The organism is Sphingobacterium haloxyli (assembly GCF_002980525.1).
Classification (GTDB): Bacteria; Bacteroidota; Bacteroidia; order Sphingobacteriales; family Sphingobacteriaceae; genus Sphingobacterium; species Sphingobacterium haloxyli.
Map to the genome: position 1 here is coordinate 115,344 of NZ_PVBQ01000001.1, position 115,343 is coordinate 230,686.

The following is a 115,343-nucleotide window of genomic DNA, read 5'->3' on the forward strand; positions in this document are numbered from 1 at the left end:
CCCGTATCCTATCCCGACTCGATCGAGTGCCGCTGTCAACGAAAAAATATTTCCTGCCCCGTAGTTTACTATTCCAATCATTTTTTACAATCTACAAAACCCCTTTTGTGCTAGGCAACTGCATATTCTCTGCATCTCGCCGCACGGCCTTTTTTATTGACTTCGCGAAGGCTTTAAAGATAGCTTCAATTTTATGATGCTCGTTCTCGCCTTCGGCTTTAATATTCAAGTTCGATTTTGACGCATCAGCGAATGATTTAAAGAAATGGAAAAACATTTCCGTCGGCATATCGCCTATTTTCTCCCGCTTGAAGATCGCATCCCATACAATCCAATTTCTACCACCAAAATCGATGGCTACTTGTGCCAGGCAGTCGTCCATTGGCAATGTATACGCATAACGTTCGATACCCCGCTTATCGCCTAACACTTTCAGAAAAATTTCGCCCAATGCGATACCGGTATCTTCGATGGTGTGATGCTCATCAATGTGTAAATCACCTTTAGCCTTAACGGTAAGGTCAATCGCTCCATGTCTGGCGATTTGATCTAACATATGATCGAAAAACGGCAATCCGGTATCTATATCCGATTTTCCTGAACCATCAAGATTCAACTGAATAAAGATATCCGTTTCATTTGTTTTACGATGATGCTCCCCCGTACGTGTGCCGAGTTTCAAAAACTCATATATGGATTTCCAATCGGTCGTTTCTAGAGCGATGGATTCGCTTTGTAACTGGAGGTTTTCGGCTTTGCCCAATTCATCATTATTGCGCAACCAAATGGCCTTAGCACCTAAATTTTCGGCTAACTTTACGTCATTGGTACGGTCGCCTATGACAAAAGATTCGGTTAAATTATATTGCGTGATATCAAAGTATTCGTTTAACATACCGATACCGGGCTTACGTGTTGGCGCGTTTTCATGAGGAAACGTACGATCGATATGCTCTTTAACGAAATACACGCCTTCCCCTGCAAATGTATCGACAATAAAATGATGCACGGGCCAAAAGTTCTCTTCGGGATGGGACGCCGTGCCCAATCCATCTTGATTGGATACTAAAACCAGCTCGAAATCCAGTTCATTAGCGATACGCGGTAAATATTGCAGCGCTCCCGGGTAAAATTTAAGCTTGGCAAAAGAATCGATTTGCTCGTCTTCTGGTTCTAATATCAATGTACCGTCACGGTCTATAAACAATACTCTTTTCATCATTAAATATAATTATCTGCTATGAGCTCTCCGTCAGTCAACGGTTCGGTCATACCGATTGATCGTAAAATTTCCGAATATTTTCCAATAATGTTATATTTTCTGTAGGCGTGCCGATAGTCAAACGCAAACACCCTTCACATAATTCCACTTTGGAACGGTCGCGCACAATAATTCCGTTGCCTACCAAAAAATTGTAAAGCGCTCTAGGCTCTTCCAACTTGACTAATATAAAATTAGCGTCCGATGGCGTCACGTGCGCAATTTGAGGCAACGTCTGTAAAGCTACGGATAACTTCTCCCGTTCTTCAACTACTTCCTTTATCCATTCATTTACAATCTCCACCCCCTCCAACGCATCTAATACAATTTCTTGGGTGGCTTGATTGATGTTATAAGGCGGTTTGATCTTGTTGAATACCTCAATAATTTCCTTTCCCGCAAAGGCCATACCCAACCGTAGCGCCGCCAGCCCCCAAGCCTTCGAAAGGGTCTGCAAAACTACCAAATTTGGGAACTCTGCCAGATCTCTGGTAAAAGATGGTCGTGTCGAAAAATTGATATATGCTTCGTCCACCACCACGATTCCATCAAAATTGACTAAGATGGTTTCAATATCTTGCCGATGGATACTATTGCCAGTAGGGTTATTGGGCGAGCAGATAAAAATCATTTTCGTAGATGGATCAATCGCTTCCGCTATACGATCTAAATCCAACTGATAATCCGCTGTTAAATTTACCTTTTTATATGCTACGTTATTGATATTTGCCGAAACTTCGTACATGCCATAAGTGGGCGGCACCAAGATAACGTTATCTCTTCCTGGTTCACAAAATGCACGGAAAAGAATATCAATCGCTTCATCACTGCCATTTCCTAAAAAGATGTTTTCTACGGGAACGCCTTTTATATGATGTAACTTTTCCTTTACCCGATGCTGTAACGGGTCTGGATAGCGATTATAATTTTTCGAATAGGGCGAACCGAATGCATTCTCATTCGCATCTAATAAAATAGAGGCTTCTCCCTTATATTCATCCCTTGCCGATGAATATGGTACTAATTTTTTTATATTATCCCTCAGCAGCAGGTTCAGGCTAAAAGACGTCTTCATATTTTATTTTATTGAGGGTGTAAAGATGGGGAAAAATCTACAAAAACCCTATACTAAAAACCACTTACCTTCTTCAGACAGTTCTGTATGTGGGAAAATTGCTTGAGATTCGTCCAGAAGGGGTTGTAAATCTTTATAGCGGGCAGAGAAATGTCCGAGCAGAAGTTTCTTTGCGCCAACGGTTTGGGCAACTTGTGCTGCTTCCAAACTAGTGGTGTGAAATGTTTCTTTGGCACGTTCTACACGGTCGTGAAGAAAGGTTGCCTCGTGATAGAGCAAATCCACTTCGCTGATGGCTTCAAAATAGCCCTGATCCATCACCGTATCAGAGCAGTAACCATAGCTTCTTGGACGCGATGGCGGGTAAGTTAGATCTTTTGCCCCGTGTACGGTACCATCGTCTGCTACATAATCTATCCCTTTCTTCAATAAGCGCAAATAAGGGACAGGTATATTGAGCTTTTCTACCTGTTCTTTTTTCAGCGATGCTGAACGTACTTTTTCATTAAAGCGGAAACCTGTGCAGGCAATACGATGCCGTAACGGGAAACTGCTTACGCTAAGCTGTGTGTTTTCGAATATCAGTTCTTGGCGGCTTTCATTTGTCGGATGAAAAACCAACGGATAGCGTAAACGCGTATCCGAGTGCTTAAATTGTAAGTCTATTATTTCTTTTAACGCAGGGGGGCCGTATAAATGCAATTCACGCTGACGCCCCATCAGATGTTGCGAAGAAAGTAGCCCGACAAGCCCTAAGTAGTGATCTCCGTGCAAATGGCTGATAAAAATATGGCTTATCCGGCTGCCTTTGATGCCGTAACGGAATAATTGCATCTGCGTGCCCTCGCCGCAGTCTATTAAGAACAGTTGTTCATTAAAGTTTAGAACCTGGGATGTTGGATGGCGACCATACATTGGAGTCGCCGAGCTATTTCCCAATATCAAAACCTCAAACTTTGTCATGTTGGCCCATTCTTAGATCTAGTCGCAACTCATTGCCAAAAATCATGTCTTCAGCATTGGATACTGTTGGTGCAGTTTTGAAATATCCCTCCATATTGGCCATTTTAAGTAGGGTCGTCAGTTTCTCGTTTAGCCCCGTGAGAATAAATAGCCCGCCAGAGGCCTTACATAACCTACGTGCCAGCAAGCCCATGCGTAATCCATCTTCATCCGCATCGGATACATTACAAAGATTTAATACAATATTACGTTGGCCGCCCGTATGACGCAACATAAACTCACCTTTCAATTTCGCTGCTGCTTCCCCATTAAGAAAATCTGTAAGTGGTTCAATGACCACATAGCGCTCGTGCTTGTCAACCGTAAATTTCATCTGTTTATTTTTTGTTTTTTATCATCAAAGGCTCATATATCTATATCTACAACAAATTGTTTAAAGCTTCTGTAACATTTTGCTCTACCCGCAAAACGATATCTTCATTTGCCGGATATTGAAATGCTTCGCCTGTAATATGCTCATAAAGTTCAATATAACGTTCGGATATGGATTGTACCACCTCATCGGTCATTTCAGGCACCATCTGTCCTGCTTTTCCTTGAAAACCATTATCCATTAACCATTCTCGTACAAATTCTTTAGACAGCTGTCGTTGCGGCTCGCCATTCGCTTGCCGTTCTTCGTAGCCCTCCGCATAAAAGTAGCGCGATGAGTCCGGTGTATGGATTTCATCCATCAAATATATTTCGCCATCCTTTTTTCCAAATTCGTACTTGGTGTCTACCAATATTAGCCCTCGCTCGTTCGCCATTTCCGCGCCTCGTTGATACAACGCGCGAGTGTAGCTTTCTAACTTCGCGTAGTCTTCTTCACCCACAATACCTTTAGCGATAATGTCTTCTCGCGAAATATCTTCGTCATGTCCTACATCAGCTTTCGTAGTAGGTGTTATAATAGGTTCCGGAAGCTTATCATTTTCGCTCAACCCCTCTGGTAATGGCACACCGCAAAGGACTCTTTTCCCATCCCGGTAAGTTCTCCACAAATGCCCTGCCAAATAACCTCGAATCACCATTTCTACCTTAAAAGGCTGACACTTATACCCTATGGTCGCGTTTTGATCGGGCACCGTAATGACCCAATTGGGAAGGATATCTACTGTAGCAGAGAGAAATTTTTCAGCAATCTGATTCAGCACCTGTCCCTTGTAGGGGATAGGTCTCGGCAAAACGACGTCGAAAGCAGAAATCCTATCTGAGGCTACCATGACGAGGTATTCCTCGGCTATCGTATAGACATCCCGCACCTTGCCTTTGTAAAAGGCAGTCTGCTTATTGAAATTAAAAATTGTTTCTTTTATTGCGTTCATTCTTTTTATAGTGATTAGTGATCAGTAACCATTAACTATATAGTTAACTATCCACTCTCCTAACTCGTTACTCTTTGCTCGTTACTCAAATATCCCCGTAAGCTTCTAAAATACGTCTCACCAATTTATGCCGAACAACGTCTGATCCACTTAAATGGATAATATCGATGCCTTGAATGGTTTCCAAAAGCTTTACTGCCGTTGCTAGCCCCGATTGGGTTTTCTTGGGTAAGTCTATTTGCGTTAGGTCGCCAGTTACGATAAACTTAGCCGTTGGCCCCATTCGGGTGAGGAACATTTTCAATTGCATATCGGTGGCGTTTTGTGCTTCGTCCAAAATAACAAAACACTTGTCCAACGTGCGTCCGCGCATAAATGCTAGTGGTGCTACTTCAATTACGCGTCGTTCCAGATAATCCTTCAATTTGTCTGCTGGAATCATGTCATCCAATGCATCATAAAGGGGGCGTAAATAGGGGTCCACTTTCTCTTTGAGGTCGCCCGGAAGGAAACCCAAATTTTCTCCAGCTTCGACGGCAGGACGGGTCAGTATGATACGCTTTATTTCCTTATTCCTTAACGCTCGAACCGCCAACGCTACCGCCGTATAGGTTTTACCAGTGCCCGCTGGGCCAATGGCAAACAAAATGTCGTTTTTCGCTATACTCTCCACCATTTTAAGTTGGTTGGGCGTCCGAGCGCGAACGATCAGACCATTAGGACCGTATACAATCGGCTCACCTTTAAAAACAGTTGGTTCTCCGACCTTTTTTTCGGTCGACTTCTCCACGGCACCGTTTATCCCTACCAAATCCTCCAATACATTCTCGTTCAACGTCTGAAATTGTTCGATGTGTCGCAAAACACCCTCAAAAACTAACTTAAACCGCTCTTGTTCAGACGTCTCACCTAAAACTTTCAATTCATTACCCCGGGCTACTAGTCGAAGTTTCGGAAAACCTTTTTTTATCAATTCAAAATGCTCATTTTGGGCACCCCATAACGTTACTAAGTTAACGTCATCTAATGGTATAAGTACTTCGTTCAAATTGTTTGTTTTAATTTTATGTAATAAAGATAGATGTTTTACGCCATTATTAAACCAAAAATACAAACTATAATTATCTATTTGCGCACGCATTATAAAAAATGGAAATTTAGCTTTGCAACAATTCATATTGCACTTTCTTTTATTACTTTTGTAGTTCTTTTGCAGAGAGGGCATCACCGCATTTTAACGTTTTTAGTATCTTTACAAGGATACATAGTGTATGGGAGTAATAACGCTTACAACAGATTTGGGGCACCGTGATTTTTATCAGGCAGCATTAAAGGGCAGCATTATATCGCAATTGCCTGATGTCCGCTTGGTTGATATTACGCATGAGATACCCTCTTTTGATATACAACGCGCTGCCGTCGTACTCCGAAATGCGTTTCGTTACTTTCCGAAGGGCACGGTCCATCTTATTGGAATCGATACGGTATTTCAAGAGGACTCCCATTACGCCATGATGAAATTTGACGATCATTTTTTCGTCGGGGCGGACAATGGCATTTTTAGCATCATTCTTGGAGAAAGCGACCCGCAGGAGTTGTATGAGATTGATATTATGCAGGATTTACGTTACCTACACTTTCCTCTTGCCGATATTTTATCGAAAGCAGCCTGTCATATAGCCAAAGGAGAACCATTGTCCGAAATTGGACAACCTATCGACAAGCCGCTCAAAAAAGTCTTAGTACAACCATTGGTAGGGCCTAACACCATAAAAGGTCATGTTTCGTATATCGATTCTTTCGGAAACGTTATCAGCAATATCAGCAAAGAACTTTTCAACGAAGTACAAAAGGGCCGGAGCTTTAAATTACATTTCAAAAGGAACGAGACTATAAATAGACTGAGTTGGCACTATAATGAGGTACCGGAGGGGGAAAAGCTCTGTTTGTTCGGGATTAGCAATTTTCTGGAGATTGCAATCAATAAGGGGCACGCTAGCCGCTTATTAGGATTACAACAGGACGAGGTTGTTATGGTGGAATTTTTAGATAGTTAAAATGAAACAGCTGCTGCTACTTCTTTTTTTCTACTTCGGCATGCTTCACACAAGCACGTCCCAAACGGACCTGAATACCGATTCTATCAACTTCGAACAGCAGCGCGAGCGCGTAAACAATTTATTAGAGAAACGCAGCAGGCGCTTCGGAGACTTTGATAACAGCCTACGACAAAAGACGGGCGTATTTGGCATTTTCAAAAGGAAAAAAGATATGCAGCGGTCTATCGATATCCTCCGCGAAATCGTCTTGACGGATAATACTATCTTGCTGGAAACAAAAAAATTACTCTACATCAAAGGGAACGAAAGTGACAGAAACGAAAACTTAGCGGCAACATATGACAAGCAGTTATCAGGATACATGCACACGGTCATGAAGCTGCAGACGGAAAACGAAAAGCTGCGTAACCAAATTCGTAATATAGAGGAACGGCAAAGAAACAGTCACATCATCATCCTCTTACTGACGATTATCCTTTTGGCACTATGTGTCGCCTTTTACCTGCGACTTCAACAGCACAAACGCCAAAATTTGACGCAAGAGTGATAAGCTCACATAAATAATACTGTATTTTTGTGACCTAATAATTCTAGTTAAAGAATGGCGAGATCGCGTTTGAACAGTAGTAATACACAGTCGGAAGAATTACCCAAACCCAAGCTTAGTAAGGATTTACTGAAGAAGGCATTAAAAATTTCCAGCTATTTAAAACCGTATAGAGGTAAATTTATATTGGGTATGTTTTTCCTTATCCTGTCTAGTTTGACCATGCTGACTCTCCCTGCTCTGCTCGGTGCTATGGTTGACGCAGCCCAGGGTCGACAGACCTATCCTTGGTTGCCCGCCAGTGTATTCAGCATTGGCGCGATTTCGATGGTACTGCTCTTGTTTCTATCGATCGTATCTTTCGGCAGGATACGGCTTTTTGTCGAAATAGCAGAAAAAGCGTTAGCTAGTATCCGTAAAGACAGCTATCATAAGCTCATTACCTTACCGATTGAATTCTTTGCCAATAGACGAGTAGGAGAATTAAACAGCCGTCTTTCTACCGATTTGGCCCAGATTCAAGATACGCTAACCACGACATTGGCAGAAATACTACGACAGGCGATCATTCTGGCTTTTGGGGTATGTCTTTTGGTATTTGTTTCTCCCAAAATGGCGCTGATGAACCTCTCCATTCTACCGGTTATTATTGTCATCGCCATTATCTTTGGTCGCTTTATACGCAATTTATCTCGCCAGGCGCAAGATCAGCTGGCTGACTCCAATACCATTGTACAGGAAACATTATTAGGCATCAGCAATGTCAAGGCATTTGTAAATGAATATTACGAGACCAACCGTTATGCCCACAAACTGGATGCCGTCGTGAAACTGGCTGTTAAAGGAGCAACCTACCGCGGAATGTTTGCCTCCTTTATTATCTCCTGTATTCTTGGCGCGATTGTCGTGGTTATCTGGTACGGTGCGTCACTCGTCTCGCGAGGTGAAATTTCTGTTGGTGATCTCACAACTTATATTCTATATTCGATGTTTGTAGCCGGTTCGATGGGGAGTTTTCCCGAACTATATGCTAATATACAACGCTCCATTGGCGCCAGTGAGCGTGTCCTTGATATTTTGGAGGAAACGCCAGAATTGATCGAAATATCGGAAACCAATAATGATATCCAAACGCCCATACAAGGTGCGCTCACCTTTAAGCATGTAGGATTCAGTTATCCGTCCCGTGCGGACACACCTACTTTAAAAGATATCTCGTTCCATGTGGATGCAGGAAAAAAATTAGCACTGGTGGGGCCGAGCGGAACTGGAAAATCAACCATCGCTTCGCTTATTTTACAATTTTACACGCCGACTTCGGGAGTCATTGCTTATGATGGTAAGGATAGCGCAGCATATTCACTAACAGATATTCGTAATCAAGTTGCACTAGTTCCACAGGATGTATTGTTGTTTGGAGGCACTATCCGAGAAAATATTGGGTACGGTCGGTTGGACGCAAACGCGGAAGACATTATTGAAGCGGCAAAGCGTGCCAATGCACATGATTTTATTATGGCTTTCCCTCAGGGCTATGATACCCTTGTCGGAGAACGAGGGGTAAAACTATCGGGGGGGCAGCGTCAACGTATTGCAATTGCGCGTGCATTGCTGAAAGACCCCGCGATTCTCATTCTGGATGAAGCAACCTCTTCCTTAGACTCCGAATCGGAAAGATTAGTCCAATTGGCTTTAGAAGAACTTATGCGCAACCGTACATCTGTCATTATCGCACACAGGTTGAGTACGATCAAAAATGCAGATCAGATTGTGGTTATCGAAAATGGTGAAGTATCCGACATCGGAAACCATGTGGAGCTTATGTCAAAAGGTAGTAGCCTCTATCAACATCTGTATTCCTTACAGTCCATACAGCATATCACGGAAAGGGATTAATATTTTTTCATTAAAAAAGTAGAAAAAACACGCTTTACCAAAACATTTGTCAGCTTCTCTTGTTAACTTAACGAAAAGGGTCGTTAATTTTTAGAAAAGAAAAATAAGAATATTATGGAAAATAAAAATGGACTAATTGCATTTGCGCTTCTAGGTTTAGCTGCCGGTGCAGCAGCGTATTATTTGTTGGCTACAGATGACGGAAAACGCCAATTGGAGCGTGCAAACGAAGGCGTAAAAGACCTTACCAAATCGATCAAGGAACTTTCGGAAAAAGAGGCTAAACGGGCCGCTAAACTAGCGAAGTCTACCAAAGCCGAATTAGACAACTTGAAAGCGAAAGCGAAAGACGCTGGTGTACGCGCCGTGGACGCAGCTGCTGATAAGGCGCACAAACTGGCGGATAAAGCGTCACACGCTGTACATAGTGCAGAAGATCAGGCCGAACAAGTCATAGAGAAAGCCAAATCAGAATTTGATAAAGCCTAATACTTAATGTGGGGTCAGCGCGGTTTCGAATGTAACTATTCGTATCTTTGCTGTGCAGATGAATATACTCCAACAGGTTAAAACTTTAGTTTATAAAGATATCGTTCTTGAATGGCGTTCAAAGTATGCTATAAATGGTATCTTATTATATGTTGTATCTACAGTATTTGTTTGCTATCAAGCATTTAAGTCTGTAGATACACTTGTTTGGAACGCGCTGTTTTGGATTATTATGTTGTTTGCCAGCGTTAATGCGATCAGCCGAAGTTTCGTGCAGGAAAGCCATAACAGGCAACTTTATTATTATACGTTGATAAGCCCCCACGCGATTATATTATCCAAAATAATCTACAACACGCTGGTCATGGTACTTCTGTCAGTAATTGCTTACGGAGCCTATAGCGTAACATTTAGCAACCCGGTTAGCGACCCTCTCTTGTATACAGCGGCAGTTTTATTGGGGAGTATCAGCTTCGCTTCGGTATTCACGATGGTGTCAGGCATCAGCTCCAAAGCGGGAAACAACAGTACGCTTATGGCCATCTTGAGCTTTCCCGTTATCATTCCGCTGCTCATTGTCTTAATTACCTTATCCCAAAACGCGTTAACAGGGGCTCCAAGATTTGAAAGCGACAATGAAATACTCGTTTTGCTGGCAATTAATGTAATTACGATTACTATTTCTTTGTTGTTATTTCCTTATCTTTGGCGTGATTAATTCTGTGTAACCGAGCTTTAGCAAGCTCATCTTTAGATAATTTTTCGAATCATGAGACAATCTTGGTGGAAGATATTGGGACTGGTAATGGTTGCTGCTAGTATAGTGGTAGGCTTCCTAGGACCGGTTCCTGCTTTATTCCTCTTACACGAGACCATCCGCAACGTGTATTTTCATGTACCCATGTGGTCTGCGATGTTTGCCCTCTACCTTATTTCCGTCATTTACAGTATACGGTACTTAAACAAGGGCCGTGTTAACGACGATTTAATGGCTGTCGAAGCTGTTAATACCGGCATTGTCTTCTGTATCATCGGTTTATTAACCGGTATGCAGTGGGCAAATATCACTTGGGGAGACTTTTGGCCCAACGATCCGAAAACCAATGGTTCTGCGATCGCGACCCTCATGTATCTGGCTTATCTTGTATTACGAAATGCGCTAGAGGAAGAACAAAAGAGAGCTAAGATATCTGCGATATACAATATTTTTGCATTTCCTATCATGATCGTATTGATGTACATCATGCCCAAAATGACAGATTCACTGCATCCAGGAAGTGGGGGAAACGGAACATTTGGCGACCTTGATATGGACAATCAGATGCGCCCTGTGTTTTATGCCGCCACTATTGGCTGGATTCTCATAGGCGTTTGGATATGTACATTGCGTTATCGCGTGCGCCTGCTAGAAAATAAAAGAAACCTTATCGATTAATCTCAGACACCATGATCATCATGAAAAAGATCATCACGATTTTATTGCTTTGCATAACAAGTCATCATACTTTTGCTCAAAATCAGATAGAAATGGCTACAGCCCTACGTAGCTCGGGAAAGATATATGTAGTGGTACTCGTGCTCTTAACTATCTTCGTCGTCTTAGGCATATTCTTATTTATGTTGGATAAACGTATAAAGAAATTGGAGAAGTAGGTAGGCATGATCATAAGCCAACATCGAAAATTTACACCAGTCAATATTGTTTTAGTATCGGCTATCGGTTTGGTGTTATGTTTAGGGATCTTTTTTGACCTTCCCGAACATATTACACCAGTACTATTTGAGCCTGCCATCAACAACCTTATCGGAATACGTTTAGGCACAGGCCTCTCTCCTGGCGAAAATGTGATGATTACATTAGCGCTTACCCTACTGCAAGCTTTTTTTCTAAACAGGACGGTCAATAACTTTAATCTATTGGGTAAACCTAACTTTACCCCAGCATTGATGTATATGACGTTAGTCAGTTTGTTCACCCCGTTTTTAGTGCTTTCCCCTCCTCTGATTTGCAATTTTATTGCGATATGGATGCTTGGCAAACTATTCAATATATATAAGCAACATGATATCAAAGGGCTGATGTTCGATTTAGGAATGATTGTCGCCATCGGAAGCCTAATTTATTTCCCCTTTATGGTGATGATAATCCTATTGTGGATAAGCTTGTTGATTTTTCGGCCTTTTAATTGGAGAGAATGGATAACGCCATTATTAGGTTTTTCGACTGTATACTTCCTCTTAGGTGTTATTTATTATTGGATAGGACGTTTCCAAGAGTTTATCGCTGTATTCAAACCGCTCGGGTATGCCTTTCCTACTGAGTTATCCCTCGATATGTACGACTACCTTGTTATCGTTCCTATCGTCGTCGCTCTCTTACTTTTTCTGGTGGTACTAAAGGAGCATTTCTTCAAAAGTGTCGTCCATTTACGTAAATCTTTCCAGCTCTTATTTTTTATGGTGTTGTTGACGTTGGGGGCTTTTTATCTCAACCGACATATCACCATCAACCATTTTTTGCTTTGCGCTCCATCAATAGCGATTTACCTTTCGTTCTATTTCACTAATTCAAAATCAAAGTGGGTATACGAGACACTATACCTTACTATCGCGGCTGCAATTATCTATTTTCAGTTTGTCTAATTGATCGAACTCAGACTGCAAAACGATAAATCATGCATCCCTTACCGACAATTACACAAACCATTTGTTATCAGTCGATTAACCTTTTTTAACAAATAGAACTAACGGAATAGTTAAAATTTAGATAGTTTTGTAGCAAATTTGGACCATGCACAGACATTCAATAGGAAGTTTTACCAAAATAGCACTGCAATTGTTGTTAGGATTAGGCTTATTCGGTGCCGATCAGGTATACGCACAAAGATCTACCTCTCATTCTCCTTATTCGCAATTTGGATTAGGGCAAATGCGGAACGACTTGTTGCCACAGACACGCGCTATGGGTGGTATCGCCACCGGCGTGAGATACCTCACCGGGCTTCCTACATTGAACATAGCCAACCCAGCCTCCTATTCGGGGCTAAATCGTACGGTCTTAGAAGCGGGCATGTATGGTAATTTCACGCAGCTATCGAGAGATAATTTAAGCGACCACACAGCTGATTTTGCTTTCGGACACCTAGCCATCGGAATACCATTACAAAAATACGGTGGATTTTCATTTGGATTACTCCCCTTTTCGGATATGGGATATTCATCAAAAAATGTAGAGTCTATAGACGACCTCGTTTATGAAAAACAGATATTTGGCGAGGGTGGGATCAATAAAGCTTATTTAGGTTACGGGGTATCGCCCATTAAAGGATTAAGCATCGGTGCAAATGCCGGTTTTCTTTTTGGAAATCTTTATGATATCACACAGGTTAAATTTGTAAGTGATCTCTCCGCTTATCCGGCAGAGCTAAAGGAGACCCGCAACATCCGGGGACTGGCCGTTGATTACGGGATTCAATACAGTAAATCCATTAACCGGAAGTACAACCTAACATTGGGCTATACCGGGACTCTAAATAATAACATCAATGCGAAGCCGAGTAGGATCATCACAATTTCGGAAAACAATTTTGACGATGACTATATTGCGCCACCGTTGGACACTATCGGAACAGGAACCTTCGCTACCCGAAAGATCCAACTTCCGCTAAAGCATAATGTCGGGTTCACGCTATCAAAAGGGTATAACTGGTTGATAGGTGCTGACTTTAATTACGCAGACTGGTCAAAATTTGAAGTGCTGGAAGGACAGAATAAACTGGAAAAAAGCTATGGTTTTGCCGTCGGTGGGCAGATTAAACCAGATCCTACGTCCGTACGATATTGGAAGCAAGTGGATTACCGGCTAGGATTCCGTTATAACCAGACGCCCGTTGTGTATCGAAATCAACGAATTAACGACATGGCTGTGAGTGTGGGTGTAGGCCTACCCCTACCCGAGACAAATTTTGGTCGTACGTTCTCTCAAATCAATATTTCGGCCGAGTTCGGACAACAAGGTTCGCTTAACCATAATCTAGTACGGGAACGGTACATCAACATCAATTTTGGTTTCACCATTAACGATTCCTGGTTTATTCGTCGAAGTTTAGATTAACAATGCGCTTTCGTCTTATCCATAATAGTTACAAAAAGCTGTCCTTAACGATATGTGTGTTGTTAGGGACAATTGTATTTATGGCTTGTGAGAACGATCTGCGCGACGTGGAGAAAATTGCGAATATTCAACAAGAAGAGAATGTAAATGTTTCTAAAGACGTAACGGTCGTATACAGTGATTCGGCGAAGGTAAAAGCAGAGCTAACAGCTCCCGAGCTGCGAGAGTATCCAGATAGTATTGCTATGTACGAATTTCAAAAAGGGGTGTTAATACGCTTCTTCGACGAATTTGGTAACGAATCCCAACGGATACGTTCGGAATACGCGGTTCAAAAGATAAACGAAGGACTAACCGAATTTAGAAAAAATGTGGTGGTTAATATGGTCGACGGTTCTATAATCAAAACGGAAGAACTTTACTTTGACGAGAAAAAGAATATTTATTATAACACCGTTCCGATTACTTTTGATTTCAAAGATCAACGGGGAAGCTTGCAGGCCACTTCCTTCATTTCAGACACCGATTTTAAGAAAATTGACGGGCAAAATATGACTGGTTTCTATGTTCCGTCGGGCGATCAGCAACTTCCTTCATTTGGCAACTAAGATGTCGCACAATTTTTTATATTATATTTCATAAAAGTTGTATCTTGCGCCTTGTTTTTAATAAAGGTCAATTAAGTAACTGAATAAACAGAGTATATAGACTATGGGATTAATGAGCTATTTGCGGAACCGAGCAGGACTGGTAGTCACTGTGATTGGTTTAGCAATTATTGCGTTTTTACTGGGAGACATCATCAGCTATGGAACTCCTTTTTGGATGAAGAATCAAAATCAAGTTGGTAGTGTAAATGGCGAATCGATCGACTACCAGCTATTTAACGCACAGGTTGATCAAACTACAGCGATGTATCAACAGCAAATGGGGGGAACGCCGTCTCCGCAGATGCGTAACTACGCAGTGCAGCAAGTTTGGAATCAATTTATCTCGCAAGAGCTTTTAAAACAGGAGATCGAAAAAATAGGTCTTTCCGTTGGAAAAGATGAGCTAAATGGCTTGGTGTCTGGCAGCAATCCTTCTCCACAAATTGTTCAGGCTTTTACCAACCCCGAAACAGGTGTGTTCGATAAAAACCAGTTAAACACGTTCCTTTCACAAATAAACAGCCAAGGAACGCCAGAAATGCGTCAGCAATGGGAAATGCTTTTAGAGAACATTCGTAACGAGCGTTTGAACGAAAAATATTCGAATCTATTAACCAAGAGTGTATATGTAACCTCTTTGGAGGCACAAGACGAATATAACCAACGCAACAAATTGGCAAATTTTAAATATTTGATGCTTGACTATTCTTCAGTGAAAGATTCTGAAATCAAATTAACGGACGCAGATTACAAATCCTATTATGATGCGCATAAAAACGCGTTCAATAATGAAGAAGAAACCAGAACGATTGAATACGTATTGTTTGATGCCAGACCTACCGCCAATGATACAGCGGCGACCAAATCGGTAATTGAGCAATTAAAATCAGAGTTGGTAAACGCTACCACAGACTCGTTATTTGTCGCGGTCAACTCCGACACAAAATACCCCTTTACCTATCTCCGTAAAGGACAGGTGAGCCCAGCATTGGATTCTGTGATTTTTAATACGCCGGTTGGTACTACGGTAGGACCTTTCCTGTCAAACGACAGATTTGAAATTGCAAAGGTTGTGGACGCCAAATTCAGCCCGGACTCGGTAAAAGCTTCACATATTTTATTGAATACAACAGCAGAAGGCGGTGTGGATAAAGCACAAGCGAAAGCAGATTCTATTAAAAGATTGATTCAACAGGGAGAAAGCTTCTCGGCGCTTGCGATCCAGTTCAGTTTAGATGAAGGCAGTAAAATAAACGGAGGAGATCTAGGCACCTTCCCACGAGGACAGATGGTACCGGAATTTGATGAAGCTGTGTTTTCGGGTAAGGCGGGCGATGTCGTTGTCGTTAACAGTCGGTTTGGGACCCACATCATCCGAATCGAAAAACAAATTGGTAATTCGAAAATTGTCAAAGCAGCTATTGTAGATAAGGTTATCAACAGCGGGAAAGCTACTACCGACGCAGCCTATGCGAAGGCAAACAGCTTCTTTGGCGAAACAAATGGTAACGACTTTGCAGAGATAGCCAATAAACAGGGCGCCACTGTCCATAAAGCGGAGCGTGTCGTAGCAATGGACAATACATTCAATGGTGTCGAAGTGCCTAGAGATCTTGTGCGTTGGGTTTTTGAAGCTAAGAAAGGAGAAGTTTCCGAACGTATATTCGATACAGAGGATCATTTTGTTATTGCCCGTGTAGTTGATGTACAGCCTAAAGGTACTCTTTCATTAACGGCGGTAAAACCACAAATCGAGGCACGCGTACGCAATGAGGTAAAAGCAAGAATGCTTACGGAAAAACTAAACAACGCGTTGAATGGCGCCTCTTCCATCGATCAAGCGGCACAAAAGCTAGAGAAGACGGCTGTAGATATAGAGAATATCGTTATGGCTAACCCTGTTCTGCCTGGTATTGCGATGGAGCCTGCCGTGGTTGGAACGGCTTATGGTCTACAACCGAACAAATTATCTAAAGCGATAAAGGGTGAACAGGGAGTTTACGCGGTACAAGTGACGGGTTTTGTTAATCCTGCTGAACTTGTCGCCAGTGATATGAACAACCAAAAGCAACAAATGCAGACGGCGAAAGCGCAACGCGCTTGGGGTGCAATTTATCAAGCCCTCCAACACGAAGCCGATATTTCTGACAATCGCATTAGATTCTATTAGGATATAATCGTTAACTTTATAGCCGGACAAAACATGTCCGGCTTTTTTGTTTTGATAGTATATGGACATTCAGGAAAATATCGTTAATAAAGTTGCTCAAAGCGGTCTAATTACCATTGATTTGGCACATTATGCGCCAAAAGAAGACGTTGTGGTATATGATATTAAGGACAATCTATTTCACGGGCTTATATTAAAAGAGAAAGATTTTCGTACGTTTATTAAGGAACACGATTGGACCCAATACCAGCATAAGCATGTCGGTATTATCTGCTCAACAGACGCTATCGTTCCTACTTGGGCGTATATGCTCCTGGCTAATAAGCTCGAGCCCTATGCGCTTTCAGTACATTTTGGAAATAAAGAAACCGTATTGGACAATCTGTTCAGTCAAGCCTTAGACCAAGTCGACTTCAGCATCTATCGAGATGAGCGCGTGGTGGTGAAAGGTTGTGGAGATATCTATGTGCCAGAGTCTGCTTTTATTAAATTCACCATCGGTTTAAGTAAAGTTGTCAAGAGTATGATGTATGGAGAACCCTGTTCCACCGTACCTGTCTATAAGCGTAAAAGTTAAACTATTGACGACTATTTTTGTCCATTATTATATGAAGAAGATTTACACGCTTATCGCGTTTTTCATCTGTAGCACATGCCTGGCTATCGGACAGACTTTACCATACCTCCCACAGCCTACATACCAAGCGGGCGAGAAATTGACTTACAAATTAAAATACGGCATTTTGTCCGTTGCTACCGGCACCTTAAAGGTGGAAAAATCAAAGTTGCGCTTCAGCAACCCTAACGCCTTCCACCTATCAGCTTTCGGTCAGACCTCCGGAATATTCGCGGTTTACAAAGTACGAAATAAGTACGATTCTTATATCGACGGCGATACCTATCTACCGTATCTCTATATAGAAGATATACATGAAGGAAGCTATACGCGTGAGGAATATGCCACTTTTGATCACCGGAATAAAAAAGTTTCGGGCAAGAAGGGTACCTTCACCAGCCCGACATCACAATTTTTTGATTTGTTATCAGCCTATTACTTTTCTCGTAACCTAGATCTTTCGTCTCTAAAAAAAGGCGATTCATTTAAAATCACCTATTTCCTGAACGATGAGGTCGCTCAATTAGGGGTTAAATATATCGGTATCGAAAAAATCAAAACGGCGCTGGGAGAGCTGGAGTGTATTAAATTCAGTCCAGAAATTACGCCCGGCCGTATTTTTAGAAAGGACAGCCAGCTTTTCCTATGGGTCACCAACGACGGTAACCGTATTCCGGTAAAGGCACAGGTAGAGATTTTGGTAGGCAGCGTAACGATGGAGTTAATTAGTGCAAAAGGATTAAAACACACGCTGGGAAAACGCGTTAGTTATTCAAAGTAAACAACATGATTGAAGTAGGCAACGTATTGGTGCATGAGGATATCATCAAGAATGACTTCGTTTGTAATTTAAACAAATGTAAAGGCATCTGCTGTGTAGAGGGCGACTCGGGAGCACCTCTAAACGAACAAGAAATTGAGATTCTTCAGGATATTTATCCAAATGTCAAACCTTATATGACCGAAAAGGGTATCCAGGCTATCGAAGAACAAGGCACACACGTCATTGATGCAGACGGAGACCTAACCACTACTTGCGTGGATGGCAATAAAGAATGTGCCTATGTCACCTGGGATAATGGTATTACGAAATGTGCAATTGAAACAGCCTACGAACAGGGTAAAATCGCGTGGAAAAAGCCTATTTCCTGCCACCTCTACCCTATTCGCACTACGCGTTATCCGGCCTTTGACGTGCTACACTACGACCGTTGGCATATCTGCAGTGATGCATGCACGTTTGGCAAGGAGCTCGGCATCCCTGTATACAAGTTCGTAAAAGAACCGCTTATCCGTGAATATGGTGAAGAATGGTATAAAGAATTGGAATTAGCTATCGACGCGTTATAGGCTATTTCATTTACTATTTGTCCTTTATCCGCCAAATCGTATACCCTCATTATTTTCTTTCGTATTTGTATCTGCGCTACATGGATATTTCTTATATTTATCGCAATTTTAACTGCTTTAAAAGCCATGGTTATATAACCATTTTTCATGCTGAAATTAAAAGATATACAAAACCCGATAGCACAAGAGCTAAAAGAATTTGAAAGCCGGTTTAAAGAATCGATGCATAGCTCTGTCCCTTTGTTGAATCGCATCACACAATATATCTTAAAACAGAAAGGGAAGCAAATGCGTCCGATGTTTGTTTTTCTCTCGGCAGGGTTGTGCGGCAACATCAATGATTCTAGCTATAGAGCAGCCTCATTGGTTGAACTACTGCATACGGCGTCCTTGGTTCATGATGATGTAGTGGACAATGCAAATGAACGCCGGGGTTTTTTTTCGGTAAATGCGTTGTGGAAGAATAAAATAGCGGTACTGTTAGGCGACTTTTTGCTTTCAAAAGGCATGTCTCTTTCTGTTAAGCACAATGAGCTTAACCTATTAAAAGTCATGTCCGATGCTGTAGAAGAGATGACCGAGGGCGAGTTGCTGCAAATAGAAAAAGCACGCAAACTCGATATAGAGGAAGAGGTATATTTTGAAGTTATCCGTAAAAAGACGGCATCTCTTATTGCCGCTTGTTGCGCCTGTGGCGCTTCTTCTGCTAAAGCTCCGCAAGACACGGTTAACCGCTTACATTTGTTCGGAGAAAAAGTAGGCATAGCGTTCCAAATAAAAGATGACCTCTTCGACTTCGGTTTAGACGATATTGGAAAACCTGTCGGGAATGACATCAAGGAGAAAAAGATGACACTACCACTCATCTACGCGCTCAAAAACACCGATCGTGCAGAGAAAAGGCGTATCATCAATCTCGTAAAAAACCATAGCGAAAACAAAGATAAGGTCGCCGAAGTTATTACCTTTGTCCGGCGCAACGGAGGTTTGGACTATTCAAAAGAGAAAATGTTACAATATCAACAAGAGGCCTTCGATATATTAGCAGCATTTCCTAACAATACATATAAGGACGCGCTAGAACAATTGGTCAGATTTACAACAGAAAGAAATAAATAGAATCACATTATGAGCCACGAACTGTTATTTTTTGGAGGGTTTATTATATTCATCGTCCTCATGCTCGCAATCGACTTGGGATTATTCTCCAAGAGTGACAAGCCCGTATCATTCAAAGCCGCTGCTATCATGAGTGCAATCTGGGTTTTCTTTGCGCTTGCATTTGGTTTGGTATTGTACGTCTGGGGAAACGAGCTCCATAATGTTCATGATTTTGCAGCACTTAAAGAAGTCATTGCAAAGCATTATCATAATATCCGCATCAATGAGAACGATTTAGCAGCGAGTATTCAACTGTATAACAAGACATTGACCATAGAATACCTCACGGGTTATGTCGTGGAATATGCCTTATCAGTAGATAACATCTTTGTTATGGTACTTCTGTTTTCTTCCTTTGGCATTCCAGAGAAATACTATCATAAAGTGTTGGTATGGGGAATTATTGGGGCTATCGTTCTTCGTTGTATATTCATCTTCGTTGGAGCAGCATTGATTGCAAAATTCGGGTGGATACTCTATGTCTTCGGGGCTTTCTTGGTGTATACAGGGATCACGATGTACATCAATCGCAACAAAGAGGAGGAAGTTGATCCCCAAAACCATCCCGTGGTAAGGTTTGCATCCAAATATTTTAAGGTTACACCTCGATTGGATGGTGGCCGTTTCTTTATTGTAGAAAACGGCGTGAGGTATGTTACCCCCTTGTTTTTGGTATTATTAGTTATCGAATTCACAGACTTGATTTTTGCCGTAGACTCTATTCCGGCTATCTTTTCGGTGACGAAGGATCCTTATATCGTTTTCTTTTCCAATATCTTCGCCATTTTGGGATTGCGCTCTATGTTCTTTCTTTTGGTGAATATTATCGACAAGTTCCATTACCTGAAAGTCGGTTTGGCATTTCTATTGATTTTCATCGGAGCAAAAATGTTGTTGCATAGTTGGTTGGAAGAATTCGGTTTCCAAACGGTGCACTCCTTGATTATTATTATATCTATTCTGGCGATTAGTATCGTGGCATCGTTGGTGTTTCCGAAGGAAAAAGAGGTTTAGTCTCTTCATTTTTTTGTCTTGACACAAAAAAACGAAGCAAAAAAAAGTCAAGACTTGCATTGTTCCACTACCTTTACTGGTCTATTCCTAAACAGAATGGAACTCGCTGTCGCTCAGACAACATTCTGTTTTTAACGGAATAGCCTGCGTAAAGCTGCCCGCGGAACAATGCTAGGTCGATTTAGTGCACGTTAAAGCTATTTATTATGATCCACTTTTATTTACGCACTTGCACTATCCCCTCTTTAACTCCCAATGTCGCATCCGGATGTTTGAGGTATGTAGAAACTCATCCTTAGCACTATCCATCATCTCAAAGATTTGAAGCGACGAGCTTTTTGGTTCTTTTTCGCGGAGAAAAAGAACAATGAAATTTAATTAATAAAATCTCCTTGTTGATCCACAGCTTTAACGTAAGGGTTAGCATACCTATCCATAATAACAGCAAATTGATAGCGGCTGACATAGCCTTCTTCGTCAAAACTACCTTCAAATTTTAACTTTGACGACCACTCTTTCGCTATCTGCTGGTCCACTTCATCCCCACGTAGCCCTACAAATTTAATTAGGGACAGGAAATCTCTCCATTGAAAATAATCACCTGTGTTATCCAAAAACCACAATTGACTTCTAGAATACAACCGGTCAAAAATAGGTTCTACTTCATCAAAACTTACGTGTTCATCTTTTTGGAAACGAAAGCCATCATCTTTATGTAGATTTGGTAATACGCCAGCTAACCCAAATCGTTGTAAAGCGTAAAAGTGCACATCGTTGATGGCAACATCTTGATAAGGTAAAATTCGGGCGTTATAGGTCATTAACTCTGTCTGCAATTTCCGTACATCCACCTTATCTGCAGAAGTCTTGAAAAAAGCCAAATAAGCTGCCGTTGCGCCAACAGCTTGTCCCACCGCAGCCCGCAAGGGACTTAACGCTATATTCTCATCCAGCAGTTCCGACACTCCTCGAAAATTAAAAAAGCCGTCTTTTTCTCCCCCTAGAATATTCGACAGTCGCGCGCCATATAATGCATCACCGATTTGGCCCCCTGCCACTAATGTACGCACCTGTGCCAAAGTCAACGCATCAAGCGGTTGTATCGGTTCGACATCGCCAGTCCACGTTATATCCGCTAATCCTGATAGCTTTTGGTTTTGGGATGCGTCTACCACACATCTTACTACATATTTGTGTTTACTGGACAATTGAATTTCCCAATCTCGTTTTCTCCGTTTAACTGATAACACATCTTCTCCTCTCAAAACCGTTAACTGCGGTAGCTTTCGCAACACCTTCTCTACAGCATTCTGAAATAGCCGAGGGTTCATCTCCCATTTGACAATCTTCGCCAATGAATCATCTGGAGACTTTGCAAGCGCCATTTCCATCAATAGTTCCATCCAAATCCCGCCATCTGTGTGCGGCATAGTTTCTATTTGTACTTCCTCCGTGGAAAACTCAGGCAGCAGTTGTTCTCCTTCCATTAGCCATATCGTTGGAACGCTGGATTTGGCGCTCTGTACAGCCACCGAGAATGCTAAAAGATCCGATCCGTATACAATAACTTGGGGTTTCTTTACTTTTTGTCCGAAACAAGGTTGTAAGATAATAATCAGTATAAGAAAGATCGTGCTGGATATATGTTTCATATTCGAAAATACAGAAATTTTGTCTTTCTTTTTTTCTTGACAAAAAAAGAAACAAAAAAGTCAAGGCTTAATATGGTTTTGCTATTTTCCTTTGTTTATTCCTAAACAAAATAAAACTCGCTTCGCTCAAACATTATTTTGTTTTGAACGGAATAACCTTCAGAAAAATAACCGCAAAACAATATAAGGCCGTTTTAATCCGCGTTACGGCTATTCATTAATTCTCCACTTTTATTTACGCATTGCGCTATCCCCTCCTTAACTCTTAATGTCGCATCCGGATGTTTGAGGTATGTAGAAATTCATTCTTAGTACTATCCATTATCTCAAATATCCGAAGCGACGATTTTTTTGGTTCTTTTTTGAGGGAAAAAAGAACTTAAAAAAGTTAACTTTGTAGTTATGTTAAACGAAGAAAAACCACTGAATTTTATAGAGGAGATTGTCGAAGAGGATCTCCGCAAAGGCAAACATGACGGACGTGTTTTGACACGTTTTCCGCCCGAGCCTAATGGTTATCTCCATATCGGTCACGCAAAGTCCATCTGTTTAAACTTTGGACTTGCTCAGAAGTATAATGGGAGAACCAACCTGCGTTTCGATGACACTAACCCCGTGACAGAAGATACGGAATATGTGGACAGCATCAAACAGGATATTCAGTGGTTAGGTTTTCAATGGGCCGAAGAGCTATATACTTCCGACTATTTCGAGACATTGTATACATATGCTGTTGATCTGATAAAAAAAGGACTCGCTTATGTAGACGATAGTACATCCGAACAGATTGCTGCTTCGAAAGGTACGCCGACAGAACCCGGGGTGCCGACTCCATATCGTGACCGCAGCATCGAGGAAAACCTCACGCTTTTCCAAGAAATGCGCGACGGTAAATATAAAGACGGGGAGAAGGTTCTCCGCGCAAAAATAGATTTGGCAAGTCCAAATATGCATTTACGGGACCCGCTGTTGTATCGTATTAAACATGCGAACCATCACCGTACTGGTGACAAATGGTGTATATATCCTATGTACGATTTTGCCCATGGTCAGTCAGATTCCATTGAGGAAGTTACGCATTCTATTTGTACATTGGAGTTTATTCCACATCGCCCGTTATATGATTGGCTTATTGAAAAACTAGAAATTTTTCCCTCCAAACAATATGAATTTGCCCGTTTAAACATGACTTATACCGTGATGAGTAAACGCAAATTATTGCAATTGGTCAAAGAAAAATATGTAGAAAGCTGGGATGATCCCCGTATGCCTACTATTTCGGGTTTAAGACGCCGTGGATATACACCTGGTTCCATCCGTAATTTCGCTGAACGAATCGGCGTACAAAAGCGGGAAAACATGATTGATGTTGGCTTATTGGAGTTCTGCATCCGGGAAGATCTTAATGCTACCGCTTGGCGACGGATGGCGGTACTGAATCCGATAAAGCTCGTTATTACCAATTATCCAGATGGACAAACCGAAGAATTAATCGGGGAAAACAACCCGGAAGTCGAAGGTGGCGAGGGTTCTCGCATCCTTCCGTTTTCCAAGGAGCTCTGGATAGAGCGGGATGATTTTATGGAAGAACCTCCGAAGAAATTTTTCCGGCTAGGTCCTGGCCTTTCCGTGCGTTTAAAGCATGCATACATCGTACAGTGTCACGACTTTGTTAAGGACGAAAATGGTAGTGTCACAGAAATACATTGCACCTATGTTCCGAACTCAAAATCGGGCGAGGATACATCGGGACTGAAAGTAAAAGGAACGATTCACTGGGTATCAGTAGCGCACGCCCAAGAAGCAGAGGTTAGACTTTACGATCGTTTGTTTAACGAAGAAAACCCTGCCGCCGCAGAAGACTTTAAAGCGTCTATCAATCCAAATAGCCTGCAAATAGTTAACAAGGCTTATATCGAACCTGATTTAGCAACAGCGGAAGCTGGTAAAGGGTATCAGTTTATTAGATTAGGCTACTTTAGCTTGGATACCAAATCTACAGCCGCACACTTGGTATTTAACCGTACAGTGACGTTAAAAGATAGCTGGGCCAAAGAGGTAAAGAAGGGATAACAAAAATAGCTAGGGGACAGCTTTTCATCTCCTAGCTATTCTGTTATTTACTTATATACTTTTCTCTATAATGTGTGAGAACGTCATTCACTTGGGCGTATAACTCCTTTTCGTTTGTACCTTCCAAAATAATATTATACATCTCTAAAGCGGCCAGAGAAAATCTTATTTTACGTGCATCTAAAGCTTCGGGCTTATCCCGAGCGAGGGATTCCGCATAATCTAAATAGTCATTAACGAACCCTACATTGCGCTTCACTACCCGGTTAGCCAAATCAATTTCTCCTGTTTTATATAAAGTATCTACAATATCCGTGTAGGTAAGCGCCTCATTTAAGCTATATGCCCGTTTTGGTAAAATATCGACAGCCTTAACGGCAACGGCTTTCGCTCGTTCCATATCACCTTGTTGTTTCAATAATTGCGTCGTTTGCGCATAAACATCAGGATAGATAAAATTCTCCATCATACGACGGGAATCTACATCCACGAAATCCAACAAACCATATTTTCCCCACCTAAAATTTTGGGTCGCGTGCTCGTATAGTTTTTCCACATTTGTCATCAATTGCCCTTCTTGCCGCTCGGGGAGCTCTATTGGCATCAATTTACGAACGATACCTTCATCTACAATGTACTTATCCAGTCCTGCCATGAGATTTGTAGGTGTGTAATTGGTAAAGTAAATAGGTCTCTCCCAGTTATTCATCAAAACAATAGACATCAAACTCAATTCTGCCCGTGAAACGTGATTTTGGGGATAATCCCATTTCATCTCGTCAACGACATAATCAGACCAGTTGGACGGAACGACCTGATGCTTTATTACAGCCTGTTTATCGACCGCCATTTCTATCTTTCTCGCGGGCAAATAGCTTAGCATCCTTCCATTTTGGACTGAAACCTGATTTGTAGGGTTGTCTGATAACAAGAACGCTAACAAGGAATCGAGATGAACATAATTTTCTATTCCCTTATCCACAAAAGGCATGTAATCTCGAACACCTTCTGCTAGCTTAGCTGTATCAAAACTTAATTTAACTGGAGCAGCTTCATTCACCTGATTAGACAATTGCCGTACATACCAATGTGACTGTAGATAACTTAAATTGACAATGCGTACGTCGGTACGGATCCCCTCCACTTCTTGTAAATACCATAGTGGAAAGGTATCGTTGTCGGCGTACGTAAACAAAATGGCATTGGGTTCGCAAGATGTGAGATAATTGTAGGCCATATCGCGGGCTAACGATCTACCTGACCGGTCGTGGTCATCCCAGTTTTCAGAAACCAAAAGGACAGGCGCTGCTAATAAACAAACTAGGCCCGCCGTGATTGTCGAAATCTTTAAACTAAACTTCTTACTCAGAAAGTCCATACACCCCAACACACCTAAACCTATCCAAATGGAAAAGGCGTAGAATGATCCAGCGTAGGCATAATCGCGCTCACGAGGTTGTACAGGCGTCTGGTTAAGATAAATAACAATAGCCGCACCCGTAAAAAAGAAAAGCAATGCGACGATAGACGCAAATCGTCTATCTTTTCGGAAGTGCCATATTAAACCAACCACACCTATCAATAGGGGAAGAAGATAATACACATTTCGACTAGGATTGGCGTACATTGATTCAGGGAGATCCGTTTGACCACCGACAACCTGCCTGTCTATTGCCTTCAATCCTGACATCCAATTGCCCTCACTATATCCACCGTAATTCTGTTCATCATTTTGCCGGCCGGCGAAATTCCAAAAGAAATAACGAGCATACATGTTCCCCAATTGATATGTAAAGAAAAAATTCAGGTTATCGGAGAATGTAGGTTTTTCGTTTGGCAACAACCCTAGGTAGCTTCTATAATAGTCCGCATGCTTCTCACTGTAAAGACGCGGGAAGAGCATTTCATTATCATAATTATACTGGGGAATACCATCGATTTTTTCATACTTTCTCGTTCCTTTCTTATAAGTTTTCGTCGGGGTTACCTCAGTTACTTGTGCATCAAAAGTCTGTCCCTTCAATAAAGGCTCCTTACCATATTGTTCGCGATTGAGATAACCCAAAAAAGCGTAGACATTGTCCGGTGAATTGTTATTCAAAGAAGGGTCAGCATGTGCGCGAATAGCAATCATCGCATAGGATAAATAGCCAAAACAAATAAAACTTAAACCCAATAAACCGACATTTAAAATCGGTTTGTTTAGCATTACACTGTACCGAATACCCCATATTATACCACCAACAAGAAGCAATAAGAAAAAAACAATTCCAGAGCCAAATCCCAACCCGAGTTGGTTCACAAAAAAGACATCAAAGGCGGCAGCTATACGTATAGAATACTGAATAACGCCCCAAAGTATCAATGCTAACACCGTGACACCTATCGCTAATGATTTTACAGTGCCGTTCCAAGTGATACGCTGATTTTTCTTAAAATAAACCATTAAGGCTATCGCCGGAATAGTCAATAAATTTAGTAAGTGCACACCGATAGATAACCCCATAATATAAGCTATCAAAATCAGCCAGCGGTTAGCATCAGGTTCTTCTGATCTTCTCTCCCATTTCAAAATCAACCAAAAGACGACAGCGGTGCACAACGAAGACATCGCATACACTTCCGACTCGACAGCAGAATACCAAAATGTATCCGTAAAACCATAAGCCAAAGCGCCTATTGCGCCCGCCAGCATCATTTGAATTACTGTCCAAGTCGATGGCGTTTCTCCGCGTGGAATGAATACCTTTCTTGTAAGCGCCGTAATTGTCCAAAAGAGGAATAAAATAGTGAGCCCGCTGCATACTGCCGAACCTATATTCATCCAATACGCAACCTTCGACACATCCCCTAAAGCAAAATTGGAAAATATATTTTGTATTATTAGAAACAGCGGTGCTCCTGGCTGATGAACGATTTGGAGTCTGTAAGCAGAAGCAATAAATTCCCCCGTATCCCACCAGCTGGTAAAGCGATCTGCAGTTATAATATAGACAGTCGTTGTGAGGATAGCACACAGCCATCCGGTTAGATTATTAATTTTATCGTAGCTTTTCATTAAAATAGTTTTTCTTTTAATGGTAATGAAGCTCTGTTAGCCCATTAAAACTACGTATATCTGTTATCAAAACCTGTATATTAACAAATTTTAACAGATCACAAACCTATCGCTACGCCAGTCGTTCGACAATTTTCTTGGTCGGCCCTGGATTACTCATGGTGTAAAAATGTAACACAGGCGCCTCAAATTTAATCAGCTCCTTACATTGTTCCACTAACCATTCCTCGCCTACCTGTCTCACCTCGGCATTCGTTTTGCACGTCTCTACCGCTTCGCTTAATTCCTCTGGAATATCCAAATGGAAAATCTTGGGTAGCATAATCAATTGCCTTTTGGTCGTCATCGGCTTTAAGCCTGGAATAATAGGCACATGGATACCGTTGTCCCTACATTTCGTGACAAACTCTTTATATTTTTCGACATTAAAAAACATCTGTGTTACGATAAACTCGGCACCCATTTCTACTTTTTTCTTCAGCCATTTAAAATCCGTATTAAAATTCGGCGATTCAAAATGCTTTTCTGGATAACCTGCTACGCCTATGCAGAAGTCTGTTTTCGCCGTACTTTCAATATCTTCGTGTAGGTATTTCCCGCTATTCATATCAATAACCTGTTGGAGCAGTTCCGTTGCATAAGCATGTCCACCCGGCGTGGGAACAAAGTCAGGGTCGCCCTTTCTGGCGTCACCACGGAGTACCAATACATTATCTATACCTAAAAAGTTTAAATCGATAAGCGCATTTTCAGTCTCTTCTTTGGTAAATCCACCGCAGATCAAATGAGGCACGGCATCCACTTTGTATTTGTTCATAATAGCCGCGCAAATAGCTACTGTACCCGGTCTTTTTCGGTACGCCACACGTTCCAATAGGCCACTGGTATGTTGCTTATACAGGTAATCTTCCCGGTGATAGGTCACGTCAATAAACGGAGGTTTGAACTCCATAAGCTCATCCATCGTTTTAAAAATACTTTGGATCCCTTGCCCTTTTGCGGGGGGCAACAACTCGAAAGAAAACAAGGTCTTTCCGTTTGCATTCTTTATATGGTCTATAATCTTCATTTTTATCTAAAAGTTACGAAAGATATGGAAGTTATAGGAGTTATGAAAATGAAATGCATCTTTGATTACGACTCTCGATACAGATCTATCAAACCTTCAGGCAACCCTACTTCTATCACCTGCCCTTCCTCGTCTATTCCCAGAATAAGGTCATCATTCAAAGGAAACATTAATTCCTTTCCTCCAAAATCAACGGTAGCAACAAATTGTTGCGGAAACGCTTGTACATCGATTATCTCGCCGATCTCGCCTTCGTTCTCATCTACTACAACATAACCTATCAAATCTGTGTAGCGGAAATCGTCCGGGTCTCTTTCAGGCATTTTATCTTTAGGTAGATAGACTTTCTTTTTTATAAGCTCTTTTGCTTTGTCTACATGGTCTATGTCTTCCAAATTTAAATACGCTGTACTGTTGTTGTGCAACTTTATAGTGTCCACAAAATAAGGTACTAACTTTTTGTTCACCTCCAAAAAGAGTATATCGAGGTCTAATTCATCATAGTCCTCGAATTCAAAAAACAGCTGCATTTCACCCTTTAATCCACGGGTTTTTGTGATGTAGCCTATATAAAAAGCGTCGTTAATGTTCATAACTTTTCTCTTTCTTCATTTTTTCTTGATAAAAAACGAAGCAAAAAATCAAGACTGAATATAGTTCTGCTATTTTCCTTTGTCTATTCCTAAACAAAATAAACTCGCTTCGCTCAAACAGTATTTTGTTTTTAACGGAATAGTCGACAGAAAAATGCCCGCAGAACAATATAAGGTCATTTTACTCCGCATTATCGCAATTCATCATTGATCGCGTTTGTACCCGCCCTTGCACGACCCCATCTTTAACTTCTAATGTCGCATCCGGAGATTTGAAGTCTGTAGAAACTCATCCTTAGCACTATCCACTATTTCAAATCTCCGAAGCGACGAGGTTTTTGGTTCTTTTTCACGGGGAAAAAGAACATAAGAAAAGCCGAATTTCATAAACTCGGCTTTTCTTGAATCTGTGTGAATAATAATTATCCTTCAGTTTCTTCTGTGCTTGCAGCGTCTTCTGCCGTTGCTTCTGGAGCGTCAGCAGGTGCTTCTGCTTCCGTTTCTTCCACAACTGGCGCATTTTTAGCAGCAAGAGCAGCAGCTTTCTCCGCATTTTTCTTTGCTTCGGCAGCAAGAGCAGCTTTTTTAGCTTCTTCTTTCGATTGAACTAAGCCTGTTTTCTTACCTTCAATCTTAGCGGTTTTCTCTTCCAACCACTTCGCGAATTTCTCTTCTAATTGAGTTTCGTCAAAAGCGCCTTTCTTCACACCACCTTCTAAGTGTTTTTTATAAAGAACACCTTTGTAAGAAAGGATAGCGCGAGCTGTGTCGGTAGGTTGTGCACCTACGTTCATCCAGTACAAAGCTCTGTCGAAATCCAAAACGATAGTCGCTGGGTTTGTGTTGGGGTTGTAAGAGCCTAAACGCTCAATGAATTTACCATCACGTGGAGCACGTGAATCTGCTACTACTACATGGTAAAAAGGTTTTCCTTTTTTACCGTGTCTTTGCAATCTGATTTTAGTTGCCATTCTTTTTTATTGTTTATGTATTCAACATATCCCCCGTGCTTCGCGCAAGAGGGGACGCAAAGATAAAAACTAAAAAGGAAAAATTAAAATTTATCTAAAAATCAGTTTCTTAAAAGATTATTCGTAGGTAATTACCGTGCGCTGCATAATACCGTTGCCTTCGCCAACTATTTCAGTGGGTAGTTCTAATACATTAAAACGATAGCTATATGTTGCTTTTCCTTCAAAAGAACCAAATTCCGTATCTACCAGTATTTCTTCTTGTCCAGCATCAATCCAATTAATCCCCCCTCCCTCTGGAGGAGTAAACTCAGTCTCGCCAACATCTTCCGTTTCGATTTCCCGTTGGATAGTACTGACACAGTTTAAAGGAATAACCCCAGCAAGATCAGTAGGATGAAAACCTAACTGCTTATATAGCCTCGCCAAGGGGTGTATATTAGGCAAATACGTATTCACCGTCGTTAACTGAAAGCGGCGCCCCTCATGTGAAATCGGCGAGATAGAAGCATCCATGATCCCCATTAATAGACTGGAAGAAGGATTCTCTCCCGAATACCTGTAATCTATACGCTCTTCAGCTTTTATCGCGATAATATTTGACTCCGAGCGAGTCAGCGGACGATAGACAACAGTAGATGGCTTCCGATTTATACCCTCATAAGTATAAGTTGATAACAAAATATCTTCCAGCAAATTTTCAGAGTCCCCTATTGAGATCCCACCGGGAATAGCCGGTGTCTTTTTGTAAAGACTGTCTAAATAAACCTCTTTCAGCCGTCCCCGTTCGTCCCAATGGTAAGATAATCGCTCCATATAGACCGCCTTGCCGTGCGGATGAGGAGATTCCAAGAAAACACGGCTGTATGCTACTTTGCCATCCGTTCCGTAATAAAACACCTTATCATTTACCTTTTTCAAACGACCTTGCTCATCATAAGCAAATGTAAGACGCCCCCCAGATGACGGAAGCCCATAACCTACCGTCGCAACGGTTTCCATACTCGAAATCCTATCCGATAAAAGCGCTTCCATATCATCAGATGCACAGGCTGTTAACAACCCGCAAATGAATACGATATAGAGCAGTCTTTTCATAACTTTAATTAATCAGTAGTTGTACTATTATATACAAATATATGAAAAACAAGTTGTTACTTGCTACATTTCATTATTTTTTCTTTCTATTATTTACTTTTTTGCCTTTCTCATTTTTACTCCTTACTTTGTAGCATGAATCCTGTTGCTCCTTTAAAAATACTGAAAGCCTCGGCTGGTTCGGGAAAGACTTTTAGCCTTACGCTTCATTACCTTACCTTATTGCTATCCAATGAAAATAGCTATCGGGAGATTCTTGCGGTGACGTTTACCAACAAAGCCACGGCAGAAATGAAGGAACGGATACTCCGTGTGCTACAAGGTTTAGCAACAGCTGACAAAAATCCAAAAATAGAGGACTTTAGGCGACTTCTACTCGAACAATTTCCCGCATGGGATGCATCGCTACTGCAACAAAAATCGCATCACGTATACCGTAAAATCCTACATGATTACAGCCGTTTTACGGTCAGTACCATAGACGGATTCTCGCAAAAGGTTATCCGTAGCTTCACATATGAACTCAATCTCGACGCTGCGTATAAAATAGAGATGAACACAGCGAAGGTAAAACAAGATTTATCCATTATGCTCAACCAACTGTTGGACGAACGTCCTGATTTACTAGAATGGATTATCGACTACGCTGAGAAAAAAATAGCCCGCAATGAAAACTGGAACTACCGGCAACAGCTCCTCGGCCTCGCTAACTTAATTTTTACAGAGAATTTTCAAGAGTTTAATGCCTATTTAGCCTCCGCTCAAGCTGGGGATATATTTACGCTTCTCAATAATGATGTTCAGGAAAAAACAAAGTTTTTTCTCGATACATTAAGCCAAACCATTCAGACCTTTACGGTAACCTTTCGATCATTTGATGTCACCGCCGAGGAATTAAAAGGAAAATCTCGCAACAAGCTTATCGCCGCTAGCAAAATCAGCGAGCATATCCATAAACAATCCCCCTCCGAACTTCAGAAGCACTTTGATCGTTTCTTGGTACTATTGGATGACGAAGATGCCTATACTACAACCGATAAACGCGTACGTTATGATATCCGGCAGGCATTGCAACCTATCCTCCAACAATTTACAGATTTATACAAGTTATTTCCCACATTCATTGCCTATCAGTCCGTACAAAATAACCTGTATTACCTACGGTTACTGAAAGAAATGAGCGATTTGCTAAGTCAATGGAGAAAAGAAAACGGTGCCCAACTCATTTCGGATGCACAGGTATTATTGAATAGATTAGGACTAGACGAACATAATGATCCCACTTTTATCTGGGAAAAAATCGGCAATCGTTACAACTATTTCCTGTTTGATGAATTTCAGGATACCTCGCGTATTCAATGGAAAAATTATAGTCCGTTATTAATAAATGCCCTAGGGAATGCCAAACGAAAAATCAATGAGCACCTCATCGTTGGTGATGTAAAGCAAAGTATCTATCGTTGGCGAAATGGCGACTGGCGTATTTTATTACAGCAGGTCGAAGATCAAATAGCACAGACCTTCCATTTGTCCGAACAACAACGCGCCAACTTTATAGAGAATGGCACCCTAGAAACAAATTTCCGGAGCTTTCCGCATATTGTTACCTTAAATAATTACCTTTTTGCTGCCATTCCAGAAAAGCTACAGGAGATCCTAAACGAGAAAGTGATGGGGTGCTTGGATGAGGAAGGTCAGCATTGGTGGAGGACTTCCGGCAACATCGAAATGCTAGTCAAGGCGTATAAAAATAGTCAACAGCAAATCCCACTTCATCGGCAAAATGACCCAAACAAAGTGGGTTCGATAGAAATTCAATATCTGCCTGTGCAGGACGGACGCTACCGGCGGAACCAAGTCATGGAAGACGCCCTGCAGCTCCTCTGCGACAAAATTCACGTATGGATTTCCTCGGGTCGTTACGAGGCTAAGCAAATCGGTATACTCGTACGGAGCAATGCCCAAGCACGTCATGTCATTGAAACGTTGATGCGTCACAAGAACGATACCGGGTTGGCGTTCGACGTCATTTCTGGCGATGCCTTGTACCTGTCCTCCAATGATGCGATCTTATTGCTTATAGAAACACTCAGAGCGCTGGTATATACCACAGACAAACATGTCATTCATCGTGCAAAAATGGCTTACCTCTACCAGATCATCAGCCGACAGCAAACATTTGATCACGCATATTGGTTGGTATTCAAGAATAACAATCTTAGTGATATCGAAGCCATACTGCCCACCGAACTGCCAAATCAATGGCCCAAATTACAACAATCACCTCTCATACACCTTGTCGAACAGCTGATCGAAATATATGGACTACATGAGACCAACAACATCCATATCCCTTATCTGCTGGCGTTCAAGGACATCGTTTCCGCCTTTTCCGCCGCAGGCGAACGCGGTATTACGCAATTTCTAGAATACTGGGAAGAAGACGGCAACAACACTGCTTTGCCAACACATGGAAAAGTAGACGCGATTGAAGTGACCACGATACACAAATCTAAAGGGCTGGCTTATGATGTTGTGATGCTTCCTTTTTGCTCTTGGGACCTGGACGGTATGATTAATGGTGATTTTTGGATCGATACCGCCGATTCTCCCTTTCAAGCATTAGGCAAAATACCAATAAAATACAGTGGAGCCATTGGTAACTCGATTTTCTACAAGCAATATTTTGAAGAAATGTTATTCAATTACATGGACGCACTGAACACATTTTATGTCGCGACGACCAGAGCCGTTCAGCATCTGTATGTATTAGCGCCATCGTTTAAAGAAAATGTAAATAAAAAAACGGGCGAAGTACTTGGGTGCGACGTTAAGAATGAATACATCAGCGACTTGCTATATCAGGTCCTAACGGACAAGCAATCCCCCTTTCCATTCTTCGAAAATCAACTATTGGCAGACCACCCTATCTCCGAAACACCAGAGGAACCATCAAAACAACCGCAGGAAGATCCAATGTCGGTCGAGACGAATGTGATACACCGCAATATCAGCTTGTCATCCTATCCCATCTCTTCGGAATTACAAAATGCTTTCGATAAATCCAACAAACGAAGTATCAATAATATCTTGATGTTGGAGAAAGCTGCACAATACGGTATTCTTGCACACGAAATCATGTCGGAGATTACTAGCGAACCGGAGATAGACAAACTTGTGGACAGCTATATTGAAAATGGCATTCTGACCGCGGAAGACCGCCCATTTCTTTTACAAGAAATCCATCAGATATGGCATCATCCTATTATCAACCAATGGTTAACGGGCAACTACAAGATTTGGAACGAAGCGAGTATCATCCTGGAAAATGGGGAGACCATCCGGCCGGATAAGGTTTTTACCAGTGAGGAAGAAACGATTGTGCTCGATTTTAAATTTACAAAAGGCGATTATGCCGACCATCAATGGCAGGTGGATAGTTACAAAAAAGCACTGCGTAACCTCGGATATACCAACGTAAAGGGATACCTCTATTACGCGAAGATTAACGAATTAGTTGAAGTGAAATGAACAAACCTTTCTTACATATAGTTGCAGAAGATATTTATCAGCGCTTTGGGAACGATCTAGCGGACATCGCCGTCGTATTCAACAATAAGCGTCCTATTACTTATTTGAAGAAGCATTTGGCAGACGTATACGGCAAGGCGATATGGTCTCCACAATTTTTCACCATTCAAGAATTTTTTAAACAAGCTTCTGATGCAGCTGAGGCTTCACAGCTCACCCAGTTTTTTTATCTTTTCCAATTACATAATGAGTTGTTGGTTGCAGAAGGCGTTGAACCGGAAACACTGGAAGATTTTTATCCTATCGCAGAAATTATCTTGAGCGATTTTGGGCAATTGGACTATGAGCTCGTCGATATTGACCAGATTTTTATGGAGCTGTATGATACGACCAAAATTGATATAACCTTTCAGCATTTTACGGCTGAACAGCAACATTTCATTCGTCAGTTCTGGCAATCGTTTAGTATTGCCGGTCATAGTGGTTTGCAGCAGCGCTTTCTGAAGCTGTGGAAGCGGCTCCCTAAACTTTATAAGGCTTTCAAACAAAAATTAGCGCAGGAAAAACAATTAAATTACCCAACGTTGTATCGCAATCTGGTGGAAGGACATGTTGCCTATCCCCATTTTACGCATCGTTATAAAAAGATTCTATTTGTAGGTTTTAATGCGCTGAGCAAAGCGGAAGTGCGACTATTCCAAAAATGGCAGGAAGAAGAGCGGACACTCTTCTATTTCGATACGGATGCCTATTACATGGACGATCCTCAGCAAGAAGCTGGTCTGTTTATCCGTCGTAATATCAAAAGCTACGGTTTAACAAACGCACTTGGTGCTCCTCCCGATATACTGGGCAATAGAGACACGACAGTACAGCTATATGCCGCTAATGGCAAGAATAGCCAGACGAAGATTTTACACGATGTATTAAAAGCTTCTGAATCATCTGATCAAAGCGCAGCTATCCTGCTAGCCGACGAAAGTCTTCTCGTTCCCCTACTGCAAAGTTTGCCCGACACAAAACCTAATATCACAACGGGCTATCCGCTTACACAATCGCCAATATACGGGCTACTAAATCTATGGATGGATGTACAAGAAGAAGTTTCGCATCGCAATAGACTAAAGATTCCTTTTCAATTTATAGAAACATTCATTAACCACCCCCTAACGGGTGTTTCTGTTGTCGAAAGAGAAATTTTGTTAAAAGAAATAACGGAGAAGCAACTACTAGAAGTTGATATCCGTATGGTGACGATTGCAAGCAGCGTATTTCCCCGATTTTTCAACCCATTATCGAGTCCCGCCACGCTTATACCAACGCTGGTACACTTATTAGAAAATCTACTTGTGTCCATAGCCGCACGCGACCGCATTAGCCAAATCGACAGTAACCTGATTATTGAAACAAAGAAGGTGCTGAATCAGCTAAAACAAGGGATAGATGCCATCACGCCTACTTCCGTTGCTTTCCAAATTGGATTAATCCGGAAAGCCATCGCCCCTATCAATTCGGCCATCGAAGGAGATCCTTTAAACGGCTTACAGATCATGGGGTTATTGGAAAGCCGTTGTTTGAATTTCGACCATATTTATATACTTGGAGCCAACGAAGGTATCCTCCCAAAAACAGCAAGTTCTCCAACTTTTCTTCCTAATAGTTTGCGTCGGGCCTATGCTCTCCCTGTTCTAGAAAACCAAGATGCGCTTTCCGCTTATCTATTTTATCGTCATTTTCAATATAGCAATGAGCTACACGTCTTCTACAACAGCTTGGTCGATGAGAACAGCACCGGAGAGGAAAGTCGTTTCATTAAGCAGTTGCAATTCGAGAGTAATTTCCATTTCACCATTAATACGCAGCAGCAATCCATACGTTTTCCAGAGGCTGGAGAAGAATTGGTCATCCCGAAAGAAGGTGCCATATGGCAAAAATTATGGAACACCTTTATTATTGAAAAGAAAAAATTATCCGCTACCGCACTGACCACCTATTTACAATCGCCGCTACAGTTTTTTCTGAAACATGTTGCTGAAATAAAAGAGCCACCGGCTATTTCTCATGAATTCGAGATGAACAAACTGGGTATCGTTATTCACAATGTAATGGAAACCATCTTAAAACCTTACAAGGGATTATCGGATTTCACCCCCACAAAAGTGTTGGAAACAAAACTGTCGGATGTTGACGAACTGGTTGTTCGGGAAATCGGCACGCAATACCATACAGAAATCACATCTGTTAATGAGTTGAATAGTATGCAACGTATCATGCACAAAATTGCTTCAGCATACATCGGGGTGTATTTAGAATACGACATAACGCATTATAAGGGCTTCCGGATTATCGAACTAGAGAACACGGAAGATTATACATTCGATTTCCCGATTCTTGTCAACGGAAAAGAAGAGGCGGTCCGCTTGTTTGGTATTATAGACCGCGTGGATGAGGTATTGACCCATGAGAACCAGGTTTTACCACGTATTGTAGATTATAAAACCGGTGGCGATAGTGTCGCGTTTAAAAACATCGAGAAAGTGTTTGCGGCAAACACCGAAAACAAAGCAATGATACAAACATTGTTCTATGCTTATGTATTTGAGCAAGTAACGGGTCGAAAGCACTTAGAGCCCCATCTATATGTCGCGCGGCGCATGCGTGAAGAAGGAACTTTATTCTGCAAGGGAAGTGATACATTAGCAGGAGAGACCTTACGTGTCATAAAAACGGATTTCGTAAATTTTCTTCGTACAACGTTGGAGGAAATCTTTAACCCGGACATTCCTTTTAAACACGATCCTGAAAGTAAAGTTTACCCATCAGATCCTTATACATTGTTTTACCGGAATGCCTTGAAGGATGTCGAGGAGTGATTACTCCTCTGGCTCTTCTTTGCCAAAAAGTTTTTCCAGCAGGCTTCTTCGTCGGGCTTCGTCCCTCTCCATCTCTTGCATAATAGCTTCTTGTTCGGGGTCTATTTCGTTGAAAGTTGTATCTATCAATCCTTTTGGTCTCGGCGGCCGCAATCCCGGTTCGAGCACAACGCCGTAAAAACCATAGGCTTCTGGAACTTGCTCATCTTGCAGCTGTCCAAGTTTATTCATGATATAACCATATGTATTGAAATGCCTTTTTACCCAAGGTTTTAGGTTCCCTGTATAATCAAAAGACGAAAGCCCGGTCTTTGGACGTGGAATAATACTGGAAAGGAACAAGCTCTCGCCAATATTTAGCTGAGCTGGCGTTTTACCAAAATAGTAAGCCGATGCTTCATGGATACCGTATACATTTTTGCCCCATTCGATCACATTTAGGTAGACTTCAAACATACGGTCTTTGCTTACCTGCCCGGAGGTTTCCATCAACCATACCAACAAAATCTCTTCGAATTTCCGCATCATCGTTTTATTGCGGTTCAAGAATACATTTTTAACCAACTGCATTGTAATGGTACTCGCCCCGCGTTTAAATGCACGTTCCTTAACATTTGTAGCTATAGACAGCTTAAAAGCTTCTTCCTCAAATCCTTTATGTTGGTAGAAATATGGATCTTCTGTATTCAATACTGTTTTCTTCAGGATAGACGCCACCTGATTTAAAGGTGTGAATTTAGGATTTTGCGGCCCCACCACAATCTCCCGCATGCGTATCGTATCTTCGTATGCATTGTAGGTGAATGCGGTGTTTAACTGGCTGATATCGGCTTCCCCCCATTTGACTATTTTCAGCTCCTTGTCATCGACTTTGGAATTGAACAGTAAACTATCCGGCTCAGCAAGATTGATTGAAAAGTCCAGATCGTACGCTATTTTTCCTTCCACTTCAATACCGTCTAATGTTTCAAACAAGCCCTGTGGCATAGCATCAAATAACTTTTTTGCTTCGAACTTACCCGTATGAATAGATAGGCTAACCATTTTATCCGGTTTGGGAATATATTTGATATAGGGTTGAAACTCAAATTCCTTTACCCGGATTTTACTCGCTGGATCAATTTCTATCGCCGTTTTGCCGATATTAAGTTGTCCCTCACCAATAGCTTCTGGGAGAACAACCTCTTCGTCCGAAAGACGTCGGTGGTGCACACGCAGGTTATCAAAGGACCACCCGCCGGCAAGTGTTAAAGAGTCTTTAGTGACCCGCTTGACTTGCGCGAGGTCGAACATTATTTTGTCGAAACTCACCCTTAGTCCGAACTTCCCACGTAAAAAAGGAAGTTCTACGTTTTTTTCCTCGGCCGATACCTCAATTCGTAATTGTTGCTTATCAGGATTCACGCGCCCGCTCAGATTCCATTGCGCATCGTGGTCATTCAGAAAAAGACTTGTCTCGAAATCGCCTCCATCCATCACGGCTTCCGGCAAACGAATTCGCTGGTGGACGCTGTCATCCTGGTAAGAAAGCTGAAAGTTTTCTAATTCCATATTTCGCGGAATCTTAAAAAACACTTGCTTTATCACCCCGTCAATCAACGAAGCATAATTACTTTCTATATTTTCTTCTACCTGAACCGTCGTATCTTTGGTGTCCCTTTTAAACAAAAAATCGTAGTTACTGGTAGAATCACGCTTTAGGAGCGTTACATCCGCGTTTTGTAAAATCAGATTACCGATTTTCACATCGCCGAACAACAAGGGAAACAGTCGAACCGACACCGCCATGCGTTCAATTTTCGCCAAGGTATCCCGTTGTTTCGGTACGACTTCAATATCTTGTAAAGTTACAGTAGTCAAGCCTGTAAACGAGTACGCTTCTACATTAAAATCGATATGATAACGCGAACGCAGGGTGTTTTCCACTTTTGCCATTGCCTCATCGAGCATCCGCGTACGAACGGAGAGTGCTACAACAAGGCCAATTATTAACAACAAAAGAAAAGTGCCTCCAGTTATTAGGGCAATTTTCTTTTGCTTCTGTGTTAAAGAAGGTAACTTTTCGAATATCCGCATACCAATCTATTTCCGTTCTAAAAATAGGGTATTTTTTCTGAAAAGTATCTATCCTCTTTCTTTACGGATTCAACAAATCATAAACACGTACGTAATCAACCTGATATTGGACAGGGTAAACTTCCTCGTCAATCCCCTGCTGTCCACCCCAGTCGCCACCAACAGCTAGATTCAACAGCCAATGAAACTTCTGGTCAAAAGGCCAAACTTTGTATCCTGTCCCTTCGTTAGGAAAATTGAATAATTGAACGTCATCTACAAAACCGCGAATATAGGCAGGTGTCCAATCTACCCGAAAGGTATGAAATTCGGTCGTGGCATTCTGTATCTTCCTAAACGCCGTCTTCTGTGTTCCAATGGAATGGTTATAGGCTTCCGTATGTACGCTGATATGTACGACGTCTTGGTCATATCCTACATGCTCCAAGATATCGATCTCTCCCGATGCCGGCCAATCCCCGTAGGTCCAGTCGCTTGGCAACATCCACGCCGCCGGCCAAGTCCCACGGCCTTGCGGCACTTTGGCTTTTACCTCAAACCGGCCATAGAGAAAGTCACCTTTTCCTTTGCTTATCAAGCGTGTGGACGTATAGCCGCTACCTTCGTAAGTTTCTTTACGAGCAGTGATCGTCAATAAGCCGTCTGCCACTTGCACATTTTCCGAACGCGCTTCCGTGTAATATTGTAACTCATTATTTCCCCAGCCGCTTCCTCCTATATCGTAGCTCCATTTATCCGTATCAGGAAGCCCCTCGTAATCAAACTCGTCGGCCCAAGAGGGTGTGGCCGAAAACTCATATTCCTTTGGAGCTGGAGGTTCGGGAACCACGATATTGTTCACGTACGACTTTTCAGAACACGACAACAAAACTGCAAAAGGTATTAGCCAAAAATTCATATTTTTTTTCATTTTAATTTTAATCAAAGGATTATTTCAAATTATCGTATCACTCAAAGGATCTTAATGTAAATGTCCACCAACCATCGCCTCCGATATTAACCCCGATTTTCAATAAGTCATACCCTTGCCCGTTTACATCTTTCTGCATATCCAGAATATCGTACAATACATAATCCCTTACCGGACCTGTATCTGTTTCGCCGCCGTTGTGTGCTTTCTTTACACCAATATGTGCACCTTTGCCCATTAAGCGAAGCTGTCCTAATTTTTTAACGCCAGCTCCCTCAACAACACCATATTGGAACGTTCCGGAATTCCATAGCGCTTGGTCGCCTTTCAAATTACCTGCAGGTTCACAGCCTGCCGTTTTATTCCCTAAGTAACCATCGGCAAAGAAATCACCTTTGTTGTCATAAGCAAACGTGCCTTCGGCATTAAAAGAAAAGGTAAATTCGTCATCAAACTCACAAGATCTCGTCACGATATCTGCCGTACCGCTGCTCCACCAGTCGCCATTATCCGGCCCTGGTCCGACTTTAAATGCTCCTGCCTCTGGATTCAACCGCCATGTTTTCTGCGTACAACTTGCCAAAAAACCCAACAATTTCTCATCGCTGCATGCCTCGGGATCGTCTGCCGATACCGACACCGTTTTGGTAACACTCGCCATCCCTCCTTGCCCTGTCACATCTAATTTCACATCATAGGAGCCTCCAAAAATTAAATTAACCTCTACCACATCTCCTTCCAGCTTCTGTCCACTACTCATTATCGTCCATCTGGCAATAGTTGGTGTACTGGTTGTATTTGTCAGTTTGATTCGTCCCGGCCCTATCTCCTCCGCTTCAAAACTGGGTTGCGGTAAATCATTTAATGATAAATTCTCCCCTTCAATCTGACAAGATTGCACGAAGATCAACAGAAGCACGGCTCCCCAGATCTTCGTTTTCATTACTATTTTATAGTCGATTATCATGATGCTATTCTTTATTTTGTTCCACCGTATTCTTTATTTTGCTCCAACAAGGTATTATCCAATTCCAATAACGGAATAGGTAACACTTCGTGTTTACCCGCTACGAAGCCTCTGTCTCCCAGTGCTGTCGAGGCATCTCCCCAACGTACAAGATCAAACCAACGGTGTCCTTCACCCGCTAGTTCCAATCTACGTTCACGTTTGATGTTTTCGAAAGTAGCTGATATAGCAGCTAGTCCTACCCGAGCGCGCACCGCATTTAAGAGCGCCGCCGCTCGCGTGGCATCGCCCCCTCCCCTTACTAAGGCTTCCGCTTCAAGCAGATAGGTATCTGCCAATCGGATTTCCAAAATGTTTTGTGGAAAATTGAGTTCATATGTGCCCGCACCAGTCCAACGATTAGATTCCCTACCGGCATATTTCTCTAGAAAATAGCCCGTATCCATATATCCTGGCGTATAAGATGCCTTTCCTTCCGCTACCAGTTGGTTCATATCAATGATCGTATAGGGGTATCGCGGGTCATTCCGCATCACATCTGCCAAATTTTGCGTTATCGGTAAAAACCCCCAGCCGGCCACATAATCCGGCGCTCCTGCGCCTTGTCCGTAACTACGTGGGCCTGCCATGATGTTCAGGATGTTCCCTTCGGTACATTGGATACAATCCCAAATCCCGACGGACGTATTGGTAAATGAAATTTCTAGGATAGATTCGGTATTGAATTTATTCTCAACTTGGAAGATGTCTCGATAATTGTCCAATAGCCGGTAGCCATACTGGCTACTTTGGCCGGGTGTTCCGTTCACGTCGGCAAGTTCCGCTGCGGCTTGGGTAAATTTTTCCTGTTGCAGATATACTTTTCCCAAAATGGCCTTAGCCGTACCTTGAGAAAACCTTCCTGCTTCTTTCTCACGCGAGACAGTTGATGGGAGATCAGGTATCGCTTCATTCAAATCTTTCTCCATCAATGCATATACATCGGCAGGATTGGCTTGCGTTACCTGATATATCTCATCTCCTGCTAACGGCACTTCGATTAACGGGATATTACGGAAATAGCGAATGAGATCGAAATAAAAATAAGCTCGCAATGCTTTCGATTCAGCCGTGAATCGCGCTTTTTCCTGTTCGTCCATCGGAATATCTGGTAATTTTTGCAACAACACATTGGCACGCATAATGCCCATATAATTTCGTTGCCAAAGATCTTCCTGCGGCCCTACGGCCGGTGTAAGCGAATAATTTGACCAGGCCTGAAGATGTGGAAGATCAGATGAACCTCCACCACCCGCATAGTGGTCGTCCGAAGCTGCCGACGTGGTTAATATTTTTGTGGTGTAGTTGGACGCCTGATATCCGACCACATCGTAGATAGCCACCAAACCATTGTAGGCTTCCTGCCTGTTTTTATAATAATTCCCCTCCAAATCCGTTCCACGCGGTTTCAATTCTAAAAAGCTGTCTGAACAAGATTGCAGACCGAGAAAAGAAAGACTAGCTATGGCGGTAAATAATTTGATATATCGTTTCATTGTAACGTTATTTAAAATGCAACATTAAGCCCAAACATAAACGACCGTGCTTGTGGATAAATACCCCGGTCAATACTCATGACGTCGCCACCGATTTCCGGGTCAAAACCGGAGTACCGGGTAAAGGTCAACAAGTTTTCCGCCATGACATATATCCTTGCCTTTTGCAATTTGATACGCTGTGTCCAATCCGTTGGCAAGGTATAACCCAACTGCACCGTTTTAAAACGGAAATAACTTCCATCCTCCAAATAGAAATCGGATGGATTCGTGAAATTGTTGTTACCATCTGCATCCGTTAGGCGTGGAAAATCAGCGGAAGACCCCTCCCCTGTCCAGCGACCCAAAGCACGCTTTGAATAGTTGGCGTTGTTCACGTCCAATCGGCGTAAACCTTGAAAAACTTTGTTTCCTGCAACACCTTGTCCGAAAATTACGGCATCTAAATTTTTCCATGCCAGGTTTAATGTGAAACCGAACGACCAGTTGGGTGTCGGATCGCCAATAAAAGTGCGATCGTTCTCATTGATAACGCCATCGCCATTGATATCTTCCCATCTAAAATCACCCGGACGTGCATTGGGTTGGATCAAATTGCCTTCACTGTTCGTATATGCATCAACTTCGGCTTCGTTTTGAAATATCCCAGCAGTTTGGAAGCCATAAAAGGAATTATAGGCTTGGCCGACAATAGTTCGCGTAATCTCATAACTAGATGCCTGAAACCGCTCCCCGCTTAAAAAGCTTACGCCTGCGCCTATATCGGTTACCTTATTTTTTAAATAAGAAACATTTCCGTTCAATGAAAATTGAACTTCCCCTATCTTATCGTTGTACCCCAGTTCTAATTCCACACCTGTGTTTTCCATATCCGCTACGTTTGCAGCGGGATTTCCAATAGCGCCTACATAAAATGGAATACGGGGATTCTGTAAAATACCGGTAGTCACCTTTTTATACCAGTCAAAGGTCACACTGAACTTTTTGAGGACAGTCGCCTCCAATCCGATATTCGCTTGGCTTGTTTGCTCCCAGCGCAAGTCTGGATTGGAAGGTGCATTTGGGCTATAGCCTATGGTCGGCATGTCGCCTGTACCAATAGTGTAATTTCTGCCGCCGCTGACTGTTGAGAGATAGGCAAAATCACCGATGTTATCTATACCCACTACACCGTAACCTCCCCTAATCTTCAACATATTGATATAAGGATTGCCGGCTAGAAAGTCTTCCCGACTGGCGACCCATCCCAATGAAAAGGAAGGAAAAACACCATATTTATTATTGGACCCGAAGCGGGAAGATCCATCACGACGCACCAGTCCCTCCAACAAGTACTTTTCTCTGTAGTTATAATTGATACGGGCAAATAAAGATGATACCGTATGTCCAACATTTTCATATCCCGTTGCCTCCCGTTGGTCGGACGGCAGGTTGTAATTGAGAGACGCATCTTCATAATTATTGACTGGCAGACCGAAATAGGTTACATAAAGGCCTCTAGCCCGATTGTCATAATACGCTCCCTGCCCTAGCAATACGGTAAAATTATGTCCTTCGATATCACGGGTATAGGAAATTGTGTTCTCCAAGTTCCAATCGAAACCCCTATGGTTCGCACGACCAAAACTATTTTCATCTCTTTTGACTAGGCTATTCAGGTAATGAACAGGTGTAAAGTTCTCGTCGCCCCAGAATGATAGCTTCGAACCCAATGCAGACCGTATTTTCAATCCTTCTAAGGGGCTGATTTCTCCATATACATTTCCAACAATATTATCTGACCAGCCATGGTTGCCCAATCGGGTTTGCGTATACGCCAGCGGGTTTGTCAATTCCTGCAATACCAGGGTAGATATTCCGTAGGGGTTACCGAATGCATCTCTTGGCACCGCTTCTGTAAGATACGGCCTATCCGTATCATTTAAGACATCTGGATCGGTTTCTATGACGGGCGTAACGGGATCAAGGTTGATAGCCGACGAAAGGGGACCACCATATTCACTGTTGGTATTTCCGATTCCTTGGCTTCGCTCATGGGAATAACCCAGGTTCTGTCCTAAAGTCAGCCATTTTGCAATTTTGTGCTCCGAGTTCAGACGAATGTTTACCCGCTTATAGTTCGAAATTTCTGAAGCTACAATCCCTTCTTGAGACAGGTAGCCAAAGGAGCTATAAAACGTAGATACATCATTTCCACCGCTTACACTCAATTCATGATTCTGCCGAAAAGCGCTATTATTGAAAATTTGTTCTTGCCAGTCCGTGCCTTCGCCCAATGATAGTGGATCACTGAATCTAGGCGTTCCTCCTGCTGCTATCGCCGACTCGTTGCGTAGCGTAGCATATTCGGCGGCATTCAATAAACTTAGTTTTCGTGCCGGTGCCGACGTACCTAAAAAGGTATTGTAATTAATTCTAGGGGTACCTATAGCACCTTTCTTAGTTGTTACCAAGATAACGCCCGCAGCTGCCCGTGCTCCATAAATCGCCTGTGAAGACGCGTCTTTTAGGACTTCAATAGATTCGATATCCGATTGATTAAGGTAACTGATCCCCCCGGCATCGACGACAACGCCGTCAACTACCCACAACGGATTATTATTACCGAAGGTCGTAATACCCCGAACACGGATGGTAGCTGCTGAGCCCGGTTGTCCCGAATTAGCAGCGATAGTCAAGCCCGAAGTTCTTCCTTGCAGGGACTGTTCAATACGGGTAACAGGCATTGTCTCGAGATCACTGGCTTTCACACTGCTGATCGCGCCTGTAACAACGCTCTTTTTTTGCGTTCCGTATCCTACTACAACGACTTCTTCGAGTTCATCCCGATTTTCCTGCATCTGTACGTTATACGTTTCCCCTGCAGCTACTTTTACTTCGAGCGCATGCATACCCACTTGCCTAAATATCAGTGTGGCTCCTTCAACAGGTACTTCCATAACATAGGATCCGGAAGCATCTGTACTTGTGGCTACTGAACTTCCGCGGACAGCGACTGTAACTCCTGCCAAAGGTTCTTGGTTGGTCGCGGACGTCACCCGTCCCCGTACTTGCCGTGTTTGCGCAGTAAGTTCCGTTAGGGAAAAGTACACACACAGCAGCAAACATGCATGTAAAATTCTAATTCTCATAAGTTGAATTTGTTTAACATGGTTTATAAAATTTTGGTTCACTCCGATTCTCTGTGGTTGCAAAGAATATGGCTCAAAAGTAGCGCTGTAATCGATAACGTATATTTTTTTCGTGACTACAATTACCACTACAAAAGGTTATTTAGAGCGTAAAATGGGATAAAAAGCCCCTACAAAAACCCTACACACACAAAGCAAGGTGCTATCTACCAATTAGTTACAGAAAGTAAACAAGAATTTAGCAATCTGTATCACGCTTCACTTTTGGCGTATCGCATCAAATAGTCATATAGGTTTACTTCGGAATCGATCTTCAATTTCTTCCGCAATCGGTAGCGGCTTACTTCTACCGCTTTGACGGTGACATGCATGAGTTGCGCAATTTCTTTAGAGAGCAGATTCATCCGTAACAAGGCGCATAATTTCAATTCATTTGTGGTGAGATCAGGATGTTGCTGTTTAAGCCTTAAGAAGAAATTTTCGTTAGCATGATGAATATGTGCATTAAATTTTTCCCAATCATCATTTGTTCGTTCCGCAGACCGGATAAGTCGAATCAATTGTTTGAAGTTTTGTTGAGCTTCCTTATCTTCCAGACGATTCATCGTTTGGTTAATATTGTCTTTAATCTTACTCAGCACCTCACCCCGCTGGATGATGTTCATGGTCAAATTTGCCAACTCTTTATCTTTGAATCCAAGTTCTGCTTCCAGTTTCTCATTACGGAGCTTAATAACCTCTTTCTCTTTTTTCTCTATTTCCAGTTGCCTTACGTGAAGTTCGTCCCGATGTCTTTCTTTAAGCTTTTTTCGTTGTATCCTCAAAATCCAGAAAATAAAGATGAGGAACAATACACCGTACAATACATAGCTAACCGGATGCGCATACCACGGTGGTGCGACACGAAAATAAAATGTCTGTTCTTCTGATTCATTCCCCATTCCATTTCGGGATTTCACCCTAAAAACGTACGCTCCAGCCGGCAAATTAGTATACTCCTTCTCGCTCCTATTGCTCCATGCAGACCATTTTGTTTCTAACCCCTCTAACATGTAACTGAATTCCACTTGATCCTGTTGGTCATACATCGTCGAACTAAAGCTAAATTGGAGGGAGTTAAAGGCATAGCGCAGTTTTGTGCTTGATATATCTTTATACCGATAGCCCCCCAACATCAGCTGCTCTTTTTTATCGCTATCAAATGCCTTCACCGTGCGGAGTAGCATATTGGGTTTAGATGCACGTTCTTGATAGGCTTTATAGTTAAGTAAAATCCCTCCTTTTTGTCCACTGACAAATACGTTCTGGGCATCATGGAAATAGACTGATTCAAATCCACCCAATATTTCTCCGTTCAATTCCGGGAAATAAGTAACCGTATACGGATATTTTTCTAGCGGACGGGAAAAATCTAGTACGCCCAGCCTTTTATTGCTGGCAAACCATACGTTGCCCGTCTTATCCTCTGTCATGTATTGAATGGGTATGTTAACGAGCGCTTCATATTGTTTTGCTGGGATAAAAGCATCGTGTCCTGCATCATATATATACACACCTTTCGGTGTTGAAACCAGAATATCATTTCGGATATGAAACACATAGTTATGCAAAAGAGCAGGTAATCCGTCCACAACGTCATATCGCTTCTGTCGAACAATTTGCTTAAAATCTGCTGACAAGGATAACTTAAAAACACCTCGATAAGGGTGTGAAACCCATACCATATGATTTCTGTCATCATAATAGACAAATCTTAAAGATTCGTCTGAACCGTCTATATGGCCGTTGTCCACAAAATACTGACCGTCGAATAAGAGATGTCTTAATCCCAAATATGAACCGACCACGACATTTCGGGACGGCGCAACCCGAGAAGCCGCTTGGTATGTCCAGATTCCTGTATTTGTATGGATAGGTCTTACACTATCATCTCCCACTTCAAAACTGCCCTCCTCATGTCCGATCAACAACCGTCCGTTCACCTCTTGGATAGACCATATCTGTCCGTCACTATGAGGCACCTTTTCAAAGCGTGCCTCCGACATGCCGATATTATCCAAAGCATTACCTACGTAAGGTGTCACATACAAACCATTAGATGTTCCAAGATACAGCTTGTGGTTAAAGATACGGACACTATATGTTCCTAACTTCGTGTGCTGGTCGGGATAAATATATTTTATGGCACTGTTGATCGCAATATAATCTATTCCGTCATCTAAAGCCAACCATAGATTACCATCTCTGTCTTTAAATATATCACGGATATTATTCGTCTGTAAGCCTTCTCCGTAACTATATCGCTGAACGACCATCCCGTTTTTATCCACGATCATCATGCCCCCGGGGTACATGCTGAGGGCAAAGAGGTCATTTCCGAAAAAGCGGATACTCGAAATCCGGTTTGTTAAGAACCGGGGGTCCATCGACGTTGCCTTCGGGACGAAATGGCCATCTGCTAAGTAAAAAAGACCATCTTTCATCGTCGCGACCAATAAGGTATCTACCGCATACGGTGCTATACCTGTAATGATTGCTCCTTCTTTTAGGGAATTTACTCCGGCGACCTGTTTCCAACTGCCATCTTCGTAACGCAAAAGCCCTCTTTCCATATCCTGCGCATACACTCGATTCGTAACGGAGGTCATATACTGCCAACTGCTGTGCGATCGATCGACACTAATTTTGTCTTGATAGTAATGGAAAATATAATTGTTCGATTGAAAAAATACGTGCTCTCCCGATATGGCGATATGCCATACATCTGCAAATTGCCGTTCCTTGGCAGGGATCTTCCCAACAAGAGAATGGTAAATCAACGTACCCTTCCGATCGGCTTCGAAATATCCCATCTCATCCTGACCTCCCACATATATTCTTCCACTGCCGTCGAAACAAACGGACCGCACGATAGTGGAATTAGGTAACGGATACACGTTCCAATACCTTCCGTCAAAAGATAGTAACCCCTCATTGTTGCCAAAATACATGATACCTTGGGTATCCTGGGTTACGCTCCAGTTTTGGACGCCTCCCTGATACAGTTTACTGGAGTAGTTTATAATCTGCGGCATTCCAATAGTCCGCTGCGCGCAAACATCCCCACAAAGAAGAAAAAAGGGCAATAAAAGAAGAAAAATATGTTTAGCTTGTCCCATGTCGTTAGCCTTGGTCGGCGCTTATGGACGAAGATAATAAAATACACCTAACTAGACAATTTAGCTTAACAACAAACCTATGACAGGATTGTCTTTCGCAATGCGTAAATTTGTACGGTAACAAATCATCGTCATGATTACAAAAGAACAAGTATTACATGCATTAAGTCACGTAGAAGAGCCGGATCTTAAAAAAGATTTGGTGACGTTGAACATGATTCAAAATATAGAGATCTTGCCGGATAAGATTAAGTTTGACGTGGTGTTGACGACGCCCGCCTGCCCGTTGAAAGGCCATATCGAACATGCCTGCCGGAATGCCATTGGTCTTTTTATCAGCAAAGAGATAGCTGTAGATATCCATATGACATCCAAGGTAACGGGAGTAGACGCGGCGCAATTGGATGGTATTAAAAACATTATTCTGGTTTCATCAGGCAAAGGTGGTGTCGGCAAATCGACGGTGGCAAGTAATTTGGCACTGGCATTAGCAGATAGCGGAGCAAAAACTGGTTTACTGGATGCGGATATTTACGGCCCTTCACTGCCGCTTATGTTCGGATTAGAAGGAACGCGCCCCGAGTCCATTCAAATTAACGGAAAACAGAAAATAGCGCCGATAGAAAAATTTGGATTAAAGTTATTATCAATTGGCTTTTTCACCGATCCCAACCAGCCTATTCCTTGGCGTGGACCGATGGCAACATCAGCTATCAAGCAGCTCTTTGGCGATGCACATTGGGGCGAATTGGATTACCTTGTCGTCGATATGCCTCCGGGGACAGGTGATATCCATATTACCGTAGCACAGTCCTACCCTATTTCAGGAGCCGTCATCGTAACCACACCGCAACAGGTTGCTTTAGCAGATACCATGAAAGGCATGGCGATGTTCCGTATGGAAGGCATTAATATTCCTGTTATCGGAGTTGTAGAGAACATGTCGTATTTCACACCGGCCGAATTACCGAACAACAGGTATTATATCTTTGGAAAAGACGGCGGGAAACGGCTTGCAGAAGATAACAATGTTCCCTTTTTAGGCGAAATACCATTGGTAAAAGCTGTCGCCGATGCGGGTGACAATGGTTTCCCTATTCTTTTAGATGCGGACGAGCCTGTGGCAAATGCCTATAAAGAAATAGCTGGTCGCACCGCACAGGAGTTGAGCATATTAGCGAACAAAGTGGGTTAAGCACCAAAAGCACCGTAATAACCCGCTCCGATTAGCGCGGACTGGCTATTTAAAATCACATGGATAGGTACCTTCTCCAACAGATGTGTCATATGCGCATTTTGCATAAATTGCTCACGGAAAAGATCTGCCTTCAGCAAGGGAAATATCCTCGGCGGAATTCCGCCCCCTAACCATAGACCGCCTACGGCCTTATGTTTCAGCACCAAACTAGCTGACTCACGTGCCATGTAGCTGACGAACAAGTCCATTGTTAAACTGCAGGTTACGTCTAACTCCCGCATAGCGGCATGGCTTATTACAGCTGCTGGGTTGTCATTGTTTTTGAAGTTCTCTTTCAGCCAAGCAGGCTCTTTGTTGCCCTTGACATCGCGAAGGAATTTATATATTCTGTATATGCCTGGCCCGGATACTACATGCTCCCAACTGATAATTTCGTCTTCTTGCTGTAGATACTTCAATAATTCCACATCGAGATCTGTACGTGGTGCAAATTCGCTGTGTCCACCTTCAGTTGCGAAGGGGCGATGATACGCTCCGTCCCAGAACATCCCCGCTTCACCCAATCCTGTTCCCGGTGCCAATACGGCCATATTACCAAGGATTGTTTCTGAACCTTCAAATAAGGATACGGCGTCTTCTGCACTCAATCCCGCCAAACCGTAAGCTGTAGCTTCTAAATCATTAATAATGGATACTTTTTCTATATCAAATTCGGTCCCTAACGACGCGGCATCCAGTTCCCAAGAAAGGTTAGTGAGTACCACCTTGTTCTCCAGTACAGGACCAGCAACGCCGATGGATAGCACGTCAGGTTTTGCGTAATTATTGGTTGTAAGAAATTGTTGTAGCATTTCTTCAAATGTACCGAGTGCGCGAGACCCAAATGTTTCTTCACGGACAAGAGAAAGTTTGTTCCCGTTTACTTCAAAAATACCAAAACTCGTTTTGGTCCCTCCTATGTCGACAGCCAAAATTTTCTTTCCGGTTTGGGAACTGCCTTCTGCCTTTGGCAAATAAAATCTATATGACATAGCTAATGCGATTGATAGGCTATTATACGAATATTTCTCTACGTGTACAAGCCTCTTATGACGAATTATATATGCCCCACATTGTCATCTCCATGTAATTAATACAATATCTTACAAATGATATTATTGACTATTTACCTACAATAGTCAGCAATACAACAGATTAACTAAACTATTGGATAACAGCTAGTCATTCTTCCACTCCCAAATTATAGACAGTTTTCCCTATTATTGTGTTATCAAGTACTAGCTACATGGGCTTCATGTCTCGCGTACAAATGGGAAATATGTCTATAACCAAGATATCGATTATTACGTTGCTCTTTCTGGGAACGTCAACTGTCCAAGCACAGAAACTCAAAGACGGCTGGGTGTGGCGCTATATTAATTCCATTATCAACGATACTACGGAGGCGGACGAAGCAACACTCACTGTGTATCCGACGTTTGCTTCTTCACCCGAAACAGGCCTAGAGATCGGAGCTTCCATCCTTAAACTGTATTATGCTAAGGGAGACACACTGAACCGCCTTAGCGAACTCCAGGCATTTACTTTTTTTACGCTCAAGGGACAATATGGTTTGGTATTAGAAAACGCATTGTATGGAGATGAGGATAAATGGTTTTTTCTTGGAGAAAACAAGATTCAACGCTTCCCTTTATCCTACTATGGTATCGGTCCTAACACGTCCGGCGACAACCCCGCTTTGGTAGACGCTTTTCAGGTCATGGTAAAACAACGCGTACTCCGAAAAATAAGCAACAATTTATTTTTTGGACCAGAAGTAGATTATCAATTGCTTTCAAGCGTCAATATCGAACAGCCGGAACACGGTGCCCCCTATCCGATTCCCCGAGGCGGTGATGGCACCCGCAACCTAGGCTTGGGTTTCGGATTGGTGTATGACAACCGACACAATGTTCTCAATGTTCGTAAGGGGCTTTTTGGAGAGATCGCTTATCTGCGTAATTTCAGCAGCTTTTTGAGTGACTACTCTTTCGGGAGTGTCAACATGGAACTTCGCTCCTTTCATCCCATTGGTAAAAAAAATGTCCTTGCCTGGCAATTAAAGGGTCAGTTTACACATGGCGACGTCCCTTTCAATCAAATGGCTTTATTAGGAGGAGACCGCCTCATGAGAGGGTACTACCTAGGACGTCATCGCGATCGGCATTTTATCGGCGCACAAGCGGAATACCGAATGCTACCGCTTTGGTTCAGCAAGCGTCTAGGTGCTGCCGTTTTTGCATCCGCCGGCACCGTTGCTCCCGCCCTCAACAAGTTTGAGGCACGGCACATGCGGTACGCGGGTGGAATTGGCCTGCGATACCTGCTGTTTCCTAAAAAAGATATTTATCTTCGTTTTGACCTCGGGTTTACGAACGAAGGAGCTAACCTTTATATTTTTAACGGAGAGGCTTTTTAATTGGCTTTGTGGCTATGTACATGTACATGTGGCTGCCCGCACGGAACAATTAGATTTTGTTCCTTGACAAAGCGGCTATGTTCGGTGCGTTGTTCATTTTGTTAGGGTAGATTGCGCGTATGTTCCCCGAGTATTCGGCTAAGTACTGTGCCTTTGCAATGCATGCACGCAACAAGTCTATTTTGTACAGCGACATTTCGGTTATGTCACGCAACAAATACGTTATGTAACGTGACATAGCCGACAACTACATTGACTTATTGATTATGTCACTGTACATACACGTTAACTACATTGCAGTAGACGCTATGTACATGTACAAAACAGGACACTTCAAGAAATACGCTTGAAAATAGAAACGAAATATCTGTATCTTTATCTTATTAAAATTAAACGTAGTCGCGTCAAAGACAAGACAAGCTAATTCATGCATTTTATAATTAACCTCAAACAATGAAAAATCGAACACTATATGCGGGTCTGATTTTCCTATATATCTGCACCTCCTGTACTTCCCAAAATAAAAAGGTACGTTTACTCGTGGATATACCTGTAGAAAATGACAAAATCGTATCTATATTTAATCTTTCCAATGGTACGCAGGTCTACGAAGACACCCTACGTGGTGAACTCGTATTAGATTCGCTGACATACGGCATTCATTTACTTACCGTAATGTGGGATCGGGACGTGATTAGTCCTGACGAGTTTAAGAGCCTTCGACCGCATACATTGGATAATCCGTCGTATTATTCGTTGCAAAAACGTGTCTTTATTGATCCCAGAGAAGGTGGAACTATACGACTATACTCACCCGATAATATCACGAAGGAAGAAATAGAAGAACAATTATTATCCGATGAACGCACTTTCGCACCATCCCTTGAAGTCGAGGGAAAGCAAGCGCAACTGTACGAAGCATACGAATCCATTTGGCATCAGTTTCGCCAACAACACCACAGCCAAAGGGACAGTTTGAAAAAATTACTTTACCACTATAATGATAAGAACGATTTACAGCAAGCTGCTGCTGTCAACTCGCAGATCAAAGACTTGTGGACAAGCACGATTTTACCCCAATACGAAATGGAAAAAAAGCAGTTTTTAATAGAACATGCTGATGATATTATTGTTCCGTTTATACTGCTTGACCGCGTGACGAGCCAAGAGCTATATCAGTCTTTTAAGCCGGTTATTGACGCCATGCCGGAGAAGTATCGGGAACTCGGTTTTGTTAAGGGTCTGGCGAAATTGAGGAGTGGGAAATAAAGAGAGAAATGTAAAAAGAGGTATTTGCCAGCTTAGTCAGACCGGTTTCTTCTGTACGGTTTGAACCTAATCATAAACCAAAGTAAAAAAGTGATCAGTATGCAGCTATGTTAAAATGCGCGTTTTGAATTATACAGCTGATTTGCTAAATTTATTTATCGAAAAAAATTATGTAAAGAAATATGAGTTATTACCAACACACGATAAGTTATTTCCCCATTATTATTATAATAGGCTTGCTGAATGCATCTATTGTTTACCTTTTTCAACTTATGGATTGGGTATTTCATACTCCGGTAAGTTTTTTGTTGGCTTGTGCCACCATGCCTTTATGCGTTGTCTGTATTATTAACTGGATCCGTGTATTCATACAAGCAAAGGGTAAAAGACGATTGTATAATAATAAAGTCGATTATATACATTTCGCATCCCGAATGACAGGGCTTCTGTTTGTCCTATCTCTCACGATAGACTATTGGAGCGATATTATAGAACAAGAAACAACATTACATGCTTACGGCGCAGTAATAGGCATTTTGGTTTTGTTGGTTTCTAATGTATTTTCTTTTACTCGCGATTTCAAAAAAAGGAGAATCGCTAAGTCATAACGTCAAAGTTCTAAATTCTAATAATTAAATACTTAGGAGAGTCGTTTCACTCTCCTAAATACTGAAAACAATAAGTTAATTATTGAATGGATCATAAATATCCCCGTTCCGGATAAGCTCTATTGTATTTGTGGGATCACTCTTATCTGTCAGTAAAATTACATCTGGTCTATCCAATGCATCCGATGTAATCTTAAACGTTCTATCGTTCAACATCTGAACTAAGTATCTGATAGCATTATTCCAGTACGCTAAATCAAAAGCGGAAGTAGAATAATATGAACCGGCAAAAGTAACTCTAATTTCGTCTACTGTTCCATCTACTGGTACCATATTATAAACAAAGTAACCTGTAGAAGCTTGCCCATTAACGGTAAGGAAAGCCCCAAATCCGGTAACACCTGGTGCAGTCTGCGCACTAAAATCCCCGATATCCACATAATTAAGCGTGTAACCAAAATTCGAAAATCTAGTTCGTCCTTGATCCCACCAATATTGTCCTTCAGCACCTAAACCACTATAACGCATTGCCCAAGTATTAGTTCTGAACCACACATTCATCGGCGTTGTAACCGGAAATATCTTGACTTGACCATCGGCTCCGCTGTAATATCCAAATTCGTATTCATCACTTGGCTCCACATACGGCATAATATCAAGAGATACGCCATCGATTTCATACGTATCATGTAGTACCAGCCCTTCAGGAGTCACACGGAAAGTTAAAGCAGCAGCATTTGCGTCACTAGACAATCGAAAGTTGTGGATATTCTGAATAAGAGTTTCTTCCGCACCATTGGGTCTCTGCATCTTAAAAACACCAAATTCACCAAAAAATGTAGTTGCTTCCTGATAACCATCGATGATGTCGTCCACATCCACATTTTCATCAGAGACAGATTCAATCGGAACCATATACATCATATTACCAGACTTTTTACCTTTTAAGGTAATCTGCTCTTCGGTCGCTTCGATAATGATAAACTCGAAATCACCTTGCATACCCGAATCCGCAGGCCCGATCCCACTGTCAGCTCCAGGTTCGCTGAACATGTGGATTACTTTGTTATACCCGTTGAAAGTTAATATCGGCCCACCCTCAGGCACAATATCGAAAGTGCTCCGAATCTCATCGGTATTGACATCAGATGTCAACGTAACCTCCGAATCCGAATTAAAGACCGCAAAAATATTAAAGCCCCCGTAATTTTTGCCCGAATGTGGGTAATATTGTATTAACCATCCCCCCGGATGCGCTTTGATGGCATTTCTAGCATTTTCTATAGCCTCCGTCATCCGTATCGAGGGATTTTTATCAAAGACGGGGTCTTCCATGCGTTTACAGCTACTGATCACAACTAAAACCAGCAGCCCTATAATAATATTAATATTTTTCATCATAGCTTATTGAATATTAGTTTGATCAAATGAACTGAAATTCTCCAACCTGTCGAGAATATTATCCCGCAACACATCAATATCTATACCCCAAGAATCTTGCATATAGGATCGGATAATCTCCAACTTTTGCTCGATGAGGGGACTGCCCGAAGTACCTGCTATCGTCATGCGTTCGTTCCAGACAGTAGGTGTCAATGTAATGTAAAAGGACAGAATTTCTACAAAATCCTCGTTCGGATCTTTACTGGCATATGGCGAAATAAATCCGGTTTGCAATGCGGCCGCTCGCCCCGCGGGAGTAGCGGGATACTCCGTATTCCATAGATCCTGTACATATCGCGTCCCGGAAATCTGGTTAAATGCCGGCGTGAATGGTTTAGTTTGGTGGAAGATATGCGCAAACTCATGATGGATGGTATGGAAGTACCTATCCACAAGGTAGTCCACATTTCCAGCATTTTGCGGCAAGCGGTTCAAGTCAAACATCGTAATCTTACGCCCGCCTTCCGCAGTACCCAACAACACCGTACCGTTGTTGTTATACGCCGGAGAGCCTACGTAGTTCAGTATCTTGGGGAAATAATTCGCGATAAACTCCGTGCTGCCCGTCACGTCATTATAAGGCTCTATCGCCAGATACTGGATCAGCCTAGTTGTGCGTATGGACGCCTCATAAGATGCCGGGCTCAGGTTATAATTCATATTGGATTCCATATCCACATATTTGTAGAGTATAGCGATGTTATAGGGCGTTGTAAATTCAGTACTGATGTAGCTATCCAATTCGTTAAGCGTGATCTCGGAATCCACAAAAATGCTTGTCGCATCCAACTCCTCCTCCGAACAACCTAAGAAAAACCCGGATGTAACGATACCGAAAATAAATATCTTGTTTATTATCTTGTTCATAATTTATCTCCTCCTAATTTATTGACGATTTGGTGTTAAACCTGCGGCAATGACATCTTGCGGGATCTGTAAGGCATGACGCTTATCCCGTGCAGTGAGCTTTGTAGCCTCTTCTGTAGATCCGACCTCTGTCGAGGTGCCACTTGTACTCCCCGTGATGACCCTACGGGTCACTTCGATGCCATACCGCTTGATATCAAACCAGCGAAGTCCTATATGGATCGTTTCCAAACGACGCATAAGCAAAACCGCATGCAGCATATTCTCCTGTGTACCGGCTTCGATCGGAAACTCGGGGTTCAGCCTTTTCTTGGCTGTGGGTGCCGTAGGGGTATAATAATGCGTTCCAGGACCATCAGCGGTGGTAGGTTCCGATGCCCAACTATTGATTCGTTCAATGGAAAAATCTGCCGGAACAGCTGTATAATTATTTGATAGCCATAACTGCATATCCGCAAACGCCTGATCGTAATTTTTCAGATGAATATTCGCCTCTGCTCGTACCAGCAGGGTTTCTTCCACATTAAAGGGCACATAAATCGTCCGTCTGAAACCGATCTGGGCTACCGGATCTGTCGTCTCAAACATATAAGCCGCACGTGGCGCCAAAGATTTATCTAGGTTCGTACCCGTATAGACAAATAAACGCGGTGTATAATTCAAAGAAGAAGTGGTCTTTCCCCAAGGTGTAGCGGCAAAGAATGTTTCGTTGTGATTGATGATCTGTCCATGGCTAAATCTGGACCCGACGTCATACGGGCCGAAGTATAGGCCCATATTACTGGCAGCCGTTCCGATCAATAGGTTAGAAGCATTCGTGCTGCGGGTAAATGCAATCGATGCATTCACTAAGCTGGTTCCGGCACCGGCTACGACTGAATTGTCGCGCATAATGTTCCGAGGATTGCTCCCTAAAACAAGGGAAGCATATCGAACAGCACCCGTCCAATCTTCGGTGTACAGGGCCACACGTGCCGCTAGGGCATTAGCAGCCGCCCGGTTCATGTGATATTTAGGTGTTCCGCCGTATATTGCATCGTTGATCAACGGAATCCCCTCTTCCAAGTCTTGCTTGATGAAATCATACACCTCTTTTACCGAATGGCGCTCATATTTCGGATCAAGCGTACGCTCCGGTTCCAGCATATAGGTGATACCTAGATCTGTTTCGGCAAACTTTTCAGTATAGTGCATGGCAAACATATTGACCAATATAAAATGGCTATATGCGCGTGCTACCAATGCTTCTCCACGATGGGGGCTCAATGATGCCGGGTTGCCCATCTCTTCTATCGCCGCTAGGGCTTCGTTCGCATTGCCAATGGCCGAATAACAGGCTTCCCAAACATATGACGGACCATCGTTCGTGATCTCTGTGACGTCTTCCCACCGGAACACTTCCTCCAATATCCGTTCGGAATTTGGATTGCCGACACCATAATCGTCCACATTATCGGACGACATCTCGGCGGTCATTGTATAGGCCGACTGCGGATAAGCAGAGACCAGCAATTTCTGGATTTTCTCTTCCGTATCCAAGGTCGCCCGATTATCCGGCATTTCATCTAAGAACTTATTACAGGAGACAAAAGACATAACCCCTAGGAATAAGATGAAATTGTGTATTAAAGTTCTTTTTTTCATTTTCTTTATATTTATAGGGTTATAAGCCAAATCTTAACGTCAAGGTATACTGTCTCGGCAGCGGCGCTGCAACACCACCTGCATTGACAAACTCCGGGTCTTGTCCATTTAACTTTTTATCCGCATATAAGAGAAATGTGTTTGTCGCATTCAAGCGCAGGCTGAACGCGCTTACGTTGTATCTTGACAGGAATTCTTTCGGAAAATCGTAGGATAAGGAAATATCTTTCAGACGGATAAAATCTCCGGATGCCACGCGTGCCGTCGAAAAGTTATAGGCATTGTATGCATAAGACAAGTTGCTGTTGTTCCGGTTTTGGCGGATCGTGGCAATCGTCGGGATATCGGTATATTCTTCATCGCCCGGTACAATCCAACGGCTGGCAAACTCACGCGGCGTGGCCGTTAAATCACTATATGCTCTAGCAAATACCGGGTTTAAGCGAACGGAATTCCCAAATGAATACGTAATGAACGCGTTCAACCTAAAGTTCTTATACGTTAAGATATTACTGAAGCTTCCCAGATCGGTAGGTTCCATCGGACCATTATACACTAAATAATCGAGCCGCTCTCTTTCCTGGAAATAAACTCCGGTTACCGTTTTATCACCATTTTCATTGAGAAAGGTCGGCAACCCTTCATTGTTCAAGCCATCGAAAGGTATAGAAAACAAAGCTCTGTGCGGCGTACCTTCACGTGCGAATCCCGCTCCGGATATTAAATCAATCGCACGATAGTTCGATTCCAGTTCCACAACGTTGTTGGTCACATTCGTGTAGATGAAGCTAGAGTTCCACTGGAAATCCGATGTCCGGATGATATCTCCACCGACGGTCAGCTCGAAGCCTCGGGAATCCATTCGTGCCACGTTACCATATTTTGCAATCTGTCCGCCCATACCCTGGGTGTTGACGATACCGATCAGATCGTGATTGTTCCGTTTAAAATAGTCTGCCTGAATATTCAAGCGATTATTAAACAAACCGATATCGGTACCGATATTGAACTCATACTTTTTTTCATAGGTCAGTTCGCTGTTCTCCACTTCCACAACAGTAAGCCCCGACTCATTATCGACGACATTCGGCCTCCAAGGGCGGAACGGCGCGATAACGGTATGTGCGTTCGTCACGAACGACGGCCCCCTGTCGCCGGTCAGACCGTAGGAAGCCCGCATCGTCCAATTGGATACCACTGGCCTAAACACCTCAAAGAAGTTTTCGTAGTCAATGTGCCACAATCCGCCAATGGACCAAGTCGGCATCCAGCGGGACGAGGTTGCCATTCCTAGACGGTTGGATCCTTCATAGCGAACAGAGGAATTAAGGCTGTATTTATCATCAAAGGTATAAACCCCTTGTGCCGCAAAGGCAACATCTCTACTTCGGGTATTGAACATCGCAAAATACTGCGAATTTTGTTCCTGGCCCTGTTTAAACGCTAGATAATGTGAAAACGGGCTTTCTCCCAAGTCGTATTGCAATCCAAAACCTCTGAACCAGGTATTGTTACGGGCATTACGCTGTATGTCCGTCATACCAAACAAGGTAAGATTATGCTTCTCGGCAAAGGTATTGTCGTATTTGACCGAAAAACGGTATTGCTCTGCACGCATGCTATGGTCTGCCCGGTTATAAATACCACCTTCAGGGAGCACAGTTACCGGAATAGCATACGGGTCGTTCGGATCAGTATATAAGAATGGGTTGGCATCCCGAATAGCCGTTGTCGGCATCCAGCGCATCGCCGTTGCCTGGTTAGATCGATCTTTTATATGGTGGTTTTGGGCCGTGCTTTGAAACCGAACAGACCCCAATGCCTTGAATTCTAACACCTTGATCGGTCTATACGTAAGCTCTCCCTGAAAACGGATATCGGAGACCGTATTATCCATATAGTTGTTCTCGAGCTCGTGCAAGATATTGAACGGTGCATAGTTACGTCTATAGAAGGTGTTCGCATCCAATGTGCGGGAAGTATTCATCGCATACGAATAAGGATTGATATCAAAATCACGCCTTACCTCCCCGAAGACGGCATCTGTAGACTGTGCCAACGTACCCGGTGCTTTTTGATCGCGGTACGATCCACCCGTAATCATATTCAATCTCAACTTGTCAGATATGTTGTAATTGGCATTCAAGTTACCTGTAAAGCGCGAAACGCCACTAGCTTTTGTCCAGCCGGCATCCTGCAGCGCACTGATGGAGGTATAATACTGTGCTTTTTCCGTACCCGACGACAAGCTTAACGAGTGGTTATGCTGGATAGTCGTCGAAAAGAGTTCGCTAAACCAGTCGGTATTACGGTACTCTGCTTCACGAAGATGTGCGTTTACTTCTTTCCGATCCAAGAAGAAATCGTTGAACACGTCACCTCTAACGATCTGATCATATAGCTCGCCATATACACCGCTCGACGCAGCATTCGTAACTTGTGCCAATCCTAAATAACCTTTTTGGTACATTTCCTGATAAACGGACATCTGTTCCTGGGAATTCATAATATTGAACTCGGAGTAACGTGGTATCGCCCGGGAAGTATACTCGCCGGAATAATTAACGGTGCTCCGTCCGGCACGTCCTTTCTTAGTCGTGATAACGATAACCCCCGCCATCCCACGCGCACCGTAGATTGAGGTCGCAGAACCATCCTTCAGAATCTGAAAAGATTCAATGTCATTGGCATTCAATCCGGCTACCGCGGAACTGATGAGCGTTAAGGCATCTCCCGAAGATAATGCATCGGCACCAACGTCAGCCACATCTTCGATGATGATCCCGTCGAGTACCCAAAGCGGTTTAGAGTTTCCAAAGATGGAAGTGGCTCCACGCACACGAATTTTTGGCGCTGTACCGAACGTACCAGTGATGTTCTGTACCGTTACCCCTGCCACACGGCCCTCCAATCCGCGGCTCGGATCGATCATCCCGCCGATTTCCGCATCAGCGCCAGAAATGCTGGCAGTCGCCCCGGTGAATGTCCGTTTATCCAGCTGAAGACCGACACCCGTGACAACCACCTCTTCAATCGCTTGATCAAGTGCCGTCAACTGTACATTCAATGTTCGTTGGTTGCCGAGCGTTATGTCCCTGTTTAAATAACCGACATAACGGAAAGACAATGTGCTACCAGGGGGAACGCTAATGGAGAAATTACCATTTTCATTGGTTGTGGTACCTTGCGAGGTTCCTCTAACACCTATGGACACACCTGCTAAAGGTTCCCCATTCATAGTCGTCACTCGCCCTGTGATTGTGTTTTGTGCTTCAACAGTAACAGTCGCCACATTGGGCTCGATCTCTCTATAATTTACCGTCACCGTACCCGCAATGATCTTAAACGCGTAATTCTGAATCGGCAACATCATGTGCAGTGCATCTTTTACATCCGTTTCCCGTACATTAAGGTTAACACGCGATGATTTGGCTATCACATCGTCGTTGTACAAAAACTTGAGGTTTGTCTGTCTACTAATTTGCTGAAAAGCATCTTCCAACTTGGCATTCTTTAAAGAAAGGGATACTTTCTGTGCAGTTCCTTCTGCATAGGCACAGGTCATGAAAACCAGCAGGAGAAAAGTTGTAATCTTCATCGTCCGGAGAATTAAGACAATAGGCGGCGTCCATGCCTCTTTTCGCCTTTTGTCAAATAAGAAGTAATTCATACATTTGAGTAATTGAGTTAATGTGTAAGGTTCATTGCTTTATTTAACTTGATTTTAACAGGGGTGCTGCAACATCCCTGTTTCTCGTTAAATTCCATTGTTTCGTTTGTTGTTGTAATTTTATCTCATCATCGGTCTTTGTTTTGTAATTAATAATTTATTAGTGTTTAGTGTAAATTTTAGATCGCTTACAAATTGGAGCATAGTTAATACTTCAGATAGCTTGACGTCTCTATCGATTTCACCGGAATAGGTGTTGTGCAACGGTACGTCTTGAGACAAAGAGACGTCTATATTGTACCAGCGTTTCAATTGGTTTGCAATGTTAACAATATGATCATTTTTGAAATAGAATACATTATTTTTCCAGGCAAGATCCCTTTTTAGGTTGGTCGTCCTGACCTTTAAATCTCCATTGCTCCACTCCGCACTTTGTCCGGGCGCAATGATGACAGACTGTTTTTCATTAAGCACCTCCACACGACCTTCCGCTAGGGAAGTCTTGACATTTTTCCCATAGGCTGACACGTTAAAATGTGTCCCCAACACACGGATATTCACTTCTTCCGTTTCTACAAAGAAAGGTCTTTCGGCATCTTTTTCGACTTCAAAATAAGCTTCTCCTTTTAGGTATACACGTCGCTCATCAGCTCCAAAATCTTCCGGAAATCGGAGTTCACTTGCGGCATTAACCCACACTGCCGTACCATCCGATAACGTTATTTTAAAGAAATTGGCCGCTGGTACGACTAAGGTGTGGAAAATGAGTTCGGGCCTGCCAGATTCATTGGAAATACCTAGCGCATCCCCTATAATAGACGATCCCGAAGCTATATTGAGTGTATCGTCTACTTTCACCTCCTTACCATTGGCAAGGATAATTTTAGCACCTAAATTTGCCGGCTGTACGTCGTCTACATCTAGATTAAGCGCAGGAGTATTGACCTGTTCCTCATTGCTGGTGTCCGTTTTAAAAAACCATATGTTTAGGCCTAAAGAGCAAACGAGTGCAATAGTCGCCGCCACGCGCCAAACAAGTCGATTATTTTGCTTTTTACGTTGCTTCTGCTCCACACGGTGCCATGCAGCTTCCTCGTTTAACGCCTCCAGCCACATTAATTGCATATCTCCACCTTTTGCCATCAGTTCATCAAACAACACCTTATTCTTGGGATGGATTTGTATCCACCTATCCAACAGGTACTGTTCATGGCTGTCGAGCGGCTCCTTCTTGAAACGCTTGGCAATAATATCGGCGATATGGTATGGGTTAGTATCCATAATTTAAGTTAAGAAACCTAAAACTGGATTTGGGGTGACAAGAATTTTCATTTTTCTTTTTTTTAGAAAAAAAGAAAGAAAACCGAACGACGTGAGCTCATGGACACCAAAAGAAACACTTGTCCATAAAATCGTCGCTTAAAACCTTTGACATTTGGGATAGTGCATCTATAATATTTCTACATTTGCCAAAGCTTTTGATGCGACATTTCATGTTAAGGAAAGATCGTACAATTCTTTAGAAATATTAAAACCCACTACTGTACACAACCACAAACAGCCAGAAGTAATTGAAATTCAGCTTTTCGCGCAAGACACTAAGCCCTCGACGCTTTTGGGTTTTTATGGTATTGACACTAATCTGTAACTCTTGGGCGATTTCTTCATTGGAGTAGCCGTCCACATAACTCATGGTCATGATTTTTCGGCAGCCTTCTGGTAGACTTTCTAATGCGACATGTACCGCGGAAGTAAATTCCGTCCGAATAATCTGGTGTTCGTAATCCATTTCATCCGATTCAGTGAATTCCGTACGTTCCCAAAACTTTCGCACGACTTTGTTGCGACGGTTGAGGTTGTATACCGCGTGTTTTATAGCGGTATACAGAAAGGATTTTATGGTATTTTCGTCAGCGGGCAATCTTGTTTTGTTATTTAGGTAGGCAACGAAAGCATCTTGCGCCAAATCCTCCGCAGTCTCCTCGTCCTGCACCATTTGCCACGCAAAATAGCATAAAGCACGATAATGCTTCTTAAAAAGGAGTCTATCTTGATCTGTAGCTTTCATAGACAAGTCGCTTACAAATGAAAAAGTTAGTAAGTTAGTTGTAATTCAAAGCTAAATATACAAAATAATATGTTGTACGTTAATTTTTCATGAAATTTTAGTGATTTTAATTCTTAGCGTAAAAAGGGCTGCCTTACCTACGGCAGCACAAACACCAGTTCTCCCTTCTGTTTCTCTCTATAGAATACGATGGTGCATAGATTTTTACTTCTATCAATCGCGAGAATTTCTAATTTCGTCAAAGCGATGTCCCGTTTGTCTTCCCCATCTACTACGCGAAGCGCTGCTCTGGGTTTCAATCCGACAGCAAATTCGCCGTTCCATGATAGCACCAATTGCTTCTTTTCCGCTATATTCGTTATAGCCACCTTGTTTTCCAAAATAGTCGTACTCCATGCATTGGCTTGTTCCAGTGCAATCATGTTGTCCCAATAAAACCGTGGATCGTCTGCGCTGAGTATTGCCGGAATAACCTTAACATCTACCGCTGCTTTTCTTCCTGTCTCATCCATGATAAAAAGCCGTTCTTCACCATAATTTTCGGCTGCTGTAAACGTAATCGTATTGCCGTTAATCTCCACCTCAACCAAGGAGGTTTCAGAAACCGCATAATTCCCATTCCCACTCGTAATCTCTACCGTTGATGTGTAACCTTCCAAGATTTCTAAGTTGTTTTTGTCTAACTCCAACGCCTGTAACGGTACCGCTTTTTCTTTCTTACAGGAGAACAGTACGGTACCGCAAAGTAACAAAAGCATAATGGAGCGTATATTTATCGTTTGTATCATGGTTATCTTTTTTAGTATATTTCTTCCTCCTACTTCACCTTTTTCAATCTAATCACATCGCCACTTGCGCTTGCCGCACGTAGATCGATTTCTCCCTCATATAATGTCAAATCGACCCTTCCTGTACTAAAAGGGACCCGAGTTCCATTGACAAAGAAACTGTTAAAGCGACCGGCACCGGCACCGACTACCCGTGCCACATTATGTTCGATGACAATCGTCGGTTCTTCGATCCACTCGTAAGATGTGATACTCCCAAGAGGTGTGTAAAAATAGCCCATTCCCGCTGCGAAAAACGGACTCGTGGTTTTCAATTTTAGAAAGTCTATATCTGGCAAACTGCCATCTGCCTTTCTGGGCCACATCAATTGGCTTTCGTCGAGGCTTATAAAATCATCTGCCGTTACTTCCATGTTCACCGGCAGGAAGGAATTGTTACTGATCTGAGACAGCGCTTCGTCCACATTGATGATATGCCGCCCAGCTGTACGCGGGTTGTAAGATAAGTTGTGCCGGATAATGTGTCCGTAACCGTCTACATCCACGGCTTCTTCTCTAGACTTCCGCGTCAGCATATTAAAATTAGAAGGATTCATATAGCCCGTGTTGTTCTCCCATAGGATGCCACCTAAATGGTGATTTGCATATAAACCTTGGTTACGATTTTGAAAAGCGATATTATTCCGGATGATATGCATCGGGATTGCAGATGGCGCATCAGCATTTTCGCTCATACCATAACCACCAGCCTTTATACCCGTTCCATCTCCCGCAGTTTCAAAGGTTTCGGGCTTATAACCATTGTAAAACGCCCAACAGTTTTCAATGGTATAGGCGGCATAAGCACTAATTAGATCGAACCCATCGTCACTGTTCCACCATGCTCGGCAACCACGGAATACATTGCCGGTGCTGGCCGTGTTCGTTGGGTGCCCCCCGAAACCGTCCACATTCCCGCCGCGCCCACCGTCGGAGATATAATCCCAATTATTATAGGCATCACAGTTCAAAACTAAATTATTGGAACCTCTGACCAAATAGAATCCAATTGCCATACCATCGTGCATCGCGAGATTTTCGTAAATATTGTTATTTCCGCCATCGTTCCGAAAACATTCTGATTGGGTATGCCCCACAATGGTCACCTGCGTACCGATAACTTCGAAGTTCTTGAAGTGCAGGTTGGACCCACTAACGTAAAAGACAATCACCCGACGGTCCGCAGGTTTCACGTCCGATAGATCGAATATCGGGCGTTCGCCTTCGTAACCATAATAATGTATGCGTTGGTTTTCGTTCGCACCACTTTTACTCATATCGAAGACATGTGCCCAAACACCATTGGTGGGGTTCATAATCTGCTCCGGATTAATTTTATAGGTTCCTCCACGGAAATATACCGTATCGCCAGCCTGCACCAGTTCTTGTGCCTTGTTCAGCGTCGCAAAAGGATCGGTTATTGAACCCGCATTGTTATCATCCCCATCTACAGCGATATAATACGTATGTGCCGACAAGGAAAAACTTATCGTGCACAACAAGATTAGAGTTAAAAGAACGTGTTTCTTCATGGTCTATGGTTTAAAATTAGTCTGCTACATCCCACGTAAACGGCAAATACCAGTTCTCGCGGCTCATCAGTTTGCTGCGGACAGCATCCGCCTGTGGATTGCCTTCCTTGCTTAATTTTTCGTAAATTTTATCGGCTAAGAAGGATGGGTCGTTCCGACGCATGGCGATGCGTAGCAGATCTTCCCAACGGCTTCCTTCGAACGCCATTTCCAAAGCCGCCTCTTCAATCAGGTAATTTTCGACCTGAGTCAGGCTGTCCGTCGGGTTGATTTCCCGAAAGGTGACATAAGCTCTGCCCCGGAGGCCATCGTTTCGGTGCCAAGTGTCCCGGTAATGCGGGTTATTTCCATTTCGGGCATTGAAGTCATACGGAAAGGGTAAATGTGTTTGCTGTATATCTGTTTTGTCTGTCTGATCGGGATCATCGTATATCCGGCCAACCCCGTTATTCAATAATCCTACCGCCAATCTATGGTGCCCATCCCGGTTAGCCGCCTCGGCAAAGCGCAGATGCAGTTTCGCCGCCCGGTAGAGATGCCACTTACCATTACGCTGGAATTTGTCAATAGGTAACATCGTCCCGATATCCGAAAACTCATCGGTATACTTCGTCACGATGCCTTCCTGTCCGATCATCGACACGGATAAATCCCGTCGTGCGTCGTAAGGCACCCCATTCCGCTGCGTCTGGCTATTCCATAAATCAAACGATTCCAAGCTCGGTTTTAATAGGTGATCGCCGCCATTGGCAGCAAATAGACTGATGAATGGGTTCTGCGGGCTAAAATTACTGTTGAACGGCAGAGACCACACCCATTCCGTATTCCATAGTACATCCTGCGTTCGCGAAAACATCGAGCGCCAACCTTGTGTTTTGCTATTGATCAAGGTGCGTACATCTTGCTCTCGGTAGCGTAGGTAGCCTACTGCGATATCGTTATTAGTGGAAATCTCTGCCCATTTAATCTTGTATCTGTCATAACGAAAGTTATCATTCCCCAAGTTATCATAGCTGGTCATGACCAGCTTGTAGTATTCCGCTGCTTTCTGATAATCGTTGTTCCATAAATGCAAGTCACCCAATAGTGTCCGTTTATTGATATAAAAACGTTCCATATCATAGCCATCTACAGCATACATCAGCGATTCCGTACTGGCATAAAGCAACTTATAGGGAATGGCCTCCATATCGGCGATGAGTTGCGCTAGCAACTGTTCAAATTCCAACAACGGATATTTGCCCTTGTCCAGCACCGCATCGGTATCATCCAACGGATCAGTTACATAAGGCACCCTTCCAAAATGTATCCCTAACTGCAGGTATACCCAAGTCCGCACGGCCATGATATCCGAAAAGCGTTGGTTATACTCCTCCGGCGTAAACTTATTCTCTTCCCGCATAATCTGAAAATTGGCCAGCACGTCATTGCAGTTGAGGATAACCTCGTAAAACTTGCGCGGATTGACATACGGATTATCGGCGCTAATGGCTCCCACATCGTTCGTGCTGATCTCCTGCAAGTAGGGGTTTGCCCGGTTGGTCACCGTGAGTAGGTCGGCACGCAGTTCGTTCCATAGAACGTGCTGCTCAGCTAACGATAGTAACTTCCCGTAAACCCCGATAACGGCAGCATCTGCGTCGTATATATTTCGGTACATCTGTTCTTTTACCAACACCTCTTCCGGTTCTACATCCAAGAACTTGCTGCAGGAGGAGCCTACGAAGCAAACCAGTGCAACTGAAAGACCATATATAAAGTTCTTCTTCATCATCTTCATTTTTATATTAAAACCCAGCCTTAATTCCCACTTGTATTGTCCTGAACTGTGGCGTCATCCCGATATCGACCCCTTGGCTATAGATCGAGCTGTTGGCGCTAAATTCAGGGTCATAACCCAGATAGTTAGATACCGTAAACAAGTTGTTGACCGTAAGAAAAGCATCAAATGATTTCAGGATGTCGTGATTGACCGGTACATGGTAACCAAAATTAATCGTACGTAATCGCAAGTAAGAACCATCTTCTATCCAGCGATCGGAAAATTCAGCATTGTTGAGTGGGTCACCCCAGTTGGCTCTCGGCATATTCGTCTGTTGTCCTTCCTCTTTCCAGCGGTAATTCGCGGCGATACTCTGGTTATGGTAGGAGGATACATTTTCTAAACGGTGGCGTGTGGCGTTGTAAACATCGTTACCCAACGAATAAGTAAACAGCGCGTGCATCGAAAACCGCTTATAGCGGAATGTTGTATGCAGCGAGCCAAACCAGTCTGGATTGGGATTGCCAATGACCACTCTATCTTTTTCGTCAATGATATTATCGCCATTCTGATCTATAAAGTGTACATCTCCTGCTTGAAACGGCAATAAACTCCCATCCGTCATTCGTCTGCTCAAACCGGTATTCGCGGCATCACGTGCGGTCGCAAATACACCATAGCTCTGCAGACCATAGAATTGGTTCGCTGCGCCACCTTCCGCCGTGATCATGCGTGCCCCGTAGTAGGTTGTTTCGAATGCGCCGCCCGGCACCGTCAATACCTTATTCTGGTAGGTCGCCAACTGTACACCGACATCCCACTTGGTATTCGGTTTATTGATCAAACGACCGGTGATGTTCATATCCAAACCGTTGTTTTGCATCGATGCACCATTGGTAAACGCCAAATCCATCCCTGTCTGTGCTGATAAGGCTTGATAGGTAATCATATCCTTAAAGCGATGGTTGTATAAATCGACCGATATATTTACCCGTTCTTTGGCTAACGATAGATCCAGTCCCAAATTGGCTTTGAAAGCACGTTCCCATTGCAATGCCGGATTTCCGATATTTCCCCGGATAAGTCCCTGTATGCCTAGAAAATTCTGAGAAATATAATAGGTACGGGCTGCATAGTCACCGATATCGTCGTTGCCCGATACGCCATAGGAAGCGCGCAGTTTAAAGAGGTTGATAGCGTCGGCACGGAAGAAGTTTTCGGCAGAAACCATCCAGGCCGCATGGAGGGCTGTGTTAAGAGCAAAGGCATCTTTCCCTAGCTTCAGGGCACCTTGACTAGCTTCTGCCCCAAAACGCGAGGAACCATCCAGCGCAGCATCCCAGCGCAATAGGTAGCGTTCTTTATACGCATAATCATGCGACATGTAAGCGTTCACCCAATTGGCGTTTCCAAATCCTCCCCGGATCTGGCGCAACAGATTACTGCCACCTGTTACATTTACGTAATTGTCGTTCGCCGTATTAAAAGCCAAACCATAGTCGAACTCGGCGTTACGCTGTTGTATACGGAAACCGATACGATTGCTTAAACGGTGATCGGTTCCGAATGTATTCTCGGCACTAAAGTAAGTGTCGTTAAACAAAGCAAAGAGTTTCCGATTCTGAACGCCCGCTTCGTTCCTTATTTCTGCCGTAGGCTGATCGTCAGCAAACACCCCCAATTCCGGTAGGAAAAAATTCTCGCGGCCTTTGTCGTACACTAAACCCGCTACTGTACGCAGGGCATAACGGTCGTTGAACTGATAATTGAAATGCAGATTCCCGACGAAGCGGTAGCTCCGGTTCTTTCCTATCGTATTTTCACTCATGAGCACCGCCGGATTACTCTGATTGAAAACATCAATATCGGCAAATACCGGCGACATATTACCTTGATCATCAAAGCCATAAGGCGCCAAAAACGGTGATTTTATGAGCGCCTGATATAATGGACTGGAATGTGAATCCACACCCTGGTTTCGAATATCATGTTGGTTATAGAAAAAAGAAAGATTGCTCTGTACCGTAAATTTCTCTGATAAGGTCAGATCCCCGTTCAAGCGCATATTGTACCGAGTCAGATTATCGTATTTCAGGACCCCCCGATCATTGGTATAACCTGCAGACAAAGCATACTGTGCAATATTATCTCCTCCTGCTACTTTCAGATAGTAATTTTGATTGATGCTGTGATCCATCACTTCCGACTGCCAGTCGGTTTCGTTCAAATAGCCTAATCGCTCTGTATTTTCAGCATCTAGCTTGTAGTACGGCAACCGCGCTATAGAATCAGCACCTAAACCCTGCGTACTCAACAATTCCGACAAGTAGCTCCTATAACCTCTGCTGTCCATCATCGGCAGGCTTTTCGGCTTGTTATTGAATCCGGTTGTTGCTAAAAAATCAATCCGGGTAGCCAGCTCTTTCGCGCGGGCGGTTGTAATAAAGATGACTCCATTACTACCCTTGGTACCATATAGTGCCGAACCATCTTTTAACACGGATATGTTATCGATATCTTTTACATCGATGTTCGCCAGTCCCGACTCGCTGTAGTTGGCGAGTAGCTCCGCACTATAATCCTCGTCATCATACAGGACACCATCCACGACCAAGAGTGGTTTGGATGTGCCGTAGAACGAATTGATACCCCGAAGGCTCAGATTTGCCCCTGTATTGGTTGTTCCTGAATTACGTATTACATTCAAACCCGCAATTTTTCCCTGCAGAAATTGCGCCGTATTATCGTTGGAAGTTGTTTTCCACTGGTATTTCCCTAAATCGACGGTCTGCACCGCCGCAACCTGCGATAGCACACTTTGTTTCTCGTTAAATAAGATCGCTTCCTGACGGATGGGATTATAGCCCTCCTCATACAACCAGATCTCCAGACTGGATTCTCCAGTCTTCGCAAACACGATTTTCTCTTGAAAACCTGGTGCATTGATGGTTATTTTTGCCGTCGCCGAGGGTAGCTTAAGGGAAAACGTACCATCGTCTTCGGTTATGGCTGCCGAGAATCCGACCACTTGCACGTTGGCGCCGACTACCGGGGCGCCACTATCTGCTGCCCGGACCGTTCCAGAGACCGTTAACTCTTGCACGGAACCCGTTGTTATCTCCAGTTTTACGGGCGGTGCTACCGACCGTGCCTGCAACAACCCGGTCGACATGCAAGTGGCTAATGCAGCACTTCCGATAAATAGTTTATATATCAATTGCATCATCTAATTGGTTTAGTTGGTTTTTAGTTTCGGCACAAAGCGTAAGTAATCCAGTACCAATGTATTTTCCCCGTGTGTCGCAGTCCCCATGGCTCGCAATATCGGGACAATCCGATTGTAGTCTGCCAACTGGAATTCCCCCAGATAGACTTCGTTGTAATCATTCTGTTCTACATTAGTATACGGAAATTCATAAATGGGCTCTCTGACTTCCTGCTCAGGATCCTCTTCGCTCGGACGTGTATCAAACTCGAAAATCCCTACCTGCTGCTGGAATACGTTCGCCTGTACATCATTCAATGCTCGCCAATATACATCATAAGTTGTGCTATACATCCGGGGGGTCTGATAGGCCACCTGCAGACTGGAAACCCCATGGTTTTGTACCATGATATCGGTAAAAAGTTCACCAAAAGGATCTTTGCGTACCCGGTGGAAGGTATTCGCAGTAACCGAGGTTGAAAAACCCCAAGGCTCCTCTCCTTCTATATAAATATCCACGAGTTTATTAGGTATAGGCAAGGTCGGTCGATCCAGGAAATGAACCCAGCCGTTACTCAAGCGCACGGAACGGCTAATGGCCGAACGATCTACCGGAAACGGCACATTCGATCTGCTGAGCAGCATCGCAGGCAGGTTGTCCTTATCGTACGCTTGGTCAAATAGCATATCCTTTGCGATATGGTACTGACTGATGGCATACGAGGAATCCGCATGGTTACGGTAGTTTACATAGGGTAGGAACTGCTGTGCTTCTGCCAAAAAATCCGCATCGTTCAGCACAAAATAGGTAAAACGTTTGGTCTCGTCCCGCACATCGCCTATTTCGCTCAAAAATTCGTTGTTTAGGTAGTAATCCTCGGGATCTTCGACCACCGCAGTATCATGCAGGTTGTAATCATTCAAGCTCAGGATAAAAGCGTTTTGCTGTTCATCTTTATGCTCGTTTATATATTCCCAAAGGCTCTGCCGAGGGCTTAGCACTTCGGTAATGATATGGTAGATACCGTCGGCGCCCGCTTGGTCTGTTTTCGCAAAGGCTGCGCCATCGATCTCGCTGTTCACGAAGTCAAGTATTTTACCGCTGAGCATCTTAAGACGGACGGTATCCGTCGAGGCATTCAGTCGGTGTGTCGATACAGCAATGTGGTTTTTCACAAAGCGTTCCAACGCTTCCGCATCATTCTGCAGGGATGAGGCTACAGCTTGTACGCGACTATTTTCCGGCGAGAAGACGGTATAAGCATTATTGCCGTTCAACATTTTGTCTACGCCTGATGTACGTAGCAACTTCATAAATTCGCTGGCCTCGGATTCTTTTTCTAATCGTTCCAACAGCGGTTCGTTCGTGAGCCCCTCGTTATCCCGAGCATGTTCATCCCAAGGATCGGAGCAACCGATTTGCAATAGGATACAGACGAGTCCTATTACTGGTGTTAGTATATGGTATTTCTTCATTATCTTCATCTTTAAAGTTTACGGATAAACAGCATTTCCCTCGGTGTCAAACCTCGGCCAAATTTGCTCCTCGTCTATGGGGATAAACTGCACAAAGTCTAGCCACCACTTCGCATTAACATTCGAACTGGTCTCAAAGCGCAGCGTCTGTCTGTCGGTTACATCAATATCAACGACACCCACCATCTTGCAATTATAATTTCCGCCAGTAGCAGTGTGTTGTTTATATCCCAATGCTTCCAGTTCTCTTTCCGGCAGATTATTTATCCTCCATTCAGCCTGATTCAGCGTCCTGGATAGCTTTATGCCGTTCACCGATGTCTCTATGATATTCCCATTATTGTTATGTGCATTTCTACGCCAGCCTACCCAAACCTTGTAACGTCCACGTACGATAACCGGTGTTTTAAACTCAATCCAAGGAGCCCAGGCACTCCTCATGGGTATTTCAAGAACATCCCCAAAAGCAGCTCCCGCCATATTTCCGCTTGCCGTACCGTTATACCACAATTGCTCACCATCCCCACCTCCCCAAGTAACATCCCGGAGATAACCTTTTGGAATACTTAAAGTTCCTCTTCGGTACACCCCCGCCACACGTAATTCCGGTTGGTCAGATGGATCCCAATCTACGCGGAAAGGTTGCCGTTGTTTAATGTAGATGTCGTCTTTGATATAGTGCAAGACACCATTAACCGTCGTATTATCGCTGGCCTGGCGATCTACTTCGGCACCTTCTTCCAGCTCGCCTAACCAGACTTCTTCATTCAATAATATTCTCTCCCGATCCACTTTCACCAGTAAAACTTCCCGTGGCACCTGTGTAGTGTGGGAACTGGAGAAAGCCAGATCAGAGACGTATTTCAAATCGGGTAAGACATGGTAGGCCATGTGCATATATAAGCTATCTTCTGGGTTTTTCGGGTTTCCGGTATGATTATACTTTTCGACTAAATCCTGTATGGTGTTGAAACCGCGTTGGGCAAAAGTCGCATTGCTCACCGCGAGTACCGAAAAAAACTGTTCGGCTACCCGTTGATGGAGCACCGCATCCAAACCCGTCAAATGCAAGCCTTCAGCAAAAAGACTGAGGTTCGGGTCAGCTTCAATCTCCTGCATCACCGTGTTCGTGACTTTCGTAAACACCTTATCGACGCCGTGTACCATACCATTTCCTGTGCGGATATTCGGCATAATAATTTTCGATTCCTTGTTGAGGACGAAATAGGACTCTCCATCTATATTTTGAACAGCCGTGGTGATAAACATCCCGAACACAGAGTTGCGTTGAATCTTGCCATCCCGAAACTGTCCTGTAGATACGGTGTCCTGTATAATATGGAGGTTAACCAGATCTTTCACATCCGCCTCGGAGAGGTCGCTTATACGGCCTTTTCCCTCGCTTTGCAAAAAGGTCTGCATGGCACTGTTATTCGGTGCAAAAACCGTATACGTCCCCCAAGCATCTAAATACGAAGATGCACCCGCCAGCTTAATTGCTTCAGCAAAGAGACTGTAATCTTCATGTTCCGCTAAAAAGCGGCTGATATTCGGACGGGTATCCGTTGTTTCCGTAAAATTCTCTTTTGTACAGGAAAATGGTAGCCAGAGTACCGCTGCCAGTAACAGCAGACCTGTCATGTGGTATATCTTTCTCGCTTTCATCACTATTATATCGTTAGTTTCCATAAAAAGGGTTTTGTTGCAATACACCGCCACTACGCTGGATTTCGATAAAATAAATCGGAAGATAATGGCTGTTTACATCGCGATATTTACCGAGCATGGCCTGCTGCCGATCCGCCGGCGCATAGTTCACGACCATACTGGTAATCAAATCGATCCGTTGGTAATTGTTCCGACGGGCATTGCGCAACACATCAAACCAACGCTTTCCTTCGTACGCAAATTCCCGAGCACGTTCCTCGACGATAAACGTCGTGATGCCCTGCTGGTCATCCGGTGCAGGATCTAAATCAGTACCTTGCATCGCATTGCCACGCTCCCGAATCGTGTAAATTAAGTCTAAAGCCTCCTGTCCGCGGTTCAGGCCATTTAGCGCCTCGGCTTTCATCAGGAGTACATCTGCGTAGCGGTAAACCATCCAATGTGTATAGGATTCTTCCAGCGACTTGGTCTGCGTCCGGTTTAGGCCATGGTACTTGTAAATCATGTTGGTTGCGGTCGACAATGCACCCCGATCGCCGCGCACGTCGAAGTTCGTCGGATCCGCAGCATCAAATTGAAATAAATCTTCATATACATTCTGTCCAGCTGTATAAAGGGCATTCTGCCGAAACAAAGCATAAAAAGGATTCAGTTGCTGCCGGTCATACTGCAATTCAAAAATGCCTTCGACAGAATTCCCCTGTCCGAACAGCTCGTTCAACCAGGTCGATGGGTCACCTGATACCAATTCAAAGATGCCGGCGTCTATAATTTCGTCACAGGCGTCTGCTGCTTTTCGAAATTCGTCTTGCCAGAGATACGCATCTGCCAGCATGGCGTTTACGGTATAGCGCGTGATTTTACCTTTATCGGCAGCTGTGCTCCCAAATGTTTCACGTACCATCGGCTCGGCACGAACCAAGTCGTCTACTACTGCCTGCAGCACTGCTGCCTGCGGTGATTTCGCGATGGACGCTAAATCCTCGTCTGACGCCGTATACGTTAACTTAATCGGGACATCACCCCAGATACGCGCTAAATTAAGATACATCCAAGCCCGGATTGCCAAGGCCTCGCCTACATAAGCGTCCAGATCCGCTTGTACAAATGTGGGATCAAGATCCTTCACTGCAGGTGCATTCTCAATGACGTTATTGCAGTAGTTAATAATCCGGTAAAACGTTCCCCAATTGCTAAACGAGTTTGTCGGCAGCATATCAGCAAACCGATATTCGATATATGCCTGCGGTGCAAACGTACTGATATCCACCATATCGGTACGGATCTCGCCATGCATAAACAGCTCCTGCGTCAAGGAACTCGTAATTAAAGAGATATACAGTCCATTGACCGCGGCCCGCACCTGTTCTTTCGTCTTCCAATAATCCTCTGCTACTACCCCTTCCTGTGGCTTTAACTCCAACCATTTATTACAGGAACTGAAACTCAGCAAGGCAAATGCTAGAACGGGAATTGATTTTTTGAATATATGTATCATCACTATCTTCTTCTAGGTTAAAAACTTGTCGATAAACCGAATGTAAAGCGCATCGTTGGTGGTGTGCGCGAGTTGTCTCGTGCTACCCCGAAAATGCCGCTCTGCATGTTGACTTCCGGATCCTGCCCCAAATACCGCGTCCAGGTATAGAAATTTTCGCCCGTTACGTACAAGCGCAGATTACTCATGCCTATACGATCAATCAGGCTGCCTCTATTAAAGGTGTAACTGACCGTCGCCGAGCGGAAACGCAGAAATGATGCATCTTGCACATAACGATCGGAGCCCAACCAGTTATACCCCATACCCATCAGTGCCCGTGGCATATCCGTCACGTCACCCTCTTTCCGCCAGCGGCGTAATACAGCGGTAGACTGATTATCATAGTTCGTCATCTTTGTGGTATGCATCAATGCATCGTTAATGGCTTCATACCCTAGACGGAAGTTGAAAAACAGGTTAATCCGCAAACTATTCTTAATCGTAGTCGATGGGCCGAATCCGCCGGTAAACTTCGGATTGGAATTGCCGAGATAAACGATATCCCGCTCATCTATACTGCCGTCGTTGTTGATGTCGGCATATTTTGCATCCCCCGGTTGGAATACGTAATCTGTATATGGGTAATTAAACCGCATATACACGGGTTCGCCGTCCGGACCATAAATAGCCTGTCCGTTGCCATCTTTTGCAATAGTTTCCTCTAATGTGGAATACACCCCTTCGTACCGATAGCCGTAAAAAGAACCAATGGGATTATTAATCCGCAGAAACCGCTTATAATCGCCATTCACCGTTCCTGTTCCAGATTCGTTCACAAAAAACTCCGGCACTTCGCGGACTACATTCAGGTTCCGAGCGATATTGAAAGCAAAATCGACCATTAGGTTTTTCGAACGGTACGGAGTTGCATGGAGATTCAGCTCCCATCCTTGATTGTCCATCACGCCGTAATTCAACCAAATACTTTCAAATCCCGATGTATTAGGTACACCCAAATCATCGAACAGCATATCGGTCGTGCGGTTGCGATAAAACTCCATATCCAAACGGAAACGACGTTTCCACATTTCCAGGTTTAGTCCCACATTGGCTCCCTTCACCCGTTCAAATTTCAGGTTTCTATACGCCATATTCGCCGGGGCCGTCCCTGCCTCGCCTAAATAAGTCTGATCATAGCTGTTAATATTGCTGTAAAAGAGGTAATCGTAACGGGGTGCTTTCCCCGAATGCCCGTAACTTGCACGGAAACTCAACTCATCAATAAAGGGTAAGTTTTCCATAAAGCGTTCACCTGAAACACGCCAGCGTGTAGAAATGGATGGAAAATAGCCGTAACGATAGTTTGCTCCGAATTTAGAGTTCCCGTCCCCCCGTACACCCACATTCACGATATAACGGTCCAAGAACTTATATTGCGTACTAAACACACCGCCAATCGAACGCGATTGTCCTTCTCCTCCCCGCAATGCTAATTCATTATTCTGTGTCCGGCCTGGATTCGATGGATCGGTCAATAAGGTAGAAGCTGTATTCGATATCATCGATTCATAACTCAATCCACGAAAATCGTCTGTCTGCCAAGAAAACAACATCTGCAAATCATGTTTCATTTTATCACCGAGATTGGGTGTATAAATCAGATTTGCTTTCGTTTGCATTCGAAAATCATCGCGATCGGATTCCCCCGCACGGTTCACGACCGTCTCCGTATAGGGTCTACCGGTTGCTAGTTGCGGTAAGAAGTTATTCACCCGCGTGTTATTCATATCGAACATCACGCTCAAATCCGAAAACAGAATACCCTTAATCAACTCATAACGCAAATTAAATGTCGGTGTAATCCGTTCCCCCATGTGCTTGTTGTATGCATATTCAGCCATTGCCGCGGGACTATAAGTGCCGGGATAGACCCCCTGAATATTCCGGTCTGGCGAAAAGTAAACCGGCATGATATTGCCGTAGGGATCGTATTCCCATAAACTCATATTGGGCATCTTGACATACGCCGCTCCACGGATATTATCCTGATTATCTCTGGAATTGACGTAATTCCGATCAGTCACCGTATGGGTATACGCGATGTCTGTACGGAATTTAATCCGCTCCGAAATATCGTAGTCAAGGTTCAGCCTAGCTGCTATCCGGCTCAGACCTGTTCCGACCGTCACGCCGCGCTGTCCCAAGTAACTCACCGAAGAATAATATCTGGCTTTCTCGCCCCCGCCCTGTATCGAAAAGGTATGATCATTGGACAAGCCGGTTTGATTAATTGCGTTTATCCAGTCTGTATTCTGGCTGTAATTATGATAGTAATAAACGTCTCCTGGATCGTACTGAAACTCCTTACTGGCTAATGTGTTTAAAGGAAGCCCTGTACGGTTCATATACATTTCTGGAATCAAGGAAGAATATTGATCGCCACTGAGCAGCGGGATCGCACTTGGCACCGAGGAAAGCGCCCCACGAAACGAGTAGCCCACCCGCGGCTTCGACATAGTACCTCGCTTCGTCGTAATCAACAGCACGCCATTGGAGCCCCTTGCCCCCCACATAGCCGTTGCAGCAGCGTCCTTTAACACCGAGATAGTTTCTATATCCGCTGGAGCAACATTCAATAACTGCGCATACGCATCTTCATCAGCTGCCCCAAAGTTAAAATCCCCAGGAATTTCTGTCTCGTAGGGCATGCCATCGACCACAATCAAGGGTTCCGCGCTACCACTTAAGGAGGAGGTACCCCGTATACGGATCGACATCCCCGAGCCCGGATCGCCGGAATTGGCAGCAATATCGACTCCCGGCAAGCGTCCCTGCAAAGCTTCGTCTATTGAGCTTGATTGCATCTCCTGCAACACACTCGCGTTTATGGTGGCGGTCGCCGTGGTTAAATCCCGGGCGGATATATTTAATAAACCTGTGTTGGGTTGTACTCCTCCAGTCCCCGTTACAACCACCTCTTCAATCTGGCTATCGCTCGTGCTCAACTGCATGTCGATTTGGTTTCTACTATTGATGCGTACCACCTGCGCGTTATAACTGATAAATGAAAAATTCAGGCGATTCAATGCCGTAGTAACCGCTAAGGCGTAATTACCTTCGATATCTGTTGTTGTTGCCGATACGGTACGATTGTCGGCACTCAGCTCAGAAACCGTAACGCCTGCCAAAGGCTGTTTAGATGTTGCATCGACCACTTTTCCACGCACAATATGTTGCGCAAAAGCGGTATGCCCTATGCAGCAGATCCAAAACAACAGAAACGAAGAACGATATATTAATTGTCTCATAATTTGGATTTAATTGTTGTAATTTAGATATCCATTTAATTCATGTAATACGATACGATCGCTCAAGTATAAATCCGGATTGTAAACGCTAGGTATCGTCCTTCCCTTCCGGTCGATAAATCGTAAGTTCCCGACAGCATTCGACACATTGACCGTTTGCGATTCATCGTTTTCGTCTTTCATCAACGTAATAGCGGATAGAATATCTTGGTTACCGTCAGCGGCAACATTGACATTGGTCAGGATATGGTATTTAATAAAGTTCTCTATCTGGAATTTACCGACGATATCGCCCGTTGCTGGATCAGCCGGCAAGACGCCGTCATCTATAGCCTGCTGTACCGCATCGTTATTTGGCATTAATAAGGTATATAAGCTTCCTCCCGCCACCCCGGTAATTACCCGATCGTTTGCTACGTAAAGCGGTGATCTTAAGACATACTCCCAGAACCGGCTAACATTAGGGTTCTCCGTCGCCACACGAGCCATGGCTTCACCCGCTGTTTCATTCGAGAATTCCAACAGATTGTTTACGTAATATACCCGTCCATTATTCCCAAATTTTGCTGTTCCAACGATCTGTACCGGCTCTTGTAAGCGTTCGTTGCCGGCAGCGTAAATATTCCCGTTATTCCATTTAATAAATTCACCTGGCAGTGCCCGATCCCCTGTTTGGATAAAACCTTGTGTATTATTAATATTTGCCAGTTCATCGTTGGGTGTTTCTATAATATGGCTATAGAGCAAGCGCGCTAGACGGGTCTGTGTCTGACCATGTCCCATCGTATTCCCATTACGGTCTATCCATGACCACTCGTTCAAGCGTTCGTTATAGGAATAACCTAATCTATTCAACAGACTGTTGGAAAACAAAAACAGTGTAAACTTCGTTCCTGGATTGATAACAAGCCGTTTGTGTTCGCGCTCCAACAGCATTAACATCAGCGAATATTCGGGATCCAGAATCACATGTCGATATACCGTATTGAACAAATCAGATTCCTGTATCTTACTTGTCCCATAAAAGAACCCATTGCTCGCTATTTGTTTATCGGTAATATCGGCTTTGGTAAAGCGAGCCGGTTCTTCGTGTAGATTGGTTTTTGTTGAGAACTGGCTGGGCCATACAGCACTTTGCCACAGCATGGTGTTGATGAAATCCGCCATAACCCCTTTGGGAACCCGGTTCAGTGTTCTGTAATGTTCTAGAAATACGTTGCGTATCCAAGGCTCTATGACAGCATCGGTGGGAATGAACATACTATAACCATCTTGTTGTCCGTCATTATCCTCCTCCTTAAGAAAGTTCTCATTGTTAGGCGAAAAGGCTAATAGCGGATCATACACTTTGATGTACACCTCTTCTACTTGCCCTGTCCGATATTCGTAAGTTTTACTCGCTGTAGGACTGTATTCGTATGTCACGAAAAACTGGTTTAAAATTGAATCGCGGAAAAAGCTATATTCATCCTTTTCGCGCAGATACTGATCTAAACTTGGACGGGGTAATGTCACGACATCCACTTCATGAATCACCCCATTTTCTGCAATAATATCGGCTTTAGCAACCGAACCGCCCATGAAATGGAAGTTAGAAGCTGGTGTCGATGGGTAAAAGAAATTGTAATCATCAGCCGTGAGGCTATTAAACTGTCTATACTTTTCGTGGAAATAGGTTACATATTTATTGTTATTGTCGCCATCCACATAGTAGGGTGTTCCGAAGTTTACCGTCACATTATTTCGGTTCGACGCCCCAACAACGATTTCTCTTTCCGTTCCATTAATCTTCACTTTTTCTTTCCGGAAACCATCATAATAAGCTGTACGCCTCCGGAACCCCATCCCTTCTTGCCAGCCCAAGTTGGATTGGTAATCAGAAATACGGTTGGTTTGAAAGGCATTATAGACTAAGGCGTATCGGACGATTTGTTCGGCAACGGCATCTGGCACTTCTTCTACTGTCGCATAATTGTGCTCCTGCAAAAAGCGGTTAACGGCATCGTCATTCGGCGCAAAAAGTGTCCAATACCCAGCCTGATTTAGCGTTTGCATATAGCCTGCCTTTTCGATTAATCGACGGAAATGGGAAAATCTTCCCTCTTCCTCGAGTCGGGTATATATCGGCGATTCCAAATCGTCCGGGCGGCTGTAGTAGTCATCGAAAGCTTCTTTCCGACAGCTTAGGCAAAATGCCGTAAACAGCCCCAATAAAAAGATTAATTTGTAAAAACGCATACCATAGTTTTATAGGTTTATCAAAATTTAAGTTCTACTACCGTAGATTAGTTTTCGTGTTTGGCTAACGCCACTCCCGCGTAGGACTGCCCACACTGTCGTTAGCGCAAATGTCTTCCATGTCAGTATGTTTTGTCATCCTGTTTTAGGTCCGTGCCACGGCTCAGTCAAAAAGTTATTAATTACTTGTTCGGTTTTTAGTATAGTTTATCTTATATGCTTTCTTCTTCCTAATTATTGTTTATTGTTAGTGCTTTGGTTTTTAATTGTTTTATATATCAAATATATTACATCGGTTCTGAAGTGGCAACCTGCGGCATCCTGCATACATAAGCGCCCCACAGTGTCAGCGATCCCCTGCAAATAGCTAATCAATAAAAAAGCTGTCCTATCTACTTGTGTAAATAAGGACAGCTCTATGTATAAACAGGTTAAAGACTAGTATCCTGGATTTTGATAAGCTTTTCGAGCAGCTTCGTCCAACGGCATACCATTTTCATCCGTAAGCCGAACCAAGAATGCATCTGGCCACGGTCTAAATGTGTGGTGTTTCTGCATCTGTCCTTTTCCGTTTCCATCCTGACCATTGCCATTCGCAGTATTGCTTGCCACGGGCCATAAGCCCGTACGGTCTGACGCCATTTGGTTGTAATGCACCGTACGCTCATACAGGATACCGGCATTATGCAAATCCTCCCAAGCTAGCCCTTCCGATAAAAATTCCCTTGCTTTTTCGTTATAAATAAAATGAATAAACATATCTGCTTTTGACGTAACAGTCGGCACATAATGTTCCCTTTGGGCTTCCGGCGTACCCGGTGTGAAATGACTCTCCGATACCATGATCTTATCAAATGTAGTGGAAACACTCTGGTACGGTGCCTGCCGCTCGATTTCTGTTAGCTCCTGCGCTTGAGATTCCCACTCAACAAGGGGTTGCGGGCGGGGTTCCCCAGCCTTAAATGCAGCGCGCCTACGTATCACATTGATATCCGCTACTGCCAATCCGTAGTCGCCCTTGCGGCCATAAGCCTCGGCGCGAATTAAAAATGTTTCCGCCAGACGCATTAAAATCGCGTCCCGGGTACCTTGTTCACTATTAAAATTAGATTCATCGGAACTTCCTCCACGCAAAGGATCCACGTGTTTCTTTGAAGAAAGATAAGGAGCCGGTGCTCCCGTTGCGAGTCCCAGATTAGAGCCATCAATAAATAGTCGATAGTAGTATTTTCCTGTCACGGCAGAGCGAACCCATCGAACGATGAACTGATACGGTTGACTATGGACCATGGCCGAGTCGAGTGCGGTTTCTTTTGTATTTTCCACATAAATAATAGCCCGTTGATTTTCCTTAATACGTTTTTCTCCCGCCACGACCGTAGGTGCATCGGCTGGTTTATTGGTATTCCACCAATTGGCCGCAGCACTATTCCAATTATACGAACTACTTGTGGAATTTGGCATATTGCTAATATACTCGTGGCGGAACGTTTTACTGTAACGCGAATCATACATTCTATCTTTAAAGTTGTCATATCCCCAATCGGTAGGCTTAAATGTACCAAATGGTCGACCATATAGCATAGAGCGCTGTACACCGGACTGGTTAGTATAGTTACCGGTATGATAATTCACTGATCTGTTGCCAAAGCGCGTATGAGTAGTAGGATTGACATCGAACTGCGCAGACCACAGAATTTCTGGATGCGGATTCTTCTCTGCTACAGCTGGGTCAAACAACGTCCAATAATCTGGAGCAAGGCCACCCTCTCCTCCGGCTAGGTTAATTACCTCACTGGCAAAATAAATACAGGAATCCAAGTCCGTACTGACGTTGCCCTTATATAGCATATTTAAGGAAGTTTCCGAACTCAATTGAAATCCCGCCGCCTGTGCGCGGTTGAGGTAAACCTTGGCTAAAAAATGTCCCGCCGCCAACTTAGTAATACGGCCCCGATCCGATTGCAATGGCGGGAGTTGCTCATAGGCAAAACGCACATCGGTAATGATCTGCTTATAAATATCCTCTAAGCTTGCTTTTGGATAATGATAAATACCATTGTCTTCTCTTCGTGCACTAAGCAGCAAAGGAACATCCCCTAACTGATTAGAAATCAAATAATAAGCCCATGCACGCAAAAAACGAACTTCTGCTTTTCTGTTGTTTCGGAATGTCTCATCAGAGCCAAATTTGCCCGGAGCGACCTGATCGATCTGCTCAAGTGCCAAGTTACAGTTGTTGATATGCGGATAGGCTCCCATAGCAGCAAAGTTACTATTTACCTCTCCTAGAAAGTTGTTGATATTGCCTGCAATACGGCTGACATCGGTACCGTATTCAGCACTGCTGTACCGGGCGATAGGCGCGGAAGCCGTTTGATACGTATCCGTTTCCGCCTCAATAAGCCTAGCTCCACTGCCATCCCATTCGTGCTTATTTCTCGCATATACGTACAGCCCATTAATGAGAGCCTCCAATCCGCCTTCATCATTATAAAAGTCCTGCGTTAAATTGGAGACCTGCCGCTCATCCAAAAAATCTTTACAGGAAACAAACATGCTGCCTATTAATAATCCGATTATATATTTTTTCATGATTCCTTTCATTTTACATTACGTTATTAAAAGTTAGCCCGTATACTCAATACATAGGATTGCGGTAGGATGGTATTATTGTTGCTTCCACCGAGCGGATTGCCATCACCTGAAGACCTTTCCCAGTTCGTATCATCATCGGGATTATAGCCCATTTTGACAGCGTCTTTCCCGAATATGAACGGATTCAGTACCTGCGCGTTAAGTTGCAAACCTTTGACGAACCTATTTGTCAGCAACACCTTCGGTAGGTCGTAAGTCAAGGAGATATTACGGACGGAGACGAAGGAACCATCGTGAAACTGCATCGCAACCCCTGTATTCTCCCTGTTCGGTAAATTACTCGCTTGTGGCCACCGTCCCCCGGGGTTGTCCCAGGACCAAAGGTCGTTTTCTACCCGCCCATTCGGCCAGATACCGCCATACGAATTCGGATAGCCACCAAAGAAGGTTTGCCCCCATCTCGCATAGATAAATGTACTCAATGTTAAATCTTTATAACGAAACGTGTTGGTGATACCACCAGACCATTTTGGTCGGTTAGTTCCTCTAATCACCATATCGTCTGCCGTTATACGATAGTCACCGTTTTGGTCAACCAAACGTACAGTTCCTGGATAAAAATCATGTCCATTTTCGTTAAATCTCCCCATTTCGGCGATATCTTCCGGTGTCCCCTGCCATATCCCCGCATTGTCTAATTGGTAAAATACTTGGAGCGGCTGGCCAATAAACCAACGTTGTGCCAACATATCCTGTTTACCGTTCTGCAACTCCACGATTTCTTCATGGTTGGTATTCCAATTAATAGACGTGCTCCAAGTAAAATGTTCTTTTTGAATATTGACCGTGTTTAAGGTTATTTCAAAACCTCGGTTCAGGGTTTTTCCTATATTTTCCAATTTTTCTACATATCCCGACACCGGGGGCAGCGAACGCGTGAGAAGCAGATCAGATGTGTTGCCTTGATAAAATTCCAAACTACCGCTTACTCGGTTGTTCAATACATTAAAATCTATACCCACATTGTACTGCGCCGTCTGCTCCCAGCCCAGAAGAGGATTTCGTACCAACTGCGGCAAATAGCCAATTGCGGCATTTTCTCCAAACACGTAAGGATTGCGACTCAATGGCCCTCCCGAAGTATAGGGATTCACCGCCGAATTGCCCGTAACACCATACCCACCGCGCAACTTCAACTCGTTCAGCCAGGAAACGTTCTGCATAAAATTTTCATCCATGACGTTCCATGCCAAAGCAACGGAAGGATAAAAATGCCATTTATGCCCAGGTGCCAATACGGATGCCCCATCATACCGACCTGTCGCCGTGATGAGGTATTTACCTTTGTAACCGTAATTGACACGTCCCATGTAAGACATCAGCGTTCTTTCCGAGAAACCGGTTCCATAACCATTAGGACGACCATTGGAATTGGCAGCCAGATCGTACCAGTAACTGATATCGTATACGGTTCCTATAACATTTGTCGCCGTGCTCTCAAATTGTTCCCGCTGTGCAGACTGCAATAAAGTCACATTCAGTCGATGGTCCTCTCCGAAATTTTGATCAACATAGAGCAAATTTTCAGCTACCCAAGAAAACCGTTGCTCGTTTGTATAGCCGGCGGTGTTAGGTCTGTTGTTCAGGTGATTGGTAGCTCCCGGCCCCGTCCAAGCACCTGCTCGCCAATTTCGGAACTGCGCCCCGAAATTGAACCGATATTTTAGCCAAGGCAAAAACTGCACCTCGGAAAACAAGGTAGGTGAAATCGCATAGGTCTTTCGTTCGTTCTTCACCTGATCAATGTCCATAACTGGATTAAAAAGTTGCAGGTTGCCACCCGGATTAAGGATCCAATTGCCATCAGGGTCTTTTGGAGTGGCATAAGGAAATTGATCCAATGCACGCGAAAGAAGATTCTTCGAACCGGTATTCGAGGTATTCGTCGAGATACCGTAATTCTGCAAGGAAGTTGATGCGAGGATACTTGCACCAAATGTCAGCCAATCGGTTGCTGTTATATCGCCGTTCAAATTGATATTAAAACGCTCATAATCCTGATCTTTTAGTACACCTTGTTGGTCAAAATAATCTATGGAAGCGTATATACGTGATTTTTCCGTGCCCGAAGACAGCGACACCTGGTGATTTTGTGTTACTCCCGGACGTGTCACATCGCCTACCCAATCATAGGTTGGAATATTAGCCGAGTTGTAAACGGGTACTTCTGCCGGCCAGCCCATCGCACGTTCGGCTGCTGTTGTCGGACGCATCTTTACAGTCGTTCCAAACTCCTCCCATTCATAGCCCTTCCATACATTATTTCGTGCATGGATATCCTGTGCCAACCCCATTCTGCTTTCATCTTCAAACGGATCTGGGTAGCCCATTACTACAGGTGAGAAGCCATCTTTAAACTGCACAGTTTCGTATAATCCACCGTTCATCAAGCCTTCCCGCCAGCGATCGATATATTGACCTCCATTCATCCAATCGGTTAAAGATCTATAACGGTCGATCGTCGCGGTACCACGATAAGCAGCCGTCACCTGGCCGGCTTTCCCCCTTTTGGTCGTTACCAAGATCACGCCGTTGGCCGCACGTGATCCATAGATGGCGGTCGCTGATGCATCTTTCAAGACATCCAGCGATTCAATGTCATTTGGACTTATATCACCTAGACTTCCACCCACCAAGGGGATACCGTCAACCACAATTAGCGGGTCATTCTGAGCAGTCAAGGAACGATTCCCCCGAATTCTAATGCTTGGTGTTTCTCCGGGTCGAATATTGCTGGCCACGTTTACACCGGCGGCTTTCCCCTGTAACGCTTCTGATATATTCTGAACCGGTCGTTCCTGCAATTCTTCGCCCGAAACACGGGAAATTGCACCCGTAACGTCTCTTCTCCGTTGCGTACCATAACCGACCACAACGACCTCTTCTAAATCTCGTTCGTCTTGTATTAACGTGATATTGATCTGCGTACCAGTAACGGGTACCTCTTTTGATAGATATCCGATGGTCGTAATAACCAAGGTTTGGCCCTGCGTCGCGTCGATGCGAAAAACACCTTCGACATCTGTACTGGATTGAATGGTACTCCCCTTTACCGACACAGTAGCATTAGGGATCGCTTCGTTGGTTAACTCGTCCGTTACCCTACCGCTAACAGTAGACGTCTGCGCTTGGGCAGACAAAAGAGAAGTGTAAAGAATACTACACGTGATATAGCATACCACAACAAGTATTCGATAAATTAGTTTTTTAGGGATAAAATGTTTCATAAATGATGTTACTACGTGTTTATAATTAGACAATACCAAGCTTATTCTTTACGTGTCACCACAGGCTATCGAAAGGGTGACCTCACGGTAAAAATACTGTTACAAGTCTATTCTCCTACGAAGTTATCTTTTTGTTTCACTGGCAGCAACCTGCGGCATCCTGCTTCAATGCAATAATTCGTTCGCTGTTGCTTAAACGGCATTACTTCGCTATAGATGATCTTGGTCAATTAGTTGCCGTCTGGTTTTATATCACTGTTTCTGACACTCAATGGCCATTCCCAACCTTCGGGCGCATCGGGCTTGGTAGACTTATAGCTCTTAAAATCAATAATATGTTTGTGAATGCCTAATTGATTGTCGATGATACCTTGGAGTACCATTTTTGCGATTTGGTACGCGCCATAGGTATTGAAGTGCGTATTATCTTGCAAAGGCTCGGGTTGCCCTGGAAATGTATTTGCAGCATAGTGAACAAATGCTTGTTTCGAGCCTTCGACGCCTAAAGTTTCGTAAAATGTGCGGGTCATCTTATTCAGATCGATCAGCGGCACCTGTAATTCTTGGGCTACTTTGCGGGCCGCATTGGGATAGTCGGCTAAGGTATATTGTAGCTGTCCGTTAGCATCAAAAGAGCGTCGCGCTGTAGAGGTAACAATAACTGGCGTACCGCCTATTGCACGAAAAGCTTCTACAAAATAGCGCAGTCGTTCGGTATAACCCTTGTAAGCACCCGCTTTCTCATCTTTTTCTTTTTGATCGTTATGACCGAATTCGATAAAAAGGTAGTCGCCGGGTTTGGCGATGGTTAATATTTTATCCAGCCGTTTAGAGCTTAGAAACGAACTCAACGCTAAGCCTGATTCCGCGTGATTGGCAACTGCCATTTGGGCATCGAAAAAACGAGGAATCATCTGACCCCAAGATGCCCAAGGTCCGTGTTCTTGATTAACCACTGTGGAATTACCCGCCAAAAAGATGGTTGGTACTTCCTGGACCTGCTCTACCTGTATGTAGCGTATATTGTTGGTATGTTGAAATTCTAACGTAAGTTTATCGTCCCAGTCCAGCTTTTCTAATTCGCGCGGCTTTTTCAAGCGTACATATTCTCCTTCACGGATACGTGCATCTTTTCGATTCACGATAAAGCTTTTTTGGACCTCTTTATTCCGCGGTACCTTTACTTGTTCCAACTGCAATCGTCTTGATTCGGAACGGACCGTACTCTTGAATACGCTATCGCTCAGCCCCTGATATCCAATGGTTACTTTATAGTTTCCTTCGGGTACGTTGATGGAAAAATAGAAGGGTTTGTCACTAAATAAGATATGGCTACCTTCGCGTATCTCGACATTTTTTTCGGAACCAAGTTCAAAACCATATTGTCCGTTTGCCTCGTACGGTTCAGCGGCGTTTAATATAACAGAGCGATCGCTAAAGGCTTTGCCAAAACTGAACTCGTATTGAAGAATTTGAGCTGAAAGCGTCGATACACAAAACGGCCATACCAAACTTATGACGATGTTGTAAAATTTAATCATTTCGTATGTGCAATGATTTATTATGGCATTGCTATACGCAAGTTATTGTTTTACTCGCTCAGCGGCAACCCGTGGCAACCTGCCTCTACCCTTTTACTCCACCCATTTGACCCACTTGGCTTCATCATTCCATCCAGCTTTCACAATCGTCTCAATAAACTGCATGCCCCGCACGCCGTCATATACATTGGGGAAATCCAACATTTCGGGTGTGGGCTGTTCTTCTGCCTTCTGCGCAGCAACCGTCAGGGCAAAATTACGGTAGATGTTAGCGAAAGCCTCGATAAAGCCTTCGGGGTGTCCTCCCGGTGTTCGTATATTCCATTGGGCACGTTGGCTTAAATAAGGATAGTCTCCGCCTACATAAATAACCTGCTCGGGGTTATGGGGTGTATGGAGGAAAAGTTTATTGGGATCTTCCTGAATCCATTTCAAACCTCCCTTCTCTCCATAGACACGAATATTGATGTTGTTTGCATTACCAATTGCGACCTGACTTGCCGCCAATAGCGCTTTCACTCCATGCTCCATTCTCATCATCGCCGTACCGTCATCATCTATCGGCCGCCCGGGAACGAACGTATTCAGTTCCGCACACATTTCTTCAACCTTCAATCCGGACACATATTCACATAGATGCCAAGCATGTGTGCCGATATCGCCCATACAGCCGGCCTTCCCCGACAGATTCGGGTCGGTACGCCAACCGGCGTTGTTCCCACTTTTGATTTCAATTCGTTCTGCCAGCCAACCTTGAGGATACTCTACATAAATACGGCGTAAGTTACCCAATTCACCCGCTGCGATTCTTGCTTTCATCTCTTTCACAGCCGGATATCCGGCATAAACGTGTGTCAACGCTAGCACCAGTCCTGTTTCTTCGACTTTCTGCTGAAGTGCCTTAGCTTCCTCTAAAGAAAATGTCATCGGCTTGTCCAATACCACATGGATACCTCTCTCCAACGCCATCATAGCTGGTTCGAAATGATGTTTATTGGGGGTAACGATAACGGCGAAGTCCATCCGTTCTTCGTGGGGCAACAACGCCTCTTTTTCAAACATCTCTTGATACGTACTGTATATACGTTCTTCGGGAAGGCAGTAAGCTCTTCCCGACTCCCGAGAGACTTCCGGATTGGAGCTGAAACAACCGCACACCAATTCTATTCTATTTTCCATTAAGGCTGCTCGCAGATGAATGGCTCCAATAAAACCAGTAATGCCCCCTCCGACCATACCCATTTTTAGTTTTCTGCTTTTCATATCCATAGCATGTTCATATTACTCTTTTGCAAAAAAGGCGTCAAATGCATGTTTTGACATTTGAAAATCGATACGTTTGGTAAATTCACAGGACTCGCGCGCGCCATGATCGCGATCCATCGCACTATCTTCCCATTCTATTGAAAGGGGCCCTTGATAGCCGATGGTGTTGAGCGCTCGAATGATATCCTCAAAATTGATTTTGCCACGCCCTACGCTTCTGAAATTCCAATAGCGCCGCGTATCACCAAAAGGCACATGGCCACCAAATACACCAACTTGTTTGGGCGTATCGCTCCAATAAACATCTTTCATGTGGACGTGAAAAATACGATCGGGAAATTGGTAAATAAAGTCTACATAGTCTACCCCCTGATAGCCCAAATGGCTGGGATCGTAATTAAATCCAAAAGCAGGATGATTCCCAACGGCTTCTAGTGCTCTGCGTGCCGAAAATGTGTCGAATGCAATCTCGGTGGGGTGTACCTCCAGCGCAAAACGGACACCCAACTTTTCGAATTCATCGAGAATGGGGATAAAACGGTGAGCAAAGGCTTTGTAGCCATCTTCAATCATGGATTCGGGAACAGGTGGAAACGAATATAGCAAGTGCCATATGGGGCTCCCTGTAAATCCCACGACCGTATTTACGCCTAAAGATTTAGCGGCTTTTGCGGTTAAGATCAATTCGTCCGCAGCACGTTGACGAACACCTTCGGGTTCGCCATCACCCCATATATAAGGCGGTAAAATGCTTTTATGCCTTTCATCAATCCGATCGCACACTGCTTGTCCGATCAAATGCGAAGAAATCGTGCGTAGTTGTAATTCGTACTTTCCCAACAGATTTTTGATGCCCTTATAATATTCGGGGTCTGTTTGTCGTACATCCAGATGATCGGGTAAGCCCAATTCCAGACCTTCGTAGCCAAATTCTTTTGCTTTGGCACATACATCCTCTAATGATAAATCTCCCCATTGAAGAGAGTATAGTGTTACTAATCGAGACATATTGATGTGGTTTTTAGAGTTGCTTCCTTTTTACACTTGCGGCAATTTATAACCATTATGGTACCCCGCTATCAGATAACGATTGGCCTCTTCATCTGTAAATTGTTTATTTTCTTTATTCCAATACAGCTTTTTACCGGTTCGGTAGGCAATATTTCCCATCTGCGAAAAGATAGCAATATGTGCTCCGGCTTCGATAGGGGCGTGCAGTACCGTCGCATCTTTACGCTGTATCGCCTGCACAAAATTCGCCATATGCTCGTCCAAGCCATTGTCTTGACTTTTCTGCAATGAAATCGCTTCCATCCGACCACTTTCCGGAATAACCTCCCAGCCTTTTCGATTCAGTATCAGTGTTCCGTTGTTGCCTATAAAAGCAACCCCATGGTCACGACCGAAAGGTCCCATATCTATCCCTATTGCATGTTCCCATTGTATATTAAAATCATCAAATTCAAACACGGTCGTTAAGGTATCTGGTGTTTCCGCTGCGTCGTCGGGATACGCTAATTTACCCCCTGCAGCCATCACCGATTGCGGATCCGACACATTCATACCCAGTAACGCATAATCCAACATGTGCACACCCCAGTCGGTCATAAGCCCGCCGGCATAGTCCCAAAACCAGCGAAATTCAAAATGGAAACGATTAGGGTTGAACGGTCTTTTCTGCGCAGGACCCAACCATCGATCGTAGTGGACACCTGGCGGTATCGGCGCATCAGGCTTTACGACTATACTTTTCATCCATCCTTGATAGGCCCATGCTTTAACTAATCTAATTTTTCCGAGTTTACCCGAATGCACAAAATCAATCGCGTCTTTAAAGTGCTGTTGACTCCGTTGCCACTGTCCCACCTGCACAATGCTATTATATTTTAAAGCGGCTGCGACCATAATTTGACATTCACCGATGGAGTTACCTATCGGTTTCTCGACATATACATGTTTTCCCGCCTTTACAGCATCCACCATTTGCAGGCAATGCCAGTGATCTGGCGTACCGATGATGACGGTGTCCACCAAATCCCCTGCTAACAGCTCTTTATAATCAATGAAGCGTTTGACTTCGATATTCGTTTTCTTAAGCTCGGCTATACGCTGATCTAAAACGCCTTCGTCTACATCGCATAGCGCGGTACATTGCACATTGGGTTGCTTGAGCAACGCCTGTAGATTTGCCCAGCCCATGCCCTTTACACCAATCAGCCCTACTTTAAGGGTTTCTCGGGGAGCAGAAAAGGCATTTGCTGTCGAAAACATGCCGGCGGCAGCCAACATAGCGGTGCTTTTAATAAACTCTTTTCTTTTCATATGTAGATTTATAGTACCGTGTATTTAATTGTTTAAATTACAGCTAATGAACAACTTTTACAACTTCTATCCATAAAATCATACATCACCGTGCTGTCAAAACCACGGAAGATCACTGTAACACTCGCACGGGAGGGCAGGAACGTTTATAGAAATGTGGTTATCGTGCCGTCATACGTATAGATGCCGTGTTTAGATTCGGTCCTTTTACTTTTAAGTTTATAGTTCCCGATGTCTCGACAGATTGCACCAAGACAACGAGCTTACCATTGAAGGCATTCATTTTGGGCTCATGAAACATTTCTAAGGACGTGGCATCTCCATTACACACTGCTTTAAATATACCTGCACCCTCCACTTCAAAACGCAATGGTAGGTCAGCATGAGGGCAAAGATTACCTTCTTCATCCCGGATCTCAACGGTAACAAAAGCGAGATCATTTCCATCGGCGTCCAGTTCTGTTTTATCGGCTTTAAGGTAGATTGTAGTGGGTTTCGACGCCGTGTGCACTGTCTTACTTTCGGCAACTTCACCCTGTGCGTCATATGCAACGACCTTGATCGTTCCCGGCTGATATACCACGTCATTCCATCGAAGACGGTAACGATCTAGTCTAGACAAAGGGTCTTTTCTTCTCTTGCCTTGACTAACCCCGTTTACAAAAAGTTCAGCTTCGGGATAGCTGCTGTAGCAGTAGACGGGAATAGTATCCCCATCTTTTCCGTCCCAAGTCCAGTGGGGCAGTATATGTAGTGTTGATTCTACCGTGTCCCAACGGCTTTTGTACAGGTAATAGCGGTCTTTGGGCAGACCAGCCAAATCACAAATGCCAAAATAGGAGCTGCGAGAGGGCCAGTATCCATCATATGGTGTAGGTTCTCCTAAATAATCAAAACCTGTCCACACAAATTCTCCAATGACCCACGATTTATCATCTTGTAGTATCCAGTCGTCTTCGGGCAGATTAGACCAGCTGCAAGACTCCAAGTCGTAAGACGAGCTTTGACCATCATCATACTTTACTTCTTTCCCTTCTATAGCTGGAAATTTATAGACGCCTCTAGAACTGACCGTCGAAGCGGTCTCTGAGCCGAGGATAAATCCCTGCGGCAACTTTCCGTAGGCCGTCTCATAAAGATGCGTTCGATAGTTCAGGCCAGGGACATCCAACACTGCCGCAAAACCATTGGCTATAGCATTGTCCACTCGGTCCATACCCACCGTAACCAGACGGGTGGGATCTTCTCGATGACATATGTCCTGGAGCAACTTAACCATCCGACCGCCGTCAGCGCTTCTTTGTTCCGGCACCTCATTTCCAATACTCCACATGACAATTGACGGATGATTCCGATGGCGACGAATCAGATTAACGAGATCTTTCTCGACCCATTCATCATATAGACGATTATAACCGTTTTTAACTTTTGCATATTTCCATTCGTCAAAACTTTCAGCGATAACCATCAATCCGAGCTCGTCACATAAATCCATCTGCCAAGGAGAGGGCATGTTGTGCGCCGTCCTTATCGCATCTGCTCCCATATCTTTCATAATTTGCAGCTGGCGACGTAGCGCTGCTTTGTTCAACGCTGCGCCCAACGGGCCTAAATCGTGGTGAAGACAAACGCCTTTTAGTTTGCGTGATTTGCCATTCAACATAAAGCCACCCTTCGCATTAATCTGTACGTCTCGTATACCAAACCGGGTAGAGTCCATATCTAGCAAACGATCATTCTCATAAATCTCGATCTTAGCACTATATAGGAACGGATCTTCAGGAGACCAGCGTTTAGGTTTAGTGATGTCTATATTGTCTTCCACGATCTCTTGGACATGATCAAAATCCCCCTTGCGTTGTGCGACTATTCTACCAGATTGATCTGTTATTGTTGTAATGATCTTTAGATTCTTATTCCGTACGCCTTCCAATTCTGTACGGATATTGATACGTGCGTAATCCGCATTAGCAATCGGTGTCTTTACAAACATTCCCCACGTCTTTACGCCCGACGGGTTAGAAAGAACTAAGTTAACCGGTCGGTAAATGCCTGCTCCAGGATACCATCGAGAAGACAATCCTTTATTTTCCAACCGAACAGCTAGCAAATTCTGTCCGTGATCGTGCAGGTAAGGCGTGATATCAAAATGAAAACTATTATATCCGTATGCCCAGGAACCGACCTTTTGCCCATTTATGTAGACTTGTGCATCAGACATTGCACCGTCAAAAACAAGCGTTGCTTTTTTATTATTGACATCTACTTCAGGTAAAACCAATCGATACCATCCGACGCCGATATAAGGTAGCGATCCGGTTCTACCCGTTTTTTCTGTCGGAATTTTTTCTCCGTTTTGTTCTATTGCAGTGACTTGCTTATCGATTTCCTTATCAAATGGCCCTTTAATGGCCCAATCGTGAGGCACGACCACTTGTTCCCAATTCGCATCATCTATTGAATTACTTTCAGCTCCTGGTATTTCGCCTTTATGGAATTTCCATCCTTTTTCTAAAGATACGGCACTTCTTACTTGCGCCTGTAATATGGGAGATGATAGCAAAACTGCTAATAACAAAGAAAATATTTTTTCGTAACTCAACATGATCAATTTATTTATTCTCCCAAATAATAAGATGGAACGGGTGCTTGCGGATAACCTTGCGAGCGCTGAAGTACATAACTCCTATAAATAGGATCCTGCATTAAGGTTACTTTACGGTCCTTCGCGGGGATATCAGTATGGTATATCCGAAGTTCACCCGGTAGCGCTGTAACCACTTCTTCACGCCAATCACCAAATAAATCCGCAATCATGATGATATCACCATAAATGCCGCTGGCTATTTTATCACCTTGCCAATAACCGATGGATTGATTTCTTCCACCTGATGTTGATTCGGCACCCCAGCGATTATCATCACCGAAAAATAACTGACGTATATTACCTGCACCCCACCATATCCAGTTTCGACAAGGCGGGACGTCCTCGTTAGCGCCTAATTTTTTTCCCTGTGCACTCAACAGGTATTTATCGGTTGATCCGCCCTTTTTATCTTCTGAGGCAAAACATTCTAATCCCGGACTGTTCGGGTCAATATCCGCGACCATGCCATCACCGACGTGAAAGGTTTTATGGCCTACTCCCCAAATTCGTTCTCCGGTGTTAGCATCCACCGTAGAAACACCGTAGCCGTTATCGACCCACGGTTCAATAGCTAAAAAGACTTCCATTCCTTCTCTTTGTGGATCGATATCGGTCAAGTAAGCCTTATCCGAATGCCCCAAACCGGTCGACCAGCGTAAAGTACCATTGCTGTTTAGCATACAGGACCCTAATAAGATTTCATCCTTTCCGTCTCCATCAACATCGCCAGCGACCATGTTATGTGCGCCCTGGCTTCTAACAACGGGATTCTCTTCGTCACCATCCCATCTCCATAGCTTTTCTAGTTTACCATTATTCAACTGCCATGCGTCAACCACCATCAATCTATAGGTTCCGCGCGCAGCAAGAATACAAGGCGTCTTTCCATCTAAATAAGCCATACCAATTTGATTTCTATTCTGGCGGTTTACGTCACCGTACCGATTATTCCGTTCTGGCCAAGCTACGCGAGCAATCTCTTCGCCTGTCATGCCGTCCAGCACCGATAGGTATTCGCTGCCTTCGTATATCCGTCCGGTTTCATTTTTTTGATAATCATCAGCAGCTGTTTTCAATGCTACCTCCGCCTTTCCGTCTCCGTTAAAATCGTAAACGATAAACGGGGAGTACCATACACCCGGCTCAATTCCCAATCCCAAATCCTTGGTCCATAAATAGGTGCCGTCGTGCAGATAGGCTTCAATTTTATACGTGGTGCCGTCATCGGGCGTAGGTACCCCCGGATCTACGTTACTATTCGGGTGACGAATGATGTAATCGTATTGACCGTCGCCGTTTAGATCCGCGACAGCTACCCGACCGGCGGTCACACTTGGATCTTTCAGCTTGATGCTATGATAATTGGCTTCTCCGCCTATATTTCTTGGAAGAGACTTTTTTTCGCTCAAAGTGCGTCCTTTCCCCTGAATGGCCTCCACCCAATACAGCGCATTTTCAGCTTTGATTTGCGTATCCGCAAAATCCGTTGTCTCTGTTATAGGTTTCTTATTCAGCTTCGTTTCTTTGCCGTTTACAGAACGATATACATTAAACGCAACGTCTTCTTCATCTGTTTTTAACAACCTCCAGCTGATATGGATCGCACCGCCTTCCTGGATACGCGCTAATGTCAATCCACGGTTCAAGCTTTCTTCAACTCTCGTTTGGGCAAAGCCCTTTACTTCCGGCTTTTGAGCATGATTAGGTTTTAAAATCTCGTACATATAGTTACGCTCTCTTGTGTCTTGTGAAAAAGTCAATGTACTCATAGCGAAGAACAGTACGGCACTGCAGAAGATCTTGGTATAACGCATAAGAAAAGGTCTATTTACATCTGATATCTCCTAAGATAATATTTTCATCCAGTTGTAGCAACCTGTACTGTCCTGTTTTGAGAGGACAGAACAGTGTGATAGAGGCAAGGACAGCGCAGGTTGCCCGCAACACCAAAAAAGCATAGTATTGTAACTAATATAGCTTATAACCCTACGATATGAAACAAATCAAAATGACGTTCATTCTATTCGTCCTGCTGCTATCGAGTGCGCAGCTATCCGCACAGAACAGCGAGGTGCTCGAAAAAGACCTCACCGGATACCTCTTTGCCTATTTCGGCAGTGGGCAAAACGGTGAAGCCATCCGGTTTGCCATCAGCCTTGATGGGTACAATTACTATGCCCTCAACGACAACAAACCCGTTTTGGACAGTAAGCAGATCAGCTCTGCCGGAGGACTACGTGATCCACATATTCTCCGCGCTGAGGATGGAAAAACGTTCTATATGGTTGCCACAGACATGATGGCTTCAAAAGGCTGGGATTCCAATCGCGCCATGGTACTGATGAAATCGACCGACCTGGTCAACTGGAGTTCACACGTTATCAATATCCAGCAAAAATATGCCGGGCAGGAAGAACTCAAACGGGTATGGGCACCCCAAACGATATACGAGAAAGAAACAGGTAAATACATCGTTTATTGGTCGATGAAACATGGAGATGGTCCCGACATCATTTATTACGCCTACGCAAACAGTGATTTTACAGACCTGGAGACAGAACCCAAGCAATTGTTTTTCCCGAAAGACGGAAAGCCGTGTATCGATGGCGATATTATTCATTATCAGGATAGTCTCTACTATATGTTTTACAAGACGGAAGGTCATGGTGACGGCGTCAAGCTGGCGGTCAGTCCGTCCCTTACGTCCGGTAAATGGGAAGAAAAAGAAGGGTATAAACAACAGACACGGGAGTCAGTAGAAGGCTCAAGCATCTTTAAGCTGAATAATTCGGACACCTATATTCTAATGTACGACGTTTATCGTAGAAAAGAATTTCATTTCACAAAAAGCGAAGACCTAGAAAACTTTACGCCGATCGACCACGAAATATCGATGAACTTCAAACCGCGTCATGGTTCCGTTGTTTCGGTCACCAATGCGGACTTGCGACGACTTATTCTGAAATGGGGCAAGCCGGAGGGTCTTTCGCAACTGAACTTACTATTTCACCCAAGCTAACGTACATTTGCCAATTCCATAAAAAGCTTTTCCGTTTTCTTTATACATTGCCGTATAAACCACGGTAAAAGTACCATCCTCTTCTTCTACCGCGCCGAGTGGCGTACGTGTAGCATGATCGCCGGGCTCTGCCCACAGATTATTATCGGACTGGATCTTCAACCGTATCTCAGGTTCCCAATGGATTCCATCCTCGGAAAGGCTATACGCAATTTCATGGTCACCCATAGCATCAAAAATTGCTAAATAGCCTCCATTTTTCAGTTCCGTTACTTGTAGGTTTTCGTTAAACTCCGGCGAAATCGGAACCGGATTATGCCCCTCCGGCATTCTTTCCCACGGACCGCTCAATTTTTTAGCTGTTGCCATTCCCACCGGCCAATCGCCAAGGGGGGTGTGCGTGTGGCCGTCATAAAAAGCATACCATAAATCTCCTACTTTATATGGATTGAACGCTGCGATAGCCTGTTCGCCTTCCCACGCCTGTGAATTTTCATCCGGTTGCATGATGATTCCCATTTCTGCATACGGACCGGCAATGCCGTCCTTGCCCGGCACCACAGATTTTGCACGCCAGATCCGACCTGCGTAATCATTTGCTTCAATTTCTCCTTTTTCTTTATCTCCAGCACGATACGCAACATAGAAAATATTCCAAGCGTTTTCCTCCTCATTAAATTCAACACCGGTCACCCAGACCTCTGATTTCGGGTTAAAGGGCGACCGTCCAGGAATACTCTCCACTATAGTTGATCTGCGTTTCCAGTTCACTGCATCCGAACTGGTCCAGTGGGCAATTCGCATATCTCTATGGGGGCGGTCAAACATCTCGTTAATGAACATGTGATACACTCCATCCATCTTAATCATCTGACCGGTTTCAAATCCAGATCGGTTCTTACTCTCTGTTACGTCACGATGAAGATGATCGACAACAGGTCCTTGATGAATTTCCTTGACATATAGTTTACTGGGGGTTTGTGCAAATAGAAAGGGTATTAACATCAAATAAAATGCAACGCTCAGGAAATGCCTTTTAGACATCATTTTGAAAATCTTCATTGTATCTTTGCTTCGTCGTTTTATAAAATCTGTTCCTACCGACAATATACAACCTAAACCGCAATCTTCAAAGTCCGGCGGTCTTGTTTTCATTTGGTTTTATTTTACGGGTTCCCGCGCAGCGACCCGTAAAATTTCATTTCTCGTACCCGGAATCATATGGAGACATAACTTCATTCCTTCTTCTATTTCAAGAGCAGGCACATCCATATAAAAGATGACATTACTCTTCGTATTGATAACAACACCGCTATCCGTCGTAATATAAAAGAAAGGTATTCCCCGTGTTTGAGAACGACGGACATCCAAGACGGTTGTTTCTATAATCTGTTTGTAAGCTTTGCCATATTTAAACAGATTCCTATATTGCGGAAGAATATATTTGCGGGCACCAAGACACCACAATACAAATAATATCGGAACAATATAACTGAACATATCCGAATTGTCTTCCACGAAGCTCATCACAGCAAGATAAAGCATATAACATGAAAAGATGAAAACAGGCAAAAGAGCCCCAAACAAAAGGGCGACCCTGCTGATTAACGCTTTTCGCAATATCCGCTTTTCTTCTTTTGTTAATTCAACTTCGGTCATCTTGCCAACTAAACTTTATAGTTCAAAAATAACAAGAACATGCGTTTGTTCGAATCCCCAAAATCAGGGATTTTTTCTGTTGTACCCACAACGAAACCCTAAAGGTTTTTAACTTGATATCGAAACAAGAAGAGAAATTAGAGAAAAAAGGGCTCCTGCTTCTATATATTTATGTAGGACATTGGTGATAGATTTGTTTTGAATGATATTTCAGTACTATATTTATTATCGGATTTTTAGAATTCAAACTTCCGTGGAAAATAAGACAAGGAAACCATAAAGTATTGTGTTAGGTTATTACGGAGACCTTGCCTAAAAGTAGTGGGACTATTTTCAAAATAAAAGCTTTTATTTTGCTTTAGTAAGTCGAATGCACTGAATTTGATTTCAAAATTGTTCCCCTTTGAAAGACGATAACCAACATTGGCATTCCAGATAAGGACATTATCGTCTCCATACCTTGACTTTATAAATCGATTGGTCGTAGAAGTATTAAAAATTATCTTCGTGTTGATTACAAAACTTAAACTAAGTCCCGAGTTTATAAAAGTAGATTGATAACTGTTTTTAGTTTCCTGCGCCACATTTCTTTTAAAGCGCCTCATATCGTTGATCATCCCGATAACCAATCTATTATCGTAAGAGTAATGCAGGTTTAATGAAAATTGTTGGTCGTTTATCGCGACCCTTTGCATTACATCGTTCAGATATTGTATTCCATCATTCCATACCACATTTCCGTCGAATAATACACCTATGGTTTGCTTCTCTTTGAGTGTAAAAGATTGTTCCACATTTGTATTCAATCTAAATGAATAGAGGTGAGTACTATTTTGTATCAAATATCGACGTTCTTGGTTTTGCTCAAAACGGATACTATCTGCCCAATTGGCGTCATCTAATGTATAGTTTGCACTTATATTCACGGTCAAACCATGTCTTTTTTTTTGGCTGTATTTATGTTGAACGCTTAATCGATGTCGGCCATATTTTTCCAAATCTGATCCACCAAAAAACCGATATGCCGGATTGATATCGTCATAAAAAGGTCTTAGCTGATCTACTGTGGGGTAAATCTCATCATACGTATAAGATAGTGAAGAATTTTGAGTATGATATCCGTTACGATTATACTTATGATCAAATCTAATTTCTGGCAAAAACGTAAAAAAATCCTGTTTGATATTGCGAAAATCTAATGAAGAACGGTTGTATTCACTATACCAACGTGTGCCTGTTTTTAGCGATAGGTTAAGATTTTTTTGATAACGGCCGATGAATTGTTGTTTGATCAAAGCTATAGAATAACCAACAACAGATTCTTGCTTAAGCGATTGATAATTGGACTCATGTGTGAGGGAGGAAACGTTGACAAAATCATTATTGATCTGGTCTCGTACATCATTACTGCTTTTTTGGGCCTGCCGATCAATGAGATAATTGAGCGTAAAATTATCTTTACGGATGGATGTATTGATTTTTACTGTCTTAGCAGACTCCGTGTGGTTATACATACGGGTCGTAGATTTGTTAAGAGCGCTATTTAAATAATTCTCGAAATCACTACTGTTCTTTTTAAAGCCCTTGTCATTGTCTAAATGAACGATTCCTTGAACGGTGAATTCACTCCTATCCAGTAAAGAATGAAGATTCTTTGGCTGAGAATAGTCCATATTTGCCGATGCGTCTACACTTCTGCCAATATTTGCCGAAAAATGAAGGTTTACGTCTCTTTGTTGTACGTCATTTTTTATGTCTGCGATATTTAACGTAAGGTATTTCGTTGATGATTAAGAAGTGCGTTTACCGATATAATATTGTTCCTATTGACATCCCCAGTTCTTAAAAAATCATGCTGATACCGAATGCCCCCTACTTGCTGCGTTTGTATCCCGGTGTTTAAAAAATCGGGTGAAAAATTATTTCGAACGCCTACACCCTTAAAGGTCGTATTTTTCAATAATTGATCAATACTGCTAAGCCGTTTATTCGTATTGTTGGTCGATAAGGCGATGGTTCCCTGTCTAGCTTTATCTGCATAATTGATATTGAAGTACCCATCTCTTCGCTGTTCATTGCCCACTCCTGCTGTTACGTTACCGAAATACATTTTCTCCTTTCCTTCCTTTAATACGACATTCATTTCATAATTGGGATCCATTTCATTTTTCCGTTGTATTATCCCATCTCGTGTATCATAAATCTGGAGCTTCTCCACTGCATCTTTGGCGATGTTTTGCAAAGCTATAGCTTTGTCCGTTCCAAAAAACGGCTTTCCATTGACTAGCACACTAGGTATCTCCCTACCGTCGTAGGTGATCTTGCCATCTCCCCATATCATCATACCCGGTAGTTTATGTATTAGATCTTCAATGACCGCATTGGTATCCAATTGAAAAGCATCTGCATAAAACTCAATGGTATCACCGTTCATCCTAACGGGAGGAAACACCGCCACCGTATCAATCAAATTGGAACGTGCACATAAATATATTTGCCCTAAATTGATCTTTTCCGTTTTATTCACCTGTATTTCTTTAACCAGTTTCTGATACAACAAATGACTGAATTCTATCCGCAATGGTACGCCATAAGGTATATCTTGGATCGTAAACTCACCATATTTATCGCTTAGTGTAACTTTCTCCACCAATTTATGATCTTTTTTATAGACGGATATCGTGGTGGCATGTAAAAACTTGTTGTTCACAGAATCCTTTATCACACCCTGGAGCTGATTCTGAGACCAACCCTTTGCCGATAACAACAGGAGAAGAAGATAAAGAAGTCCTAACCGAAACATACAACGTTATTTAAGCTTGAACTTCGCCAAAATAGGGTTTTTCGATTTTGAAAGTAACCTTGCTCTTGCTGTAATAGGTCTGTTTTCTTTTCCACCCCATCTATCAACGAGTTCGTTAGGATATAAGATAGCATACAAATATTCCCCATCAGTCCTCAGAAATTGTTGCCATCCCATAATAGGCATATAATCACTCGAACTGTCAGGCAGAAGACCGCCGATATCCACTATATCCTTTGTCTCAACATTTAACGCAATCCATTGTGCATTACCGTTAAAGTATTTTAGCTGGAGTAAGAGGTAGTCTTTATACCGTATCACGTTGTCAAACCCGTTAACAGCATTTGGGTATTTTGAATCGAATGCTTTTTTCTGTTGCATCCTTTACCGATCTAAATTGTGCGGTATCTGGCGTATAGTCTAAAGGCAAAATGAGTTTATATACCTGACTTATGTTTTTATCGGACAATTCGAAGATTTCTGTTGAAAAAGAGAATGTGCAATAGGCAATATTTGCTTGTTTAAAATAAGGAGAAAGGGGCGTGTTCAACTCCCCTGTTAACGCGGGTTTGGTCTGTGCGCTATATCGGATGTGGGGTATGGCATCCAGATACAGTCCGATTTTAGGTAATCCAGAATCTCTTTCCCTAAAACTCCGGTAATACCAGGTCGAGTTGTCCATACATAGAGAATCCCCCATATCGTTTATGGGATTTGGAGTTTTATTCCACTGACCTGAAGTGTCCAGCTCAATGGCATCATGTACGCTACGTGCAAGAAATCCTAGTCGCCAGGGCTTGATTTCGTTTAACGACGATGACTGAAAATCGTCCTTTGTAGATAACCGATGCTTTAAATTTCCCTGTGTATCGTATATAAATACAGAACTATTCACTGCATTTTTAGCAAAGACATTAGAATGGAGAATAATTCTATCCGAATTGATAGCGATATCAGAAACCCGATCTATAATATCGGCTTTTTCTTTAATTTCTAAAGAAAAATATTGAATGTCTGTGATGTAGTCCTGTACTGTTCCACTTTTCAGATAAGGTAAGGGGAGTCGAATAGTTTGGACCGGAACAGAATCCGGATATACTAAATATTGTGCAGATGAACAATTGGTTACTGAGACAAAAAATATGAAGGGGAAAAGCCACCGGTTTCCCCAACATTCCCTAATCCACCAGTTCATAGACCTCGGCTCCGGCCAATAATACGCAGCCCAGCCCATAATCTTCAAAATCCGGCATCTTGTCGATCGTTACCGGCTGGCCATCTTTCGGCTCTTTGCCAGTCGACTGTACGTAACCTAAAAAGCCATTAGGTTGGATGGATTCCTTAGAGATAGCTGTCCAACCTCTTTCTACTACTGGTAGGTATGTTGCTTTGTCCAGGATACCATTATTCATGCCCCAAGCCATACCGTATACAAAAATGGCTGTGCCCGTCGTTTCCTTCCCCCCATAATGGTTCGGATCGTGCAAACTGACGTTCCAAAAGCCGTCTTCACGCTGTATTGGCACCAATGCTTCGGCCAATTTCTTAAAATCATCTACGTATTCCGCATAGTGTGGATCAGTCTTCGGCAATTCTTGCAAGACCAGCGCCAATGCCGCTAATACCCAGCCATTGCCACGCGACCAATAGCAATCTTCGCCATTTGGCTCCGTGTACGGCGGAACGAAATCTTTATCGCGCCACCACAGCTGATCTGCCGGATTGTACAATCCGTTCCCTCCTTCTACGTATTTCGTATGATGGTACATTTTGTACATATAGTCGAAATATTTTGGGTCGTTAAGGGTCACGCCCAGTTTCACAAAAATCGGCATGGCCATCTGTATAGCATCAATCCAGGTCCAATCATTGTAGCGACCGCTATTAATCACCGAATCGATATTCTTCTTGATTGCTTCGATCCGGACTGGCTGTGGATCAATACGATAGAGATCAATATACGTCATACCACAGTTCTGGTTGTCGGCGTGACGTGTATACACCTCGCCCCGTACGGGTTTCCAGTCATGTTTCTCTGCCCAGTCGACCGCATAATCGTAATATCTTTTGTCGGGATCAATTTTATAGAAGGCCATTAATCCCTCATAATAAACGCCTCGTGTCCAGATATTTCCGCGGCGTTCCTTATTCGTAATAATCGTCTTTCCCGGATCAGGCCATTTTTCCATGAAATAATCGTTCGCCAAGCGTAACTGCTTCACGACATTTTCCTTTGTTGTAAAGTCTTGCGCCACGGAAGCGATGCTTCCACAGCCTATTAAAATAAATAAAAACAATTTTTTCATATCGCTAGGGCATTTTTTTAAATCCTTCTTTTTTAATTTTCCATGATCCGTCTTTTGGGAAACCGGGGAAGTCGCCCTCTGAAGCGTCCCATCCTTCCAACATCATCGCCACGGCCGTCAGCGTCCCTCCGTTGCCCGGAAGATAAATACGTAAGCGCCCATCTTGATAGTTGTGGCCATTCTTAAGGTAAGTATTGGTCTGGATATCCATAAACAAAGCATCCAATGCCTTTTCGGGCAAATTCAGCCTAGCTGCGTTCATTGCCGTCATAGGGAAATCCCAACCCCAGGTTTTCTCCCAGAACCATTTGGTCCATACGGTATCCAACGTGTTTTTCATGATGGTTTTATCCAACTTCGGCGATTCAGGAACCATGCCCAGCGCACCGAGTACTGCCGGATGGTCTGTCATCCATTTAGGAAATGTATAAGAGTCGGTGGCCGATTCGGTGGCCAAATAAACATCGTCCTGAACAGGCAATGCTGCTAACTTATTGATTACTTCATCCCATGCTTCGACGCGCGGCTCACCCAGCCGTTCTTTCCATTCCTGCGCGATGCGTAATGCCCAATCCCAATAGGCGACTTCGTAGGTTGGGTTAATCGTTTTGGCGGCCGGAAAAACTTCTTGTGCCGGAATCACACCTAGACCCAGGTTATAACGATCTTTCTCTTCGTCGTAATGCGCATAATCCACCATAAATTCGGCTGTCGCAAACACCAGATCCTTGTATTTTTCCAACAGCTTTTTGTCTTCTTTATCGCGATAGGCCAGTTCGGTCATATAGATAATATGCGGTTGCTGCCAAATGAGGAATGCTGCCACCGAAGAAGGGCTCTCATTCCCATCGTTGTCTGACATCTTGATCCAGCGCACACCTTTATATCCCTGACGTTCCGCCAGCGCCTTTGCTTTTTCAAAGGTATGGAAGTAATAATTCAGTGTTTTCTCCATAATTTCGGGACGTCCCCAGAGCGCGAAATGGACACCGTGCCACCAATGCATCTCGGTATGCGGTTTGCCGTACCAGCTATTAAAGGTCAAACCGGTTTCTTGAGGTGGGTAATCACCACCGCACTGCACTTTCGTTAAGTATTGAGATAGCACCAAACGACGCTCCAGCTCATTTGCCCTCGGATCCGTACTTCCTTCAAAGTCCACGGCGGCGCCACTTTCCCAGAAGGCACGCCAATTATCCTCGCTTTCGTCTGCGATCTTTTCATAATCCGGCCCGCTACCTTCAAAACTGTTTTCTTCTGCAAAAGTACAGGAGAACTCCAGTATTTCCAGATCCGCGGCCGGTTGATACACGAAATAATGTTTACCTGCTTCCGAAATCGTCCCATTGGAATAGTTCAGCCCCGTAAAATAATTTGTTCCCGAAAGTATATGTTCTAAAACGGCGGCATGCTCTCCTTCTGAAACGATACGGCTTTGGTGCTTGTCTTCTTCACCGTAATAAGCCGCTTCATCTAGGAATTGTCCTGAAGGATATGGATAACGTATAAATATTTGGAGGCGTTCGGCAGCAATCAGTGGCGAAGAAACCTTAACTGCAATTCTATCGGTCGACTGTGCCGAGGCGGTCCAAACTTCTACTGGCGCATCTTCTACCGTAAACTTACTGTGGATAAGCCCACTCCATAGATCGAGCGTCTGTTCCGCATTATGAATGTCGTCCACCGTGGCTTGCTCACCGTTTTTCAAGGTGAACGCTAGTCCGACGTTACCCAATTGCAAACGATGCGGATTTACGCGGTAATATTCCGTGGCTTCGGTGTTCCGGCCGCCTTCTTTATGCTGGATACTGTATTTCGCATCTCGTCCTTCGCTATTAAAGTCATATGACTTCAACGTTTCCTCAAACGCATAATCTCCATCATTAGGAAAGCTATTCCATCCCCACTCCGACTGTGTCCCAAGCGAGACGCCTTTTTTATAATATTCCGGGAAGGATTGCATTCCGGTAACATCGACTGTGTAAGCAAATACACCATTTCCTACTGTCAACGAAGCTAACGTATCGGCCGAATGGTTAACAATATTATGGCGTTGTACAACAGCCTTTCGATCAATTTTCCCACTTTCGGGTGATTGGCAAGAAGCGAGGAGCATAAATGCCGCGCCCATCGTTTTAAATATTTTATTCATTAGCATATTTTTTTATCGCATGAGTGATTTTATTTTGTTAACAAGGTCGCTGCTATAAGACCGACCACCACATCGTTGGTTTCCACGATGAGCTTTAGTGATTTCAGCGTTTTCGACCCGTCCAGTGGCACATCTAAAAGTGTGGCGGCACCTCCATCTACCGCTCTGTTTGTAAACCCTTTAATTTCCGTATACCGATCCAGTTCTCCTCCCTTGTACAGTGCGCCTGTCTTCAACTGGACGCGATATGGAACCTCTTGATCAGGGATTTCGAAAGCATAGTTATCATCGAGATAATCCTGCTCAATCGGCCACCAGTTAGTTGGATTCTTTAGATCCAACACGTCTTCTTCGCCATCCATATAGGTCACTTTGACGCGGGCATTTACCATTTGAGATTGCATCGGGTTGGTCGACCCGGCCATTAACAAATACGCTTTTTCGGCTTTTCCTGCTAAGGGTATATCCATGGTTGTCGGATAGTTGTCCCACTGGCTCGTGAAAAGCACATTTTTTTCTTCTCCATGAATCCGGAACGGAATGTTCAGGTAGGTGACGACCTGATCTTTTCGTGCAGCCATCAGGCCACGATCGTCGATATCCGCTGCTATTAACGGATAGCACCAATTCCCGATTCCTTGCCATGGCAATTGCAATGTCGGCACAGCTGGCCGAGGAGACAAATATTGCTGTTGGAAGATATCGTTCAGCCGCGCGTTGTAATAAGAGGACAGGTCTTGCGTTTGGTAACCTGCCTGGTTATCGATATGCCAAGAGATGTAATCCACGTCCCATCGTGTTTTTCCCACGAGCAGAGAGAAGCGGTTTGTTCCCATCGTTAAGGCGTTTGATGGAATTTCTATCTCATGTTTCTTATTGGGCGAAAGTTCCATTTCTTGGTTAAAATTTGCCCCCTGTATGCGCGTCTTGATCTTTTCGTTAGTACGATTCTGCAGCGTCAGATAATGTCGTTTATCCCGTTCTATAAAACGATGCGATACGGGTTCGATCAACGCTACATTTATCGGGTGCCACCAGGACATTTCTTCCTGTTGAAGTTTCACGAAGAACGTCCCTTTATGTCGTTTCTGTACAAAGGAAAAACGCCCGTTTTCTCCTCCGATGAGGAGGTTCTGTGGGTCATACACCTCCATTACGCGGACATCCGCCGCAAGTGGAAGTACGAGTTCTGCCGTATAGGCATGTTCAGTAGATGCGAGCGATGGCAAGCTTAACTGTTCTTCTCCCACAATATCGATCGAAAAATGTGTCGCCGCCGGAGCTTCCAGTAGTAGAAATGGCTTGTCGATAGACGACGACTTGATGGTCCATTCGACCGATTTTCCATTCACAATAACCGATTTGATACGCTGATAGGTTACGGGGACCTCCATCTTTAATCTTACTGGGTCTTCGTATTGCGTCTGAATGGTAAAATGCATTCGGTCGCTTTCCCGTTTAAAGTGATAACTCCATAGAGGCAATTCAATTTCCGCGAAATCCCATTTCTCGGGGAATCCCGGCTTTATGAAAATTTGTCCCTCTAATAGCTGAGGATAAAATCCAAAAAGCCCTTCTGTTAATGTACGGGAAGCAACACCTATTGGATCTGCAAAATCGCGATAGAGTTCGCCTCTAAAGGCATCATAATGGGACAACTGCTGAAAATTACCCGGGCTGATCCCATGGTACATGCTTTCGATAACATTACTTTTCCACAGTCGGAAAGCCGCTTCACTGCGTCCCGATTGCCAATAAGCTAGGGATCCCTGGAAGTTTTCGGCTAGCGCAACATTGTTAACGGACCAAGTATAGGGCTGCCAAGTTGTTGTCGCAAGCGTATACAGTCCTTCATGTTCCTGTCCATCAACCTGGATAGGGATGTGCGGCAAATGATGATCGATATAGCGGGAGTTCTGATAACTATCAAAATCGTCAAGCATATACGCGTCCGCTACATGATATATTGTCCATAAACCCGGTTTGTCGTGAACCAATTTGTTTCCTAAGACATCTTGGTATTCCGCAAAATACCCTTTATCTGTAAGCCATAGGCGTTGTCTCATGGCTTCCTCTATGGAATCGGCCTCCTTTTCATACAAGGAAGCATCTTCTCCGATGAGCTTTGCGAGTTTTGCGGCAGCCCGGTTTGCTCTGTAATTATAGGCCGTGGTATGTGCCACTCCTCCGCCCGTATATTGCAATCCGTCGCTTGCCCATATCGCACAATAAGCATCATACAAGCCGTCTCTTTTGAAATTTCTCCTTTCCCAAGCCAGGTGGCGCTCGATCGTCGGCCACATCTTTCGCAAGTAGGTGAGGTCGCCGGTATAGTCGAAATGGGTAAACAACTGATCGAAGAACACCAAGTTCATATCGTAGTGATGAGCGACGGTATTATTGTTGGGGTGACGAGAAATATAACCACTTGAGAACATGGCCGTCCCCATTTCTTCGATGTGGCGCGCCAGATGCAAAGCCGTATCCATGACCACCTTTGCATTTTCCGGCTCCAATACCTGCGAGTTCGCATAGCTGGAAAAATGTTCTTTCGCACGGTCGTGCCAACCCAAGGCATCAGCAGCATAAGCACCTCTCCATGCATTCAGACGCATACGCCAAGCAACAGCCCCGTGCAGGAAGGTCGGACTTTCCCACACACCGTCCGCAGCTACAGCCAAAGCGGCACCAAAGGTATTGATAAAGCGGTCGGGCGTCTTTAGCTTAACACGCTCTGCCAATTCCAACCGTGCTTGCTCCGCGCGGTTATATCGTTCCTGAAGAACATTATCGCTATACACGTCCTTTTCTAATGGCCCTTTCGCTACCTGAATATATATTGGCGTTTTTTGTAACGTATAAGTCGTAAACACAATCGGACTCTGCAAGGCTCCTTTTTGGTCGAGCTGTGCTAGATCATCCAATACCGTGGCATCGGAAAGCCGAAGTTGAGCTGCATTTGAAAAAGTACCGTAAACAAATTCTTCGTTCTTTTTTCCATCCAGATAAGTCAGTTCAAAACTATTCTGCCTTAGTCTATAACGGTTGTCCTTCGCATATTCGGGCAATAGGTAAAATCCTGACTCAGGGTCGGCACCAATATCTCCCCCCCTACTGAATTTACGCCCGCTTGCCCCACCGTATAAAGCATGTAACTTTGCTTCATCCGGTATACCATGGGCTTCGAGCTTAACGATAAGTCCTTCTTCATCCGCTTGCGCCAACACCACGATATCCAGATGTCCGCTTCCGATCAATGGGTCTTTTACCCGATAGACCATCGATCCCGGCCGATATCGGGTTTCGATATGCTCAGCGTCAATCAATTTTTTATAAATGTCTCCTTTTTCCAAAACAAACTGCAGGTTGCCCGCCATGCCTGGCATATACAGCGCAAATTCGGGTAAATCGCCAGCTTCTACGCGCGAAGGTTTATGATTTCCGTATAACGCGCGATTAAAACGGTACTTCCCGTTGACAAGCAGAAAATCACCCTGGTCTTCGGTATAATGCAGACTACGCGGATTTTTTTGCCAATGTTTGGACTGCGCTAGGCCATTTAACCCTGTACACCATACTAAGATTAAGGCAAGACACAAGTTTCCCACTAGTTTCTTCCTGGTTGTTGGGCCAAAAGACGATTTATATCTTCTCATTCGCTTCATACTAATTGACGGCATGTAATTTCAGCATATCTGCCGGCGCATCCTTTCTAATCTTGATTTGTTCTTCGCGATAATTACCATGGATGGCAATATCGGATGAACGACGGCCAGACACATCAAATATAGCTGTTGTAGCGTTTGTCTGTAACCCTTCGATACGGACATTTCGTACATTGCGCAACGTCAGCACCGGTCCTTCTTCCGGATAAATCGCTACATTTTTCAAGTTGATTTTTTCTGATTCTAGGAGCTCACCGCCCACTTTGGAATGGACTACAAAGTTCTCTACGTTGATATTTTCGATCATATGCTCAGGTAGTCCGTAAAAATACATTGCCCTTCGTGCCCTAGCGCAGACCACATCATTAATATAGATATTTTTAAATGTCGGCGTAGTTTCGTCTACTGGCGGAATTTCCTCGACTATCGCGGCTTCATCTCCGTCTTCTAACGTCTCTACTACTGACTTTCCACCATAGTATAGGTTGAAATGAAGCGGCTCGGTAGCGATGTCAAACATATTAATATGACGGATGAAAATATTCTCGACCACGCCACCCCGTCCTCTACGGCTTTTGAACCGCAGCCCCACGTCTGTGCCCAAAAACTGACAATTGGATACCAAGATATTTTTAACCCCTCCGGACATTTCACTGCCGACGACGAAGCCACCGTGGCCTTTAAATACGGTACAATTGTCGATAATGACATTTTCTGTAGCACGGTTGCGCTTCCGGCCATCCTCGTCCTTACCGGATTTAATACATATCCCATCGTCGCCCACATCAAATGTGCTATTGACAATAATCGCATTTTTACAAGACTCGAGATCCAATCCGTCACCGTTCTGTGCATACGAAGGGTTTCGCACCTGCACACCGTCCAAAATCACATTTTCGCACATCAGCGGATGAATATTCCAGGCCGGTGAATTTTGAAAAATCACGCCTTGCAAAAAGACGTTTCTACATTCAATAAGACTAACCATCACCGGACGCAGGAAATCGCGTACTGACATCCATTCCTCTTCTGTTTTTAGGTGACGCGGCACATTCATATCACTGGTGGTGTCACCATGCAGGTACTGTGCGGAAGGCATCCAGTAGGTGTCCCGTTTGAAAACTCCTCCTGCTGATGTAGCCCGTTTCCAAAAGCTTTCCGAAACTTTCTCTTTCTTCAGCGGACGCCAATAATGTCCGTTGCCGTCTATAGCTCCGCTGCCAGTAATCGCCACATTTTCCAGATTCCTTCCCGAAATGGGAGACTGGCACCTACGCGTATCCAATCCTTCAAAAGAAGTTTCTACAATGGGATAAAGATCTTTGTCTGGCGAAAATAAAATAATCGCCCGATCTTCCAGATGCAGATTGATGTTACTTTTAAGGACGATCGGCCCGGTGAACCACACGCCTGCGGGCACGCGTAACCGCCCGCCGCCTTTTTCCGAAAGCGTCTCCATGGCGTTGGCAAATGCCTCCGTATTCAACGTTGTGCCGTCGCCAACTCCTCCAAAATCGGTGATCAACACTTCGTTGTTCGGAAATGTCGGTGGTGAAAGGACAGGCATATCGAATGGCAAATTTTCATATAAATAGCCATAATCGGACGGGGTGCGATCAGCTTGGCATGACAGACAATACAAACCCACCGAAAGCAGTAAACATTTTTTTAACAAGTATATTATTCTTTTCATCATAGTCGTATTATTCATCCGCAACAAAACAAGAGCAACACCTAACAGAGCAATAGGTTCCCTTCAAAACTAATTTAAGCGTCTTGTCTTTAGTTCCAAAAATTGATGCAAATCGTTCAAAAACTGACAAAACATAGGTATACAGCATCTTTTGAGCAACTTGTTACAGGTTATAAGATTTTATATCGAATACGAAGGTTGTGGAAGTATCGGACGGGCCTCCTTGGGTTGCACCAAATAAATAACGCGGAGTGCCTTTATCTTTATCAAGCAAAAACATAGGGCGTTCCAAGCGACCAAATCGCTTGAGATGAGCCGGAGGCGTGTCCTCCCGGACATAACTGGGCATGTCGAGATAAGCAATCTTGGGCTCGGACCAATGGAGACCGTCTACAGAGGATAACAGCAGACCATATTCGTGATTATAAAATCCCATATCTCTCGCTATCATGTAATGTGTACCGTCTTCTTTCCATACGAAAGCATCTTCTAATTGTGCATTGTTAGGTCGTCCGGAGAAATCAATAATGGGCTCATCGGAAACCTTGTTATATGGACCAAGCGGATGGTCAGCTTTCGCTAGACCATATTTACGATTTCCGCGTACGCTTCCCGAGGCCTCTTGATATTCCTTTGTATTCCAAGATTTATAAAACAGCCAGTATTTCCCGTCATCACCCGCTACAAAAGCCGGATTTGTCGTACAGTGGTCGTCCCAAGCGCCTTCCGCTCCAGGCGTTAAGACCGGGCTTTCGGAGCGTTCCCAAGGACCGTTTAAGCTTTTTGCAGTGGCAATACCAATACGTTTGGTGTTGGTTTTTCCGTTCGAGTTGCCCATATAAAAGAGATAATAGGTATCGCCTACTTTCTGAATCAGCGGATTATGACAGGTTGTACTATCCCAATGTCCTTCCCTAGGATGAAGTACAACGCCGTGATCCACAAAGGTCGCATTGGGACCGTCCGCCACGGCATGTGCAATTTCAGAACCTCGAATCCAACCACTCATCCCTTTTTCTTTCTTCCAACGGGAATAGAAAAGATGTACTTTCCCATCGTCCCCCCAAATTGGGGAAGAACACCAAATATAATAATCTTCTAAGGAGAGTGATCTACCTATCGGTTTTAGGGTAAAAGCCGGTGTATCGCCTGCTGGGCTAAATGCCAAAAGAGATGGCACAACCATCGCGCCTGACAATAAAAAAAAACCCGATTTCACAAAATCCCTCCTAGAGTATATGCCTACTTTTTTTGCCATGGTTTATTTTTTAGTTACAATCACTATCAAGGTTTATTTGTCTAATATATTAAAAAACAAGACCATACGTATCCTGCTCCGTCCTGCGCGACTGCGTATCATCTATTTAGTTCTAATAGTCCCATGATGAACGGTCCTGTAGCTTTGACGTCGTTTTCGCGGATACGCTCATTGACGTAGTAATCATAACTACCGTCCCGATAGGGGTGCCCACCCAGACCCGCAACGGCGTTGCACTGAATAAGGGTAAGCGTCCCGTCTGCCTCGGTCTTCAACAGTTTCTTTTGAATTCCTCGTAGCGCCTTCTCGGCTACCGCTTTATAGGAGCCGGGGATATATCCCTTATTAACCGCCTTAGCAAGGCTATACATGAACATGGCGTTTACAGAAGCCTCCTGATAGTTTTTTTCGTCGCCGATCCTGTCCAATACCTGCCACCATAAGCCGTCTTCATCTTGGTATTTAGGCAATGTTTCGGTCAATCCATTGATGAGTACTAGGATCTCACCACGCTGCGGATAGTCTTCTGGAATAAAATCGAGAACATCGACCAAAGCCATAAACCACCAACCGATACTACGCCCCCAAAAGTTCGGCGATTGCCCAGTCACTTCATTGGCCCAACGTTGCTTTTTGCTTTCATCCCAAGCGTGGTAGTACAGTCCGGTTGCTTCGTCGCGCGTGTGCTTCGCCGTCACGAGAATGTGATTGATCACATCGTCGTAGTGCGCACTATCGTTTGTGAATTGACCATATTGAGCGATAAAAGGATCTGCCATATACACGCCATCCAACCAGATTTGATGGGGATAGATCAATTTGTGCCAATATGCACCTTCTAACGTACGCGGATGTACCTGCAACTGTCCCATCAAACGCTCGATGGCTAACTTATATTTCTCTTTTCCCGTTTTCTCGTAAAGTGTAAACAGAATCTTGCCAGGATTAATGTAATCAATGTTGTAGGTTTCCTTTTTG

The 115,343-nt window shown here is 43.6% G+C and carries 78 protein-coding genes (2 of these 78 cut by a window edge); 23 read left to right on the forward strand and 55 right to left on the reverse strand.

The features are described from left to right. The 7 genes from hisH to C5745_RS00510 all read right to left on the reverse strand — a co-directional run. Positions 1-81, reverse strand: partial view of an imidazole glycerol phosphate synthase subunit HisH gene (hisH, locus tag C5745_RS00480; RefSeq protein WP_105714992.1) — the 5' end (the start) only. The gene continues 510 nt to the left of window position 1, outside the view; the window shows 81 of its 591 coding nt (coding positions 1-81); the start codon lies at positions 79-81; its stop codon lies beyond the left edge, outside the window. 10 nt (positions 82-91) lie between these two features. Continuing rightward, entirely contained in the window at positions 92-1,219 is a 1,128-nt protein-coding gene (hisB, locus tag C5745_RS00485) for a bifunctional histidinol-phosphatase/imidazoleglycerol-phosphate dehydratase HisB (RefSeq protein ID WP_105715256.1), read from the reverse strand. Positions 1,220-1,268: 49 nt separating this feature from the next. After that, on the reverse strand, positions 1,269-2,336 hold the full coding sequence (gene hisC / locus C5745_RS00490; protein ID WP_105714993.1) for a histidinol-phosphate transaminase: 1,068 nt from the start codon (positions 2,334-2,336) through the stop codon (positions 1,269-1,271). Positions 2,337-2,384: 48 nt separating this feature from the next. Next, positions 2,385-3,299, reverse strand: coding sequence for a ribonuclease Z (locus C5745_RS00495; protein ID WP_105714994.1), 915 nt, complete (start codon positions 3,297-3,299; stop codon positions 2,385-2,387). Further along, the gene (locus C5745_RS00500; RefSeq protein ID WP_105714995.1) at positions 3,286-3,672 is read right to left on the reverse strand and encodes an STAS domain-containing protein; all 387 of its coding nucleotides are present in this window, start codon (positions 3,670-3,672) and stop codon (positions 3,286-3,288) included. The genes C5745_RS00495 and C5745_RS00500 overlap by 14 nt, the downstream gene beginning before the upstream one ends. Positions 3,673-3,718: 46 nt before the next feature. After that, positions 3,719-4,666, reverse strand: a complete 948-nt coding sequence (locus C5745_RS00505; RefSeq protein WP_105714996.1) for a phosphoribosylaminoimidazolesuccinocarboxamide synthase — start codon at positions 4,664-4,666, stop codon at positions 3,719-3,721. A gap of 85 nt (positions 4,667-4,751) precedes the next feature. Continuing rightward, complete coding sequence (locus tag C5745_RS00510; protein ID WP_105715257.1) at positions 4,752-5,714, reverse strand: PhoH family protein; 963 nt, start codon at positions 5,712-5,714, stop codon at positions 4,752-4,754. A 223-nt stretch (positions 5,715-5,937) separates the two neighbouring features. Here C5745_RS00510 and C5745_RS00515 point away from each other — a divergent pair, with 223 nt between their 5' ends. The 16 genes from C5745_RS00515 to C5745_RS00590 all read left to right on the forward strand — a co-directional run bounded on the left by C5745_RS00515 (position 5,938) and on the right by C5745_RS00590 (position 20,733). Continuing rightward, a complete protein-coding gene (locus C5745_RS00515) occupies positions 5,938-6,723 on the forward strand; it encodes an SAM hydrolase/SAM-dependent halogenase family protein (protein ID WP_105714997.1) in 786 nt (261 codons plus the stop codon). A gap of 1 nt (position 6,724) precedes the next feature. Then, entirely contained in the window at positions 6,725-7,273 is a 549-nt protein-coding gene (locus C5745_RS00520) for a hypothetical protein (protein ID WP_105714998.1), read from the forward strand. Positions 7,274-7,327: 54 nt separating this feature from the next. Next, complete coding sequence (locus C5745_RS00525; RefSeq protein WP_105714999.1) at positions 7,328-9,169, forward strand: ABC transporter ATP-binding protein; 1,842 nt, start codon at positions 7,328-7,330, stop codon at positions 9,167-9,169. A gap of 114 nt (positions 9,170-9,283) precedes the next feature. Continuing rightward, on the forward strand, positions 9,284-9,658 hold the full coding sequence (locus C5745_RS00530; protein ID WP_105715000.1) for a hypothetical protein: 375 nt from the start codon (positions 9,284-9,286) through the stop codon (positions 9,656-9,658). Between the two features lie 58 nt (positions 9,659-9,716). Then, the gene (locus C5745_RS00535) at positions 9,717-10,376 is read left to right on the forward strand and encodes a heme exporter protein CcmB (protein ID WP_105715001.1); all 660 of its coding nucleotides are present in this window, start codon (positions 9,717-9,719) and stop codon (positions 10,374-10,376) included. Positions 10,377-10,427: 51 nt separating this feature from the next. Further along, positions 10,428-11,093 (forward strand): cytochrome c biogenesis protein, encoded by a 666-nt coding sequence (gene ccsA, locus C5745_RS00540; RefSeq protein ID WP_105715002.1) that lies wholly within the window; start codon positions 10,428-10,430, stop codon positions 11,091-11,093. Positions 11,094-11,113: 20 nt separating this feature from the next. Continuing rightward, a complete protein-coding gene (locus tag C5745_RS00545) occupies positions 11,114-11,311 on the forward strand; it encodes a CcmD family protein (protein ID WP_207795670.1) in 198 nt (65 codons plus the stop codon). Between the two features lie 6 nt (positions 11,312-11,317). Beyond that, the gene (locus C5745_RS00550) at positions 11,318-12,301 is read left to right on the forward strand and encodes a DUF6427 family protein (protein ID WP_105715003.1); all 984 of its coding nucleotides are present in this window, start codon (positions 11,318-11,320) and stop codon (positions 12,299-12,301) included. 148 nt (positions 12,302-12,449) lie between these two features. Continuing rightward, a complete protein-coding gene (locus C5745_RS00555) occupies positions 12,450-13,772 on the forward strand; it encodes a porin family protein (protein ID WP_105715004.1) in 1,323 nt (440 codons plus the stop codon). Between the two features lie 80 nt (positions 13,773-13,852). Further along, positions 13,853-14,380 (forward strand): LptA/OstA family protein, encoded by a 528-nt coding sequence (locus tag C5745_RS00560; protein WP_243403198.1) that lies wholly within the window; start codon positions 13,853-13,855, stop codon positions 14,378-14,380. Between the two features lie 103 nt (positions 14,381-14,483). After that, a complete protein-coding gene (locus C5745_RS00565; protein ID WP_105715006.1) occupies positions 14,484-16,592 on the forward strand; it encodes a peptidylprolyl isomerase in 2,109 nt (702 codons plus the stop codon). Between the two features lie 61 nt (positions 16,593-16,653). Beyond that, a complete protein-coding gene (locus tag C5745_RS00570; RefSeq protein WP_105715007.1) occupies positions 16,654-17,169 on the forward strand; it encodes a DUF2480 family protein in 516 nt (171 codons plus the stop codon). Between the two features lie 31 nt (positions 17,170-17,200). Further along, positions 17,201-17,989 (forward strand): DUF3108 domain-containing protein, encoded by a 789-nt coding sequence (locus C5745_RS00575; protein ID WP_105715008.1) that lies wholly within the window; start codon positions 17,201-17,203, stop codon positions 17,987-17,989. Between the two features lie 5 nt (positions 17,990-17,994). Next, positions 17,995-18,558, forward strand: coding sequence for a DUF3109 family protein (locus tag C5745_RS00580; RefSeq protein ID WP_105715009.1), 564 nt, complete (start codon positions 17,995-17,997; stop codon positions 18,556-18,558). Between the two features lie 147 nt (positions 18,559-18,705). After that, entirely contained in the window at positions 18,706-19,677 is a 972-nt protein-coding gene (locus C5745_RS00585) for a polyprenyl synthetase family protein (protein WP_105715010.1), read from the forward strand. A gap of 9 nt (positions 19,678-19,686) precedes the next feature. Then, positions 19,687-20,733 (forward strand): TerC family protein, encoded by a 1,047-nt coding sequence (locus tag C5745_RS00590; RefSeq protein WP_105715011.1) that lies wholly within the window; start codon positions 19,687-19,689, stop codon positions 20,731-20,733. A 374-nt stretch (positions 20,734-21,107) separates the two neighbouring features. Here the strand turns inward: C5745_RS00590 and C5745_RS00595 are convergent, their stop codons facing one another. Then, positions 21,108-22,385: a hypothetical protein gene (locus C5745_RS00595; RefSeq protein WP_105715012.1), complete on the reverse strand. Its 1,278-nt coding sequence runs from the start codon at positions 22,383-22,385 to the stop codon at positions 21,108-21,110. 402 nt (positions 22,386-22,787) lie between these two features. Between C5745_RS00595 and C5745_RS00600 the strand changes: the two genes are divergently transcribed. Beyond that, positions 22,788-24,458, forward strand: coding sequence for a glutamine--tRNA ligase/YqeY domain fusion protein (locus C5745_RS00600; protein ID WP_105715013.1), 1,671 nt, complete (start codon positions 22,788-22,790; stop codon positions 24,456-24,458). A 43-nt stretch (positions 24,459-24,501) separates the two neighbouring features. Here the strand turns inward: C5745_RS00600 and C5745_RS00605 are convergent, their stop codons facing one another. The 5 genes from C5745_RS00605 to C5745_RS00625 form a co-directional block, all read right to left on the reverse strand. After that, positions 24,502-27,516 (reverse strand): glycosyltransferase family 117 protein, encoded by a 3,015-nt coding sequence (locus tag C5745_RS00605; protein ID WP_105715014.1) that lies wholly within the window; start codon positions 27,514-27,516, stop codon positions 24,502-24,504. Between the two features lie 112 nt (positions 27,517-27,628). Continuing rightward, the gene (metF, locus tag C5745_RS00610) at positions 27,629-28,585 is read right to left on the reverse strand and encodes a methylenetetrahydrofolate reductase [NAD(P)H] (protein WP_105715015.1); all 957 of its coding nucleotides are present in this window, start codon (positions 28,583-28,585) and stop codon (positions 27,629-27,631) included. Between the two features lie 65 nt (positions 28,586-28,650). Beyond that, positions 28,651-29,178 (reverse strand): ribosome maturation factor RimM, encoded by a 528-nt coding sequence (gene rimM / locus C5745_RS00615; RefSeq protein ID WP_105715016.1) that lies wholly within the window; start codon positions 29,176-29,178, stop codon positions 28,651-28,653. Positions 29,179-29,600: 422 nt separating this feature from the next. Further along, a complete protein-coding gene (locus tag C5745_RS00620; RefSeq protein ID WP_105715017.1) occupies positions 29,601-30,149 on the reverse strand; it encodes a 30S ribosomal protein S16 in 549 nt (182 codons plus the stop codon). 117 nt (positions 30,150-30,266) lie between these two features. After that, positions 30,267-31,247 (reverse strand): hypothetical protein, encoded by a 981-nt coding sequence (locus tag C5745_RS00625; RefSeq protein ID WP_105715018.1) that lies wholly within the window; start codon positions 31,245-31,247, stop codon positions 30,267-30,269. Between the two features lie 135 nt (positions 31,248-31,382). On the opposite strand from C5745_RS00625, the gene C5745_RS00630 reads away from it, so the two are divergent. Beyond that, a complete protein-coding gene (locus C5745_RS00630; protein WP_105715019.1) occupies positions 31,383-34,778 on the forward strand; it encodes a UvrD-helicase domain-containing protein in 3,396 nt (1,131 codons plus the stop codon). Continuing rightward, positions 34,775-37,651: a PD-(D/E)XK nuclease family protein gene (locus C5745_RS00635; RefSeq protein ID WP_105715020.1), complete on the forward strand. Its 2,877-nt coding sequence runs from the start codon at positions 34,775-34,777 to the stop codon at positions 37,649-37,651. Before C5745_RS00630 ends, C5745_RS00635 begins: the two co-directional genes overlap by 4 nt. On the opposite strand, the gene C5745_RS00640 is transcribed toward C5745_RS00635, so the two are convergent. The 6 genes from C5745_RS00640 to C5745_RS00665 all read right to left on the reverse strand — a co-directional run bounded on the left by C5745_RS00640 (position 37,652) and on the right by C5745_RS00665 (position 49,428). Then, positions 37,652-39,727 (reverse strand): transglycosylase domain-containing protein, encoded by a 2,076-nt coding sequence (locus C5745_RS00640; protein ID WP_243403199.1) that lies wholly within the window; start codon positions 39,725-39,727, stop codon positions 37,652-37,654. Positions 39,728-39,788: 61 nt separating this feature from the next. Then, a complete protein-coding gene (locus C5745_RS00645; protein WP_243403200.1) occupies positions 39,789-40,625 on the reverse strand; it encodes a glycoside hydrolase family 16 protein in 837 nt (278 codons plus the stop codon). Positions 40,626-40,674: 49 nt separating this feature from the next. Continuing rightward, a complete protein-coding gene (locus tag C5745_RS00650) occupies positions 40,675-41,580 on the reverse strand; it encodes a hypothetical protein (RefSeq protein WP_105715023.1) in 906 nt (301 codons plus the stop codon). 35 nt (positions 41,581-41,615) lie between these two features. Further along, positions 41,616-43,139, reverse strand: coding sequence for a RagB/SusD family nutrient uptake outer membrane protein (locus tag C5745_RS00655; protein ID WP_105715024.1), 1,524 nt, complete (start codon positions 43,137-43,139; stop codon positions 41,616-41,618). Positions 43,140-43,150: 11 nt separating this feature from the next. Beyond that, positions 43,151-46,270 carry a SusC/RagA family TonB-linked outer membrane protein gene (locus C5745_RS00660; protein WP_105715259.1) on the reverse strand — a complete coding sequence of 1,040 codons (3,120 nt, stop codon included), beginning with the start codon at positions 46,268-46,270 and terminating at the stop codon, positions 43,151-43,153. Between the two features lie 251 nt (positions 46,271-46,521). Continuing rightward, on the reverse strand, positions 46,522-49,428 hold the full coding sequence (locus C5745_RS00665) for a two-component regulator propeller domain-containing protein (protein ID WP_105715025.1): 2,907 nt from the start codon (positions 49,426-49,428) through the stop codon (positions 46,522-46,524). Between the two features lie 133 nt (positions 49,429-49,561). Between C5745_RS00665 and C5745_RS00670 the strand changes: the two genes are divergently transcribed. After that, positions 49,562-50,623, forward strand: coding sequence for an Mrp/NBP35 family ATP-binding protein (locus C5745_RS00670; RefSeq protein WP_105715026.1), 1,062 nt, complete (start codon positions 49,562-49,564; stop codon positions 50,621-50,623). On the opposite strand, the gene glk is transcribed toward C5745_RS00670, so the two are convergent. Further along, the gene (glk, locus tag C5745_RS00675) at positions 50,620-51,657 is read right to left on the reverse strand and encodes a glucokinase (protein ID WP_105715027.1); all 1,038 of its coding nucleotides are present in this window, start codon (positions 51,655-51,657) and stop codon (positions 50,620-50,622) included. The genes C5745_RS00670 and glk overlap by 4 nt on opposite strands. A 287-nt stretch (positions 51,658-51,944) precedes the next feature. On the opposite strand from glk, the gene C5745_RS00680 reads away from it, so the two are divergent. Continuing rightward, a complete protein-coding gene (locus tag C5745_RS00680; protein WP_105715260.1) occupies positions 51,945-53,084 on the forward strand; it encodes a BamA/TamA family outer membrane protein in 1,140 nt (379 codons plus the stop codon). Between the two features lie 453 nt (positions 53,085-53,537). After that, a complete protein-coding gene (locus C5745_RS00685) occupies positions 53,538-54,353 on the forward strand; it encodes a hypothetical protein (protein ID WP_105715028.1) in 816 nt (271 codons plus the stop codon). A 683-nt stretch (positions 54,354-55,036) separates the two neighbouring features. Here the strand turns inward: C5745_RS00685 and C5745_RS00695 are convergent. From C5745_RS00695 to C5745_RS00805, 23 genes are all read right to left on the reverse strand, one after another. Further along, positions 55,037-56,362 carry a DUF4302 domain-containing protein gene (locus tag C5745_RS00695; RefSeq protein WP_105715030.1) on the reverse strand — a complete coding sequence of 442 codons (1,326 nt, stop codon included), beginning with the start codon at positions 56,360-56,362 and terminating at the stop codon, positions 55,037-55,039. A gap of 3 nt (positions 56,363-56,365) precedes the next feature. Then, positions 56,366-57,271 (reverse strand): zinc-binding metallopeptidase, encoded by a 906-nt coding sequence (locus tag C5745_RS00700; RefSeq protein ID WP_105715031.1) that lies wholly within the window; start codon positions 57,269-57,271, stop codon positions 56,366-56,368. An 18-nt stretch (positions 57,272-57,289) separates the two neighbouring features. Further along, positions 57,290-58,915: a RagB/SusD family nutrient uptake outer membrane protein gene (locus C5745_RS00705; RefSeq protein ID WP_105715032.1), complete on the reverse strand. Its 1,626-nt coding sequence runs from the start codon at positions 58,913-58,915 to the stop codon at positions 57,290-57,292. 19 nt (positions 58,916-58,934) lie between these two features. After that, entirely contained in the window at positions 58,935-62,585 is a 3,651-nt protein-coding gene (locus C5745_RS00710; RefSeq protein WP_105715033.1) for a SusC/RagA family TonB-linked outer membrane protein, read from the reverse strand. A gap of 120 nt (positions 62,586-62,705) precedes the next feature. Then, the gene (locus C5745_RS00715; protein ID WP_105715034.1) at positions 62,706-63,866 is read right to left on the reverse strand and encodes a FecR family protein; all 1,161 of its coding nucleotides are present in this window, start codon (positions 63,864-63,866) and stop codon (positions 62,706-62,708) included. Positions 63,867-64,113: 247 nt separating this feature from the next. Beyond that, positions 64,114-64,653 carry an RNA polymerase sigma-70 factor gene (locus C5745_RS00720; RefSeq protein ID WP_105715035.1) on the reverse strand — a complete coding sequence of 180 codons (540 nt, stop codon included), beginning with the start codon at positions 64,651-64,653 and terminating at the stop codon, positions 64,114-64,116. A 137-nt stretch (positions 64,654-64,790) separates the two neighbouring features. After that, the gene (locus C5745_RS00725; protein WP_105715036.1) at positions 64,791-65,441 is read right to left on the reverse strand and encodes a hypothetical protein; all 651 of its coding nucleotides are present in this window, start codon (positions 65,439-65,441) and stop codon (positions 64,791-64,793) included. 29 nt (positions 65,442-65,470) lie between these two features. Continuing rightward, positions 65,471-67,012, reverse strand: coding sequence for a right-handed parallel beta-helix repeat-containing protein (locus C5745_RS00730; protein WP_105715037.1), 1,542 nt, complete (start codon positions 67,010-67,012; stop codon positions 65,471-65,473). A 16-nt stretch (positions 67,013-67,028) separates the two neighbouring features. Next, positions 67,029-68,786 carry a RagB/SusD family nutrient uptake outer membrane protein gene (locus C5745_RS00735; protein WP_207795671.1) on the reverse strand — a complete coding sequence of 586 codons (1,758 nt, stop codon included), beginning with the start codon at positions 68,784-68,786 and terminating at the stop codon, positions 67,029-67,031. 13 nt (positions 68,787-68,799) lie between these two features. After that, positions 68,800-72,000: a SusC/RagA family TonB-linked outer membrane protein gene (locus tag C5745_RS00740; RefSeq protein WP_105715038.1), complete on the reverse strand. Its 3,201-nt coding sequence runs from the start codon at positions 71,998-72,000 to the stop codon at positions 68,800-68,802. A gap of 9 nt (positions 72,001-72,009) precedes the next feature. After that, the gene (locus tag C5745_RS00745; RefSeq protein ID WP_165792980.1) at positions 72,010-73,455 is read right to left on the reverse strand and encodes a fasciclin domain-containing protein; all 1,446 of its coding nucleotides are present in this window, start codon (positions 73,453-73,455) and stop codon (positions 72,010-72,012) included. A gap of 18 nt (positions 73,456-73,473) precedes the next feature. Further along, the gene (locus tag C5745_RS00750; protein ID WP_105715040.1) at positions 73,474-75,144 is read right to left on the reverse strand and encodes a fasciclin domain-containing protein; all 1,671 of its coding nucleotides are present in this window, start codon (positions 75,142-75,144) and stop codon (positions 73,474-73,476) included. Next, entirely contained in the window at positions 75,134-76,621 is a 1,488-nt protein-coding gene (locus C5745_RS00755) for a RagB/SusD family nutrient uptake outer membrane protein (protein WP_105715041.1), read from the reverse strand. Before C5745_RS00755 ends, C5745_RS00750 begins: the two co-directional genes overlap by 11 nt. A gap of 17 nt (positions 76,622-76,638) precedes the next feature. After that, complete coding sequence (locus C5745_RS00760) at positions 76,639-79,911, reverse strand: SusC/RagA family TonB-linked outer membrane protein (RefSeq protein ID WP_105715042.1); 3,273 nt, start codon at positions 79,909-79,911, stop codon at positions 76,639-76,641. Positions 79,912-79,920: 9 nt separating this feature from the next. Further along, positions 79,921-82,149 (reverse strand): fasciclin domain-containing protein, encoded by a 2,229-nt coding sequence (locus C5745_RS00765; RefSeq protein WP_105715043.1) that lies wholly within the window; start codon positions 82,147-82,149, stop codon positions 79,921-79,923. A gap of 438 nt (positions 82,150-82,587) precedes the next feature. Beyond that, positions 82,588-84,744 carry a RagB/SusD family nutrient uptake outer membrane protein gene (locus C5745_RS00770; RefSeq protein WP_165792981.1) on the reverse strand — a complete coding sequence of 719 codons (2,157 nt, stop codon included), beginning with the start codon at positions 84,742-84,744 and terminating at the stop codon, positions 82,588-82,590. Between the two features lie 26 nt (positions 84,745-84,770). Next, the gene (locus C5745_RS00775) at positions 84,771-88,034 is read right to left on the reverse strand and encodes a SusC/RagA family TonB-linked outer membrane protein (RefSeq protein WP_105715045.1); all 3,264 of its coding nucleotides are present in this window, start codon (positions 88,032-88,034) and stop codon (positions 84,771-84,773) included. 230 nt (positions 88,035-88,264) lie between these two features. After that, positions 88,265-89,575 carry a rhamnogalacturonan acetylesterase gene (locus C5745_RS00780; protein ID WP_105715046.1) on the reverse strand — a complete coding sequence of 437 codons (1,311 nt, stop codon included), beginning with the start codon at positions 89,573-89,575 and terminating at the stop codon, positions 88,265-88,267. A 93-nt stretch (positions 89,576-89,668) separates the two neighbouring features. Next, complete coding sequence (locus tag C5745_RS00785; RefSeq protein WP_105715262.1) at positions 89,669-90,838, reverse strand: Gfo/Idh/MocA family protein; 1,170 nt, start codon at positions 90,836-90,838, stop codon at positions 89,669-89,671. 18 nt (positions 90,839-90,856) lie between these two features. Continuing rightward, positions 90,857-91,849, reverse strand: coding sequence for a sugar phosphate isomerase/epimerase family protein (locus C5745_RS00790; protein WP_105715047.1), 993 nt, complete (start codon positions 91,847-91,849; stop codon positions 90,857-90,859). 30 nt (positions 91,850-91,879) lie between these two features. Then, positions 91,880-93,163, reverse strand: a complete 1,284-nt coding sequence (locus C5745_RS00795; protein ID WP_105715048.1) for a Gfo/Idh/MocA family protein — start codon at positions 93,161-93,163, stop codon at positions 91,880-91,882. Between the two features lie 160 nt (positions 93,164-93,323). Then, positions 93,324-95,768 (reverse strand): glycoside hydrolase family 2 TIM barrel-domain containing protein, encoded by a 2,445-nt coding sequence (locus tag C5745_RS00800; protein WP_105715049.1) that lies wholly within the window; start codon positions 95,766-95,768, stop codon positions 93,324-93,326. A gap of 11 nt (positions 95,769-95,779) precedes the next feature. Next, complete coding sequence (locus C5745_RS00805; RefSeq protein WP_105715050.1) at positions 95,780-97,624, reverse strand: rhamnogalacturonan lyase family protein; 1,845 nt, start codon at positions 97,622-97,624, stop codon at positions 95,780-95,782. 179 nt (positions 97,625-97,803) lie between these two features. Here C5745_RS00805 and C5745_RS00810 point away from each other — a divergent pair, with 179 nt between their 5' ends. Then, a complete protein-coding gene (locus C5745_RS00810) occupies positions 97,804-98,829 on the forward strand; it encodes a glycoside hydrolase family 43 protein (RefSeq protein ID WP_105715051.1) in 1,026 nt (341 codons plus the stop codon). On the opposite strand, the gene C5745_RS00815 is transcribed toward C5745_RS00810, so the two are convergent. The 12 genes from C5745_RS00815 to C5745_RS00870 form a co-directional block, all read right to left on the reverse strand. Next, entirely contained in the window at positions 98,812-99,984 is a 1,173-nt protein-coding gene (locus tag C5745_RS00815; protein ID WP_207795672.1) for a glycoside hydrolase family protein, read from the reverse strand. The two genes, C5745_RS00810 and C5745_RS00815, sit on opposite strands and share 18 nt — an antisense overlap. Positions 99,985-99,990: 6 nt before the next feature. Continuing rightward, positions 99,991-100,488: a hypothetical protein gene (locus C5745_RS00820; RefSeq protein ID WP_105715052.1), complete on the reverse strand. Its 498-nt coding sequence runs from the start codon at positions 100,486-100,488 to the stop codon at positions 99,991-99,993. 236 nt (positions 100,489-100,724) lie between these two features. Further along, positions 100,725-102,161, reverse strand: a complete 1,437-nt coding sequence (locus tag C5745_RS00825; protein WP_105715053.1) for a hypothetical protein — start codon at positions 102,159-102,161, stop codon at positions 100,725-100,727. A gap of 92 nt (positions 102,162-102,253) precedes the next feature. Then, positions 102,254-103,291, reverse strand: coding sequence for a hypothetical protein (locus tag C5745_RS00830; protein WP_105715054.1), 1,038 nt, complete (start codon positions 103,289-103,291; stop codon positions 102,254-102,256). 6 nt (positions 103,292-103,297) lie between these two features. Continuing rightward, positions 103,298-103,672, reverse strand: coding sequence for a hypothetical protein (locus C5745_RS00835; protein ID WP_105715055.1), 375 nt, complete (start codon positions 103,670-103,672; stop codon positions 103,298-103,300). Next, entirely contained in the window at positions 103,626-104,486 is an 861-nt protein-coding gene (locus C5745_RS00840; RefSeq protein WP_105715056.1) for a hypothetical protein, read from the reverse strand. The genes C5745_RS00835 and C5745_RS00840 overlap by 47 nt, the downstream gene beginning before the upstream one ends. Next, positions 104,470-105,597 (reverse strand): glycoside hydrolase family 88/105 protein, encoded by a 1,128-nt coding sequence (locus tag C5745_RS00845; RefSeq protein ID WP_105715057.1) that lies wholly within the window; start codon positions 105,595-105,597, stop codon positions 104,470-104,472. Before C5745_RS00845 ends, C5745_RS00840 begins: the two co-directional genes overlap by 17 nt. Before the next feature lie 4 nt (positions 105,598-105,601). Further along, entirely contained in the window at positions 105,602-107,749 is a 2,148-nt protein-coding gene (locus C5745_RS00850; protein WP_243403201.1) for a hypothetical protein, read from the reverse strand. A 29-nt stretch (positions 107,750-107,778) separates the two neighbouring features. Continuing rightward, entirely contained in the window at positions 107,779-111,405 is a 3,627-nt protein-coding gene (locus C5745_RS00855; RefSeq protein WP_105715264.1) for a DUF4450 domain-containing protein, read from the reverse strand. 10 nt (positions 111,406-111,415) lie between these two features. Continuing rightward, entirely contained in the window at positions 111,416-113,110 is a 1,695-nt protein-coding gene (locus C5745_RS00860; protein ID WP_243403202.1) for a glycoside hydrolase family 28 protein, read from the reverse strand. 160 nt (positions 113,111-113,270) lie between these two features. After that, positions 113,271-114,365 (reverse strand): glycoside hydrolase family protein, encoded by a 1,095-nt coding sequence (locus C5745_RS00865; protein WP_105715058.1) that lies wholly within the window; start codon positions 114,363-114,365, stop codon positions 113,271-113,273. Positions 114,366-114,463: 98 nt separating this feature from the next. Then, positions 114,464-115,343, reverse strand: partial view of a glycoside hydrolase family 88/105 protein gene (locus C5745_RS00870; RefSeq protein WP_105715059.1) — the 3' portion only. 296 nt of this gene lie beyond the right edge of the window; the window shows 880 of its 1,176 coding nt (coding positions 297-1,176); its start codon lies off the right edge, out of view; its stop codon occupies positions 114,464-114,466.

What these genes read in the sequence shown, in the direction of transcription:
- hisB (WP_105715256.1), bottom strand. Translation starts at nt 1,219, where the DNA reads ATGAAAAGAGTATTGTTTATAGACCGTGACGGTACATTGATATTAGAA.
- hisC (WP_105714993.1), bottom strand. Translation starts at nt 2,336, where the DNA reads ATGAAGACGTCTTTTAGCCTGAACCTGCTGCTGAGGGATAATATAAAA.
- C5745_RS00495 (WP_105714994.1), bottom strand. Translation starts at nt 3,299, where the DNA reads ATGACAAAGTTTGAGGTTTTGATATTGGGAAATAGCTCGGCGACTCCA.
- C5745_RS00500 (WP_105714995.1), bottom strand. Translation starts at nt 3,672, where the DNA reads ATGAAATTTACGGTTGACAAGCACGAGCGCTATGTGGTCATTGAACCA.
- C5745_RS00505 (WP_105714996.1), bottom strand. Translation starts at nt 4,666, where the DNA reads ATGAACGCAATAAAAGAAACAATTTTTAATTTCAATAAGCAGACTGCC.
- C5745_RS00515 (WP_105714997.1), top strand. Translation starts at nt 5,938, where the DNA reads ATGGGAGTAATAACGCTTACAACAGATTTGGGGCACCGTGATTTTTAT.
- C5745_RS00520 (WP_105714998.1), top strand. Translation starts at nt 6,725, where the DNA reads ATGAAACAGCTGCTGCTACTTCTTTTTTTCTACTTCGGCATGCTTCAC.
- C5745_RS00525 (WP_105714999.1), top strand. Translation starts at nt 7,328, where the DNA reads ATGGCGAGATCGCGTTTGAACAGTAGTAATACACAGTCGGAAGAATTA.
- C5745_RS00530 (WP_105715000.1), top strand. Translation starts at nt 9,284, where the DNA reads ATGGAAAATAAAAATGGACTAATTGCATTTGCGCTTCTAGGTTTAGCT.
- C5745_RS00535 (WP_105715001.1), top strand. Translation starts at nt 9,717, where the DNA reads ATGAATATACTCCAACAGGTTAAAACTTTAGTTTATAAAGATATCGTT.
- ccsA (WP_105715002.1), top strand. Translation starts at nt 10,428, where the DNA reads ATGAGACAATCTTGGTGGAAGATATTGGGACTGGTAATGGTTGCTGCT.
- C5745_RS00545 (WP_207795670.1), top strand. Translation starts at nt 11,114, where the DNA reads ATGAAAAAGATCATCACGATTTTATTGCTTTGCATAACAAGTCATCAT.
- C5745_RS00550 (WP_105715003.1), top strand. Translation starts at nt 11,318, where the DNA reads ATGATCATAAGCCAACATCGAAAATTTACACCAGTCAATATTGTTTTA.
- C5745_RS00555 (WP_105715004.1), top strand. Translation starts at nt 12,450, where the DNA reads ATGCACAGACATTCAATAGGAAGTTTTACCAAAATAGCACTGCAATTG.
- C5745_RS00560 (WP_243403198.1), top strand. Translation starts at nt 13,853, where the DNA reads ATGGCTTGTGAGAACGATCTGCGCGACGTGGAGAAAATTGCGAATATT.
- C5745_RS00565 (WP_105715006.1), top strand. Translation starts at nt 14,484, where the DNA reads ATGGGATTAATGAGCTATTTGCGGAACCGAGCAGGACTGGTAGTCACT.
- C5745_RS00570 (WP_105715007.1), top strand. Translation starts at nt 16,654, where the DNA reads ATGGACATTCAGGAAAATATCGTTAATAAAGTTGCTCAAAGCGGTCTA.
- C5745_RS00575 (WP_105715008.1), top strand. Translation starts at nt 17,201, where the DNA reads ATGAAGAAGATTTACACGCTTATCGCGTTTTTCATCTGTAGCACATGC.
- C5745_RS00580 (WP_105715009.1), top strand. Translation starts at nt 17,995, where the DNA reads ATGATTGAAGTAGGCAACGTATTGGTGCATGAGGATATCATCAAGAAT.
- C5745_RS00585 (WP_105715010.1), top strand. Translation starts at nt 18,706, where the DNA reads ATGCTGAAATTAAAAGATATACAAAACCCGATAGCACAAGAGCTAAAA.
- C5745_RS00590 (WP_105715011.1), top strand. Translation starts at nt 19,687, where the DNA reads ATGAGCCACGAACTGTTATTTTTTGGAGGGTTTATTATATTCATCGTC.
- C5745_RS00595 (WP_105715012.1), bottom strand. Translation starts at nt 22,385, where the DNA reads ATGAAACATATATCCAGCACGATCTTTCTTATACTGATTATTATCTTA.
- C5745_RS00600 (WP_105715013.1), top strand. Translation starts at nt 22,788, where the DNA reads ATGTTAAACGAAGAAAAACCACTGAATTTTATAGAGGAGATTGTCGAA.
- C5745_RS00605 (WP_105715014.1), bottom strand. Translation starts at nt 27,516, where the DNA reads ATGAAAAGCTACGATAAAATTAATAATCTAACCGGATGGCTGTGTGCT.
- metF (WP_105715015.1), bottom strand. Translation starts at nt 28,585, where the DNA reads ATGAAGATTATAGACCATATAAAGAATGCAAACGGAAAGACCTTGTTT.
- rimM (WP_105715016.1), bottom strand. Translation starts at nt 29,178, where the DNA reads ATGAACATTAACGACGCTTTTTATATAGGCTACATCACAAAAACCCGT.
- C5745_RS00620 (WP_105715017.1), bottom strand. Translation starts at nt 30,149, where the DNA reads ATGGCAACTAAAATCAGATTGCAAAGACACGGTAAAAAAGGAAAACCT.
- C5745_RS00625 (WP_105715018.1), bottom strand. Translation starts at nt 31,247, where the DNA reads ATGAAAAGACTGCTCTATATCGTATTCATTTGCGGGTTGTTAACAGCC.
- C5745_RS00630 (WP_105715019.1), top strand. Translation starts at nt 31,383, where the DNA reads ATGAATCCTGTTGCTCCTTTAAAAATACTGAAAGCCTCGGCTGGTTCG.
- C5745_RS00635 (WP_105715020.1), top strand. Translation starts at nt 34,775, where the DNA reads ATGAACAAACCTTTCTTACATATAGTTGCAGAAGATATTTATCAGCGC.
- C5745_RS00640 (WP_243403199.1), bottom strand. Translation starts at nt 39,727, where the DNA reads ATGCGGATATTCGAAAAGTTACCTTCTTTAACACAGAAGCAAAAGAAA.
- C5745_RS00645 (WP_243403200.1), bottom strand. Translation starts at nt 40,625, where the DNA reads ATGAATTTTTGGCTAATACCTTTTGCAGTTTTGTTGTCGTGTTCTGAA.
- C5745_RS00650 (WP_105715023.1), bottom strand. Translation starts at nt 41,580, where the DNA reads ATGAAAACGAAGATCTGGGGAGCCGTGCTTCTGTTGATCTTCGTGCAA.
- C5745_RS00655 (WP_105715024.1), bottom strand. Translation starts at nt 43,139, where the DNA reads ATGAAACGATATATCAAATTATTTACCGCCATAGCTAGTCTTTCTTTT.
- C5745_RS00660 (WP_105715259.1), bottom strand. Translation starts at nt 46,270, where the DNA reads ATGAGAATTAGAATTTTACATGCATGTTTGCTGCTGTGTGTGTACTTT.
- C5745_RS00665 (WP_105715025.1), bottom strand. Translation starts at nt 49,428, where the DNA reads ATGGGACAAGCTAAACATATTTTTCTTCTTTTATTGCCCTTTTTTCTT.
- C5745_RS00670 (WP_105715026.1), top strand. Translation starts at nt 49,562, where the DNA reads ATGATTACAAAAGAACAAGTATTACATGCATTAAGTCACGTAGAAGAG.
- glk (WP_105715027.1), bottom strand. Translation starts at nt 51,657, where the DNA reads ATGTCATATAGATTTTATTTGCCAAAGGCAGAAGGCAGTTCCCAAACC.
- C5745_RS00680 (WP_105715260.1), top strand. Translation starts at nt 51,945, where the DNA reads ATGTCTATAACCAAGATATCGATTATTACGTTGCTCTTTCTGGGAACG.
- C5745_RS00685 (WP_105715028.1), top strand. Translation starts at nt 53,538, where the DNA reads ATGAAAAATCGAACACTATATGCGGGTCTGATTTTCCTATATATCTGC.
- C5745_RS00695 (WP_105715030.1), bottom strand. Translation starts at nt 56,362, where the DNA reads ATGATGAAAAATATTAATATTATTATAGGGCTGCTGGTTTTAGTTGTG.
- C5745_RS00700 (WP_105715031.1), bottom strand. Translation starts at nt 57,271, where the DNA reads ATGAACAAGATAATAAACAAGATATTTATTTTCGGTATCGTTACATCC.
- C5745_RS00705 (WP_105715032.1), bottom strand. Translation starts at nt 58,915, where the DNA reads ATGAAAAAAAGAACTTTAATACACAATTTCATCTTATTCCTAGGGGTT.
- C5745_RS00710 (WP_105715033.1), bottom strand. Translation starts at nt 62,585, where the DNA reads ATGAATTACTTCTTATTTGACAAAAGGCGAAAAGAGGCATGGACGCCG.
- C5745_RS00715 (WP_105715034.1), bottom strand. Translation starts at nt 63,866, where the DNA reads ATGGATACTAACCCATACCATATCGCCGATATTATTGCCAAGCGTTTC.
- C5745_RS00720 (WP_105715035.1), bottom strand. Translation starts at nt 64,653, where the DNA reads ATGAAAGCTACAGATCAAGATAGACTCCTTTTTAAGAAGCATTATCGT.
- C5745_RS00725 (WP_105715036.1), bottom strand. Translation starts at nt 65,441, where the DNA reads ATGATACAAACGATAAATATACGCTCCATTATGCTTTTGTTACTTTGC.
- C5745_RS00730 (WP_105715037.1), bottom strand. Translation starts at nt 67,012, where the DNA reads ATGAAGAAACACGTTCTTTTAACTCTAATCTTGTTGTGCACGATAAGT.
- C5745_RS00735 (WP_207795671.1), bottom strand. Translation starts at nt 68,786, where the DNA reads ATGATGAAGAAGAACTTTATATATGGTCTTTCAGTTGCACTGGTTTGC.
- C5745_RS00740 (WP_105715038.1), bottom strand. Translation starts at nt 72,000, where the DNA reads ATGATGCAATTGATATATAAACTATTTATCGGAAGTGCTGCATTAGCC.
- C5745_RS00745 (WP_165792980.1), bottom strand. Translation starts at nt 73,455, where the DNA reads ATGAAGAAATACCATATACTAACACCAGTAATAGGACTCGTCTGTATC.
- C5745_RS00750 (WP_105715040.1), bottom strand. Translation starts at nt 75,144, where the DNA reads ATGGAAACTAACGATATAATAGTGATGAAAGCGAGAAAGATATACCAC.
- C5745_RS00755 (WP_105715041.1), bottom strand. Translation starts at nt 76,621, where the DNA reads ATGATACATATATTCAAAAAATCAATTCCCGTTCTAGCATTTGCCTTG.
- C5745_RS00760 (WP_105715042.1), bottom strand. Translation starts at nt 79,911, where the DNA reads ATGAGACAATTAATATATCGTTCTTCGTTTCTGTTGTTTTGGATCTGC.
- C5745_RS00765 (WP_105715043.1), bottom strand. Translation starts at nt 82,149, where the DNA reads ATGCGTTTTTACAAATTAATCTTTTTATTGGGGCTGTTTACGGCATTT.
- C5745_RS00770 (WP_165792981.1), bottom strand. Translation starts at nt 84,744, where the DNA reads ATGAAAAAATATATAATCGGATTATTAATAGGCAGCATGTTTGTTTCC.
- C5745_RS00775 (WP_105715045.1), bottom strand. Translation starts at nt 88,034, where the DNA reads ATGAAACATTTTATCCCTAAAAAACTAATTTATCGAATACTTGTTGTG.
- C5745_RS00780 (WP_105715046.1), bottom strand. Translation starts at nt 89,575, where the DNA reads ATGATTAAATTTTACAACATCGTCATAAGTTTGGTATGGCCGTTTTGT.
- C5745_RS00785 (WP_105715262.1), bottom strand. Translation starts at nt 90,838, where the DNA reads ATGAAAAGCAGAAAACTAAAAATGGGTATGGTCGGAGGGGGCATTACT.
- C5745_RS00790 (WP_105715047.1), bottom strand. Translation starts at nt 91,849, where the DNA reads ATGTCTCGATTAGTAACACTATACTCTCTTCAATGGGGAGATTTATCA.
- C5745_RS00795 (WP_105715048.1), bottom strand. Translation starts at nt 93,163, where the DNA reads ATGAAAAGAAAAGAGTTTATTAAAAGCACCGCTATGTTGGCTGCCGCC.
- C5745_RS00800 (WP_105715049.1), bottom strand. Translation starts at nt 95,768, where the DNA reads ATGTTGAGTTACGAAAAAATATTTTCTTTGTTATTAGCAGTTTTGCTA.
- C5745_RS00805 (WP_105715050.1), bottom strand. Translation starts at nt 97,624, where the DNA reads ATGCGTTATACCAAGATCTTCTGCAGTGCCGTACTGTTCTTCGCTATG.
- C5745_RS00810 (WP_105715051.1), top strand. Translation starts at nt 97,804, where the DNA reads ATGAAACAAATCAAAATGACGTTCATTCTATTCGTCCTGCTGCTATCG.
- C5745_RS00815 (WP_207795672.1), bottom strand. Translation starts at nt 99,984, where the DNA reads ATGAAAACAAGACCGCCGGACTTTGAAGATTGCGGTTTAGGTTGTATA.
- C5745_RS00820 (WP_105715052.1), bottom strand. Translation starts at nt 100,488, where the DNA reads ATGACCGAAGTTGAATTAACAAAAGAAGAAAAGCGGATATTGCGAAAA.
- C5745_RS00825 (WP_105715053.1), bottom strand. Translation starts at nt 102,161, where the DNA reads ATGGACTATTCTCAGCCAAAGAATCTTCATTCTTTACTGGATAGGAGT.
- C5745_RS00830 (WP_105715054.1), bottom strand. Translation starts at nt 103,291, where the DNA reads ATGTTTCGGTTAGGACTTCTTTATCTTCTTCTCCTGTTGTTATCGGCA.
- C5745_RS00835 (WP_105715055.1), bottom strand. Translation starts at nt 103,672, where the DNA reads ATGCAACAGAAAAAAGCATTCGATTCAAAATACCCAAATGCTGTTAAC.
- C5745_RS00840 (WP_105715056.1), bottom strand. Translation starts at nt 104,486, where the DNA reads ATGAACTGGTGGATTAGGGAATGTTGGGGAAACCGGTGGCTTTTCCCC.
- C5745_RS00845 (WP_105715057.1), bottom strand. Translation starts at nt 105,597, where the DNA reads ATGAAAAAATTGTTTTTATTTATTTTAATAGGCTGTGGAAGCATCGCT.
- C5745_RS00850 (WP_243403201.1), bottom strand. Translation starts at nt 107,749, where the DNA reads ATGAATAAAATATTTAAAACGATGGGCGCGGCATTTATGCTCCTCGCT.
- C5745_RS00855 (WP_105715264.1), bottom strand. Translation starts at nt 111,405, where the DNA reads ATGAGAAGATATAAATCGTCTTTTGGCCCAACAACCAGGAAGAAACTA.
- C5745_RS00860 (WP_243403202.1), bottom strand. Translation starts at nt 113,110, where the DNA reads ATGATGAAAAGAATAATATACTTGTTAAAAAAATGTTTACTGCTTTCG.
- C5745_RS00865 (WP_105715058.1), bottom strand. Translation starts at nt 114,365, where the DNA reads ATGGCAAAAAAAGTAGGCATATACTCTAGGAGGGATTTTGTGAAATCG.